Below are 104,650 nucleotides of genomic sequence, written 5' to 3' on the forward strand. Positions count from 1 at the left end.
CGACATAAAAATTTTATAATTAAAAACAAGGAATTTTTTGTTTATTCTGTAGGGGCGAACTGTGTTCGCCCGTTGGATTTACCATAATTTCAGGCGGGCGAACACAGTTCGCCCCTACAAACCAACATCATCAAATTTACGTTAATTAATGCCGGTTCAAAACGAATTTTCTTTTATTCTGTTTTAAAACACAGTGAAATCACTTAAAGGATAATATCTTAAAATAACCTTTCCGACAACCTCATCAACCGGAACAAATCCGACCTGCCAGTGTCTGCTGTCCTTTGAATTCTGTCTGTTGTCGCCCATGACGAAAATACAGTCATCAGGAACGGTAAGCGGATAATCATCATCTTCAAACGCACCTGTATTATTGACAGTTGCATTATTTATGTATGGTTCATCAAGAACCTCACCGTCAACTGAAACAGTACCTGTTTCAAAATCTATATCAATAGTCTGACCTTCCGTGGCGATTACTCTTTTAACAATAGTCTTGTCAAGTGATTTGCTGTTTACAATAACAATATCTCCGTCCTCAGGCTGATAGAAAAGATGGAAATATATAAGCTTCTCAGTATCCTGAAGTGTCGGAACCATTGAATGCCCGTCCACCTGAGCAATACCTATTATAAATATGAATACAAGTCTTAAAATGAATATCCAGTAAAGCAATGTTTCAACTGTTTCAAGGATATCAGCAAGCAGAGTACTTTTTTTGCGTGTATCTTCCATTTTACCGCCTCATCTCTTTTTAATATACAAAGCCGAAATTATCGAAAGGAGAAATTCTGAGTATTACATGACCCATAACATCATCATTGCTTATAAGACCGACTTCCGGGTGACGGCTGTCCTTTGACCATAATCTGTTGTCGCCCATAACGAACATATAACCCTCAGGAATGGTTATCGGATAATCGAAAGCACCTTCATTTCTTGTAGTAAGGTCGGCGATATAGCTTTCATAAATCTGAACTCCGTCAACGTACACTATGCCGAGGTCGAAATCGATATCAACAGTCTGACCCTCCATGGCAATAATTCTTTTGACTATGCGTTTTCCAAGGCCGGGAGCTTCTGTGACTTCTGTCTGTGAATCATCAGTAAAAAGGTGTGAATTAACGCTGTTTATAATAATTATATCACCCTGTTCCGGTTTATACAGCAGATTTGAAACAATGAGCCTGTCATCTTCCTGGAGAGTCGGAACCATTGAAGTTCCTTCAACTGTAGCGATACGGAAAAGGAATGTAAATATAAGCAGCACGAGGAATACGGCATATATGACTGATTCTGCCATATCAGCCAAATCATCGAGGAAATTTTGTTTAGCAGTGCCATGTTTTTCAGAACTCATCAAATCATCTCCGTCATTTATCAGTATAGCAAAAAAGGGACTTTGCGTCCCTTTGTTCGCTGTTATGCGTTTTAAGACAAAAGAACAAGATGTCTTTCATCAGACTAACGAATAGCTTCTTTAACCTTTGCAGCTTTACCAACTCTGTCACGGAGATAATAGAGTTTAGCTCTGCGAACTTTACCTGTTCTGATAGTTTCAACCTTGTCGATAACAGGTGAATGGAGTGGGAAAACTCTTTCGATTCCGCAGCCGTGAGCAACACGTCTTACAGTGAATGTTTCATTGATACCGCCATGTTTCTTTGCGATAACAGTGCCTTCAAAAATCTGAATACGGAACTTGTCGCCTTCCTTGATTTTAACGTGAACCTTTACAGTATCACCGATATTAACTGAAGGAACATCTTTCTTCAAGCTGTCCTGACTGATAAGTTTAAGAGCGTCCATTTTAAAAATCCTCCTTAAAAATTTCCGAACATTCATGTATAAATTGTATACAGCGGACTGTCCGACTTAATGTCATTTACGGCATTAACTCTCACTGAATATAATTCAGCGGATTTCAAATGCTTTTATATAATAACATATTAAATAAAAAAATGCAATAGTTTTCAGGAAAAATCTTTTCCGTCACTGCAAATAATTCTTTCACGTTCAATTCTCACAGCATTTGAAGGAATATCAGCATATTTGCAGAAAACATCTGTTAAAAGAGTCGGATTATAATTTTTCTGAGTACCTGCGGGAAGTCTTAACATAATTTCAAGATATTCATCTTTTGCTGACGAGTCAAGAACATTTATAACAGGTTTTATATCTGTTTCAATCATCTGTTTCTTTTTATTTCGTTTAAGTACAATAATTTTTTCCTGAGATACAAATTCAATAAATTTTTCCCTGAGATTTACAGGATTATCATTAAATATTTTTATTTTAAAATCAGCGAATGCTATTTCAGTATGTTTGAGTTTCGGAGCTGAAACGCTGATTATTCTTATTCCGTCAGGGAGAACGCTGTTGAGGGAATTTTTTATCTGTTCATAAGGGATATCCTCCGTGAGAGTAAAATCCATTATCTCACAGCTGCTTTCAAATCCGAGTGACAGAGCAAGTGCAAACATCACATAGACATGAGGATTGAACCCCTCTGTATACCATACAGGGAGCTTTGAGCGTCTGAAAGCTCTCTGCATACATCTGTTGAGGTCAAGATGTGATATATATACCGCACTGTCTTTTTTTTCAAATACAGCTCTTATATCATTCAAAGCATTCACCTCCGACAGCCTTGTTTACGCCGCAGCCGGCACATTTTATGCGGCAGTTGGGAGTAGTTTTCTGGTCATATACAGCTTTTTTATGTTCTCTTATAAAAAAGTTCTTTGATACAAGATAATCGAGATGTTCCCATGGCAGAATCTCATCATAATCTCTTTTTCTGTTTGCATAGAATGAAATATCAATACCTGTTTCCTCAAAAGCCTCAAGCCATAAATCGAATCTGAAAAACTCCTCCCAGCCATCGAATTTGCAGCCTTTTTTCCATGCTGTATAGATAGCTTTTCCGAGTTTTCTGTCACCTTTTGCGAGAACGGCTTCAAGTATGCTTACATCAGGATTATGCCAGCTTACCTTAATTTTTCTGGTCTTTACGGAATCAATAAGAACTTTCTGTTTATGTTCTATCTGTTCACGGGTAGCCTGCGGTTCAAACTGGAAAGGAGTAAAAGGCTTCGGGACGAATGTTGCAGTACTTATTGAAACCTGAACACCTTTTCCTTTCGGGCGGTTCGGAATGGTATAATAGAGGTCAACTACTTTCTGGGCAAGTTCAGCTATTCCGGCAACGTCCTCATCTGTTTCAGTCGGGAGTCCGAGCATAAAATAAAGCTTTACATTTGTATAGCCGCCCTCAAAAGCGATACGGCAGGTTGACATTACCTCATCTTCTGAAACATTTTTATTGATAACGTCACGCAGACGCTGAGTTCCGGCTTCCGGAGCAAATGTAAGACCGCTTTTTCTGATTTTCGAAAGCTTTTCAAGAATATCAAGTGAAAACGCATTCACTTTTAAGGATGGAAGCTGAAACGAAACATTAAAGCCTTTGTAGCGTTCATTTAAAATATCAAGAAGACTTGAAACTTCAGGAAAATCCGCGCTGCTTAATGAATTAAGGCTGACTTCTCTGTAGCCTGCGTCAAAAACAAGATGGTCAATTTCTTCAATTATTAAGTTTTTGTTTTTTACACGCATAGGCCGATAATAAATTCCAGCATGGCAAAAACGACATCCGTTTGGACATCCGCGCATAATTTCAACAACGCCATGATCCTGCACAGGCTTGCTGGATGGAAGCGGAAACCATCCGGGCACAGATGGAACAAGCCCAAAATCAGACTGCACTACTCTTCTTGCAACTTTTTTTTCAAGATGCTTTTTTTTAGTCCAAATAAAATTTTTTGATTCTATAAATTCAATCAGTTCTTTTCTTGACGCGCCGTTTTTTTTCAGTTTGGACAAATCTTCAACTAAGTTAAAAAGCGCAGGCTCGGCTTCGCCTATAAAAAACGCATCAAAAAAATCGCTGAAAGGAGCTGGATTTGTAACACCACAGCCGCCAGCAATAACGATTGGCTCATCTTCATTTCTTTCGCTTGCAAGAAGATGAACTTTTCCGGAATCAAGCATTGCCAAAACTTCCGTTATTCCAAGCTCGTATCCAATTGAAAAGCCAATCATATCTGTTTTAAACAACGGAATTCCAGTTTCAATTGTGTAAAGCGGTACATTGCTTTCTTTTAAAAGATTTTCAAAATCAACATCAGGAGCAAAAACACGCTCGCATCTTACATCTGGAAGAAGATTCAGTCCATTATAAATAATTTTTACTGCAAGATTTGACATTGCAATTTCGTACAAATCAGGAAATGCAACTGCAAAATTAAAATATTCATCTGACCCGGAATGTGGCTTAACAGTGATTCCAAATTCTCCGCCAACATAACGCGATGGCGACTGAACAGTATTCAGCTTAGAACCAAAAATTTTCAGAGGATCAATTAAATCAGAAGTTTTCATAAAGTCGTTTTAAAATCAAGACGGCGGCTGTTAATGCTCATCAAAAGACCGATAGCAAGCATATTTGTAAGAAGAGCTGAACCGCCATAAGAAAGGAACGGAAGAGGAATTCCCGTGATTGGCATTATTCCCATAACCATTCCAACATTTACAATAAAATGAAAAAAGAACATACCAAGAATTCCTGAAGCAATGTAACAGCTATAGGAATTATTAGTCTGCCTTATTATGTGCGTAATTCGAAGCAAGATTGCAAAAAATGCGCAGAATAAAATAATTCCGCCTGAAAATCCCATTTCCTCTGAAAAAATGCTGAATATAAAGTCAGTACTTTGCTGAGGGAGAAAACGCAAATGGCTTTGAGATCCCTGCATAAATCCGCGGCCAAAAAGAGTTCCGGCGCCTATTGCGGTTTTGGACTGAATTATATTCCAGCCGGCTCCACGAGGGTCGCTGTTTGGATCTATAAAAACTATAAGCCTTGCAATTTGATAAGGTTTCAAAACTTTTCCGCAAGCCCAAGAACCAGCAATTGAACATGAAAAAATTCCAAAGAAATACGTAATCCAGTAATAGTATTTTTTCTTAAAAAACATATTTCCCAAAATTCCAATTATACAGATTCCAAGAGAAGCTGAAAAAACAAGAATTCTAAGTTTTATATTTGAAAGAACATGAATAACAGGAACAGATTTCCGTAAAATTTCAGTTTCCCAAATTGGAAGAACCGCAAAAACAATGGTAAACATTCCTGTCAGAAAAACAATCATAAGATAGCGGACAGGAACATCAGCCATGAAGCACATAAAAAGAAAGATAGGAAGAAAAACACTTGCAGTTCCCAAGTCAGGCTGAAGAAGTATAAGTCCCATTGGAACCATCATAATGCAAATTGCAAGCGCAAAACGCTTCATCGGCTTTTCTGCAGACGACTTGTCAAGGAAACGCGCTAAAAAAAGTATAAATGCAATCTTCATAAGCTCGGAAGGCTGAATTCCCAAATCCCCAATTCCAAGCCAGCTTCTAGCTCCATTTACATATCTTCCAAAAAATCTTGTATATACAAGAATTGCCGCTATAAAAATAAAAAAGTAATGGGAATATCGTTCCAGTCTTCTGTAATCCAGCAAAGCCATTATGGTCATTACAGAAAATCCAATGCAAAACCAGATAATCTGCTTTATATATTCATTGGAAACAAGAACGCCTTCAGAATTTATTCCAGAAGAATATATAAACGCAATGCCGACAGTTATTAAAAACAGAACACACAAAAGAAGAATATAGTCAATTGAACTAAAAAATCTGATTTTCATTCGCGTCTTCCTCCGGCTGCTCTTTGCCTGTTCAGTAAATAGCGGAATTTCAAAGCATCCACAGATTCTTCAAAAGTCTGATTATTGAAAATTCCCTGGATAATTATATTTGTAGCATAAGGCGCCCACCATTCCCAAGTGTTTACAGCTTCAACTAAAACTGCGACAACGACTTGCTCTTCAGGCGGAGCATCAAAAGGCGCATAGGCAACCATCCAAGAATGCCAGTGATTTTTTCCAACACCATTAACTTCCGCAGTTCCAGTTTTTCCCGCAATCTGAACAGAAGTATTGTGCATAGGATAAACCGCTGTTCCATCTGTAATTGTGTACCTCAAATTCCTTTGAATTTCTTTCCAGATTTCAGGAGCTACAGTTGACTCACGCATTACTTCTGGGTTTATTTCTTGAACTGAATCATTTGAAGAATCACGAATTTCTTTGAGCAGATGCGGCCTATAAATTTTTCCACTGTTGCAAACCATCGCCATCATATTCGCAACATGAAGAGGCGTTGCAAGAGTATAGCCCTGCCCGATTGACATATTCATTGTATCGCCACCAAGCCATTTTTCATGGTAACGGCGTTCTTTCCATTGCGGCGTAGGAACAAAACCATTGCTTTGAGCAGGCAAATCAATTCCAAGGCTCTGACCGAATCCAAATTCCTTGGAATAACTTGCAATTCGCTCTACTCCAAGATGATCAGTTCCTATGACCCAGAAATAAACATCACAACTCTGGGCAAGCGCATTTTTTAAATCAAGCCAGCCATGACCAGGAAGCCCGATATGGCAACGGAAAACACGGTCTCCATAAGTAATTCTTCCTGGACATTCTATCTTCTTTTCCGCAGGAAAAACTTTTTCCGAAAGAACCGCAGTGCTCATAATAATTTTAAAAGTTGAAGCCGGAGGATACTCTGCATTTACAACTCTATTCAGCATTGGCTTATTTTTGTCCGCAGCAAGTTTTGCATATTGGACAGAAGCGTCATCTTTTGAAAATATATTGGCATCAAAATACGGATATGAAACCATGGCAAGAATTTCCCCGGAAGCAGGCTTTAAAACAACCGCAGCCCCTACCCGCTCTCCAAGGGCTTTTTCTGCCAAAGTCTGAATTTCACTGTCAATTGTAAGAACAAGATTTTTTCCACTTACAGGCGGAACTACAACAGGATCTTCATTCAAGATTCTCCCGTGAACATCAACTGTGCGGCTTATGCTTCCTTCTTTTCCCTGAAGCAAACTGTCATACTGCCTTTCAATTCCAGTTTTTCCAACGATTGAATTTGAAGTGTAGCCTTTATTGTACATCAGCTTAAGTTCTTCATTTGTAATATCGCCTACGTATCCCAAGACATGGCTCATAGAACCAGTTTCAGCATAATAGCGGACAGGCTTGTTTCTCCAGGAAACTCCAGGCAAATCAGTCAGATTTTCGGCAATATTCGAAATAATTTCAAAGGGAACGTTCGTCTTTATTTCAATAGGCGAAAAGCTTCTTCTAAGCCGCTGCGGAATTTTTGCGTCAATATTCGATTTTGAAATTCCAAGAAATTTAGCAAGTTTCGTTGCAACAGTATCAAAATATCCCTGCGGAATTTCGCCTGGAATCAAATCAACAGCAAAAGAATCTGTATTAATAACCATCGGCAGTTTTGCTTTTCTGTCAAAAATTTCTCCACGCTGAGCCGCAATTGTTGTTATAGTTCTTGAAATTCGAACAGAGCGGGTTTGATACTGCGCACCTTCCAAAATCTGAAGACTAAAAAGTTTCAGCGCATAAACAGCAAAAAAAACAGAAATAATTCCAAGTAAAAATGAAACTTTATAATTTTTTTTAAGCGAGCCGCTTTTGTTTTTTGAATCTTCAAAAGCTGAATCAAAACGATTTTTTCCGCTCATTGAAAAATGTTCTCCGGTTTTAAAATAATGCTGTTTCTGAACAGCCTCAAAAATTTAAAAACAAAAGGACTTAGAAATCCATTCAATAAAATTTCAAATAAAAAACTGAAAGAAAAAATTTTATACGAAGCGACAATAAGAGGAAAAAAAACGGAAATGAGATAAATAAAAAGAACTTTCAATACCGTAGCACAAATTCCAAGAAAAAGCGGAACAAAAAATCCCTCTGTATTCAAGGACTTGTTGAAAATTCCGCCCAAATATCCAAGCACAGATCTAAGAAGGCAGTTCAGTCCAAGCGGACATGCGCTCAAAAAGTCCAAGAACAAGCCGGAAACAAAACCTGTAGTTTCACCGATTAACTTTCCGTTATTTATAGAAAAAAACAAAACGCAAATCAAAGACAAGTCTGGCAAAGCCGGAAGAAAAACAATATTCGAAAGAACTGCGGCTTCAAAAACAGAAACAAAAAGCAGAATGGCAGAACTTGAAAAAAAAGCTCGTAACATTTTTTCTCCAAACAATAAAAGCGCTAATTCTTTGCAAGCGGCGGCTTGTCATTTAAATTTTTTTGGTCAACAACAAGCACGTTTTCCAGACGCAAAAAATCTATAACAGGCTCAAGCTCAATGCTAAGCGATGAATCGTAATCAAGAATTTTGATTTTAGAAATACGGCCAATAGGAATATCTTTGACATAGTTTCCATTTTCTCCGCTAGTAACGACAATATCGCCATGATTCAAGCTGTCAAAAACTCTTTTCCGTATATACTGAAGATTTAACGGACTTCCATATGAACCATTTCCTGAAACAATTCCAATATCTCGAGTATTTTGAACCCGCGCGGAAATATTGCATTTTGTGTCGTAAACAGGCATTACAAGACTTGTATCAATACCAGCTGTAACAACTTTGCCTACAACGCCGACATTTCCATTTTGAATCGCAATAACAGGAAAACCTTTTTTTATTCCGCTTCTAGCACCTTTGTTTATTGTAATTCCAGAATAAAGATTGTCTGGGTCACGTCCGATTATTTGTGCAGGAATATTTTTATATTCAATTTCAGAGGCAAACTGAAGCTGTTCACGCAGGCGTTCATTTTCTTTTCTGATTTCGACATTGTTGCGCTGCATGAATTCATAGTCTTTAAGTTTTTCTGAAAGCTCATTGTATTCTTTTTGAAGAACTGTAATATCTCTTATTGATGTAACAATTCCAGCTACAGCACTTATCGCAGAACTGCTTCCTTTTTGAATTAAAGAAACTACAGAAAAACCAACTTTATTAAAATTGACAACAAATCCGCCACCAGAAAAACCTAAAAGCACTCCGCTGAAAACAACAAGAAATGCCAAAAGAATTTCCGCAGTTTTTATGCGGATAGAAGCTTTAAATTTTCCCGCCATGAGCAAACAACCCGATGTTTTTAGTCATTCAAATTTTCATAAATTGAACGACGAGTAGACATATCCTTGAACAATTCAAATGCTTCGCCTGCGCCTTTTGCAACGCATTCAAGAGGCTTTTCTACGAGGAACACAGGAACACCAGTTTCTTTCTTTATCAAATCTTTCAAGCCTTTTAGCATTGAGCCGCCGCCAGACATAACAATTCCACGCTCAACAATATCAGCTGCAAGTTCAGGAGGAGTGCGTCCCAAAGTTTTCTTTATTTCTTCAATGATTTTTGAAACCGGCTCTTTCAAAGCTTCACGCACTTCTACAGAATCAACTTCAAGGCGGCGTGGAAGACCTGTAATCGCATCTCCTCCGCGGATTTCCATTTTCCGGATTTTATCATCATCGATATTTTTTTCGGCAATTGCATTTCCAATTTCAATCTTAAGACGCTCCGCAGTCTGCTGTCCAATAATCAGGTTATGAACAGAACGAATATGCTTTATAATCGCCTCATCAAAAGCATTTCCTCCGATTCTAATTGAACTTGTAACAACCATTCCGCCCAAAGAAATAACTGAAACTTCTGTAGTTCCACCGCCAATATCGCAAACCATGTGTCCGGCTGGCTCGTAAATCGGAATTTCAGCGCCAATTGCAGCGGCAAGACTTTCCTCAATCAACTTTACTTCTTTTGCACCAGCCTTCAAAGCGGCAGCCATTACCGCATCCTGCTGAACCTGAGTAATGCAAGAAGGAATTCCGATTTTCATTCTTATAGACTTAAAAAGATTGTGCCGCGGAATTACTTTTGAAATAAAATACTTAAGCATTTTTTCAGTCGAATCACTGTCTGAAATAACACCGTCCGCCAAAGGTCTTATAGCGACAATATTTCCAGGTGTCTTCCAAAGCATTCTTTTTGCCTCAACACCAACAGCTTCAATTCTTCCAGTTCCTTTTTCAACTGCCACAACTGAAGGCTCGTCAATAACAATTCCCTGCCCACGGACATAAATCAGTGTATTGCAAGTCCCCAAATCAATTCCTATATCAGTTGTAAAATTATCAAGAAAGCTCATTTTTCCTCCTCCAAGCTTTTCTGTAAAATTCAAATTTCTATAGACCTGACATTTTTTTCAGCGCGCCTTTATGGTTGAACTGAATTTTCAGGCATTTGCGCCATTCAGACCGAGCTTTTATATTATCGCCTTTTTTCTCATATAATACACCAAGTCCGTAATGCGCGTCAGCAGAATTTTGATTTTTTTCAAGAATTGAATTAAATTCTTTTTCCGCATCCGAAAAATTACCTTCACTTGTATATATCTGCCCAAGAAGAATATGGCTGTCGTCCAAAAGCTCTTCATTCTGGCTTGTTTCCATAACGCGGACAAGATACTGCTTTGCAACAGATTCCTGCCCACTATTGCAATACTGTTTCGCAATGTTGAACAAAAGCGTGTCAGTTTCACGCACAAGAAGCGCCTCTGTAAAAGCCGCAATGCTTTCATCAGTTTCACCAAGAGACGCATAGCTTAAACCAAGCAAAAGCGGAATATCAACTGATTTATATCCATTTGAAACCGCAAGCAAAAGATATTTTACAACCAAGTCAGCATAATAATGGTAAGCTGAAACTTTGTTCTTATAAAAATACGCTCGGCCAAGCATATATTGAATCTGCGGAAGCGTGTCTTTTTTACATCCATGCATTGCTTTTCTAAGGCTGAAAATCGATTTATCCAAAAGCTCTTGAGACTTTATATTGTCAGTCTCTGATTCAGCCAGCATAAATGAACTGTAGCCCAAAAAAGTAAGAGCAGCATTATGATAAGGATTTTCATCAAGAATTTTTGAAGCTGAACTATAAACAGATTTATAACCATCTTCCGTGTGAAGCGACCAGTTTTTGTACATCGAATCAACTGAATCAAGCTTAAAAAATTTGTTTCCGATAAATTTTATAAAAATAAAAGAAAGCAACGTTACAAAAACAATTGCAAAAGACGCGATTATAAACTTAATGACAAAGGTTTTCCTTTTATGATAGAATAAGTCTAAACCGTATCTAGCTTTCATTTTCCCCACCCGAAAAATGCAATAAACAAAATCAAATCCGCTTTCAGAAAAACTGAAGCAAACAAAAATAAAAAAAAGGATATGGTAAGCCGGGTTCTGGAACGTTTTATTAAAAAACGTGTTGACCATCTATCTGCAATGCCAGTTGCCCGGCATTTCCAGCAATCTACCCGCAGCATAAGGCCGGAAAACCAAACTGCTATATGATTTTGCTCCTAATGAGGTTTACTTATGCCGTTTCTGTTGCCAAAAACGCGGTAGGCTCTTACCCTGCCTTTTCACCCTTACCCATTACAGGCGGTAATTTTCTGTAGCACTTTCTGTCGGCAAAGAAACTTTACTGAAAACCAGCAGTTTTTCTTTTCCGCCCGGTTATTGCCCGGCATCTTTTCCGGAGGAGCCCGGACTTTACCTCACTAAAAAGAAATCATCATCTCTTTTAGCGCGATCAACATATCCTTATTTTTTTAATTTTCATAATCAAGGGATTTGATAGAAGAATCTGAATCTTCTGAATCATCGCCCTCAATATCAATAAGATCCTCATCATCAAGAAGATCTTCATCCATGTCATCAGCTGAAATGTCATCATGAATTGAAACATAGTTTTCATCCAAATCAGCGGCTTCTTCATAGAAAAGAATTCTGCTGCAATAAGGACAGAAAAGTATTTTTTCTCCATGGTGAACTTCATTTGCAAACTGCGCCGGCAAAATCATGTGGCAGCCATCGCAAACTTTTCCTTTTACAGCGACAATTCCTTTGCGGTTTCTTTTTATTATTCTCTGAAACTTCATAATTGTTTCAGAATCAATGCCTTCTGACCATTTTGCTTCTTCTGATTTTAAAGCCTCAAGTTTTTCATTGCAAGAAGCAATTTCCTTGTCAAGATTTTCCCGGGCCTCATTTACATCTTTTTCTGTTGAAGCAATCAAATCTTCTTCGCTCTTAAGCAAATCGTTAAGCTCAGCCATGCTTTTTTCTTCACGCTGAAGCTCTTTTCTTTTTGAATCTTCCAAAGCCTGCGCTTCTGAAATTTGCTTTTCAAGAATTTCATATTCACGGTGTGTGGAAATCGAATCCATTCCCTTTTCGCCTTCTTCACGCTTTCTTTGGGCTTCATCGAGTTCAACTCTTAAACGAGCGACAATATCTTTTTTTTCTTCGTAAAGCTTATTTTTTTCGATATATTCTCTTTTGAAACGGTCAAGGCTTTCCGTGCTGCCATCAAGAGTTTTCGGCAATTCCTCAACTTTTGCTTCAATTTCATATTTTTCAGCAAGCACGTCCTGCAAGTTTTTTAATCTTTCTAATTCTTCTGTCATTTGCATAGATGGCAACCTCTTGTAAATTCTATATATAGGTGCAGTATTTTACACAATTTCGACTTTTATGTCTACACGATTTCCTTTAAGAATCAATGTAGTCCCTAAGACCGCTTGAACGGCGCGGATGTCTAAGTCTTCTTAAAGCCTTTGCTTCAATCTGGCGGATTCTTTCCCTTGTTACATTGAAATAAAGACCTACTTCTTCAAGCGTAAGAGAATATCCGTCATCAAGTCCGAATCTCATTTTTAAAACTTCCTGCTCACGCTGCGGCAATGTGCTTAAAACAGAACGAAGCTGTTCCTGAAGCAATGTATACGCAGTCTGGTTAGCAGGATTTTCAATTTCCTTGTCCTCAATAAAATCTCCCAAAGAAGAATCTTCTTCCTCTCCAATCGGAGTTTCAAGAGAAATAGGCTCTCTAGCAACATTTTTAACTTGCTTTACACGCGCAAGAGGCCATGAAAGCTGCGCTGCAATTTCTTCATCAGTCGGTTCTCTTCCATATTTTTGCATAAGCTGTCGGCTCTCGCGGACAACTTTGTTTATCTGCTCAATCATGTGAACCGGAACACGGATTGTTCTTGCCTGATCAGAAATAGACCTTGTAATCGCCTGCCGAATCCACCAAGTCGCATAAGTTGAAAATTTATAGCCTTTGCGATATTCAAATTTTTCAACAGCCTTTATAAGACCAATATTTCCTTCCTGAATCAAGTCAAAAAGCTGAAGTCCGCGGTTTGTGTATTTTTTTGCAATTGAAACAACAAGTCGAAGGTTTGCATTTATAAGCCGGTTTTTTGCCTGTTCAAGCTGCAATCTTCCGCGCTCGATTTCCTTCTTCATTTCAAGAATTTCATCAACGGAATTTTCAAAATCGTATTCAAGTTCGCGGAGTTTTCGGTCAATTTTCTGAATTTCAGTATAATCAGAACGAATTTCATCAGCAGTCATAGCAAGCTCTTTTTCAAGCTTTGCGGATTCAGTTCTGATTGCAAGACGACGGCCAATTGAACGAAGACCAACAGCATCCGTAATCCGCAGTTTTTTCATGCGGCGCTCTTGAATCAAGTGGTACTCGTCAATTTTTTTTGAAGCCGTAATAAATTTTGCGCTGAAAGTTTCAATTTCTTCAGTTTGGAGATCTGCATTTAAAAGCGATTCTTTTATAAAATCTCTTACTCGCTTTAAATTTTCATCAGAAAAAATATTTATTGTAGGATCTTCAGAATGAAGCTGTTTTTTCAATGCCATGTATTCAGACATTTGCTCGCGAATCGGCTTAACATATTCAACATAGCAGCTTCTCAAGCGGCGACGTTCAGCCATAAGCTCGTTAATTTCTTTTCTGGCTTTTCCAGGCTCATGAGGATCTATTTTTTTATAAATTGTGTGGCAAATCTGATAAAATTCAGGAATAATCATGCCGGAATTTCTTATGACATTTTTTATTATATTCTGACCGTCTTCCATTTGCTTTGAAAGAATGACTTCCTGCTCTGCCGTAAGAAGATTTTCTTTTCCAATTTCACGCAGATAAAGCCTGATTGGATCATCAATTCCAGATTCCTTGTCATTTGAAACAAGACGGTGCTTTTCGTCAAACTTAGAATCATCTTCGGAATCAGAAAGAGAATCCTCGTCGTCCTCATCTTCCTCCTCTTCATCGTCCAGAAGATTGTCCTCTTCCATAACCTGAATATTGTTTTTTGTAAGAAGCTGAAGAACCTCCTCCATTTTTGGAGAATTCACAAATTCAGGCGTTAAAATTTCAGTGATTTCGTCCCATGAAATAATCTGCTTGCTGCACGCATAGTCCAAAAGTTTTTTTACATTTGGATCAAGAACTTCTTCTGAATCCTGCTCGGAATCCGCAGACTCTTCCTCATCTTCTGAATTTTCTTCTTGATCAGAGTCATTTTCTTCTGATTCATCAAATTCGGTTAAATCCGCAGTTTTTTTGTTTTTTTCTGATTTTGATTCAAGTGATTTTTTTTCTTTTTTAACTGATTCAGATTTTTTTTCAGGTGACTTTCTAGCCATTGATTAATCCTTCAAATTTTCAATTTGGAAATCAAGTTCCATTTTTTGTTTTGCAAGTTCCGCTAAAAGAGCCTTGTCTTCCGGCAAAATACTCCTCGACAAAGAGGAAATTTTTTCCATAAGATACATTTTTTTTCGCTTGTAAGCATTTCTTTTCAAGTAATTTATACAACTTTCGGCAGATTCTTGAATTCGCCCAGTATTTTTGCTTATAGCTTCAATTATAAGCTTTCTGAAATTTTCCTGATCTATCCGGTTAAGTATATTGCTTACTGAAAAAGAACCGTTTTTCTGGCACTCTTGCATAACAGCAAAAAGTTGCTTGGAATAACTGTCCGACAAATCATCAACAGAAACACATTCACGCATTTTTTGGAAAAGACTGACATCTTCAGTTACGGCTGTCATAACAGCTTGCAGTTCAGCGGTTACTTTAATTTTTTCAGAATCCGCCTGGTTTTTCTGCTCCGTAATTACATTTCTAAAACGGTATGAAACCTTGTCCCGGTTGAAATAATCCCTTCGAGCAGCCTCCTTTTCTATACCGTATGTCTGGCACAACTGATCCAGACAGGCATCTTTCTGAACATCCGACTGCAAAGAATCTATGTACTCAAAAAAATCTAACGACGCCTTAGACTTGCCCATAGGGGTATCTTTAGGATAGAGTTCTTGCAGTTTAGACAACAGATAATCAGAATCAAATATAGCATTATTGACTTCATTCGTCAAGTATTCAGCCCCGAAATTCAGCATAATTTCAGCAGGATCTTTTCCGCCGGAAAGCCTTATCACTTTTACAGCCACATCTTGTTTTCTGCACATAAGAATTGCGCGTCTTGTAGCTTTTTGTCCAGCCCCGTCAGAATCAAAAGAAAGATAAATTTCTTCAACAAAATGCTTTACAAGTGAAATTTGCTCATCAGTAAGAGATGTTCCCAAAGGAGCGACCGCCCAAGTAATTCCGCACTGATGATAAGCAATGCAGTCCATGTAGCCTTCGCAAAATATTACTTTGCGCTTTTCTCGTATTGAAGATTTTGCAAAATTAAATGCATAAAGAGTGCTTCCCTTTTTATATTGAATCAAATCGCCGGAATTAAGATATTTAGGAGACTTTTGAGCATCGCCGCGCAAAAAACGTCCGCCCATAGCTACAATATCTCCGTCCTTGTCAAAAATCGGAAACATCAGCCTGTCTGAAAAAAAAGCGCAGTCCGGATAATTTTTACTAAAAAGACCTGAATTATTCAAAAAGTCTTCGGAATAATTTTTTTTCAAAAGGAACTGCTTTAGCCATTTTCGGTCTGAAGGACTGTAACCAATTTTGAATTTTTCAAGTGTTTCCTGAGAAAGTCCTCGCTTTAAAATGTAGTCAAGTGCAAATTTTCCGGCTGGAGTTTCCATAAGCATATAGTGAAACATTCCGGCAACTCTTGTATACAAATTCTTATATTCATCCTTGATTTTTGAAGCTGAAGAATCAAAACTTTTTGCAGAACCACTTGAATATGAAAGCTGAACCCCTGCTTTTTTTGCAAGAAACTCCACTGATTCAACAAAAGAAATCTTTTCCATCTCCTTTACAAAATCAAAGACATTTCCAGAAGCTCCGCAACCAAAGCAATGGTAAAATTTTTTATCTTGTGAAACACTGAACGAAGGAGTTTTTTCATTATGAAAAGGACAGCAGCCCCACCAGTTTGAGCCGCGCTGTTCAAGAGAAACGTACTCGGAAACAAGGCTGACAATATCAGTTTTTTCCGCAACTTCGTCAATTGATTCTTTAGCTATCAGACCGGGCATTTGATTTTAAAAACCTTTTGAATAGTAATTTGTATTTTCCGCCGCCTTATGCTGGTCAAAATTCTTTGAAAATGTATGGCGTCCAGTCGCAGGGTCTGTGAGAACAAAAAAGTAATAGTCGGTTTTAGCAGGATTAAATGCAGCTGTCAACGCGACAAGCCCGGGATTTGAAATAGGCCCTGCAGGAAGTCCTGCCCACTTGTAAGTGTTGTAAGGACTGTCAATCTTTAAATCATCGTAAGTTATGCGCTCTGGATGCGGCTTTCCTTGAATTTCAGTCAAAATATACTCAATTGTGGCGCAGGAATAAAGTCCGATTCCATGCTTAAGTCTGTTTGTAAAAACACTGGAAATAATAGGAGCTTCAGACTTGACTCGGTACTCGCGCTCAACAACCGAAGCCAAAGTAACAAGCTCATGCAGTTCCAAAGGAGAGAGCTCTTTAGCTTCTAAAATTTCTGCGGTTTTAGAAAAAAAGTTGTCAGCCATAATGCAAAGAACATCCTGCGCTTTCATTTGAGCTATAAAAAAATAAGTGTCAGGAAAAAGATAGCCTTCAAAATTCTCGGCTGGAATTTTATATTTTTCCAAAAGTTCTGAATTCTTGCAGTAAAACAAAAAATCTTCAGCGGAACAAATATTTTTATCCTCAAGAATTCTTGCAATTTTTGACATTGTAAGGCCTTCTGGAATAACAACAGAAATATATTCGCTTGCACCAGACTGCAAAATCAAGTAAATTTCTTTTAACCCCATCGAAGTGCTTAAAGTATATGAGCCGCTTTTCAAGCTGAATGGCTTTGTTCTGTCAAAAACACTGAACCTTGCGGCATAATAAAAAGCATCAGCCGATTTCACAAGCCCTTTTTCCTTTAAAAGAAGCGAGATTTTTCTTACAGAAGCTCCAGAAGGCACGCTGATTTTTTCAACACGGCTATTTTCCACGGAATCAACAGGCTTGACAACATAAGCCCACATTCCAAAAGCTGCAACAAAAAGAATTGAAAGCGCCGCCAGAATCCATGTAAAAAAAACAACAATCTTATATAAAATCCGTTTCAAAGCTGAATTTCCTGACCTTCTTTTGAAATATAAAGATTTAAATTTCCATTCGACTTATATTTTTTGTAGTTGTTTCCAGCATCAAGAATTGAATCAAGTTTTTTATCATCGTAATTCGGCTCATGGTGAAAAAAGTAAAGGTTCTTGATATTCCAGTTAGAAGCAAAATCTATTGCGGAACTAAAAGAGTTGTGCCCCCAGTTCACTTTTTTTGCAGCCTCCGGATTTGTATACTGGCTGTCAAAAACCAAAACATCAGCATTTTCAAAAAATTTATTTCTTGTGCAATTCTTGTCAAAATCTGAAGTCTGAAGCTCAACATCCGTGCTGTAAATAAAGCGTTTTCCGTCCTCTTCAAATGAATAAGAATATGAATCTCCCGGATGAAACATTCTGTGGCATTCTATTTTAAGACCGCCGATTTCTATTGGAGTTCCTTCTTGCATAAAATGAAACGAAAGCTGATTTTTCACAGATTCAAAGCAAGCATTTATTGGAAAATACGGAAGGCTGCTCTGACGCTCAAGATATTCCTCGGCATTAGCAAAAGGTGTATAAATGTCGATTTTTGAATTAGGCGAAAAAGACTGTCCGAAAAACGGAAATCCTTGAATATGATCCCAGTGAAAATGCGAAAGAAAAATATTATAATGCCTACTTTCCGGCTGACGGCCAGCAACAGAAAATTCCCTTAGACCAGTTCCGCAGTCAAGCAAAAAAAGCTCGTCTGATTTTGACCTAAGTTCTATGCAAGGAGTGTTTCCGCCTATAGTTCCATAAATCCATTCAGGCAGAGATGAAAGGAATTTCATTTTTGACTCGGCGCTTTCCAAATCCTTTGGGGAAATACGGGAAACAACGGCTGCAATTTTTGCCTGTACCTGAGCATTTTTCAGCGGCGTAGGCAAAGACCCCCGAACTCCCCAGAAATGAATCAGCACTTTCATCCTCCATAAAATTCCGTAGAATTTTTGAGATTATAGTATACAGAAATTGAAACAAACTGTAAACAGATTATTCCTTGCTTTTGTTTTCAAATTTCGTATAGCTTGAAAGGAAAATAACATCAACATCGCCAATCGGACCGTTGCGCTGTTTTGCCACAATCAGCTTTCGCTCTTGAACCGGATTATAGCCTTCATTGGTTTCCTTATTGTCGTTCCGCTTTCCGTGAATAAACATTACCATGTCGGCATCCTGTTCAATCGAGCCAGAGCCTCTAAGCTGTGCAAGATTCGGCTCTTCTCCTTCTGCTGCTCTTGCAACTTGGCACAAAACAACAATCGGAATTTCAAGTTCGCGCGCAAGGCTTTTCAAGGACTTTGAAATTGCAGACTGCTGTTCAAAAAGCTGGGCATCAGGATTTTCGCTAGTAATAAGTCCAATATAGTCGATAAAAATAATCTGAACTTTCTGATTGACTTTCATGCGCCTTGCCATCGCCCGCAGATCAAGAAGCTTCATGTTCGGCGTGTCAACAATATAAAGAGGCGCATTGTAACATTCTCCCGCCGCATCCTGAAGTTTTTTAAAATCTTCTATTTTAAGCATTCCGTTTCTAAGCTTTGTTCCAGGAATTCTCGCAATCTGAGAAAGAAGACGCTGAGCAATCTGATCCGCAGACATTTCCAAGCTGAAAAATCCGCACGGAATTCCACGGTCAATCGCAATGTTTTGCATCATGCTCAATGCAAGGGCAGTTTTTCCCATTGAAGGGCGCGCGCCAATTATAATCATTTCGCTGTTTTGAAAACCGCTTGTCATGCTGTCAAGATCGTTAAGTCCAGATGGAATTCCGGAAAACGCATTTTTATTTTTGTATCTCGTATCGATTATCTGAATAACTTTAGGCACAACATCTTTCATTGCAAGAACTTGCGCAGATTGATTTATATCAGTGAGCTTGAAAATCTTCTGCTCTGCATCTTCAAGAATAGAGCGGCTTTCTTTTGTTTCATCAAAACTGGATGCTTTTATTTCAGAGGAAATTTTTATAAGATTCCGCCTAGTAGACTGGTCAAGAACAATCTTAGCGTAATAGTCAACATTCGCGCTTGTGGGAACAATATCCGTTAAAGAGGAAATATACGCTACTCCGCCGGCAGCCTCAAGTTTTCCATTTTTTGTAAGGTCATCAACAAGAGTCAGTAAGTCGCCTTTTATTCCAGCTGAAAAAAGATGCATCAAGGATTCATAAATAAGCTGATTCTGCTGACTGTAAAAATTTTCGCTTCGCAAATATGTTACAACATCGCTTACAGAGCTCCAGTCCAGCAAAAGAGCTCCAAGAACAGCCTGTTCTGCCTCAACATTATGAGGAGGTATCTTATCTTTTAAATCCATTTTTCCTCTTTGCAATAGCACGGTCAAGGCAAAATAACGACAAAAACCTCGACTCGTCCATTTTTACGGTTTCAGTAAACCCTAAATAAAAAAAACCGCAAGAAAAATCTCACGGTTTTATTTTTCCTAAGCAATTTTAGACATTACTCAGACTTTGCCTCTTCAGCTGGAGCCTCATCCTTTTTTGCAGGAGCTTCTTCCTTCTTAGCAGTTACATCATCCTGTGATTTTACTGTAACTTTTACTTCAGCTACTGTAGTTTCATAAAGATGAACTTTTACAGAATAAGAGCCTGTATTTTTGATTGTGTGTCCAGGAATTTCAACTTTCTTGCGCTCAATCTCAAATCCACTCTTCTTGTAAAAGTCAGAAACTGTCTGATTTGTAACAGCTCCGTACAATTTGCCATTGTTTCCAGCAGGCATAGAAATAACAACTTCAAGAGCCTCAAGTTTTTCCTTCAAGCTCATGCTGTCCTTGCGCTTCTGTTCCTTGCGAGCTTCAATTTCAGCCTTTTTTGTAGCAAAATAAGCTTCTGTTTCTGGCGTGCATGGAACTGCAAGCATACGAGGGAAAAGATAGTTGCGGAAATATCCATTTGCAACATTCTTTACATCACCCATTTCTCCAAGGTGTTTTACATCTTCATTAAGAATTACTTTCATTTTTTCAAGCTCCTATAAAATTTTAGTTTTACGCAGCTCCACCAGGAGTTGGTTTCACTGCTAAAAAATTAGTCTGCAACAAAAGGAAGAAGACAAATTGCACGCGCACGTTTAATTGCAGCTGCAACTTCTTTTTGGTGTCTTGCACAAGTTCCAGTTATGCGGCGCGGAAGAATCTTGCCACGTTCTGTTGTAAAGCGGCGAAGTCCATCTGCATCTTTGTAATCAATTTTTCCCTTGTTTGCGCAAAAGCGGCATACTTTCTTGTGTGAGAAAAATTTTCCTTTTCCACGAGCCCCACGAACTTCATCTTCACGTCCTGAATCCTGAAGCTGCTCCTGTGTTACATTTGTATTTTCGTTTACTTCTTTTTCGTCTGCCATAATATAGCTCCTGTTTTTAAGAGTTTTTTTTAAACTGCGGAAACCGAATTAAAACGGAATATCTTCAGGGAAACCAGCGTTGTCTCCGCCAAAAGCTTCTGAAGAAGGCTCATATCCGCCGCCGGAAGACTGATTTTGAGAATAAGAAGCGCGCTGCTGATAACCCCCGAATGAATCAGAGCCGCCGTTATTCTGACTTCCAGAAGACCTTGAGCCCAAAAGCTCAACTGAGTCAGCAAGAATATTTACCCTGCTGAATTTCTGTCCGTCTTTTTCCCATCTGTCCTGACGCAAAGAACCTTGAACCGCAATTTGTGTTCCTTTAGTAAGATACGGCTTGATACCTTCCGCGCCTTTTCCGAAATATGAAACATCGAAAAAGTTTGCCTCGCTGACCCACTGGTCTCCATCTTTTTTGCTGCGGTTTACAGCAATAGAAATAGAAGCTACAGCAGTTCCGCTGTTAAGATACCTTAATTCTGCGTCTCTTGTAAGTCTTCCTACAATAACAACGCTGTTTATATCAGAAGTCGCCATAATCTACTCCGGAATTTTTTGTCTTATACGTTCTTTGATTCAATTAAAACAAAAAGATATTTCAAAAGATTGTTGTTGAATTTGAATTTACCGTCAAGCTCAATAATTTTAGCAGGATTCAATTTCAGTGTAAAAAGAACAAAGTGTCCGCGTTTCTGTTTTTTTACTTCGTATGTAAGATCACGGTCGCCGAAAACTTCCTCTTTTTCGATTTCTGCGCCGAAACTTGCAAGGTCAGCTCTAAGAGTTTCAAGACCGGCCTTAGATTTTTCTTCCTCTAAAGGAAAGATTGTCATAAGTTCATACTTTCTCATCGTATGTTTCTCCTTATGGTCAGAATGGGAGCCGCATACGCAACTCCAAGGGGTAATTGATATTAGCAGTTTTTATATGGATAGTCAACGAAACTTCAAAAAAGTTCAGTATTTTTTAGAAAAATTTAATTTTGCACTAGAGTTTTTATAAATATTCAAGTATACTCTTGTCTATTGCATTTTGAAAAATACCAAGATCTTATTTTTTTAAGTTCGATGTGATTTCAAAAGTTTTTACATTAGGAGAGTGCAATAAAAACTTCGTCTGAAATAGCGTCAAAGTTTTTATTCACAAGTTTGCGTTGCAAACTTCCTTATCAACTGCATATTCTCATTTCATTGCGAATATGCTCAAAAAAGCCAAATCGGAAATTGAAATTTCCTCATTGACTTTTTATGGGAGAAAAAAAAATGAACAAAGCTGAACTTATTGAAAAAATGGCAAAATCGACAGGGTTGCCAAAAAAAGACACAGAAAGCGCGCTCAAATCATTTCTTGAGATTGTTTCAAAGGAACTTGAAAAAGGACATGACGTACAGCTCATCGGATTCGGAACATTTTCAGTTGGAAAAAGAGCGGCAAGAGAAGGACGCAATCCTGCAACTGGAGAAACTATCAAAATCGCAGCTTCAAAAACACCAAAATTCAAGCCTGGAAAAGCACTCAAAGACCGCTTGAACAAAAAATAAAAAATCAGTTTCAAAAGTTTTTGCAATTCATAGAATAAATTTCAATGTTTTGCAAAAACAATCTTTCCTTTCAAATATCAGCAATAAAAAAACATATTACTTAAACTGACAATTTAATCAGCACTTAATTTTGCAATTGCAGATTTCTTCTTTTCACTTAAACTGCAAGTATAAAATTGCCTCATGGACAAACCTAGGGATTTATGCAAAATTTTGGGCTCAAACATCCGCTGTTACAGAATAAAATTAAAAATGACGCAAGAGGAACTGGCAGAAAAATCAGGAATAACATCGGTAGGAATTTCAAAAATTGAAACAGGAAAAACCTGGCCTAAAAAAGAAACTATAGAAAAGTTTTTGGAAATTTTAGAAGTAAAGCCGTTTCAGTTATTCACGGAAACAAAAGAAGACTTTATAAAATACAAAAACATCGTTACAGAAACAATATCCGAGCTAGTTGACAAAACTTTTTCCGAGCAGAAAAACACATCCAAGCGAAACAGAAAAAATTTCAAGTTAAAGCATTAATTTTTTTTGAGTTTTTCATATTTTTCTATTGACAAAAAAGTGATGACTTGTTAATATAGCGACACTTGAAACGGGCTCTTAGCTCAGCTGGTACGAGCGTCTGGTTTACACCCAGAATGTCGGGGGTTCGATCCCCTCAGAGCCCATTTCGTTTCGGGACGTAGCGCAGCTGGTAGCGCATCTGGTTTGGGACCAGAGGGTCGCAGGTTCAAATCCTGTCATCCCGATTTAAAAGACTTGTCTTATTTGGGCAAGTCTTTTTTTTTATTTTAAATTATTTTTTTTGGGTTGACTGGAATTTTTCATGTCTTAGAAAAGTTTTATTTTATAATCCCAAAATAAAAATAATTTTTGAAATTTTTCAGGTTTTTCTATTGACATAAATAATAAAAAACAATATAGTCGTATACATCAATTGCCGGTGTAGCTCAGCTGGTAGAGCGGAGGACTGAAAATCCTTATGTCGTCAGTTCGATTCTGACCGCTGGCAATTTCAAGCACTCTTTTAAAAGGGTGCTTTTTTTATTTTTACGGAAATTCACAATGGATGATGAAGAATATTATTCAGCAATGAAAAGACAATACTCACCTGTTTTTCATAAGTCAAAAAAGCAAAAATTTTCAGAATGGAATTCATTGCATGGAAGAGAAGATGCAGAAATGCTGAACGAGCGTGAACGGGAAAAAGAAGCACCGCCTGAAAACAATGCAGAAAACTAGAAAATTTCTCAGAAAAAAGAATTTATTTTTTTTTGCGTAAATTATATAATCGCAGAATGAACATAAGAATTCCGCCTTCAATAAAAAAAGGCTGCACAATCGCCGTAACAGCTCCTTCATTTGGATGCACAACAGAACCCTACACTTCCCGCTTTAATTTTGCAAAGAAAAAATTTGAATCTCTTGGCTACAAAATTTTTGCAGGAGAAACTGTATTTAAAAGCGACGGAAAAGGAATTTCAACAGATCCAAAAAAAGCAGCAAAAGAACTCGAAGATTTTTATTGTTCTGATGAAAATTCCGCAGTTATTTCTGCAGGCGGCGGAGAAATGATGTGCGAAACAGCCGGCTTCATTGACTTTGAAAAAATTTCAGTTGCACAACCAAAATGGTTCATGGGATATTCCGACAACACAAATTTTACATTTCCTTTAGTAACAAAATGCAAAGTCGCGGCAATTTACGGACCGACAATCACAGGTTTTGGAAAAAAATGGCAAACACCTGAACTTTATTCTCTTGGACTTTTGGAAGGAAAAATAAAAGAAATTTCTGGATTTGAAAAATTTCAGCTTCCGAAGAACGACAGCGATTCTACAGAAAATCTTGAAAATTTAACTTACAATCTTACAGAAAAAAAAACACTCAAAATCTTTCCAGGAAAAAATGATTCAGTAAAAATGGAAGGAGTCCTTTTAGGAGGCTGCCTTGATGTTCTTGCAAATTTGTGCGGAACAAAACTTGACAGCGTAAAAGAATTTAACCGCGGCGCAGAAAAAATTATCTGGGTTCTTGAAAGCTGCGACGGAAATCCAGCGGAAATTAGGAGGCAAGTATGGCAATTAAAAAATGCCGGCTGGTTTGAAAAAGCTTCAGGATTTATAATCGGACGTCCGCTCGCTTCTCTTGGAAAAGAAATTTTTGGAATAAATCAGCACAATGCAGTTACAGACATACTTTCAGAATTTAATCTTCCGATAATAATGGACGCTGACATTGGGCACGTAGATCCTGCTGTTCCTATTGCAATGGGAATTCCTGCGGAAGTTTTTGCGAACAGAAAAAATTTCACGATAAAATACAAATGGAGCTGAATTATCATGGAAAATTTTTCAATCAGAATCGCAGAAGAAAAAGATGCAAAAGAAATTCACGACATTTATGATTACTACGTAAAAAATACAGTTGTAACTTTTTCAACTGAAAATCCGTCAATCGAAGAATACAAAAAGCAAATTGCTGAAACAAAAAAAAATTATCCGTATTTTGTCGCGCAAGATTCAAACGGAAGAATTTGTGGATTTATCTACGGACATCAGTTAAGACCTCACGAATCATATAAATGGAATGTTGAATCCACTGTTTATCTTTCCCCAGACGCTCCAAAAAGATGCGGAATTGGAACTGCGCTCTATAAAAAATTTATGGAAACTCTTTCACGCCAAGGATTTAAATATGTCTACGGCGTAATAACTTCAGAAAACAAAATAAGCATTTCAATGCACAAAAAACTTGGGTTTAAGGAAATCGGAAACTTTCCAAATGCAGGAAACAAAAATGGAAAATGGTACGGAATTTCATGGATGCAAATGCAGCTAAGCGAAATCTCTGAAAATCCAAAAGAACCTATTCCGTTTTCAGAATTTAAAATTTAACTGGAGAAACTACTATTTATGGAAGAAAACAAAAACCGTTACCAAGGCGAACTTTTTTTCAACAGAATTTCAAAAAATCAGAAGCACCTGAAAAAATGGGCAAGAAAAAATAGAATTTCATGCTATAGAATTTACGACAAGGACATTCCAGAAATTCCGCTATGCCTTGACGTTTACACATTTCTTCCAGAATTCGTTGAAAACAAAATCGACGCGGCAAAATATAATTCCGAGCTGAATTCTGCAATAAGTGAAAACGGGCAAAAAGCGAGGGAACTTTTAGCGCAGGAAAAGCAAAGAACTTACGCAAGACTTTATCTTTATGAACGTCCTTACGAAAAACCTTTTGAAGAGGAAGAACTATGGCTGAAGGAAATGAGCCTTCAAACTTCAAAGGCGCTGGAAATTCCAGAATCCAATGTAATAGTAAAAATGAGGAAAAGACAGCGTGAAGACGACAGCGGAAAACGAAGCCAGTACAAAAAGGCAGAAGAATCAAACAGCATAAAGGGAATTATTTTTGAGCAAGGCCAGCTCTTTTTTGTAAATCTGACAGACTATATAGATACAGGTATTTTTTTCGATCATAGACCGCTCAGGCTAAAAGTACGCGAAAACTGCAAAGGAAAACGTGTATTAAACCTTTTTTGCTACACAGGAAGTTTTTCAGTTTATGCTGCTGAAGGAGGAGCATCTTTTGTTGAAAGCGTTGACATGAGCAACACTTACACTGAATGGACTAAAAACAACCTTAAGATGAATGATTTTTTGGACACACCGAGCTACAAAACTACACGAATGGACGTTATTCATTATCTTGAAGAAAAATCAAAACAAATAAAAGAAAATGAAAAATTCGATATAATAATTCTTGATCCGCCGACTTTCAGCAATTCAAAAAATACAGACACCACGCTTGATTTAAATAGGGACTGGCCAAAGCTAATAGAAAACTGCTCAAAGCTTTTAAGCTCAAAAGGAATTCTTTATTTCAGCACAAACAGCCGCAAGTTAAAAATGGATGAAAAACTTCTTCCGCCTAAAATGTCAGCAGAAGAAATAACAAGCTCAACAATCCCCGAGGATTACAGAAATTCTAAAATCCACAGGGCTTGGAAAATCACATCAATTTGAATCGTGCATAAAAGTTGACTGCGTTCAAAACTGAAAAAACATTTTCAACATTATCGTAGTCAGCATATTTTATATAGAAATCATCAGAGAGTCCCAGTGAAACTTTCTTAGAGACAGGAAACTCTACAGCGGCTTGAGAAAAAGCAAAATATTCCCAGCCAGTGTCATCGCAATCCTGCTTTTGTGCTTTATACTTGTACATTGCATATCCGTGAACAGTCCAGTCAAAAACGAAGCCAGAATGCGCATTATAAGCAATCTTTTCAACAATCTCAGCACCAGTTGTATATCCGTAATCGCAGGAAACATAATCAGGCTTAGGAACAATTCCACGGCGCAAGTAATAATAATCAGCTGTTCCCATTATAATTCCTGCCAAATGGGACTGCCAGACAAAAGCTCCGTTTTCTGTGTTTATCCTCTGCTTTATGGCGAAACCAGGCGCAAGTGAAGAAAATTCCATGAACGAATGCCACATAAAATCATACTCAAGGACAAGCCCGATAGTTGTATCTCGGTTTTCCCCAAAATCAGGATTTCTAGCAAAAAGCATTCCGTTGCTGAAAATATTTATGCTGTACATGATTTTTTCTTCTGTGGAATCCGCGCCTTCACCAGAACCAAGACCTGCAGAACCTTGCATTGAAAGCTCAAACTGGCTGTACGGAGTATTTGAGTCGTGCCCATAAGGGTCGTCATACACAACATCAAGTCCAACAGTTCCATAAGCCGGGAAAAATTCAGAACAATTGTCGTAAGGGTCTTTTAGCCAAGTATTTGCAAAAGCAAGTCCAAATCCAGTTTTTAAAGAAAAACTTTGCAAAAGTCCGCTCGGTCCTTGCGGGGCTCTTTTAAAAACCGGATCAGTATAAAGTCTAAGCGGGTTCGCAACGTAGCCAAGAAATTTGTGTCCTTTGGCATTTGCTTCAAGACCAAGCCTGTAAACCATTTCTCCTGTAGCAAAACCACCAATTGGAGTATATGTAAGATCGTTTGTTGACGGGGAATTTGTTTCAAAAAAGTATTCCCACATAAAAGAGCCTGCCGCTGAAACAAGCAAAGACTCAAACCAATTCAAATTTGAATTTCTCGCAGCCAGATAATAAAGTCCGCCCTGATAAGGATGCAGAACAAAATTTGTCCAGTACCAGTCGCGGTCAAACTTTATTTTCCTATTCCAAGGCTCTTTTATATCGTCCCAGTAAACTTGAGCCCAGCTAGCTCTTGCAGGACCAAAACGGTTCCATCCGGCAATAACAATATTTGAAAGCAACATTCCACCAGCAGCGACAAAATAGTGTTTTTTTGAATCGAACTCGACAGTCTCACTTGAAAAATCCACGGAAACATCTGTCTTTTCTGCACTTTCAGCAGTCTGCGCAAAAACATTAAAGGCAAAAACAAAAGAACACAAAGTTAGAATTATTTTTTTTAACTTCATAATAACATTCTCCAGTAAGCTTTGGATAAACCTAAAAAAAAAGCAGGCTTATTGCAGCCTGCTTCAAAATGTAAAAGAACAAACTTATTTTGTTTCTGTAGCTTTTACACCGTAGCGCTTGTTAAAGCGGTCAATGCGTCCAGCTGTATCAACAAGCTTCTGCTTTCCTGTATAGAAAGGATGGCAGGCAGAGCAAATTTCAACATGAATATCTGATACTGTTGAGCGAGTCTCAATCACATTGCCACATACACAAGTGATTTTTGTAAGTTTGTAGTCTGGGTGAATTCCCTTTTTCATAACAACTCCTGTTCTTGCCCGGCATTAAAGAAAGACCGGTCAGCACTACATACACTTAAAAAAGTAGTGTTGTATCATTCCCTTACCGTTATCTAACAAATTAACGCCACAAGATAATTTTATTGTTCATCTAGTATATAAAAACAACATCTCATGGTCAATATTCAAATTGAAATTTCGCTAGAATTTTCCTATAATCTCCACATGAAAAAAATAGAAGCATTTGTATTTGATATGGACGGAATTCTTCTTGACACGGAAAGCATCTGTGAAAAAACTTGGATAAAGGCAGGAAAAGAATTTGGAATTCAAGACGAAAAAGCCATGGAACTGTTCAAAAAATGCATCGGAACAAACAAAAACGACACATTCAATATTCTAAAAACTTCTCTCGGAGCTGATTTTTCGGTTCAAAACTTTATGGAGCAAACTTCAATTTTTTTCTCAGAAATTGAAAAATCAGAAGGAATCGCGCTTATGCCTTTTGCAAAACAAACGCTTGAATATTTAAAAGGCAAAGGTTACAGACTTGCACTCGCATCTTCAACCAGAGGTCCAGTCGTAACAAGGCAGCTGAAAAACGCAAGCCTGCTTTCATTTTTTGAGTCACTGTCAACAGGAGATAAAGTTTCACATTCAAAGCCAGATCCTGAAATATACAAACTTGCCTGCAAAAGTTTAAATCTTCCGCCTGAAAAATGCGCGGCAGTAGAAGACAGCCCAAACGGAATAAAAAGCGCAAAATCCGCTGGACTTTTTACAATCATGGTTCCAGACAGAATAGAGCCAGATGAAGAGCTTTTAAAGAAAGTTGATTTTGTTTGCTCAAGTTTAAATGAAATTAAACTGAAGTTTTAAAATTGTGAGCTTTGCTAATAGAAAAAGAAAATTTATTGTAAAAACCATTGCCAAAAAGAACTAAAATGCAACCATTGTAAACTATATTTTTTTTAGATATAATCTCAGCATGTTGTCAATGGAAGTAATTGTAGGAAAAATGGTCTTTGGCGGAGACTGCATAGCGGAAAACAGCGGCGAAAAGAAAATATTTATTCCATATACAATTCCCGGCGAAAAAGTCGAAATTGAAATTGAAAAAGATTTTAAAGATTATAGCATTGCAAAAAATCTAAAAATAATAGAAAAATCCAGATACAGAACTGTCCCCTTCTGCCCTTATTATGGAAAATGTGGAGGCTGTAACCTTCAACACATAGAGCCAGAATTTCAAAGACAGCTAAGAGTTCAGACTTTAAAAGATGCATTTTTTCGAGAAGGAATTGAAGTTCCGCAAATCCAGATTGTTTCGGGTGCAGACAAAGGTTACAGAGCAAGGTTTCAGTTGCACAACGGCGGACTTATGGGAAAAAAAAGCAATGAAATTGTTCAAATTGACCAGTGCCCTTGCGCAACAGAAGAAGTAAATAAATATTTAAAGGAAATTCCATTCAGCGAGCGCCCAAAAGGAAGAATTCATATTTTCGGAAGCAAAAACATAGTTTCAATTCCCGCAGGATTCGATAAAATTGTGGTTGCAGAACAATCAGAAAAAAAGCAAATTGCAACAAAGCGATGTAATGGAAGAAAACAGAAAAAAGCAAAAGCGCGCTACGAAGGAACATCTTCAGAATCAAAAACCGCCTGCACAGTAAATCTCCTTGGAAAAAGCATATCTTTTGACGCTCTAGGATTTTTTCAGTCCAACTTAGAAGTGCTAGAAAAGTCAATTCCTCTTATCACTGGCGGAATTTCTGGAAAAAATGTGCTGGATATGTATTCCGGGGCTGGCACATTTTCTGTTTTTCTTGCAGACACTTTTGAAAACGTTATTTTAGTGGAACACAACAAAAGTGCAGTTGTCTACGCAGAGCAAAATCTTGCTGGAAAAAAGCACAAAAGTTTTGGCGTAAGTGGAGATGTCTGGGTAAAATATCATGCGGAAACTTGCACAAAGGAATGTGGGAATTTTGATGCGGTTGTAATTGACCCTCCAAGAAGCGGAATGGAAAAATCTGTGCAGAAATGGCTTCAAAATTCTCAAATTCCGCAGATAAGAAGCCTTTCTTGTGATCCTTCGACACATGCGCGTGATGCAAAGGCTCTCATAAATTCAGGTTACAGATTGGAAAAACTGTTCCTTTTAGACTTTTATCCGCAAACTGGGCATATCGAAAGCCTTGGAAATTTTGAAAAATGAAAAATCTGTCTAAAAAAACATACATCATAATATTTTTTATAGCAAAAATTTTGATCTTATCTGCTCAAAATTCCTTTACGTCTCAAGAAATTGATTTTACAAATGAAAAGCCTTCTTTTGTATCTGTGCTTGGCGGAAATATCCTCTGTCAGCCTGTAAAAACAAGCTATGGTTACATTGCCGCAGGAGATGGGAAACAAATTTTGGGCTTTTCAAAACTCGGTAAACTTTTGTGGCAAAGAGCCGCTCCAGGAAGACTAAAGCCATTTATTACAGAAGGTCCTGCCGATTTAATTTACGGCGCAACAACAGATTCTACACTTTTTATGATGAATTCCTCGGGGCTTGTCTTGTGGACACAGAAATCAGATTTCAACATAGAAGAAGCTCCTTTGTGCGGAAGAGACGGCAGAATTTTTATTCGCGGAACAAATGGAATTTCCTGCTACGGCTTAAAGGGCGTAAAAAGATGGCAGATTGAAACCGAAATGCAAAATATTTCAATTCCGCTTGTAACTTTAAATGACGGCACAATTTTAGTTTTTCTTTCAAGAACTCACGACGGAAAATCAATTGCAAAAAGGATTTCGCCATTTGGAACAGAAAAAGAAGAAATTATTTTTGCAGGACAAGTTTTACAGGCAGTTTCATGCAAAGAAGGTGTCGCGCTTGCATTTTCAGACGGAAGCATAGGACTTTGCTCTGTAAACGAAAACGGCTCTTATTCAAAATGGACTTTTCTAAAAAAAGATTCAGGTTCTGCAAAACTTTTAGAAGTTTCCGGAAAAATAGCGGCAATATACAAAAATTCAGTTTACTATTTAAACGAAAAAACTGGTGGAAAAATTTCAGAATTTCAAAATGGCGTGCAAAATTTTTTCTATTCAGAGAACACGTCCCAAGGCCTTGTAATTTGCAGCGCGCATAACGGAGCTTGCTACAAAGAAGATGGAAAAGTTTCATGGAAGGCAAAATTCAATCCGCAAAAAAAATGGAATTTTATGTTTGCTTCAGATTCAGGCTATCTTGTTTTCTGCATGAGCAACTGGGCTTTAGAGGTTTTTCAAACCAGGCTGAATTTATCAAAATCACAAGATTCATTTATAGAAAAAAAAGTTTCGCCGTACAACTATAAATATTCCGGAATAAAGTCTGACGATTTTTCAGGGCGCGCGATAAATGAAAACCTTGAAGCTCAAATGAAAGAAAAATTTTCACAAGGAAATTTCGGAGCGGAAGAAGAAAATTGGAATTCCTTAATCCAAAGCGAACTGGGATTTCTTTACGAGGACTGGACAAAAACCGAAAACCTTTTTTATAACGAAAAACCCTATTTTAAAAGAAATATTGATTATTGCCAAAGACTTATAGAACTAGAAAGCGAAAGCGGAATTTACTTTGGAAAACTTTCTTCGCTTTTAAAAAAAACAGACGACCCTTCACTATTGCTTTGTCTTGTCAGGGCTGCCGGAAAAAGCTCATTCGATCCGCAAGGTGAACTTCTTTCTTCTATTGAAATCATTTTAAAAACAAAAACAAGCAAAAATGACAAAAAACTTTTGCAGGAAATTGCTGACTCAACATACGAAATATGCCATTTTATGGGCCGCCCTTCATTTTTCAGAAAAGGCCAGGAAATTTTAAAATACATGCTTTACCCTCAGTTCGATAAAGAAACAAAAGACTATGCTCTAAAAACTCTCGATAAAATTATTGAATCTCAGCTTTAACTTTAAACGCATTTTCGTAGAATTTTTTCAGAAACCATGATAAAATATTTCAGTCTGGAGGAAATATGAACAGAAAGTTTTTAGCCTCGCTGATTTTTGCGGCAGGCTCAGTATTTTTCGTTTCGGCGCAAAATGTAAACGAAAGAGAACTTAGAAGCGCAGGAGACGCAAGCACAATCGTCTTTGAAAACTACGAAGGTCCTCATTCTGTAATTGAAACAGCGGCTGCTATAAGTTCAATTGGCGCAGGACTTGGAAATCAGCTAAAAAATGCAGGAACACAGTCAAGCGGAACATTCGGCGCAAATGGAAAGTATACAGTTATTCATGCAGTCGATCCTTCCGAGCAAGGAAAACTTGACGCAGACATTATTCTTATAAATCCGAACGCAACAGTTGACCACATCAGAAACTTGCGAAGAATCATTGCGTCCTACTTGAGCGCGGCTTACGGATATTCCCAGCAGGACGCTTCGACAGTCGCAACGTTCGTTACTGTATACAACGCAGTTTATAGAAATCAGCTCGACACATTCAAATCAAAATACAAAAACATTGTAATCAGCAATCTTACTGAAAAAAAATGCGGGCTTTCAATAAAATGGAGCGACTGGCCAGGAAATTCACAGATTGTGATTCCGCTTGGAGAATATGCAGAAGGCGGTCTTTCTTCTGTAGACACTTCTGTTATCAGCGACAAAAAAGTTGTTGAATCCATGAAGGAAGATGATGACAAAGGCGTTGACGAGCGCAAAAACATGGTTGACATAAAAGAGCGTGAGGCTGAAAACGCAGAAGCAAAAGCTCAGGAAGCAGCAAAAGAAGCAGCTCAGGACAAGCAGGCTTTAGACGAGCAGAAAAAAAATCAGGCACAGGCTGAAAAAAAAGCGCAGACAAAGCAAAACGAAGCGGACAAAGCAAAAAAAGATGCTGAAAGTGCCAAGAAAGAAGCCGCCGCAGATCCACAGAACAAAGCAAAGCAAGCTGAAGCAAAGCAGGCTGAGCAAAAAGCTGAAAACGCTCAAAAAGAAGCTGACCAAGCAAAATCAAATGCCGATCAGGAACAGCAGAAAACTCAGCAGCAGCAGCAGAAAGCTGATGAATCTGCAAAAAAAGCCGAAGAGCAGCAGCAGAAAGCCGACAAAAAACTTGACGAAGCTCAAAATGAAAGAATGGAAATTGCAAAAGATCAGCAGGAAATTCTTGAATCGGAACTTAAGCAACTTGAAGACGGCACTGTAATCGGACTAAAAGTTGTAAAAGAAGCAGATTACTTAAGTACGCTTGTAAAGGTAAACTCAAAAACTGGAAAAGTCGTAAAAGAATCTCCTGTAAAAGTTATCCGCGGAAGAACAATAATCGCAGTTCAAGATGCAGTTGTCGGAGTTGCAACTGGCGCATCATTCCCAAAAACTTCTGGAGACTCAATATTCTACATGGCTATTTGCGGTGAAAATTCAGGAAAAGGCGCTATAAAACTTTGCCTGATTGACGCATTCAAAATGGAGATTCAAAAAGAATCAGAAGAAAATGTTTCAGAGCATTCAGTTCTTGTAAACAATGGAAGCAATTTTTACTGTGTAATTCAAGACAAATCAGGATGGGTTCTTGGCCGCTATGACAAATCCCTTAACTTGATTCAAAAAAGCGCAGTAAACATTTCAGAAAGCACTCCGATTACAGTTACGGGAAAAGGAATTGTTGTTACAAATTCAAATAATATTCCAGTGCTTCTTTCAGTTTCTGATTTGTCAGTTATAGAACAGTAAAATTAACAAGAAAATGGCTGATCAAAAAATTTACGTTTTTTGGTCAGCCGTTTTTCTTTCAAAAATAAATTTCAGCAGGCAAGAAGTTTTTTATAAAGTTCTTCATAAATCAGCGCAACTTTGTTCCAGGAATATTTTTCATGAATATACCTTGAAGCATAAGAAATCATGCCTTTAAAAATATCACGCCCAGCGTAACGCATTATATTCACCAAAGATGTAAGTTCGGTTTGCAAAGATTCTGATGTATTAGGAAAATAAAGCCAGCCAGTTTCATCATCGACAATTTTGCAAAGTCCGCCAGTCGCATGGGCAACAGGCAAAGTTCCAAAAGTCTGCGCAATAAAATCTTCAAGTCCGCATGGCTCAAAATAGCTTGGATGCAATGAAAAATCAACAGCGGCAACTGCAAGCCGGGCAATGGATTTATTGTATCCTTTTATGTAGACACATTTTCCACTCCATTTTTCAGAAAAAGCAATCAAAGAATTTTCAAGCTCAACAGAACCTTGACCTGCAAAAATAAATCTCACAGGCAAATTTGACTCAAACATTTTTTCAGCGGAATCAAGCATAACTTCAATTCCTTTCTGATGAACAACCCGTCCATGATAAGCAATATAAGTAAAACTAGAATTTTTTTCAGCAGAATCAATAAAGCCAAACTGCAAAGTTCCATCCGCAAAGTTTTTGGAAGCAAGGCTTTGTTTTGAAGCAAATTTTTCCAAGAAGAAATCGCGGCATTTGTATTTTCCTTCCAAGTCGTTTTTTAAAGGATCAAAGGCAAAAGGTAAAAGCGACTTATTTTTGTCAGAAGGTTCGTATTTTGAAAAATCGATTCCGTTTGTAATGCCAATCACCTCAATTCTTTTTTTCTTAAAACCTTCCGAAAGACCTGCAGTGTCGGTTTTTCCTGAAATAATTTCATTAGCATATTCAGGGGAAACAGTAGTAACACAGGCATTTTCTGAAGCCAATAGGAAAGGCTCTATGCATAAACCGTTTTTTCCTTTTTCAAGAATTTTCTTTGGAAGACCTGAAAAACGCTCGGCTTCTTCAATATTTTTAAATTCATGATGATACCCAGGGCCAGCGTTGTGAATCGTTACAACAAATTTTGTCTTTGAAAAAAATCCGGCTACAGCAGGCATAAAGCGAGCAAAAACCGGAATCATTGCAGCAGGAGCATCTTGGCAATGCACAATGTCTGGAATTTCATCATTAAGACAATTTTTTGAATAGCACACAACAGCTTTTTGGAAAAGCATATTCAGAAAATCGTTATCAATATGCCCTTCCCCTTGCCGATGTTCAGGATTATATTTTTGCTCATCAAAAGTATAAGTGTAAACAGCTTTTTTTTCAGAGAAAGAATTATGACGAATAAAAATTATTTCAACACCATTGAAAATTCCGCGCGAGAAAAAAACTTCAGTAGGCTTTCCATTTATATCAAAAGCAACAGAATCCCGCCAAGTTTCAGAAAAATTTTCAACATGCGATAAATCAGTGCAGTCATAAAGCGGAATGAAAACACAAAGTTTGTGTCCTAAATGCAAAAGACTTTCAGCCAAAGAACAGGCAACATTTTTTACACCGCCCGCCTCCGCAATCCCGGCATATTCCCTTGAAACAAGCCAAATGTTCAATTTATTTTCCTTATTGAAAAATCAGGCCGAAGTTTTTCTGCCCCGTTAATATAAACATGGATAGGCTTTTTTTCAGTAGGAAGATAAGCTGTAACTAGAACTCTTATAGCACGAGGCAACATTCCGTCTATAGAAGCTTCCTGAGAAACAAAAAGCGCGAGCAAAGACGTATCAATTCCAACATCGCTTTTTCTAAGCGCAGCGGCGGCATTCATACATTTCAAATCCTGCGTCATCGTAAAATGAACAGAAACAATATCATCGGGCTGCAAATTATTTTCTTTAAAAATCAAATGGCACATTTCACCGACATTTTCTTTTATTGACTCTGGAGTATTTTCAGCGCAAACAGCACCACGGATTCCAAAAATTCTTTTTTCCATTTTTTATCCTCAAAATTTTAGCGCATTGATTTTACAGCATTTATAATTTGAGCGGCATCTCCAGTTTTAAACATTTCCTCAAGCTGCGGAAATTTCTGAAGCATTGAACCAAGTTTTTCAAGCTGCGCCAAAGTTCTGTCCTGCTCAACAAAAAATTCCGCCTGAGACTCAGCCTTTTGCGCCATTTTTGAATTCAAAAGTTCAAGATAAGATGCATAGTTTGCCTTTGCAAGGTTGTAAAGTTCAACATCTGGAATTTTTGCATCAAGAAGTTCAACTGACGAAATTAAAATTCCATCAAACTCGAAAGCTTTTTTTTCAACTATTTCTTGAATTTCTTTTTGGCTTAAAGCGGAAGGTTTTACCAAGGCTGAAGATGAAACAAGATATTCTGCTACAAGAGAAGCCGCAAGTTTTGCCTTCGCATCGTAGAATCCCTGCAAATCTTCATTTGAAGTTATTTTATTTTCAGAAACCAGCTTGTAAATTCCTTCAGGAGAAAGGCTCATCGAAACTGAAATCTCAACATTGTATGAAAAATCAACTTTTTTATCAGAAAAGCGGGAACTATAAAAAGATGCGCTCGGAAGTTCTCCAGAAACAGACTGGGTTGCCTTGTAAACTGAAAGGTCGAAAATTTCCAGCGAAACATTTGTTGGAAGAAGCCGCTCCCATCTCCAAGTAAAAACTCCAGGAACGACCGCAGAATGATACAATCCGCCAGTTTTTGATTTCATTATAGCGCAAGTTCCAGGGCGCACATAAAACTGAATCCATCCAATAAAAAAAACTACCGCTGAAAAAATCAGCAAAACTATAAAATTAGCAAAAAACTTCTTTACTTTCATTTTGCCCCACTCGATAAATTATGCTTTTTCCATTATACTGATTTATATAAATATTTTAAAGCAAATTCACAAAAAATGGATTCCTTAAATAGATTAAAAAAAATCAACCGTTCTTTTCTCTTTAAACTTACAGGGCGCACTTCCCTTTTTTTATTTCTGTTTTCTGTATTTCTTATAGTTCTTTATGTGAGCGGCTCTTACCAAGATTTTCTTGACAGCACACTGAACTTTGTTTTAACTTCATGCTCAGCAACAATTCTAGGACTTTTTGTTTTTTCCGCAGCAGGAATTCTCCAAAGCGTTGTTCTTTTTTTTATATCGAAAAGAAAATCATACTGGATTTATTTTTTTGTATATATATTTTCGTGCGTTTTTTCAGCGGGAATTTTTTTTCTTGCAAGAACAATTTCAATTATTGCAAAAGGAATTTAAATTTTTACTTCGCAATGATACGGAGCAAAAATTAAAAAAGAGCCTTTTGAAGCAAAAAGTTTCGCAGGATTTTTATGAGCAAAGTTTTCCTCTGAAATTCTATTTGAAACACTTGCCATTCCTTTTTTTCTAAAGCAGTTCCATTCAAATCCTTCTGCTTCAATAAAAGAATTGTCAAAATTATTTGTCAGACGCGAAACTGAAATTCTGTCTTCAAGCTGCAAATTATAAACTTCCGCCGATTTTTTTTCAGCAAGAAAATAAACAGCCTGATTCACACAAAGCCAAACGTCAGCATGAAAATCTTCAGAAAAAGAATCATAAATTGAAATAAGGTGATCCAAACAGCCGCCGTTTCCGCCCACAAGAACAACCGACGATGTTTTGCAAATTTGCCTTGCTGTAGAAAGAGCAAGTTCTGTGTCAGTAAAATCCTTGTCGCTCGGAAAAACTTCCCGCTTTGCATTTTTATATTTTTCAAGCAAAGACAAATTTTTCAAACTGTCCATGTCGCCAAGAATTAAATCCGGCCCAAAAACCTTACCAAAAAATTCCGCATACAAATCCAAAGTTTCAAGTCCAGAATCAGCGGCAATAACATAGTCCGGCTGGCATTTTTCCAAAAAAGGCTTTGCAGTTTCTGGAGACGGAGCTTCTCCACCGGTAAAAATAAAAATGTTCATAGATAGAAATTCCGTTCAAAATTTGATATTGTATATTATCATGTTTTCATCAAAAAGTGTAAAAATTCCAGAAAAACTAATCAAAGTAAGCAAAATTTTTTCAGACAACGGATTCAAGTCATATCTTGTTGGCGGAGCTGTCCGCGATATGCTGATGGGAAAAACTTGCCACGATTACGACATTGCGACAAATGCAACACCTGAGCAAGTAATGAAAATTTTCAAGAATGTAATCCCAACTGGAATAGCGCACGGAACTGTAACAATTCATATTTTCGGACTTGAGCTTGAAACAACAACATTTAGAACAGAAACAGAATATTCAGACGGAAGGCATCCGGACAAAGTAAAATACGCAGACACAATCGAAGAAGATCTTTCACGGCGCGACTTTACAATGAATGCGATTGCCGCGGAGCTTTCAACAGGAAAAATCACAGATCCATTTGGCGGGCAAAAAGACATTCAAAAAAAAATAATCAGAACAGTCGGAAATCCATTCGAACGTTTTTCAGAAGACGGGCTTCGTCCTGTAAGAGCAATAAGATTTTCAGGGCAGCTCGGATTTAAAATTGAAGAAAAAACATTTGATGCAATCTCGCAAGAAGAAATTCTAAAAAAAGTCGAAGGCATTTCCACAGAAAGATTCCGTGACGAATTCTGCAAAATCCTTCAGACAGAAAAACCTAGCTTTGGATTAAAACTATTGGAGCAGACAGGAATATTAAAAATATTTATTCCGCAGTTTTCTGTTTGCAGAAATTGTCTCCAGCAGGATGAAAGAGGCTTCCATGAATTTGATGTTGCGGATCATATTTTATACGCCTGCGATGGATGTCCAAAAGAAAATCTTACAGTCCGGCTTGCGGCTTTTTATCATGATATAGGAAAGCCAGAATCTAAAACAATTGAAACAGTCAACGGAAAAGAAAGAATTCATTTTCACGGGCATGAACAGATTTCAGCTGAAAAAGCAAAAAAATCAATGACTTCCTTAAAATTTTCAAATGATGAAATAAAAAAAGTAAGCCACCTTGTAAAAGAGCACATGTTCCACTATGAAAGCAGCTGGACAGATTCAGCGGTGCGCAGATTTATAATAAGAGTTGGCGCAGAAAATCTTGACGACCTTTTTCTCTTGCGGCTCGCAGACATTTACGGAATGCACAGAATTCCGCTTCAGCAAAAAACTCCGTCGTGGAACCTTCTTGTTGAATTAAAAAAACGGATTGAAAAACTTATGGCTGAAAATTCCGCGCTAAGCCTGAAAGATTTAAAAGTGAACGGAAAAGATTTAATATCGGAAGGAATTCCAAGCGGAAAAGTAATGGGAAAAATTCTAAATGAGCTTTTCGAAACCGTAACCGACTCTCCAGAAATGAACACAAAAGAAAAACTGATCGAACTTTCAAAAAAACTATTCAGTGAAAAATATTCTGTTTAAATAGCTTATTCAATTCCAAGAGCCTTGCAAGCAACTCCAGCTGCCGCCTGTTCCGCTGACTTTTTATTTTTTCCGCTAGCAGGTCCATAAACAACATCTCCAAGTTTTACAGAGACATAAAAAACTCTGTCATGGTCTGGTCCTGTTGTCTTTACAAGCGAATAAGAAGGACAAGCGTTTGTTTTTTTCTGATAAAATTCCTGAAGCAAAGTTTTATAATCCTTGCTTCCATGATCATTTTGAACTTTTCTTATTTCAGGAATAATCAATTCAAGAACAAGCTTTTCTGCGCTTTCATATCCAGAGTCAATATACAAAGCTCCAATAACTGCCTCAACAGCATCGGCCAAAATCGCCTTTTTTGATCTTCCACCTGAAAGCTCCTCGCCTTTTCCAAGCACAAGATATTTATCAATGTGCATTTTTTCAACAGCAATCGGCGCAAGAGACTGCTCGCTTACAACATTCGCCTTTATTTTTGCAAGATCACCTTCTTTGTTCTGCGACATATCATTATACAAAAATGCAGCAGTCGCAAGTCCAAGCACGCTGTCCCCAAGAAATTCAAGACGCTCATTATTATATCTTTTGTAGGAAGAATTTTCGTTTGAATAAGATCTGTGATGAAACGCCAAATCTAGCAAGGAATAGTTTTTAAAATGAAGCTTTAAATGCCTGCAAAATTCATCAAGCTCCTTTTTTCTTTCTCTTGTTAAACTTTTCTCTGGATAAAAAAGACTTTTAAAACCCATTGTATAATCCGAATAAAATTATAAAAACACAACAAAAAAAACAAGCCAAACAAAATGACTTAAATCTGCTGATTTTTCATTTTGTGTAAAACTAAAATAAACAAAAAAAGCACAGCCAACAGACTGTGCCTTGCTAAAACTGAAAAACAGAAATTACTGCTGCTGAGACTTGATATAGTCGTAAGCATCTTTTACAGTCTCAAATTCATTAGCCTTGTCATCAGGAATAGAAACACCCATTTCCTCTTCAATAGCATAAACAAGCTCATAAGTGTCAAGGCTGTCTGCTCCAAGGTCGCCACGGAAAGATGCATCCATTGTAACTTTTGACTCATCAATTCCGAGTTTTTCAGCGATAAGCTTCTGAATCTTTACAAACAATTCGTCCATTTTAGTCTCCTGATTTAGCCATTAACTTCTGGAGTAAGAACCTGACGGCCCTTGTAGAAACCGCATTTCTTGCATACATGGTGTGGAAGAACTAAGTTTCCGCAGTTTCCACATGCCACAAGATTCGGTGTGTCAAGATGCATATTAACGCCACGTCTTCTCTTGGTTACAGCTTTTGAAGTTTTCGATCTAGGTACTGCCATAATATATCCTCGCTATAATTTTTAGTCGTCTGTATAACGGTTTTTGATATTACTACAGATTCCTATTTCTTGTCAAGAATTATACTTGCATTATGAAACATTTGTCAATGAATTTTGACACCTTTTTATGACATTTTGACGATTTTTGTTATTTTGAAGCCGAATTTTGCTCAAAAAATTTCTTTTTCATCTCAATTTCAACAAGTTTTGGAACCATTGTGCTTATGTCTCCTCCAAACCTTGCAACTTCCTTTATGCTGCTTGATCGCACAAGAAAATATTTCTGCGCAGTCGGAATTAGAAGAGTTTCAACATCGCTGTTCAAATGTTTATTCATAAGGGAAAGATCAAACTCATGCGAAAAGTCCATAGCGTTCCGCACCCCCCTAATCAGCACATTTGCGCCGGATTTTCTGCAGTAGTCGGCAACAAGAGTATTCCATATATGAACGGTAACATTCTTGTAATTCTCAGTAAGCTTTATAAGCAAATCATAGCGTTCCTTGTCAGAAAAAAGGCACTTTTTGTCAGGATTTACAGAAATCAAAACATCAATCTTATCAAAAAGGCGGCTCGCTCTTTCTATTATATTTAAATGTCCGTAAGTCGGAGGGTCAAAAGAGCCCGGAAAAACAGCTGTAGTCATGTCTCTATTTTAGCAGATTTCAAAATTTTTAACAATGAAAACAAAATTAGTTAAATGCTGAAAATTTTTTTTAATCAATATATATTGCAATAAAATTACATTTGTTATATAACATACATTATAAAACACAACTATTAAAGTTAGTTAGGAGATTTTTATGAAAAAATTCACAACACTTTTTGCCGCACTTGTATTAGGATTGTCTGTTTCTGCAAAAACTTGGACAAACTACGCAGGATTTGGATGGAGACTTCCGACATCAACAACTGTAAAAGCAGACGAAGACGGAATGGACGACATCAAATTCAAGAACCAGACAGGACTTTCAATTGACTATGCAGGAACACACGAAAGCGGATTTTCTGTGCGCGGAATTTTTGACATCAATTATTCAAGCTCAAATCTTACAGTCGAAGATGATGATGACGAACTTAATGGACTAAACGGACTTTTTCTTATCGGAGCTGGATATGCGCCAATTTGCACAGACAAGATGTTTCTTGGACTATACGGTGTTCTTGGAGCAGATGTAACCGTGCTTTTCCGCGAGTATACTAAATCTTCATATTATTATGAGTCAGAATCCAAATACAGCATGACACATGCGGCCTCTGTTCTTGGAGCAAACGCAACATTTGTTTACACTCCTGCAAAGCATTTTTCAGTTTTTGCTTCAGTGTGCGCAAATTATATGTTCCCTGCAAAAGTAGAAGCTGAAATAACACAAAAAGTAAATGGAACAAAAATTTTTGATGGCGATGAAAAATTTGACTACAAAGGCGCTTTTAAATTTGTTCCTACAATAGGAATATGCTGGAAATTCTAGTTTCCCGCAAAAGGGTGCCGGCAGCAATGCAAGCGCCCTTAATTTTTGCCGCTTCTTTTAATTGACCAAACAAGATAAAGATATTAAAATTGTTCCCATGGAAAAATTCTTTACAAAACTAAGCTTAATTTCAGTATTTGCATTTTTATCCTGCGCCTCTGCGCCTGTAGAAAAAACTCCACAGATAGAAGAGCAGCTAACAGAACCAATAGTAATAGAAGAACCAGAGCCAGTTCAAGAAATTGAAGAAGAGCCGGTTGTTATTGAAAAAACAGACGATGAATACACAAGATCAACATCGGCAGTTTCTGTTTCAAAGGAAGTTTTCAATGAAGACAAGTCAAGAATCCTCAATATAATCAAAGACCTTGACACTTATATGAAAAACATGGACTACCGCGGATGGATTTCATATCTTGATGCAGACAGCCTGAACTATTGGTCAAAAAGACAGAACCTTCAGAAAGCAGCGAACAGGCTACCAAAAAAAGGACTTCGGCTAAATACAATCGAAGACTATTTCAAATTTGTTTTTATTCCAGCAAGAGCTGGACACACAGTTGACGAAATCCGTTACGAAACAAAGTCGCTTGTAAAAGCTGTCCAAGTTCAGAACAACACAGACGTAGTTTACTACAACTTCCATAAAGTCAATGACCAGTGGAAACTTGTACTTCCAAAGAACCCGGACTAAATTACATTTTTCTTGCTTTTTTGTGAAATATATTCTAAACTTGAAAAGATTCCATAAGGAGGAATAGTTATGAAAGTATCAAAGCTGATTGCAGGTGCCTGTTGTATTTTTATTTGTCAGGCAGTTTTTGCACAGGAACAGCAGAATGGAAAAGACCAGACTTCAAGAAACGAAACGACTGTAGAAGATGAATACTTAAGCAGCGTGCAAGATGTAATAATTGGAGAGCTTGCTGCTTCTGATGAATATGACAATAAGATTGTAGCCTTGCAGTACTTGGAAGAAGCTGTTGGAGCTGGAAGAAGTTCTCCAGACATGACAGCAGCTCTTTCCCGCCTTGCAGGTGAAGGAATAAAAAGCCAATCGCGCACAAACGGCCGCATAATGAACAACTTCCCAGACATCCGCGCAAAAGCCTGCGACCTTCTTGGAGAAATTCCTACAGTTGAATCGAAAAACATGCTTATTTCAATTGCCACAGAAGACAAAGAACCTATGGTTGTTACAGCAGCTATCCGTTCATTGGGAAATATCGGCATGAACGACAATGACGAAGTTGTAAACATGATTGAATTCGTGCACAAAAAGTATGCAGCCCTCAATCCTACAAGCTCGCTTGCACTTGAAGTTCTTAATGCTTACGAAAAGCTTGCTCCTACAGTTCAGAATAAAAACGAAATGATTCAGTCAATTTCTTCAATTGGAACAAACTACAAATATGTAAGACCTGTAAGACAAAAGGCATTGCAGCTTTTAAAGTCCATTCAGGGCAGCAATAATTCAAACAAAGATAAAGAGGGAAAATAAAAGACTGCGGGCATTTTCCGCCTGCAAGTTTTACAAAAGCGGCTGAAATATTCAAACGCAGTCGCTTTACTACAATTACTCTTAATTTTTCTATTCGGATTTTTCTACACAATCAGTTTTGTTTTTGAAAAGAAATTTATTTTTAGAAAATTAACTGAGAGATACGGGATTCGAACCCACAACCTTCGGCTCCGGAGGCCGACGCTCTATCCAGTTGAGCTAATCTCCCGAAAAGCATGAATAGATTATATTTTTGCTTTTAAAATGTCAACTGAAAAAACATTATGGAACCAATAATATTAGCATCCTCTTCTCCTAGGCGGCAAGAGATTTTAAAATTCCTAAACATTCCTTTTATTGTAAATCCTGCGGATATTGACGAAGCAATTCCTGCCGACATAAAGCCAGAGGAAGCCGCAGAATTTTTAGCAGCAAGAAAAATAGACGCTGTCGCAAGAAAGATTCCAGCGGAAAATGAAATCGGATGGATTTTGGCAGCGGACACAGTAATTCTCCACAAAAACAGAATTTTCGGCAAACCAAAAAATCAGGATGAAGCAAGAGACTTTCTAAATTCACTGCAAGGAACAACCCACAAAGTAATCACCGGAATCGCGCTTTTTAACGGAAGTGCTCACTACATGACAACAAGAACAAGCGTAAACAAAGTAACTTTCGCCGCAATGTCAGAAGCCGAAATTGAATCTTATCTTGAAACAAGCGAATGGCACGGAGCGGCAGGAGCATATAGAATTCAGGGAAAAGCATCTTGTTTTATAAAAAAAATCGAAGGAACTGAAAGCTCTGTAATGGGCTTGCCTATCTTCGAGCTATATGATATGCTTAAAGAGCAAAATTATAAGTTTACAGTTTGATAAACGATTTTGCCGGACATTTTTTCATAAGAAAATATGTTACGAAATCATCCGGGCTGATTAGTCAGCTACGAGAAACAAAGCCGGTGGAAAATTTTAAACATTAAGAAGAATTTTCCGGTGAAGGAGTTAATCATGGCAGTTGTAACCATGAAAAGTCTTCTTGAGTCTGGAGTTCATTTCGGACATCAAGTAAAACGCTGGGATCCACGTATGAAGAAGTACATCTTCGCAGAACGCAATGGAATCCACATTATCGACCTGCAGAAAACAATCACTGCAATCAAAGACAGCTATGATGTTGTACGCAAAGTTGCATCATCAGGAAAATCAGTTCTTTTCGTAGGAACAAAAAAACAGGCTCAGCAGGCTATTGCAAAAGAAGCAGAACGCTGCGGAATGTACTATGTAAACAACCGCTGGCTTGGTGGAACACTTACAAACTTTACAACAATCAAAAAATCGCTTCTCCGTCTTAAGAAAATCGAAAAGATGGAAGTTGACGGAACTTTCGACAAGCTCACAAAAAAAGAAGTCGCCGCATACATGAAAGAGAAAGAAACTCTCACAAAGAACTATGGCGGAATGAAAGACATGAAGGAGCTTCCTGGCGCAGTATTTATTATTGACACACACAAAGAGCAGATTGCTGTTGCAGAAGCACGCCGCATGGGAATTCCTATCATTGCTATTGTTGATACAAACTGCAATCCAGAAGGAATCAATTACCCTATTCCTGGCAATGATGACGCAATTCGCGCAATCAGCCTCTTTACTTCTATTATTGCAAACGCTGTAATCGAAGCAGACAATGAGCAGGGACTTAAAATCATCGACACTCTTGGAGACGAGGATGACATCACAACAGATGCAACAACCAAAAAAGAAGATGAAGAAATTGTTGATTATTCAAACTACACTCCTACAGAGCCAAAAGAAGAAGATGCAGAAGCTGACAAAAGAGAAAGCGAGCTTTTGGACGAGGACAATTATACAAAATAAAAATATCTCGGAGTAGAAAATGGCAGATATTACAGCCGCTATGGTAAAAGACTTGCGCGAAACAACAGGCGCAGGAATGATGGACTGCAAAAAAGCTCTTGTTGATACAAACGGAGACTTTGACGCAGCAGTAAAACTCTTGAAAGAAAAAGGACTTGCCGCAGTTGCAAAACGCGCAGAACGCGCAACTTCTGAAGGACGCATTTTTATTCGTCAGAACGGAAACAAAGTTGCTGTTGTTGAACTTGTATGTGAAACTGACTTTGTTGCAAAGAATGCAGAATTCATTGCATGCGGTGAAAAAATCCTTGATGAAATTTTTGCAAAGGGATACACAGAAATCAACAAAGAACTTTCTGATGTTCTTTTGGATTTTGCAACACGCACACGCGAGAATATGTCTTTGTCAAAGATTCAGGTTATTGATGTTCCTGAAAATTCAGTTGCAGGAATTTACATCCACTCTGACTTCAAGACAGCCGCTGTTACAGTTATCAAAGGTTCTACAGACGAAAAAGTAAAGGAATTTGCACGCGACTGCTGTATGCACCTTGCTGCATTTACTCCTGCTTACAACAGACCAGAAGATGTTCCAGCTGAATACATCAATGAGCAGAAAGAAATTTTTGCAAAACAGATGGAAGATGATCCAAAAATGGCATCAAAGCCACAGAATGTAAAAGATGGAATTCTTCAGGGCAAAATCAACAAGCACCTTGCTGAAATCTGTTTTGTTGATCAGATGTTTGTAAAAGACGACAAAAAGTCTGTAAAAGCAAAGCTTGATGAAGTTGGAAAATCAGTGGGCGCAACCCTTGAATTTGCCAGCATAAATCTTTTGCTCTTAGGAAAATAAAATATTGCGGCAGGCATTTTCAAAGCAAAGTGCTTGCCGTAGTTCTTTTTAATGAACTTAAAAAAGTTACAGACTTAATTATTTGGAGAAATTATGGCAGACAATGAAAGCCGAATGGAAAAAACGGTCAATTCACTGAAAGAAGAATACAAATCAATCAGAACAGGAAGAGCTAGCGCAGCAATTTTTGACAAAGTACGTGTTGACTATTATGGAACACCTACTCCTCTGAATCAAGTTGGAAACATTTCAATTCCGGAAGCTCGCACAATTGTAATTTCTCCTTTTGACAAGTCAATTATGGGCGACATTGAAAAAGCTATCCAGAAAGCAGAGCTCGGATTAAACCCAAACAATGATGGAAAGGTAATTCGTATCGCAATTCCGCCGCTTACAGCAGACAGAAGAAAAGAACTTGTAAAGCAGGCAAAAGCCACAGCAGAAAACTACCGCACAACAATCAGAAATATCCGCCGCGACGGAAATGAAGATTTGAAAAAACAGCAGAAAGCAGGAGAACTTACAGAAGATCAGCTCAAGACAGAAACTGAAAAGCTTCAGAAGCTCACTGATAAGTATATCGAAGAAATCAACGGAATTTATGAAGCTAAAGAAAAGGAAATAATGGAATAAATTCAATGTCTGATTTATTCAACAAAGATGCATTGCCGGTTCATGTAGGAATAATTATGGACGGCAATGGTCGCTGGGCAAAAAAGCGGAATCTACTCAGAACTAATGGCCACACGGAAGGCTTAAAAAGAGCAAAGGAAATTGCAAAAGCATCTTCTGACATCGGCTTGAAATTCCTTACATTTTATGTTTTTTCGACAGAAAACTGGAAACGCACAGAGCAGGAAGTTGGATTTTTGATGAATCTTATACATTCCTATCTTTTAAAGGAATTCGATTTCTGCAAATACAACAACGTTAGAGTCCGTATGCTCGGCGACAAGTCAAGACTGCCGGAAAATGTAAGAAAAGACATTGATAAAATTGAAAAAGATACAGAAAATCTTACAGGGCTTACAATTTGTCTTGCAATAAACTATGGTGGACGGGACGAAATTATCCGTGGTGTAAAAAAACTTGTTGCGGAAGGAAAAACGGCCTTGGATATTTCAGAAGAATCTATTTCAAGAAGTTTTGATGTTCCAGAGCTTCCTGATGTGGATTTGCTTATAAGAACTGGCGGAGAAAAAAGACTAAGTAATTTTCTGATGTGGCACTCGGCTTATGCTGAATTGCTTTTTTCAGACACACTTTGGCCTGATTATTATAAGGAAGAATTTTTCAAAGATATAGGAGAGTTTCAAAAAAGAACTAGAAGATTTGGAGCTGTTCCAGTATGAATAAAATTGCTTCCCGTTTATTGATTTTTTTTATCGGAATTCCTATTGTCATAGCCTTTATAGTTGCGCCATTTTATAATCATATTTTGCTTCATATTTTGGTCTGCTTGATTTCTGCGCTTGGTGCATCTGAGCTTTATGATATTTTTTCTGTAAAATACAAGCTTCTGAATAAAAAACTTATTATAGCTGAAAGCATCTTCATTCCACTTGTGGCGGCTCTTTACGCCATTTTGCCATCTTTGGGAATCAACTTTTATTCCGGGCAAGAAATTATAACATTCGCGTATATCGTAACAATTTTGATTTTATTTACAGTCGAAGTTTTTTCCCAAAAAGAATTTGAAGATTCGAATGCGCGGCTCGCTTCCTCTATTTTCATAATAACTTATACAGGATTTTTGCTTACATTTATTTCAAGAATGACAACTTGGACTTTAAACGGAAAAAACATAACTGTTCCAGTCGTTTGCGTATTTATCCTGATGGTATTTTTGTGCGACAGCATAGCATGGTTTTTGGGTGTTTTATTCGGAAAAAGCAACCGGGGAATTGTAAAAGCAAGCCCAAACAAAAGCTGCATTGGATTCATAGGCGGATTCATTGGTTCTGTTGGAGCTGGAATTTTAGGCTATTATTTATGGCCGCAAATTTTTTCAGGCTCGCCTCTTAAGATTGTCTTTACAGGACTTTGCATGGCACTTTCCTCAATTGTCGGCGACTTAACAGAATCTGTATTCAAGCGTTCATCTGGAATAAAAGATTCAGGCAAAATAATTCCTGGACGTGGAGGAATTTTGGACTCCATTGATTCCATAGTTGTTTCCGCTCCTATTTTCTATCTTTTAGTTTCAATTTTATTCGGACCGTTCAACTGATGAAAAAAAGAATTCTTGTTTTAGGCTGTACCGGATCAATCGGAAGCCAGACTCTTGATATTGCACGCAAAATGAGCGGCACTTTTGAAGTATGCGGAATTTCAGCTGGAAAAAATGAAGAAAAAGTAAAAGAATTATGCTGCGAATTCAATTGCAAAGGAACTGTTTTTTCAAAAGATGGAATAGAAGGTCTTAAAAAACTCATAAAAGAAAGCAAAGCCGATATTGCAGTAAATGGAATCGCTGGAGCTGCCGGTCTCAAGCCTTCAGTTCTTGTTTTGGAAAACGGAATTGACTTGGCTCTTGCAAACAAAGAAACAGTTGTAATGGCGTGGAATCTTGTAAAGGAAATTGCAAAAAAAAATGGAGCAAAAATAATTCCCGTAGACAGTGAGCATTCGGCAATATTCAACTTGGTGCAGAAAATCGGCTCGGAAAATATAAGCGAAATAATAATAACTGCAAGCGGCGGTCCGTTCAAGAATCTTTCAGATGAAGAGCTAAAAACAGTTTCAATTGAAGATGCATTAAAACATCCGACTTGGTCAATGGGACCAAAAATCACAATCGATAGCGCAAGTCTTGCAAACAAAGGTCTTGAAGTTATTGAAGCGTGCAGACTTTTTGACTTTCCGCCTGAAAAAGTGAGCGTTGTAGTTCATCCGCAAAGCCTGATTCATTCACTTGTAAGAACAAAGGACGGAATGTTGTACGCGCAGATTTCAAATCCCGATATGCGCCATCCAATATTCGGAGCTTTAGTCTGGCCGAAAATTTCAGAAAATTACCTTGAAAAATTTGACCTTGCATCTTGCAAAGAAATGACATTTTCCGCTCCAAGATTTGGCTCGTTTCCGCTTTTAAAAACAGCATTCAGCTGTGCAAAAAAAGGCGCAGGCTACACAATCGCATTCAATGCCGCAAACGAAATTGCAGTTCAGGCTTTTCTTGAAAAAAAATGTGGCTTTACCGATATTGCAAAAATTGTAATCAATACTCTTGAGCTTGACTGGAGCACGCAGCCAGCTTCAATTGAAGAAATTTTCAGCATTGACCAAAAAGTCCGCCTTGAAGCAGAACGTCAGCTTGCTTTGCTGTCAGGAGGAATCCGTTGACATTTGTCTTGGGAATTCTAGGACTAGGTTTTCTTGTATTTTTTCATGAACTAGGGCATTTTGTAGCCGCAAGAATTTTCGGAGTAAAAGTTGAAGCCTTTTCAATTGGAATGGGACCGGTTTTACTTCATAGCACTTGGAAAGAAACTGACTACAGAATTTCCCTTATTCCTTTGGGCGGATACTGCGCAATGAAAGGCGAAAAGGATTTCCAAGAAGCAATGGAAAAAAATCTCAAGGAAATTCAAGGCGAAAAGGATTCATTATACGGTATTCATCCTTTAAAAAGACTCGCAATAGCATTTGCAGGTCCGTTTGCAAATTTTTTGTTCGGATTTTTTGCATTTTTTACAATTGCCATTATCGGCTATACATACTACAGCGCAGGCACAAAAGTTTCCATGGCAGACGAAATTTATCCGGAACTTTCTTCCCCAGCCCACGATGTCGGAATGAAAAGCGGAGACAAAATTTTAAGTTTAAACGGAACAGCGGTAAATGACTTCAGCGAAATCGCAGCATTTATTTCAACTCATCCAGATGAAAATATAAAAATTGAAGTTGAGCGCGAAGGCAAAATCTTTTTCTTTGATGTGAAAACGGAACTGGACAAAGAAACTGGAGCTGGAAAACTTGGAATTGTTTCAGACCCGGAATCAATTGTTGAACACGAATATCCAAGGCACGGATTTTTCGGCGCATGCAAAGAAGGATTCACACAAAGCGCAAAAATTATCGCATTGACTGGAAAAAGCATAAGAATTCTATTTAAAGGCGTAAATCTTACAAATGCAGTTTCAGGACCGGTAAGAATCACTTCGATTTTGGGTACAACTGTAAAACATGGATTTGCGGCAGGATTTAAAGAAGGTGTAGTTTCCACGCTGGAATTTCTTGCGCTTATAAGCATTTCACTTTTTTTAACGAACCTGCTTCCTATTCCAGTTCTGGACGGCGGACTTATTCTTTTTGCGCTAATCGAATTTTTGGCACGCAAGAAAATGAATCCAAAAGTTTTGTATTACATTCAGTTTGTCGGAATATTTTTTATAGCTCTCCTTTTTATATTTGCCATGACAGGCGACATAATTTATTTTCTAAAAAAATAGAGGTTTTACATGAAAAAATTCATAAATATCGTTCTGCTATTTTTATCTTTCAGCCTTTATTCGCAGACAATAGCTTCAACTCAGTCGCATGAAGGAAAAGTCAACGCCCTGCTCTCTTCGGAAACAGAATCTTCTTCTGACGATTCATTTTATTCAGTGGGAAATGACGGATTTATTATAAAATGGACTTCGGACGGAATGGGAGAACACTACCAAGTTTCCGACTTGCAAGTGCGGCTTGTGGCAAAAAATTCAGTTTATGGGGACATCGCAGTTTACGAAACAGATGGAATTTCAAATCACAGGCTGACTGTAATAGATTCAAAGACTTACACAAAAAAGTTTTCCAAGAAATTCGCAAATTCAATAGTTTCAGTTTCGTTTTCAGCAAAGGGAAAATATCTTTTTGCGGGAACAACGGCAGTAAACGGAACTTTTGTTTTAAATGCAAGAACCGGAACTGTAATAAAAAAAGCGGCTGATGTTTCAGGAATTGTGCCGCTTATTCTCACAGGCGATTCAGAAAAAACTGCCGTTATGTACTCAAAGTCCGGAACTCTCTATTATTATGATTTGATTGGAATGAAAGTCAAGGCGAAATTTTCCGCGCCAAGTTCATTGAATCAGCTTACACTTTTTGGCACAGGAAATTTCAAAAATAGATTTATTGCAGGAGAAAAAAATAATACAATATTTATAATTGATGCAACTTCAGGAAAGACACTTGCTCAGTACCAGGCAAATTCGCCACTCATTTTCGCTTCAAAATCCAGCCATGAAGACAAGCAGGGGCTTTACTTTATAGCTGACGGCGGAAAAAATTTTTCGTTGCAGCTTGTAGACCAAGAATCATTGAAAAAACTTTTTACAGGAAAATCAGCAGCCTCACCTCTTATCATTAAGAATTTTACAGGGCTAAAAAGCCGCGACAAATTTACCTGCGCCGCAAAAAATGCAGAGACAGTAATGCTAGGAACACAAAATGGCGCGCTCTATTCCATGACAGATATTCCAGAATCAGAACTTTACAGCATTTTTTCAATCACAGAAAATATGTACCAGAAAATCTACGATATTGATTCCGATGAAAGCATTTTCTATCTTTTGACGCAAAACGCAATATTTAAAACTTCTTACGACACAAAAGCCATGTATAGACTGGGCTCTAGTTTTTCGCATACAAATATTTTAAAGCACAGTGATTCTCTCATTTTGTGGTCAAAAAACACACAGCGTCCAGTTCAGCAGATATCTTTGGACGGAAGTGAAAATACAAAAACTTTGTTCACGCCATCTGCTCAGCTTAGAAACTTAAGAGTATTCAAAAACAAAATTGTCTATATTCTGGGAACTTCCATAGTCGCAATCTATGACATGGAAACAGGAGCAAATTCAACTGTATACACAGGAACTTCGGTTCAAGATGCGGTTCTTGTAAATGAAAATCTTGTTGTCGTGGCAAAAACTTCCACAGGAAAAGGAGATTCCGCATTCGTTTCTGTAAACACCCAGACAAAAGAAACCGTTCCTCTCAAATTCAATGGAGATGTTGCTTTTTCCTTAAGCTATGATGAAAACAAGGAAAATTCTCCTGTATACGGAATTTCAATTGACTCTATAAACGGCACATCAAAAACACTTGTATTTTCTTTCTATCCAAAGTCTGGAATCCAGAATTCGCTGTTCACATTGCAGGCAGAAGACGCTACTGCATTTACAGAACTTGAATATCCTTTTGTGTTCACAAACATAGGCAAAAATCAAGTGCGCTCATACAACATTTCAGCAGGAAAAACAACTGTTTTCCGCCGCTCCGCTTCTATGCCGCTAAAAGCTGCCGCATCAAAAGACAGAGTCGCTGTTCTTAACTACAACGGAAGCATTTCCTGGTACAATCCAAGCTCGCAGATTCTTCTTGCGGACTGGTACTTAACAACAGACGGCGACTGGATTGAATTTTAGTTAACTGCAAAAAAAATCCGCGCAATGCAAACAAAACAATGCACGGATTCTGGATAAAATGTCAGCTTTATGAAATATTAGATTCTAATTTTTTTATTCAAGCCTGCATAATATTCTTTTCTAAGCTGCTTAACCTGATCGTCCTTGAGATAATCATCAAAATTCATCATGCGGTCAATTATTCCTTTAGGAGTGATTTCGATAATTCTGTTTGCAATTGTCGAAATAAATTCGTGGTCATGGCTTGAGAACATTACAACGCCAGGAAACTTCACAAGGCCTTCGTTTAAGCTTTCAATTGACTCAAGATCAAGATGGTTTGTAGGATCGTCAAGAATCAAAACATTTGCGCCGCTAAGCATCATTTTTGAAAGCATACAGCGCACTTTTTCGCCTCCAGAAAGAACCTTTACTTTTTTAAGCCCATCATCACCGGAAAAAAGCATGCGTCCCAAAAATCCGCGGACATAAGCATCATCCTGATCAGGAGAATACTGCTTGAGCCAGTCAGTTATTGTAAGCTCATTGTTAAAATAAGATGAATTGTCGCGACCCATGTAGCTGTGGCTTGTAGTCTGTCCCCAGCTATATGTTCCGCTGTCAGGCTTTTTTGTTTCTGAAACAATATCAAAAAATGAAGTTATTGAGTTATGTTCCATTCCGACAAAAGCAACTTTTTCGCCAGGATGAATTGTAATGCTAAAGTCATTGAGCAGAACATTTCCATCGTCGTCCTTTGAATTCAATTTTTCAGCGGTAAGAACAAAATTTCCAATCTCGCGTTCAGGCTGAAATCCAACATAAGGGAATTTTCGGCTCGTAACAGGAATATCTTCAAGCTCCATTTTTTCAAGCATTTTCTTGCGGCTCGAAGCCTGTCCTGACTTTGAAACATTGCTTGCAAACCGCTGTATAAACTGCTTAAGGTCTGCCATTTTGTCTTCGCGTTTTTTCTGCTGATCTTTTGCCTGCTTTTGAAGAATCTGGCTCATCTGATACCAGAAGTCATAGTTTCCGGTAAACTGAGTAATTTTTCCGTAGTCAATATCGCAAGTAAATGTGCAGACTGCATTCAAAAAGTGGCGGTCATGCGAAACAACAATAACGCAGTTCTCAAATTCCAAAAGAAATTCCTCAAGCCAAATAATGGACTCAAGGTCAAGACCGTTTGTAGGCTCATCGAGAATAAGATAATCAGGATTTCCAAAAAGAGCCTGGGCAAGAAGCACTCGTACCTTTTGGCTTTCGTCCAGCTCGCTCATCATTCTGTCGTGGAATTCCTCTTCAAGACCAAGACCAGAAAGCATCTGCTCAATCTGATTTTCTGCCTCGTAGCCTCCAAGCTCGCCAAATTCCGCCTGCATATCCGCAGCCTTCATTCCGTCTTCATCAGAAAAATCTTCTTTTGCGTAAATTGCATCGATGTCCTTTTCCAACTGATAAAGCTTCGGATAGCCCATCTTTACAGTTTCTTTTACTGAATATCCGTCATATTTAAAGTGATCCTGGCTTAAAACCGACATACGTTCGCCGGGAGTAATTGTAATTGTTCCCGTGTCATGCTCTATTTCACCGGAAAGAATTTTCAAGAAAGTTGACTTGCCTGCTCCGTTTGCACCAATAATTCCGTAGCAGTTTCCTTTCATAAATTTTATGTTCACATCTTTGAACAAAGGTTTTTCACTGAATTTTAGACTTACATCTGTTACTGTAATCAATTTTTTTTCTCCGATTTATTTTTTTCCAAAGAAGGATTTTATTCTAGCTAATACGCTTTTCTTTTGAGGCGATTTTTTAGATTCCGCAGGCTTTGAAGAATAACTCTTTTTGCCCGAAGCATTTTTTTGCATTGAAGAATTTTTCTTTGCAACGCTTTGTTTTTTTGAAGAATACTTTTGCTTATTTGAAGACGAAGAAGTAAGGGATGCGTATTTTTCCTTATAAACTTTCATGCGCTCTTCTGTTGACATTGTGGCAAGCTTGTCTTCATCAATATAAACACGTCTGTCGCGCTTGTATTCTTTTTTAGCTTCTTCGTTGCGTGAAGAATAACGGCCTCTTCCTTTTTTTGAAGAACGTCTTCTATCTGAACTGCCATTTTTTCTATTGTATTCAGCTGCACGGCGGCGTCCAAATTCGCTTTTGTCATTGTAATCTTCGTGATAACTGTCAAGTTTTATATATACACCGGCGCTTTTGTCTTGAACAAACATGGATTCATCTGCGACACAGCTAGGAATGGGCTTTTCAATATAACGCTCAATCGGCGGTAAGGAATAAACGTCCTGCTCACTGCAAAATGTAAATGCCTTTCCTGATTTTCCGGCACGTGCAGTTCTTCCAATGCGATGCACGTAGTTTTCAGCCTCATTCGGCAAGTCGTAGTTTATAACCATCGCAAGGTCGTTTACATCAATTCCACGGGCGGCAACATCTGTAGCAACGAGACATTTTATAGCTCCGGCTTTAAATTTATCCATTATGGCAAGGCGTTTTTTCTGCGGAAGGTCTCCGATTATAAACTCGCTTTCAAATCCGTTCATTCTAAGACGCTTTGCAACAATCTCGCAGCTTTTTTTTGTATTGCAGAAAACAATCAGGCTTTCAGGCTTTTCACGCGAAATAATTCCAAGCAAAAGTTTCATTTTGTCATCGCTTGAAACATGAAAAAGCTCCTGGGCAATTTCGTCAACAGTTATATTTTCCGCAGCAATTGTAATTTCTGCCGGATTGCGGGTATATTCCCAAGCGAGATTTTTTACATAGGAATTTAAGGTCGCGCTAAAAAGCATTGTCTGCCGCTGCTCGCTTGAAGGCAAAACTTTTATAAGTGTTCTTAAATCCGGATAAAATCCCATGTCAAACATTCTGTCGGCTTCGTCAATCACAAGAAAAGCAACAGAACTCAAATCCATTTGATTTCCATGGTTTAAGTCAATTACACGTCCCGGAGTTCCAATCATAATGTCCACACCTTTTTTTAAGGACGCAACCTGCTTGTCATATCCAACGCCGCCGTAGAAACTAGCGCATTTTAGAGAAGTGAACTTTGCAAGTTTTTGAGCTTCTTCCTGAACTTGAACAGCAAGCTCCCTTGTAGGAACCATAATCAAAGCTTTTTTTCCTGCCGCCTCTCCGCGTGTCAAAAGCTCCTGAATAACGCTTGTTAAATACGCCGCAGTTTTTCCAGTTCCTGTCTGCGACTGAACATACAAATCTCTTCCTTCCAAAGAAGACTTTAAAACCTGCTCCTGAACAGGAGTGCAATCCACGTAGCCTGCATCTTCAATTCCCTGCAAAAGGCTTTCGTGTAAAGAAAATTCTGTAAATTTCATTGCTAAATCCTAAAAATATAATTACATCTTTGCGATAAAAGTCAATTTCTTTCTATAATATAAATAGTTAGCTTAGTATACAAGTTTTTTCAGATAGTATCAATTGAAATAAGATAAATGAATTTTTATTCACACAAAAAAAATCCCGAGGAAAATTCCCCGGGAAAAATCGCTCACTTCTTGAGTTCTTATTTTATTCTATTTGAATATCTGAAACTTCATAGCTTCCTTTATCCAACGGCTCAAAGAAAACTTGCAGATTTTTTATTCCAGAAACAGGAGACAAAATCTCAAATTCTGTTTCGCTTCCTGTGCAGAATTTATCGTAACCTATGCCCAAAGAACTATTTTCCTTCTCAAATTTTATTCCTATGTGAATCATATTTCCAGAATCGCTTTTTATCTTGTATTTCACAGATTTGACAGAATCATATCCATCTAAAGTTTTTGTGAACATTAAAACTGAAAGATTTTTATTGATTGAAAAAAAAAGCGTTTAAAATAAAAATACGGCAGCTTCCTACTTTCCCGCGTTAGCAGTATCATCGGCGTAGAAGAGCTTGACTTCCGTGTTCGGTATGGGAACGGGTATTGCCTCTTCACTTTGGCTACCGTGATTAAGAATATATACTTTCCAAAAAAAAATGTCAATATGAATTTGCAAAAACTATTATTTTTTTTAGAAAAATTTTGAATTTTTCAGTATGAAAACAGTTAGCTTACGGTTTCAAGCACACAAATTTTGTTAAAGCGGCTTAAAATCTGAAGCTGGATGCTTACATACAGGGCAAATAAAATCGTCCGGCAAAGTTTCGCCTTCGTAAATATATCCGCATACAGTGCAAATAAATCCCTTTTTCTTTTCCGTGGAAGCCGGCTTTGGCTTTATATTATTCTGATAAAATGAATACGTTGCTGAAGGAACTTGCGACAAAACTTCACCGTCTGTAACATCAGCAATAAAAAGAGTGTGCGTTCCCAAATCCAAAGTAGAAACAACTTTCGCACTCAAAAATGCGTTTGTTTCCTCCGCAATATAAACAAGACCGTTTGCAGATCTTTTAAAAGAAATTGACTCCAGTTTGTCTGTATTTCTGCCGCTTTGAAAGCCCCAGTGCTTGTAAGTTCCAAATTTTGAATTTTCTGCTAGAACTGAAACATTGAATTCTTTTGTTTTCAGAATCATGTCGTGCGTATAATTCGCTTTGTTTACCGTCAAAGAAATTCTGTTAGGCTGGGAAGTAACCTGCCCTACAGTATTCACAATGCAGCCGTTGTCTTTTTCGCCGTCTTTTGCAGTCAAAATAAAAAGACCGTAAGACAAATTGAACATAGCCTTGTTATCCATAAAGAACCTCCGTTAAGAAAGTGAATTACTTTAAATATAACAAAAGCTATAAAATATGCAAAGTTATTTTAATTTTTTTTCGATTTCCTGAATTTTTTCAAGAATAACCGGCTTGTTTTTTTTGTTATAGAATTCCGCAAGTTTTCCAAGTGCAAAAAGTTCATCTTTTAAGGCAAGAAGTTTTTCCATGGGTAAATTTTCTGGAATATATTCAACAAGCACGCTGCCCGTTTTTTCATTGCGCTCAACTTTTTTTACGGCAGAATGGCTTCCCACCGCTGAATACAATGCGGAAAATATATCATCATCTTTAAAAACTTCATTGCGTAAACGGATTCTTCCTGGAAAAAAACTTGAAACAATCATTTTTTAATCCAATGAGCTCATTGCATTTACGCTGATTGCAACTGTGGAGCTATTATGAAGCAAGGCTGCCATTTGCGGTGTTATGGAACCAGCAAGTCCGCCGGCAATAAGCGCAGAATTTATTCCAATTATAGCACGGTTGTTTCCGTGAATTCTTGAAATTAAGTTTCGGCTTATTTTCCGCAGAACTGGAAGAGAATCCAAGCCGTCATCAGGAAGAAGAATATCCGCAGTTTCGCTTGCAATTGAGCTTGCTTTTCCCATTGCAATTCCAACATTTGCCGCAGAAAGAGCTGGAGAATCATTGATTCCGTCTCCAACCATAACAACTTTGTGTCCTTCTTTCTTAAGCTTTTCAATCCAAGATACTTTTGTGTCTGGAAGAGCTTCAGCAACAAAATCTGTTACGCCAGTTTTTTCCGCAACTTCTTTTGCAGTATGCTTATTATCGCCTGTAATCATAATAACATTCTTAAAACCAGACTCTTTCAATTTTTTTATTACAGCGCAAGATTCTTTTCTGATTGGATCTTCAATTATGATTATAGCGGCAAGTTCTCCGTCAATTGCAAAATAAAGCTGAGAGCAGCCAGTTATTGTATTTATGCAGTCTTCAACTTCTTTTGTAAGCGGAATTTTTTCATCATCAAAAATAAAATGCGCGCTTCCTATGCGGAGTTTTTTTCCATCAAGGCTAGAAGCAATTCCATGCGCAAGAATATATTCTACTTTTGTGTGCTCTTCCTTGTGGTTCAATCCTCTGGACGCAGCTTCATTTACAACCGCCCGCGCCAAAGAATGAGGGAAATGCTCTTCAAGGCAAGCAGCAAGCTTTAAAACTTCATTTTCGTTTCTAGTGCCAAAAACAACAATCTTTTTTACAACAGGGTTTGATTCTGTCAATGTTCCTGTCTTGTCAAAAACAATTGTGTCAGCTTCAGCGAATTCCTCAAGAAATTTTCCGCCTTTCGCAAGAATTCCGTTCCGGGCGCAATCTCTCATTGCAGAAAGAACTGAAATCGGAGCAGAAAGCTTCATAGCGCATGAATAATCCACAAGCAATGTTGAAGCCGCCTTTGTAAAGTTGCGTGTAAAGAAATACGCAAGACCTGCAATTAAAAAGTTGTATTTTACAAGATTGTCAGCAACACGTTCCGCTTTTTCCTGGCTTGCAGCCTTAAGCGAATTTGAGCGGTCAATCATATTTGCAATTTTGCTTACTTTGGTTTCTCCGCCGCAAGCCTTCACTTTTATTTTTATTTCGCCTTCTTCAAGAATTGTGGAAGCAAAAACAGACGAGCCTTTTTCACGCTGCACAGGCAAAGCTTCTCCAGTCATTGAAGATTGGTTCACCATTCCAACTCCGTCCACAACAGTTCCGTCAACAGGAATTACAGAGCCAGCGCGAACAATAACAATGTCGCCAGCCTTTAAAAGCTGTGTAGAAATCTCTTTTTCTTCTCCGTCCTGAACAATTGTAACGGTTTCATCAGTTATAAGAAGCGACTGAGTCAAATTGTCGTGGGACTTTCGCTTTGTGTAATCTTCGAGAGTATCGCCGATATTCAAAAGGAAATTTATAGTTCCAGCTGTATCTATGTCGCCAGTTAAATATGAAAGAGAAATTGCAGCCGCATCAAGAGTTTCCGCACAGAACGGCTTACCTCTCACTACGCTTGCAATACCCTTTTGAACACGAGGAACAATTGAAACAAGAGAAATGATTTTTCTCAATGGAAGAGGAAGAAGTTTTTTTAGAAAATGCTCAACTGTAAGGGACAGCAACGACTCCAAAAGACTTTCCTGCACAGAAGGCATAGAAACGCTTGAAAGCAGATTTTCATCATTGAGATACTTTCCATCAAGAGCCTTTACATAGGAAAGAACTGTTTCCAAGGAAGTATCTTTATATTCAATAAGAATGCTTCCTGAAACTATATTAACAGAAACAGAAATTATTCCTTCTTGAAGACCAACAAGCATCTGAACAAGCATTGCCTGACGCAAAGACAGAATGTGACGCTCATATCTAAGCCTTACTCTGCCTGGAAGACTGTGAGAAATCTGAAAATCCATTGCAATCCCTTTTTAAAAATATATTTTTAAATATTTCAAGAATTGATTTTTAAGCGTTGGCTTTTGCTGCGTTTTTATTGTAAGCGGCCTCTGCCTTTATATCTTCCGCGTCTTCTTTTACAGTTTCAACAAAAGAAGCAGCATCATCTTTAAGCTGCATTCCCGCACTGATAACTTTAGAGCAGACTTTCTTGAATCCAGCTGTTTTTACCAAGGCAAGAGTTACTCCGCCAACCGCAACACCAATAGCAAATGCACCTAATTTTGTCATAAAAACACCTCGCAAGTATTATATTTTCTTTCATTATATAAACTGAATAAATTTTTTCAAGTCTACATTGCACTCAATAAAGATAATCATTTTCAAAATAAAAGCAACTTTTTCACAAAATTTTAATAAAAAAGCAGAAATTAATGCAAATTAAACAAAAAAATTGTATATTTAAATTGAAACTTTTTACCGGAGGATTTTTTATGGAAAACAAGGAATTGAAAATTGCGTTTTATGATGCCTGCAGCTATGACAAGGAATCTTTTTCAGAAGAAAACAAGAACTTTTTATTCAATATTGATTTTTTTGACTTTCATCTGACAGAAAAAACTGCATTGACTGCATCTGGCTATGACATTGTATGCACATTTGTAAACGACACAATAAACAGAACCGTTATTTCCATACTGAAAAAATGCGGTGTAAAAATGATTGCATTGAGATGCGCTGGCTTTAACAACGTGGACCTTGAAGCCGCAAAAGAATTCGGCATAAAAGTTGCAAGAGTTCCAGCGTACTCGCCTCATTCTGTAGCAGAACACGCTCTTTCACTTTTGCTTTCTCTTACACGAAAAATTCCTCAGGCATATTTAAGAACTCGCTCTGGAAATTTCACATTGAACGGACTCACAGGCCGGGATTTGTGCGGACTTACAGCAGGAATCATAGGAACTGGAAAAATCGGAAAAGTAATGGCAGAATGCCTTTCTGGAATTGGAATGAAAATCGTAATGTACGATGCCTATCCAGACAATGACTGGGCTGAAAAAAAAGGATTCACATATATTCCGCTTATTGAATTATTCCAAAAAAGCGATGTAATCAGCCTGCACTGTCCTTTAACAGACGACACAAAGCATCTTGTAAACGAAAAGTCGCTTTCCATGATGAAAAATGATGCGGTCATAATAAATACAGGACGCGGTGCTTTAATCGATACTCATGCGTTAGTAAAAGCCTTAAAGAAAAGAACTATTGGAGGAGCGGCACTTGACGTTTACGAAGAAGAAAGCCGATATTTCTTTGCAGACTGGTCCGCAGACGTTATAAAAGACGATATGCTTGCACGCCTCTTAACTTTCCCAAATGTAATTATAACTGGACATCAGGCATTTCTTACAAAGAATGCGCTTAAAGCAATCGCAGACACAACGCTTCAAAATATTCTGGACTTTACAGAAGGAAAAGAACTTAAAAATGAAGTTAAATAAAAAACAATAGGCTTTCATTATTCCTGACGCCTCCTTTTTTGGAGGCATTTTTTTTTGTTAATTTTTAGGAATTTCAGTCAAAAGGAATACTTCCTAAGCCCCTTAGGAATACTTACTTCAGCTCTTAGGAATACTTCCTAAGCCCCTTAGGAATACTTACTCCAGCTCTTAGGAATATTCGCTCCAGCTCTTAGGAATACTTACTCCAGCTCTTAGGAATATTGGCTCAAGGTCTTAGGAATATTGGTTTTAGTATAAATTAACTATTCTACATATTCTACAAAACACATTGTATAAGTCATTTTAAAGTGATATAATTATTGGAATATATTTTTTATAGAGGTAAAAAAATGCTTACTTATCTTGCCGGGCTGTGTTCCTCCACACTGTCGGTCATTTTCATTATTTTTATTATTGGCGCGCTAGGTTTTATGCTAGGCGGAATCAATGTAAAAGGAATTTCGCTGGGAACAGCAGGTGTTCTTATTGTTGCGCTTGCCTATGGTGTACTAATCCATTATTTTCCAGAATTTTCAATTGAAGCAAAAAAAATCACTTTATGGAACAATTCAATAAAATCAAGTTTCAGCTTAGTTTCAAATATCGGAACAGCTTTATTTGTTACAGCAGTTGGACTCATTGCAGGTCCAAAGTTTTTCCGCACTTTTAATAAGAAGTCAATTGCATACCTTTTGCTTGGCGTAATAATAATTGCAATCGGCGGCGTTACAGCTGCAATTTTTGTTAAACTCGACAACACACTTTCTCCTGAAATGGCAGCAGGACTTTTGACAGGAGGACTTACAAGCACACCGGGATTTTCAGCGGCAAAAGAAGTTCCTAATGTAAACCAAGACGCAATCAGCGCAGGCTACGGAATCGCATATCTTTACGGAGTTCTTGGAGTTGTTCTTTTTGTTCAGCTTGTTCCAAAAATCTTAAAAGTTGACATGGCAAAGGAAAGAGAATCATTTGTTGCGGCAAATTCTGTAGTAATTCCAGAGCCAAAGGCAAAGCTTATTCAATTGGAAGAATTCGGATTTTTCCCATTTTTTCTTGCAGTTGCATTTGGCTGCATAATCGGCGCAATTGAAATTCCAAAAGTCAACTTTTCTCTCGGAAATTCCGGTGGAACTCTCGTTGCAGGACTTATAATCGGCCATTTCGGAAGAATAGGAAAACTTGACTGCAGAATCAGCAAGCAAACATTGAATTTTATGCGTGAACTTGGACTTGTCCTGTTCCTTATAGGAGCTGGAGTCCCAGGCGGTGTAAACTTCGTTTCAAATGTAAAATTCTCATTCTTTATTTACGGCGCAGTTATGACAACCGTTCCAATGGTAGTGGGCTACATAATCGCACGCTATGTATTCAAGCTAAGCCTTTTCAACAACCTTGGTTCTATAACAGGCGGAATGACAAGCACACCGGCGCTGGGCTCATTGATTGCAACAGCAGGAACAGATGAAGTTTCTTCTGCCTATGCTGCGACATACCCGCTCGCGCTTGTTTCTGTTGTTTTGACAGCAAAAATAATCGTAATGATTTTATAAAGAACTAAAGTTTTTAAACAGTATAACTTCTCTGCTTAGCATAATTTTTTTTATACCCCAGCACACAGCTGGGGTATTTTTTTGTCTAAAAAAGTTTCTATTTAGTTTGCTTTAAATAAAAAAAAAGACCTTGAAACTATCAAGGTCTTTAGCATCTCCCACGGGAATTGAACCCATGTTGTCGGGATGAAAACCCGATGTCCTAACCACTAGACGAGGGAGACATACACAAGAGCTATTGCTCATTGCGATAATCAGAATATATCATATATTAGCATTTTATGTCAATAGCAAAATACCAAAAAACTCATTTTTTTTTACATATTCATATCAAATTTCTTTATAAGTTTTAGTTTCAAGGTGTTTAAATCATCATCTTCAAGACCAAGTTTCAATGCATTGTTTACATCTTCCATTGCCTTTGTGTAGTTTCCTAGATTAAAAAGCGCCAATGCTCTTCTGTAATAAACATGGCTCTGAAATGCATCAATTGCAAGCGAACGGTCAAAACATTCAATAGCTTCTTTTTCTTTTCCTTGAACAGAATAGACAATGCCTTCATAATAAATCGATCTAAAGCATTGTGGATCATGTTCAACACTTTTCTTAAAATCATTCAATGCTTCTTCGTAAAGATTTTGCGCAAAATAAGCCATTCCTCTATGCTTGTAAATTACACTCAAAACCATTGCAGGAGGAACCGGCTCAGAATTAATTATCTGTGTATAAATTTCAATTGCCTTCTTGAAATTTCCTGTATTATGCTCGTGCAATGCTGTAAGAACCAGATCATCTATGCTGCCTTTAGAAAACGGACTTTCAATGGAAGAAGATTCTGCCGCCTGATGATGAGACTGCCCAAGCATTTCTTCTGAAAATTCATCAGCTTTCTCATAAAAGGAATTCCGGCGTTCACCAAGCTCGTTCTGAAGTTTTTTCTGATAATCCCTGATTTCTTGGAAAATAATATCAGCCAAAGTAAGACTTGCGTTTATAGAAGCCAGTTTTCGTCGCAAAGGCTTGTCAAAAGGATTGAATTCAGACTTATAAATGAGCTCATGCTCAACTTCCGCCCAAGCATCCTGTAAAATTGTACGAACCTGTATTTCGCATACAAGATTTTTTCTAAGCTCAGGGGAAATTCCTAATTCCGGCAAGCAGTTTTCTGGTATTGAAACAAGAATGTGAACTGACTCATATCCAAATTCTTTAAATGACTGGTCTGCTCCTTTACGCTCAATTTCTTTTACATCAAAAAATTCCACAACCTGTTTTTCAACAAGAGCAAGATCTTCCACAAAGGCGCAAATTACACGGATGCCTATCATATCTGTAAGCGTAACAAGCTCATTGCTTTCCGAAGACTCCTTAGCTTTTTGCCTAAGTATTTTCTTATAATAACTAGGAAAAGATTTTATTCTGGCTTTATAAGTAGGATTTGAAGGCAAATTGATTTTCTGTTTTAAAAGATTTTCAATTTTACCCAAAATTTCATTGAATGCAGGTCTATAGCTTTCATAGCGTTGTTCAATTTCAAGTTTATTAGGAAGTGTAAAATTCTTTTCAGACATAAGCAAAATATAACAAGTTTACCATTTTTATATTCAATTTCATAAAAAAAGACCGTCCCGTAAGGACGGTCTTTGACAAAACACAAGTTTCAGAAATTACTGAACTGTAGCTGATGAATCCTGTGTTGAAGACTGTGCGTTGGAATCAGAATTTTCCTCAAGAGAAGATGTGAATTCTGCTTCTGTAGCCATCTTAGACTTTTCGAGATAGCGGTTAACCTGCTTGTTTCCAAAGCGAGCCATTTCACCATTCTGGCGGTCTCTTTCTTTCTTTGTAATGATGCCCCAAAGATCTTCGTCATCAATGTCGCGATCAGAAGTAAGGATTGCGAGGTCATAAATAACCTTTACATCTTTGAAGTAACCAATGAAGTTGTCTCCAATGTGAGAAGCATCACGAGCAACCTGGAATCCAGAGAATTTTACAAATGGAATTCCGCGTGGATAGATTGGGTAAACTCTGATTTCACGAGTGCGAACTTCTGAAATGTAATCTGGGTTGTTCCAAATAAGAGTTTTCCAGCCGTCAAAATAGAGATTTCCCATAAGATAGCGGCGTTCTACTCCATCATTGTCCTTAAGAAGAACATAAAGAGCATGTGGATAGTTCATACCCATTGTTGTAACAGCAATTGATTTCAATGTACCAACGTTTCTTACAACACCGTATCCATCTTCAAAAAGGTATTTTCCTTTCTGCTCATCTGTTGGCTGCTGGCGTTCACCGTTCTCATCAGCGTCAGAAAGAGGTTCGTAAGCTGGAATGTCAAATGCAGGAACAATTTTTGCATTTGCATTGTTTGCCCAAGTTGGGAAAATAACGCGAACGCCCATTACATTTTTTCCAGCGAAAGGAACATCTGCTGATTCTTTTACAGGAGCAGCAACTACCTGAGAAAGAGCAACAGAAACCGGGTTCTTGGCAGAAGAATTAAGTACAACTTCCCATTCAGGAAGAGCCAGTGAAGTCTTCATAAGTGTTTTCTGGTCACTTGTGAAAGTCGCACCGGCAGCAACAGAATAATCCATTACAGTTCTGCTGTTCTGTGTTGGATTTCCGTTCTCGTCTGCTACAGTGTCTGCATCGAGCTGTGAAAAATCAATAAGAACTGATTCTCTTGCAACAGCAACTGAACCTGCCAAAATCATTGCAGCAACGGTTAAAAATAAAGTCCTCTTCATTAGAAGCTCCTTTTAATACATATATGATGTAGCCTTGTTATAATAGTATCTATTAAGAAAACATTTTTGTCAACTTCTTTTATTTTTTTTTGGATAAAACACCGCAAAATAAAACAGGTAAACAAAAGCTAATTTTCCGCAAAAACAGGCTTTCCATCGATATATATATAAATTTTATTGATATTTGTGAAATTCTTCACAATATTTTTTCTTAGCAATGAAACATTTTTTCTCATATTAAATGTTTCTGAATTGACAAAGAGAGCCTGCTTTGAAAGTCCAATGTAAAGCTCTTTTCCATTTGAAAAACAAAATTCAGTTCTCGTTCCCGGAGAAAAAAGAAATTTAAAGCGGTTTGTCATTGGTCCAAGCAAAAGATCATCAACAAAAGCTCTTATTTCCTCATCTCCTCCCTTTTTTTCTGAATAACGCGTTTCTGTGCAGATCCGGCTTGAATCATAAGACTCAAAGTAAAAAATCTGCCTGCAATGGTACTTGTAAAAATAAAAAGCCGCGCCCGAAACAATCAGCGAGCCAAAGAAAACACCTGCAAAAACAAGCGCGAAAATATTTATTTTTGATTTTCTGTTCAATTTTAGTTTCCTGTAAATCCGCGGGTCCGCTCAAAATTTGTCACAAATTCTTGAAGCCCATTATATATTCCAAGCGACAATTTCTGCAAGTACTTGTCATCGTTCAAAAGCAAGCCTTCTTTTTTGTTTGTAAGGAAACCAAGCTCTATAAGGACACTCGGCATTTTTGAATTCCTAACTACAAACCATTCCTCTTCCTTTATTCCGCGGGAGTTGCTCAAATTTCCGACCTGAGCTGAAATTCCGTTCATTATAAACTTCGCCATTAAAATTGATTCAGTTGTGTATTCCTCTTCAGTCATGCTGTTCAAAATCGGAAGAATCGAAGCGTCCTCATTCACCGACTTTGAATTTAGAACTTGGCGGCGGTATCCTGGAGAAAGATACCAGACTTCATATCCGGTAACTTTTTCGCTAAGGCTGGAATTTACATGAACTGAAACATACAGGATTGCTTCGTTTTCTTTTAGCTTTACAGAATTTGCAATTTCTGTGCGCTGAGAAAGTGTAAGGAAAACATCCGTGCTGCGAGTCATAAGAATATTTTTTTCAGGATAAGCTTTTTTAAGATAATCACGGAGCTTAAGTCCAACTTTTAAATTTATGTCTTTTTCAACAACCTTGATTTTTTTTCCGTTTGAAACATGGCTTGAACTTGCTCCCGGATCTTTTCCGCCGTGCCCCGGATCAATGAGAATCGCGCCGATTTTATAAGGAGCTTCTGAATTCTGCAATTTAAAGAAATTTTCAGCTAGGTTAAAAAATGACTGGGAAGAAACAAGCTTTCCGTTTTCAAATGAAGGCGCATCTTCCTGCACAAGAGTTTTGTAATCCTGAAGAAAAAAAGAGTCGCCTGCCCTAAATGAAATTCTATGCCCGTTTTTTTCAAGAAGTCCGCAAGAAGTCAAAGGATCCCAATAAAAAGAAATTCCTGATTTTTGCACATTCTGAAGAAAATCAACTTTTGCGCCTTGAGAAAAAATTGAAAACGAAAAAAATACAAGCAGAAAAAAAACAAAACTTTTTACCTTCATTTTTCCTCCAGCTGAACAGAATCTGAATAATACAAAATTCCTTGAATGCCGGCGCGCAAAAGACAATTCCAGAATTTTTTGGAATCAAGCCGCGGATGTTCAGGTGAAATTTTATCAAAAAGAAAAAGAGTTTCCTTTACAGTTCTGAAATTCCAATCGCGCATTTCCATGATTTTTTTTATGCTTTCAGGAACACAATTTTGCACAGGTTGATTTTTTTCAATGAACGGAACCTGCTCAAGCTCGGCTAGAAATTTTTCATCTTTTGCATTGAAGTCAAATGCGCTGAACGGAAATCCTTTTTCCTGCGGAAGTTCAACACTGGAAAGAAAATTTTTAGTCTGCGGATTTTTCGGCTCCAAGCGAAGAACAATCTGAGCAATGGCGGATTCAGCGCTTTTTTTTGACAGTTCGCGTTCTTTTGAAGACGATATTACGTTTCCGCATTTTTCAACATTATTCCGCGGAAAATCAACAAAGCAGCCCTCTTTTACTCTGAAAAAAATATTTTTTACAAAAGGAGAAGCCCAGGCTTTTTCCTCGCCATAGATTTTTTTTATTTTCCCGGGAATTGAAATGAACGCTCTTTCATGGCTGAAATTTTTAGAAGGGATTTCTTTAGTGCTTGAAAAATCAGACGGAATTCCCAACGCAATTTTCATTGCTTCTTTTGTAAGCTCAAATCCTGATGAATAAGGAAAAGTCCAGCCCGACATATATCCGCCAGAAAGTCTTGCAGCAATTTCACCAATCATCGGACCTTGCTTTGTATATTTTACATCTCCCTTTGCAACTCCGTTTGTAAGCCCTAGCGCATTAACCGCATCTGTAAAAACTTTTACAATTTCCTGCTTTTGATTTTCTGAAATTTCAGAAGGCATTGAATGACCAAGTTCAACAAAATACGGCTCAAAAAAAATATGGCGGTCAGCAAATCCTGCGATAACAACTTTTCCATTTACAACAAGCGCATCAATTGAAAACTCAGGTCCTTCCATAAAATCTTCAACAATAGCTTTTTTTGTGCGAGAAAAACAAACCGCATCTTTTAAGGCTGGAAGAAATTCATCTCTGTTCCTAACAAGACGGCAGCCTCGTGCTCCCATATTGTCTACAGGCTTTACAACTTTTGGAAAATGAATTTCTGAAGTTTTGTTTTTCTGAAATAGCTCTATATAACTTTCATCGGCTTCAAAAAAATCAGGAGAAGGAATTTTATTTTTCTTAAAGCATTCACGCATAAGAATTTTATTGCTGGCATTCATTGCCGCTTCAAAACTGTGAGAAGTAAATCCACACTTTTGGCAAGCAAGAGAAACTGGAACTGAAAAATCTGTTCCTGCTGTAAAAACCGCGCAAAGTTTTTTTCCTAAAGACAAAGCAAAATCTACAATTGCATCTGTGTCTTTTAAATCTATTTTTTCAAAGCGATCTGCAAACGGAACACAAACTGCGTCAGGATTCGCATCTATAACAAGAGCCTTATAACCAAGTTCTTTTGCTGCTTCTATTGAAGGACGCTGCATTAATCCTGCGCCTAAAATCAAAATATAACGGTCATTCATTTACTTATTATTTTCGACATAAAAGCAAACCGATTTTAGGATTTAATTTTCTTACAATAAACTTCAAATGTATCGCCTAGTTTTAAAACTTTGCACAAGTCAGCTAAGACTTTCATTGGCAAAGACTTTGAACTCCATTTCATTTTTTTTGCAAGCGGGAAACGCTCCGGATGAATTCCTGTTGAAACAACTTTCACAACTTTGAACCCATACTTTCTCAAAATTTTTTTTGCGCATTTTGTTTCCCAAATCGTATAATGGTCGGCCGGACTTTTTTCATAGAAATCGTCACTAGAATATTTTCCGCTGACTCCAGAAGCAGACGGAGTGCTAAACGCAAAAATTCCGCCGTCTTTTACAATTTCAGAAACTTTTTTCAGCACGGAATCAAGATTTTTAAAATGTTCTATAACGTACCACATTGTAACAGCGTCAAATTTTTCAATTCCGAATTCTGAAACAAAATCTGCATCTGGAAAACTTACGCAGCTAGCCGGGAAATTTAAAGTCTGCTGAACATACTCAACTGCGCTTTGAGAAATATCTGCGCCAAAAACCTGCCATCCAGAATCGTTTGCAGCAGAAAGAAAAGGTCCCATCGCGCACCCAATGTCCAAGACAGAAGGAATATTTTTTGAGATTCTATTTGTAAGCCTGTAGAAAAAATCTATAATTGAAATCCGCCTCAAGCAAACAGATTTTATTGAATTGAAATCATCAAGATAAGTTTTTCCGTATTGCTTTTTATAATCTTCAAAAAAATACGCATGATTATATTCAGTTTGAAATTCCGACAAAGTCCAAGACATATAAATCATTCCGCAGTTTGAGCATTTTCTGTAAGTTCTATTTTTGTTTCTCGCAATAACTTTGTTTCTAAAGCCTTCGCCAGTTTTGCAAACAGGACACTCAAAATGGCTTCCAAGCGAAAGTTTTTTTGTAAAGGAAGCAAGATTTTCCGAAGACTCAACTTTATTTTTTATTAAAAGATTTTCAGGTTGAATCAAAAGACTTTTGAAATTTTTCTGATTTATTTTTTTAGGAGCAAGACATTTAAATCCATTTGCAACTGAAAGACGAATATGCAAAGGTGTCGTTCCCAAAAGAATTACAGCGCATCCTGCCCCAGCGGCTTCAAAAGCAGTAAACCCAAAATGAGTAACAACAAGATCATATTTAAATAGTTCTTCTTTTAAATTTTCAATTGGAGAAGAAATGCTTATGTATTTTTTTAAATCGTCTGGAATATTTTTTTCTGCCTCAAAAACTTTTTCTTTTGAAGATGCAACAGCCAAAACATGAACATTATTTTTTGCAAGCGCAACAGCGGATTTTAAAAGAAGATTTGCCGGATCTTCTCCGCCAATGCAAATCAGTGCATTATTTATTTTTATAGGAAAAGAACTGCGTTTTTTTTCGGGCAAAGGAATAAAAGCTGGATTGTAGTAATTTACATTTCGATTTGACTTTAAAGAAGGAATTATATCAAAAAGATACTCAGCATAGTCATTGTCGCAGTTTCCTTCATCAAGACTTGCAACTGGAATTTTTGCTGCTATAGAACGAATAAAATTATTATCAGCTAAAAATAAATCCGTAATCGCAAGACAATATTCAGACAAATCTAGAATCTCATTCACAATCTGAAAAGCATCAAGTCCATTTTTTTGCGCATCTCCAATTAAATCCAATCGTTGGGTTAAATCAGCGTCATTTGGAATATAAACATCCCAACTATTTGCAATTGCAAGATCAAGGCATCTTCTTAAATGTCCGGTTCCATGGCCTTTCTTTACAGAGGGAATTAAAAGAACAGGATTTTTTACAGCAGGAAACGAAAGCGCACTTAAAATTTCATTTGTAGAATAAGGCTCTGATGGAATTTTATTATTGGAAACTTTTTTTACAATTCTTAAAGCCCGTTTATAATCAGACAAAGTATCAACTGTAGTTCTATAATCTGGATAGTAAAATTCCTGCGGAGCTTTTACAAAAGCGCAAATATATTTTTCAGAATGATTATAAAGCGCAGGACCTACATGCTCATGGTCATAAGGCAAATCTGTTTCTAGTGCGGCTTCAAGCAAAGAATCTGCATTAAATACTTCAACTCCAGAGCCATGCGGAAGTCCAGAAAATGTAATGTAGTCAACTGGAGAATTTTTTTCTTTTAAAAAATATTCATCAACAAGTTTTTGTGCAGCCTCATAAAATAAAAATGGATTGTCGGCTGTTGCTCTTAAAACAACATCGGCTTTGGAAATTTTTATAACGTTGCAAAATCTGTCAAGAACATCAGATTGAGAGCCAGCGTAAAAATCCCAGCCGCATTTCTTTGCAATAGGTTCTAGTTCTTCCCTGCTTTCCTCATCAACAGCAAGAAAGTATTTTGAAGCTTCAACCTTTTTCATTGAAGCCAAAGTCCATTCAAGAATTGTTTTTCCGCCAAGAGGCAAAAGAGCTTTTCTAGGAAGTCTTGTTGAAGACAGGCGGCACTGGACAATTACAACAACACGTTTTCTTCCGATAACAATTTTTTTTATTCCTTCTTTTATTTTTTTTAAATTCATCTTTTACCTCGGAATTATTTTCCCCAGTTTTCAATAAGAGCAACAGCGTCTGTTTTAAATCTATACTGATTTTCCTTTGTCCAGCGCATGGCATCTTTAAATTGCCGCATAGACTCAACAAATCCGCAAGAACTTTTTAATTTAAAAGCAAAATATGAAATCCATGGAATTTTTGCATGATCTGATAAAAAAACAGGCAAAAGATTCTTCAAGTAAAATCTAAGATACGAAATATCTACCGTTAGGTTTTCTTCAGGAATTGCGCCTGTATATTTAAACTCAAATCCTGTTGACAAATTTATTTTCTCTCCCCAAAGCCAAGCTCTAAAAAAGAAATCGATTTTTTGCCAGTATTCAGAAAAAATCGTATAGTCAATTCCGCCAAGCAGAATAAATTTCTCACGATTATAAAAACCCGCATAATCAGCAGGATACAAAGTTGGCTGTCCGTCTAAAAATACAGAATCTGCCTCAACTTCAAAAACAGATTTTCTTGCTGAAGGAAAAAGCGCAACTGGAAGTTTTGTAGAGCTGTCAGAAAAAAGCCTTGGAGCAATGCAGAACTGATTTTTCTTAATAAATTTAGAAACCATAGAAGCGTCAAAAGAAAATTTTTCAAGGCACATTTCCTCTTGAACAACCAAAACATACTGAGTTTCAGCTTCAGAAAAAGCAATATTCAAAAGTTCTCCCTGTGATACATTTTCCAATGCAACTAAAAATTTTACAGTAGGAAAATGCCTCGCAAAAGAATCTATGGATTTCCGTTCATTTTCAGAATTCACGCTTATAATTTTTTCAAATCCTTTCTGCAATAAGTTTTCAAGAACCCTTGTTCTATAATGTCTTCCCGACCTGCTAAGAACTATGCACGTAACAGGCATAAGAATTTGCTTGGGATTTTCAGTTCCGCCGATAACAGTGTAAGAAATTTTATGCTGATTAAAAATTGAAGGTATAGTATTCATCGCAATCCTTGCATTTTTCTCCATATTTTTTTTCAAGCTGATTTTGAACTTCACCAAAATATTTTTTCCATATATTCTCTACACCTTCATCAAAAACATTTCCTATTGAAGAAAACACAAACTGTCTGCAAAGAGGAACTTCACCAGTGCAAAGAATTGTCATGTCGCGTTTTAAATGCCAACAGACATTTCTTTCAAGCGGAGACAAATCGGCAGGTTTTCTCGAAGGCAAGAGTTTGCAAAAATCATTGTACTTTTGAATTATAACTTTTCCGCCGGAAGGAGAATCTTTTGAGTGCCAAAAACGATAAAATTTTTCAAGTTCATCTTCGTTTTCATTCATTCTTGTAAACTGCGGATAAACAGAAGATGGGAAAAATTTATTTAAAGCAAGAATTGAATTCACAGCAGAATTAAAGTTTCCATTTGAAAAAATTTTGTTGTACATATCTTCGCTAAAAGAATCAATTGAAACTATCCAAGTTACAGATTCAGCTCCATTTTTTCTTTTTCCAGCTCGTTCTGAAATTTCAAAAACTTTTGAAACAAGCTGCTCAGTAACTAAAACTCCGTCAGTTTCTACAAGAACAGAAAGATTTTTATGGCGCAAAACAATTTCAATAAATTCCGCAAATTTTTTGTTAAGCAACGGTTCTCCCCAGGCACTCAAATCAATTACGGCATCTTCTGAAAAACTGGAAATCTGTTCAATAAGAAAATTGAATTTTTCCAAAGTCATGTCTTTGGGATTTTGATTTTCTTTTTCAAATGGGAAAAAACCGAATTTATTTTTAAAAGCTTCTGGATAAGGATTGTAAAACGGCATTGCAAGACAGTTTTCTGAAATCTGAATATTATAGAATGCTGGCAAAGTTTGCTGGACATCAGCGCAAGTTTCAGCAAGTTCAGAAAGATTTTCAGCGGTAAACGGAATTTCTTTTTTCAGAGCATTCGAATAAAGTCTTTGGCAGGCAACGAAATTTCTTTTTTGCGAACACGAAAAATCAAGACGCAGCATTCTAAAATCTTTAGGAGCAATCACGGATTCAATTTCAAAAGAATTTATGTCAGCTTTCATAACATTGAAAATGCATTCATTTGAAACCTGAAACTCCCCAAGCCCTTTGTGAGTTTTAGATGCAAAAGTGGAAAGAATTTTTAAAGTTCCAGAATTTATAATTTCCGGCGAAAAACCGTAAGGATAGCCGTCTGCAAATGTATATTCAGAAATATATTTTCTGTGGTTTTCAAGAAGTTCACTCGTAAGCTTTTTGTCAAGAAAGGGTCTGTCTGCTGAAGAATAAACAACGTCATCTGCTGAAAAAATAGAAACTTGAGCAGACATTTCTTCTATTAATATTGCCGTATTCCAAAAATTCCTTGAAACAATTTTTGCTTTTACTTTATCAAATGAAGATACAAAAGATTCCACAATATTTTTATTTTCTTCAAAGCAGGCAACAACAATTCCGCACAAACTTGAAACATCAGCCGCCCATTCAAGGCACTTTTCAAAAGCTGATTTTCCAGAAAAAACTTTTTCAAAACTATGAGCCGAATTTTCATCTATGTATAAAAAAACTAAATTCTTCATCATTTCATTATCGGAAAATATCTTGTCTAAATTAAACGGAATGTTTACAATCGGAACAAAATGGAAATGCAAAACGAATCAAAAAAAGACAATGCCCTAACAGTCTCACAGCTGACAGAACTTATAAAAACAATGCTTGAAGGTTCTTTTCAAAATATAATTTTAAAAGGAGAAATTTCAAACTACAAGCCAAGTTCATCCGGGCATCTTTACTTTTCACTTAAAGATTCAGACAGCCAGATTTCAGCGGTAATGTTCAGAGGAGCAGCTTCTGCTCTGAATTTCATTCCAAAGGACGGAATGCTTGTTCAAGTAAGAGGAAAAATAACAGTTTACTGTCCGCGCGGAAATTACCAGATTCAAGTTTCATCAATGATTGAAGCTGGAGCCGGAAACATAATGGAAATGATTGAAATGCGGAAAAGAAAACTTGCCGCGGAAGGACTTTTTGATTCAGCAAGAAAACGCACAATTCCATTTTTTCCAAAAACAGTCGGAGTTGTTACAAGCCCAAACGGAGCGGCACTGCGTGATATTTTAAATATAAGACGCCGCAGAAATGACAAAGTAAGCATCGTTGTTTTTCCTGCAATCGTGCAAGGTGAAAATGCCGCGGATACAATCGAGTACATGATAAAAATTGCAAACGAATACAACATGTGCGATGTTTTGATTGTCGGAAGAGGCGGAGGATCTTTGGAAGATTTGCTTCCGTTCAGCGAAGAAAAAGTTGTCCGTACAATTGCCAACTCAAAGATTCCTGTAATCTCTGCAGTTGGACATGAAATTGACTGGGCACTAAGCGACTTTGCGGCGGACGTAAGAGCTCCAACACCAAGCGCGGCGGCGGAAATTGCAATTCCAAGAAAGTCCGACATAGAAAATAATATTAAAAATTTCAAATCCGTTTTATTTTCTGAAATTCAAAACAAAACAAATTCCCTGCGACTTATGCTAAGAAATTTCAATCCTGAAAATATGCGGACCAGATTGCAAAACATTGAGCAAAAATATTCAGAAAGATTTGACAAAGCATTTGACTCAATGAAAGACGCAATGGAAAACATAATAAAAGATAAAAGAATAAAAATAAAACTGTGCCTGCAAAATTTAGAAAACTGCAATCCACAGAACATTTTTGACAGAGGATATTCTATGGTTTGCGATGAAAATGGAAAAATAATAAGAAAATCATCTGAACTTTCCAATGGCGCAAAAATAAAAATTAGGCCGGCGGAAGGATTGATTTTCGCAACTGTTGATAAAATAAATTAACGGAGAACAAAATGACAAACTTTGAAGAAAAACTAAAAAGACTTGAAGAGCTTTCTGCTTCCATAAAAAAAAGTGACATCAGCCTGGAAGACGCGCTAAAAGATTTTGAGGAAGGAATAAAACTTGCAAAATCCATGGAAAAGTCCCTTGATGAAATGGAAAGCAAAATTCAAATATTAATGAACAATCCTGATATTTCAGAAGAAGATGAAAAATCCGCACAAGTTAAAAAACAAAAGGCAAAAACTGAAAATGCTCCTGTGCTCGGTCTTTTTGATGAATCTTCTGAAATCACTGGAACAAGAGCATGACAGAACAAAGACGCGTAAAAATTCTAAATGCGGAAGTTGCAAGAAAAATTGCCGCCGGTGAAGTCATAGACAAGCCTTGCGCTATTGTCCGCGAGTTTATGGATAATGCAGTTGACAGTGGCGCAACAAGAATCAGAGTTGAAATTGCTAGTGGCGGAATTGAAAAAATCAGAGTCATAGACAATGGCTGCGGAATGTCAAAAGAAGATTTGATTCAATGCGCGCATCCACATGCGACAAGCAAAATTTCAACAGAAACAGACTTGCTTAGCCTTTCAACATTGGGATTCAGAGGCGAAGCACTTTCTTCAATTGCAGCAGTAAGCCGTCTGGAAATAAAAAGCGGCGGATGGAAAATGAACGCTTCTGTAACAGAAGATCACGTCATCGAGCCTTGTGCTTCAACAGAAGGAACCATAGCACAGTCATCAGGACTTTTTGAAAATTTTCCTGCCAGAAGACAGTTTCTAAAAAGACCGGCTTCAGAAGGAATTCAGTGCAGGACAATTTTTGAAGAAAAAATTCTTCCGCGCCCTGACATTGCTTTTACTTTTGTAAATGACGGCGAAGAAAAACTTTCACTTCCCGCAGGACAATCTTTAAAAGAAAGATTTGTTCAGACAAATGATTTTTTTGAAAGCAGCGATTTATTTTATGAACTGAAGTATGAGGATTCCGAAAAAAATTTTTCATTTACTCTGATTATTGGAGAACCTTCTGTTGCAAGAAATTCCAGAAAAGATATTTTCATTTACGTGAACGGAAGAAAAATACAGGAGTACTCTCTCGTGCAAGCCATTGCTTACGGAACACAGGGATATTTTCCAAATGGAACATTTCCAGTCGCCTGTCTTTTTGTAGAAATGAATCCAGCGCTTGTAGACTTCAACATTCATCCTGCAAAACGAGAAGCTAGATTCAAAGACATAAATGCGCTTCATCATGCAGTAAGCTCAACAACAAGAAATTTTTTCAAGCAGTATACTGTAAAATCAATGCTCACCCAAAATGCAGAAGATAAAACAGAAGCTGAACTTTCAAATGAATTTTCTTTTAATTCCACCGGTATTGAAAAAAATAATTTTGTTGAAGAAAATTTCACTCACCAAAACAAAAGTCCAAAAATAAATTCAATTTATTCAGATGTGAAGCGTGGAAATCCTAGAACAAGTTTTTCATCAGGCGGAACAAGACAATCTTTCTTTAAAACGAAAACTTCACAAGATTTTTTTCATCCAATGAAACCGAATTATGTTCCAGAAATAAATAGTGAAAAGCTTTCAGAATATGAAAAAGGATTTCATTTTGCAGGCTGTGTTCTTGGAACTTTTATTATCGCAGAAAAAAATGAAACGCTTTACATAATAGATCAACACGCCGCCCATGAAAGAATGATTTATAATCAAATAATGGCAGAGGCAGGACAAAAACAATCTCTTCTTGTTCCATATATTGTGCAGACAGATTCCGTCGCTGATGACAATTTTATCCGAGCAATAAAAGACAAACTTGAAGAAGCTGGATTTTCATGTAAAGACTGCGGAAATGGAAAATGGGAATTTTCAACAGTTCCAATAAGATGGAAAGGCACAGAAGCAGATTTAAAAAAAGATGTGCTTGACCGGCGAGTAAATCCAGCAGATATGATAAATGCAGCAGCCGCATCCACAGCATGCAGAAGCGCAGTTATGGACGGAACAGTTTTAGACGAAGAGACTGCAAAAAAAATTGCAAAAGGTGCTCTTGAATTGCCAGATCCGCATTGCCCGCATGGACGCCCGGTATACACAACAATAACAAGACAGCAACTTTTTGCACTTGTAAAGCGGACATAAAATCCGCTCTGAAAAATAAGTTACTGCAGTTCAGCAAGCAATCCATTTACTTCTGAAGATTTAAAATCTGGAGCTTTGGATTGCAAGTAAAGCAAATATTTTTCCGCGCTGTTTCCATCACCTTGAGCAAGACAGACTTTTGCAAGTTCAAAAAACAAAGGCCATTCAGTCTGCTGTTTTTTTACAAGCTCTTCATAAACAGCCCTTGCATTTTTATAATCTTTTGCAGATGTATATGACTTTGCAAGATTTTCTTTTACTGTCAAATTTTCAGGTTCTATGCCCAAAGCATTTTTATAAAATTTTACAGAGTTTGCAAAGTCATCAATATCTCTATATGCGCTTCCAAGATTGTTGTTTACTTCAAAATTCTTAGAATCATTTTTGTAAGCTTTTAATAAAAGAGCAATCGCAGCATCAGGTTCATTTTTTGAAAGAAGAATCATTCCTAAATTTGTATTTGCTTTTACATGATTTGAATCAAGCTTTAAAGTTTCTTGATAAAATTTTATAGCTTCAGTTTCGTTTCCTAATTCTTGATTTAAAAGTCCTAGGTTATATGAGATATTTGTCTTTACATCCGACGTAGTTTTGTCTTTATTATCATAAGCTTTTTTTGCAAAATCAAATGCATCGTTCTTTTTATCCTGCGCAAACATCACAGTAGAAAGATTGTAATAAGTGAGCGCATTTTTTTCTGCAGTAGAATCTGGACAAGAAAGAGCCTTTAAAAAATTTTGTTCAGCCAGAATATAGTTTTTTAATTCTGAATAACAAGAGCCAAGTTCCTGATAAGTTTGCGCTCTTGATGGATTTATTCTTACCGCCTCTGAATATGATTTTACTGCCTCTGAATAATTCTTTTCTTCAGCTAAAACATGGCCTGCTCCCATAAATGCATTTTCATAGTCAGGTTTTATTTTTGTTGCATTTCTGTATGAAGCAAGAGCCTCTTTATTTTTTCCAAGTTTTTCACAAACAAAGCCAGAATTATAATGGGCAGGAGCAAAATTTCCATTTATTTTTATTGAAGTTTGGAAAGCAGCAAGCGATTCATTGTACTTTTTCTGCATCGCAAGAACTCTTCCAAGCTGATAAAAATAAGTGCTATTGGCAGGATCTTTTTTTGTGGCATTACGTAAAAAATTTTCAGCAGAAGCATAATTATGTTTTTCAAGAGCATCCATTCCAAGGATAAACATAACGTTAGGTTCTTCTTTAGAATTTTCAAAGGATTTCTCTGCAAATTTTACAGCTTCATCACGAAGAAATTTCTTTTCAGTTCCTGATTTTTTTTCAGAGCTATCAAACAAAGCTGTCGCAGCCTCTCCAAGTTTTTTTGCGGCAAAAGCATTTTCTTCTTCAGGAAGATTTTTTTCAGCATTATAAAATTCAACAACAGCTTCTTTATTTTTATTTTCAGACAAAAGCTGCTTTCCATTTGAAATATAATTTTCAACAAGCTGCTTTTGACGTGCAATAGCAGCCTCTTTAGCTTTTTGCTCTGCAAGAGCTTTTTCTCTTGCCTTTCTTTCCGCTTCAGCTTTTTTAGCGGCGGCTTCCCTTGCCAATTTTTCTTCTTGTGCTTTCTTTGCAGCGGCAGCTTTTCTTTGCCTTTCTGCTTCCAAGGCTTTTTGTTCTTTCGCTTTCTTTTCTTCAAGAGCTTTTCGTTCAGCTTCTTTTTTTGCATCTTGAATTTTCTGTTCTTCTATTTCGCGCTTATTCTTTGCTTCGTTTCTATGACGAAGAATTTCCTCTTCAGAAAGAATTGGGTTTCCACTCTCATCAAAACCAAACTCGCCTAAATCAATTCCAGACTGCATTGCTTTTTCTACAGCTTCTTTTTTTAGAGCATTTATTTTTTCTTGATTTTTTTCATTTGGATTTAAACTGTTCAAAAGAATAAGGGCTTCTTCAAATTTTCCTTCGTCAATAAGTTTTTGTGCAAGCGCAAGTTTTTCTTCATCAGAAAGATTTTCAGCGGACCGTAAAACCAAGGCCTGTTTTTTCATGCGCTCAATTTTATTTTTCAGCATATCAGAAATTTCATCATCGCCATCAATAGAAATTGCATTCAAAAGTTCAAGCGCATCTGAAAAATTTCCATCATCTATCATCTGTTGAATCAAAGATAAAAGTTCGGAAGTTTTTCCATCTGCAATAGCTTTATCAACAGCAGCCTTTTTCAAACTGTCCAGTTTTTCTTTTAAAGAACTTCCCTGCTCTGCTTTTATTGCATTTAAAATTTTCAACGCAGATTCAATTTCGTCATTATCAATAAGCGACTGTATAAAATCTAAAATTTCCTGTTCACGTCCATTTTCTAAAGCCTTTGAAAAAGCTTCATTTATTAAAGCGGAAATTTTATTTCTAAGTTCTTTTGCAGCCTCGGTATTTCCTGAAGCATCAATTCCCAAAAGAATTTTTAAAGCCTCTTCATAATTTCCCTGCTCAATTAATTTTTGAGCCAATGCAAGTTTTTCTTCAAGGTTCAATTCTGAAACAACATTGTCTTTGGCACCAAAAAAATTGTTATTATTTAAAACAAAAAATCCACCTCCAGCTAAAACAGCAAGCAAGAAAAACAACATAGCCACTATTTTCTTATTTGATTTTTTATCTTTCTTTTTTTCAAGCTCAATATTTTTTTGCGCAGACTTTTTTTCTACATCAAAACTTGAAGCCAAAACCGGCTCAGTCTTTTTTATTACAACTCCAGTTTCTTCTTTTTTTTCAACTAGAGATTTTTTAGAAGGCAAACTAGAAGCAGCAACAGTTTTTTGTAAAGGAACTTTTTGTGCTGACAATTTTTTTTCTTCTGTAAAAATTTTTGGTTCAACTGTTTTCTTTACAGCGACAGTTTTGACAGCCGAAGCCATTTTTGTTTTTTCCGAAGCAACAGAAGCCTTGCTAGCTACAGGCTTTTTTTCCGCAGAAGAAACAGCAGTTTTTCTTGAAACTGATTTTGTTTCCGCAGAGGAAGCAGCAGTTTTTTTGGCTTCAGGCAAAGAGGATTTTTTTTCAACAGAAGTTTTTTTCACAGCGGTAGTTTTAGGTTCAACTGATTTTTCAGAAACAGAAGAAGCTCTTACAGCTTTTGACTTTTCTAAAAGTCCTGAAGTTTTTTTTGGAGCTGTAGTTTTAGATTCTGTTGTTTTTTTTGAAGCAGAACTTTTTGAAACTGCAGCCACTTTTGTTTTTTCCGAAGAAACTGAAGCCTTTTTTGCTGTCGGCTTTTTTTCCGCAGAAGAAGCCACTGTTTTTTTTGAAGCTGTATTTTTTTTTACCGCAGTAGTTTTTTTCTTATCTAAATCTTTATTCGAGTTCTGATTCGTAGCCATAATCAACCGTTCCTTCTGCACCAGCAGTCATATTTGATGTTTCTGAATTCTGCAGCGAAGCCGCCACATCTTCAAGCAATTTTCTTCTTCTTGCAGCATCTTCTTCTGCTTTTTTCGCAGCCTCTTCTCTTTGGGCTTTTAGAGCCGCTTCCTGATAAGCCTTTTGATCTTGAAGCATTCGTTCAATTTCCGCGCGCTGCTGTTCAAGCCTAGATTCCTGTTCCGCCATCTTCGCTTCAAGTTCCGCAGCTTTTTCTTCATCTCTAGCTTTCTTTTCTGCGGCTGCCTGTTCCTCAACAAGCTGTTTTTCCTTTGAAATCCGTTCAATTTCCGCACGTTGCTGCTCAAGAAGTGCCTGCTGTTCCGCCATTTTAGCTTCTAACTCCGCAGCCTTATCTTTTTCATCCTGAATTTGCTTTTGTGCCGCAGCTTGTTGTTCTGCAAAAATCTGTTTTTCCTGCGCCGCCTGAATCAAAGCAGCCTCTTCTTTTAAACGTTTTTCTTCAGCAAGCCGCTCTTCTTCTGCCTTCTTGAAACCTTCAAGCAAAGCAATCAGCTGCTCAATTTCCGCTTTCTGCCTGTCATTCGGCGACAAATCAAGATAAAGCTTGTAATCCTCAAGGCTTGCAATATATTTTTCCTGCTTAAGCTCGGCATTTGCACGGTTTAAAACGGGAGGCGCATAAAGTCTGTTCGCGGCAATCGCAAGTGAATACCATTTTTCAGCTGAATAAAAATCTTCCATTGCAAAGCAGACGTTTCCTGCGTTAAAAGCAAGAACCTTTTTATCAGTTCCAGAAACTTTCATTCCTTCTGTGCAGACTTCAAGACTTTCCTTCAAAAGCCCCATTTTTTCGTAGCAAAGCGCAAGATAATTGTAAGCCTTAGGAAATTTTCCAGTGCTGATGGCTAACTTTAAAAACGGAACAGCTTCCTCAACGCGGTTTTCCTTGAACAGATTTTCACCTTGCAAAAAATCGTCATTCTGCGCAAAAGAACTGAACACAAAAAGCAAAAAAGAGAAACAAAAAAATTTCTTAAATTTTCTATAAATCGACATCATTTTATTATCTGTAGATTTCAGCAAATTTCTTAGGAAAACAGCAAAATTTTTAAGTCTTCCATATAAATTGACATATTCAGTGAAAAAAGGTAACCTTTTTAACAAAAAACTAAACAAACAGGCGGAATTTCAATGGGTTCACTGACATCTGTAATTATAATAGGTGTTTTAATCGCATTTGTCGCTACAGCGTTGATTTTTATAGTAAAAAATATCATAGCTCCTTCAAAAATTGACGGAATTCCAAAGCTTATAAAAGACGGAAGATTTCAAGCTGCCCAAAGATGCGCAAAATCTGTTATCTCAAAAAATCCGCGAAACTATTTAGCCCATTATTTTTTGGGAAAAGCCTATCTAAAAGATGGAAAGCCTGAACTTGCTTTCATTGAATACAAAGCCGTAAACCAAAACGCGCTTTTTAACGGAGAAATTCCAGAAGCTGAATTCAGAAAAGAAATGGCGGAACTTTACAAACGGTTCAATCAGCCTGATGAAGCTTTAAAAGAATATCTTTTGCTGACAAAACTCGAGCCAAACAATCCAGAAAACACATTTAAAGCCGCGGAAATTCTTGAAACCCAGGGAAACGCAAAACTTGCTATGGGATTTTACCAAAAAACTATTCTTCTAAACAAACGGAATCCCAAAGCCTACACTTCAATCGGCCGTCTTCTTCTTAGGGCAAAAAATTACACACAGGCAAAACAAGCCTTGGAAACTTCAATAAAACTGAATCCAGAATCCTACGAAAATTATTATTACCTTGGAAAAGTCTGCAAAGAAAACAAAGATTTGTCCACAGCAGTAAAACTTCTGGAAAAAGCTGAACGCTCGCAAGAATACAGGCAAAAAGCTCTTGTTGAAAAAGGAACTTGCCTTATGATGGCGGATCAACTTGAAAAAGCAACGGACGCATTTGAACGCGCGGTTTCAAACGCTAAAATTCCAAATTCGCAGGAAACTTTATACGCAAGATACTTTCTCGGAATCTGCTACGAAAAAAGCAGAAAAATTGAAAAAGCAATAGAACAATGGGAAACCGTCTACAAATGCAACAGCAAATTCAAGGATGTGACATCAAAATTAAATCAATATAAAGAGCTTGAGACAAATGACGGAATAAAAGAATATTTAACAGCAAACAACCAGCAATTCATGGAGCTTTGCAAAAAAATTTTATTGGCAGGATACAATCTTCAAAGTCAAAAAACTGATTTTACTCCTTACGGCTGCCAGATTCTTGCCACAGAAAAAAAACAGGAAGCATTCTTAAATGCAAAGCAACAGTTTTTCCTAGCGCAGTTCTACCGTTCCACAGATACAATAGAAGAAACTCCAGTTAGGAAACTCGCTGACACAATAAAAACAAAAGGCTATGTAAAAGGACTTCTTTTTGCAAGCTCTGATTTTTCACACACAGCACAAGTTTTTGCAGACAGCCGTCCGCTTGCCCTAATATCCAAAGACACTCTTGAATCGCTTTTCAGAAAGGCTGGCATTCAATGAAATTTCTTTGCGTTTCCGACCAAATCGACCCTTTAGTCTACTCTTCCACAGTAAAAGAAAGATATGGAGATGTTGACGCTGTTTTTTGCGCCGGAGACCTTTCCATGGAATACGTTGATTTTATAGTAGACGCCTTAGGAAAACCGACTTTTTTTGTTTTCGGAAACCACGATTTAAAGGAATACAAATATTATAAAAATAAAATGTTTTCTGATTCATTATTTTCAGGCTCGCCGTTTAAATTTGAAGGAACTGGAGTTGAACATGCGCACGGAGCAGATTACGCAAGCAACAAAAATATAAGGTGCAAGAATCTTACATTTAAAACTTCAGACGGAAAAACAACGCCCCTGCTCATTTCTGGAGTTACAGGAAGCATAAGATACAACAACGGACAAGCTCAGTTCACGGACAAGCAGATGAAAAGGCAGCTTGTAGCGATGATTCCGGGCTTGCTTTGGAACAAAATCAAATACGGAAGATACTGCGATATTTTTTTGACGCACGCATCTCCAAGGCACATACATGACAAAGAAGATCAGTGCCACAAAGGATTTGACTGTTTTAACTGGTTTATTAAAAAATTTTCACCAGGGCTTATGATTCACGGTCATATACATTTGTACGACCTTCAGGCTACAAGATGCACTGTATCACAAAACACAACAGTCATAAATGCTTACAGTCACATAGTAGTAGAATTCGAGCCGAACCTAAAAAAAGGAGCAAATTTTGGAGCAGACGTTTCTATCCTCGCAGACAGATGAAGATTTTTCAAAAGCGCGCAACAAAGCCTTCTTCAACGAAATACAGCATCTTTTAAATCCAGAGGAAGCAAAGCTTATTTCATTTACCGACATAAAAAAAATGCTCAAGCCAAGCAACGAAGTTTACAAAGGAATGCAAGTTGTTCCAATCAAACTGATTGTAGGCAGCGAAGGACGTTATAAAGATTTTGATAATCATTTCTTGCCAAAAAACAATTTTTTAAAATCACGCTGGGAACACGTTGATATGGCGCATTACCAGGACATCACGCTTCCGCCGGTAAGCCTTTATGAACTTGGAGGACTTTATTTTGTAAGAGACGGAAATCACCGCGTTTCTGTTGCAAAAATGAAAGGCATAGAAAACATCGATGCTGAAGTCGTAAGCCTTCAAAGTGAAATCAAGCTTAAGCCCGGAAGCACAAAAGAACAAATGGAAAAGCAAGTAATAGAATACGAAAAACGAGTATTTTATGCGGAAACCTGTTTTGGCGACATAACTGACTATTGGTGTCTGAATTTCAGCACGCCCGGCCAGTACGACCTTATTTACAACCACATTCTCTGCCACAAATACTACATAAATTCCGGAAAAAAAGAAGAAGTTTCTATGGAGGAAGCGATTCTTTCTTGGTTCAACAACGTCTATCTTCCTGTAATCAGGGCAATCGAAAGCCGCAAAATTTTAAAAAGTTTCAAAGGCAGAACTTTGTCCGACCTTTACGTTTTTCTTATAAAATACTGGGACGAATTGAAGCAGCGGTTTGGAAACGACTTTCCACTTGAAGACGCCGCAGAAGACTTTTCAAAAAAATACAAAAAACTCTCTATTTACCGGCGTATTAAAAATTTTCTCGCAAGGTCAAAGATGAAAAAAGATTTAAAAAACAACTGATAATAAAAATTTTTTACTGATTTTTGACTGTTAATTTTACAGTTTTGTGCCGATAATATTTAATGAAAAACTTGACGGTACAATATTTCAATGCTAGAATAATAAAAATATTTTGCGGTTTATTTTTATAATCGGCAAAAAATTTAAAATTATTTAGTTAAAATTGAAAATTGTACAAGGAGCAGACACCTTGATTTTAGATGACAAATTTGCATACATTCCTCTTTTCGCGGTTTCTGTGATTTGCGCATTTTTATTCGTGCTATTTCTTTTAATCCGCAAGAAAAAAACTGCCAGAGTAAGTTTTATAGCTCTTCTTTCAGACTTGATTCTTGGAGCAGGAAGCCTTATCGCGGCAATAAAAGAAATAACTGGCGAAGGAGATCCTTTTGCATATTTTGCAGTCGCAGCTTCAATCGCAGCATTAATTCTGATTCCATACTGCATAATTTTGTATACTTTTGAGCCAAAGAAAATTGAAAAACTCGTTCCGCATTATGTGAACGTGGCAGAAGAAAAATCTTATGCGGAGGCGCTTCAGCAGACTTCATCTCAGCAGCAAAAGTCAATTCAGCCTGGTGAAAATGAATCGAGAGCACTTGAAATCAGTTATTCATTTGCCGCAAAAGCATCAGAAGCATTTTCAGAGAAAAACGGAATGAACGCGCTTCTTGACTATGTAAATAAAACTATAAGAGAAGAAATAAACGCAGATGGCGGCGCGATCCTCATGGTTGACGACTTTGAAGATGTGATTACAGTCCGTTCTTTTGACGGGGATTTTCCTCCTCCATACAAGCTTCCAAGCGATATGCCACACAAGCCTATCCGCATTGCCACAAATTTCAAATTCGCATCATTTCCGCTTAGAGAAAACATATTTGGCGAAATTGCAACAGCAGGCAAACCAGAACTTATTACAAAGCCTGAAAACGACGCAAGAATTTATCAGAACGGACCTGAAGAATTCCTTGAATGCGGAAGTTATATAATGGTTCCTATAAAAATTCAGGATTCAGTAATTGGCGTTGCGGCATTTGCAAGAACAAAGAAAAATTCTGTCTTTACTGAAGAAAATTTAAAGACTGCATCAATGATTACAGATTTTGCGGCAACTTCTATAAAAAGCGTTGTTTCAGTAAAGGATATTATAGAGCATAACGACCTTATGAAAGAAGCCGAGATAGCTTCAAAAATTCAAGAAATGCTTCATCCTGCAAAACTCCCTGCTCTCCCTGGAATTCAGCTTGGAACAATATGGAATCCAGAAGAAGGAGTTTGCGGAGACTATTATGATGTAATTGTTTCCAGAAGAGACCGTGTTTCATTTGTAATGAGCGATGTTGCAGGAAAAGGAATCAACAGCGTAATTGTAATGTCAATGCTTCGGGCGATGATTCGACTTGTTGTAAATACAAAGAAAACAGCAGGAACTATTCTTGAATGGGTAAACCATGGAATCGCAGCGGAAAGTTTCAGTACAGATCACTTTGCATCTTGCGCACTTATAAACTATGATCCAGTTAAAAAGGTCGCTGAAATTGCAACAGGCGGAACAACTCCTGTTTTCTACTATAATAAGGAAAAAAATGAGATAAAACAGATTTCAACACCAAGCGAGCCAATTGGAGTTGACAAAGAATCTCAGTATAAAGATATCTTGCAAGATATTAAAACTGGTGATATTCTTATTACATATACAGACGGACTTGTTGAAGCTTTAAATGAGCAAGGAATTCAATATCCTAAGGAATCTTTGCTAAAAATAGTTTCTTCAAATGCAAATTCAACTGGAAAAGACATTGCAAATCTTGTAAAGTCTGATATTAAGAAGTTTATAGGCAACAGTAGTCTTCATGATGACCAGTCGTTGCTAGTAATAAAATTTTAAGTAAATTTGAGCAGTAAGGAGACATCTTATGGAACTTAAAATAAGGAAGAATGGAGAAGTCTACATCATTGATGTAAATGGTGAAATGGACTTGTACAATTCTTACAAACTCAAGGAACTTGTAATGAAGATGCTTGAGAAAAATGTAAAATCGTTTGTAATCAATCTTGAGCAGGTTGATTATATCGACTCGTCTGGAATTGGAGCTCTCATTTACATCTGTTCTACAATCAAAAAGATGAACTTGAAGCTCTATATTTCAAATGTTCACGGCTCTGTAAAAAAAGTTATTGAACTCACCAAGTTGATGGGCTACTTCCCTATTGCAAATAGTGTTGAAGAAGCGTTGCTTATGATTAACGAATAAGAGGTACTTTAATGGAAGAATTCAAAGAGCTTCGTTCAGATGGCAATGACCCATTATTTGACAAAACAAATATGCTTTACAAAGCATTTCCCTCAAATTTTAGACAGATACGCTACTTTACACTTTTGATTGTACAGTCAGCTCCTCTTGAAATCAAAGAAATAAACCTTCTTGAGCAGCAGATAAGTGAAGTTATAAAAAATGCAGTAAAACATGGAAATAACTGCGATTTAAATAAGCAGGTACACGTTTGGTATTCTTTTAGCCCATCGCATGCTCACATAATCGTTGAAGATGAAGGCGAAGGATTTAAGGACTTGGAAAAATGGAATGAATTCAACAAAAAACGTTTGGATTGTCTTCATAATTCAAATTTTGAAGAGCTTTCAAACTATGTTTCATTCCGTACAAAAAAATCTGATGAACAGGACGGCGGAAATGCTCTTTTCGCAGCCTTGGAATACTGGAACGGCGGATTCGTATACAATGACAAACGTAATGGCGTTGCAATGCTTAAGAGATTTCAGCAGAAACGTCATGGTGTTGCTGTAGACGGAGAATAATTTTTTGATTATATTTAAAGAGGTTGAAATTTTCAGCCTCTTTATAAAACCGGGGATGTACCGGTTTCGACAAGCAAGAGAAATCTTGTGTTGCAGGTAGGTGTGAAGGTGCCTCAAACTGACAAAAAAATAACTGCAAAACGTAGAGAAGACGAACAGTCTGAAAACGAACAGTTTGCACTTGCTGCTTAAGCAGTGCCGGAACTTTTAGTATGCTGTTCCTAATGCTGAAATGTTCTGTTGCTGACAGGGACTTGTTGAGCTAATTTCTTGAGGTTAGTTCAAGACTTTTATCAAGATACGGAAGAGACGCCTTTGAAGCCGCTACCTTTTCCCGACAACCACCTCGCTTCAATAAACCTGTAGAGATGCTTGGTTTGCTTGCATGGACGCGGGTTCAACTCCCGCCATCTCCAAAGCACTTGGAAACTTTTTAGTTTCGGGTGCTTTTTTTATTTTCTTACTCTTTTTGCAGATGTAGAAAAACCTTCTTCCGGCGCATCAAAAGCAATCTCAACTCTTTCAATAATATCAAGCTTTAAAAAGTCAAGGTCTTTTGAAAAATCTATAAAAAGCTGGTAAGGATGAATTTTTAGAACATCAACAAGATTTGCTAAATTTTGACGTGAGGGCCACATTTCTCCAGTTTCATAATTTGAAATTGTCGCAGGGGAAACATCTATAAGCTCAGCAAGTTTTTCCTGTGAATAATTGCATTTTTGCCTGAAAAACTTTAAATTTTTTGCAAACGTAGCAGCTATATTTCTTTCAGTTTTTTTCATAAGCTCTTTTTGCAGCAGCCTCTGCTTTTAATTTAGTATCATAAACAGCCACAAGTGAACCGTCTATCCAGCCCTGCTCTACTTTGTACCAGACTAAATAATCTTTGCTGGATTTTTTTTCTTCCGCATTAATAACTTGAACTTTTTGTTTTCCGCAGATTAGAAAAATATCTCCGCTCCTTGCATGAAAGCAAATTTCACTTGAAAAATCAGCGGAAACTCTAAAAGCCGCATAAGGAACAGTTACAACAAGCCATTCATGATCAGGGGCAATAAAAGATTCATCTTGAAAATTGAGGTCGATTTTTTTTTGAATGCAGCTAGAAAAAATTACAGTAAAAAAAACAACAAGAACTGCAAAAAACTTTTTCACTTTTTCAGTTCCTCAAGAATGTAAGATTTTACTTTTGGGTAAAGAAGCATGTCGCTATCTACAAAATTCAAATTTGCAACATCTTCAACCTGAATCCAGTTGTATTCTGTATGTTCCGTTAAACTGTATTTTTTTTCAATTCCATCATGAGGAACAAAAATTCTATATGCATGCAAAAGAACATTTTCTGCATTATGAATAAAAGAGGCTTCTGCAATTTTTTCTCCAACAGCTACAGCAATTCCAAACTCTTCTTTTATTTCCCGAACAACGGCTTCTTGGTCAGTTTCACCCACCTCAACTTTTCCGCCTGGAAATTCCCAGCGTCCGCCCATTTGACCTGTAGGATTTCTATGGGCCACAAGAATTTTCCCGTTTAATAAAGCTATACATGCTATGGAAACTTTTGACATAAAAACCTCTACAAAAGCATGACTTGAGGAAAGACGAAATGCAAAATGCCAGCCGTTATGCAGACAATTCCAATATATTTTCTTGACTCAATAAAAACTTTATAAACCGCAGGAGGAACGGAATCACTTTCTGAACTGCTGAAAATATAATATTCCAAAAGAATTGAAGCTCCAGAAAGAAAACCTGCGACAACAGGAAACAAATCTCCAATCACAGGAATATCATTTCGAAAAACAGAAAGAATTTTCATAACTGCTACAAAAACGCACAAGACACCAACAACAAGCCTGAATCCAGAACTGTCAAAATTCAGTCCGCCGAAAGAAATTTTTTGACTAGATTCAGAATCATCATCAGAAGACTTTAAGTCAACAAGATTTTTTCCATAAATCAAAATTAGTCCGGCAAGGATATTTAGCAAAACGGAAAGAAAATAAAACTGAGCCATAATTATTCCTCTATAAAAGAATAAATGAAAATTTGAAAATTGTAAATGGTAAATTTATCTATTTGAAATCCTGCATTCCAAAACAGTAGACTCATTTTCATAGATTAAATGGCATTTTACAGAAACCAAATCATAATCACTGAAAACTGCGTAAATCGGCTTTGGGGATTTTGGAACAAAATTGAAAACTGTTTCAAATTTATCAGCAACAGAGTCTTCCTCATTAAAGCATTCAAATAGAACATTTAATGAAATGGAATCAGTATTTTCTAGTTTTTCAAAGTTGGAAAATTCAACAGAAGCATAAACTTTTTCATCAAATGAAAATGCAGAAAGTTTCGCTGTCATTCCTGCAATTGAATTTTTGTCTGTTCCGCCATTTATAATTCCAAGAACAAAGAATAAAACAATGCACATCACCATTGTAAAAAATGCGATTTTATTTCCCTTTGTTGAAAAAAGAACTTTTATAAGCCCTTTTTTTGGAGCGTTTTTTCCAGTTGCAAGATCGCGATAAATTGCTTGCTCATGCTGGCGAAACGAGCCTCTTTTGTAATGAAAAACTAAATCGTTCTCATCGTAGCGAATTTCAGGCTGGCTTTCATCATCAAAAATTTCCATTTATAGTTCCAAAATTAATTTTTTATAACAGCCTGAATCAAAGAATCGATTCGCCACCAGCACACAGAAGCTTTTTCATTTTTTACAATCAACGCTGAAATTATTCCTTCGCGGCTCAAATTGAAAGAATAATAAAGGCAGGATTCCCTATCAAGTGAAATTTTTCGCTTTAGAATTCTCTGTCCGTTTGACTGAACCATTTGCAAGCTAAAACCGTTGTCTGTGCTTACAATAAAATAAAACCAGCCGCTATCAGTAATTCCCAAGAAATCATAAGGAATTTCAAAAGTTTCCTTAGAGAATCCTTCAGAAATAGGCTCATCATAAGGCGGAACAGTTATAGGAAAATCATAAGAATTATTTTCAACATCAAAAGGATGAATCAGCGTAGTTATATATTCCACTCCAGACTGAACGCGGCTTGACTCATCGATATAGCTTGAAAAATAATCAACTTTTAAATACAACTTGCGTTCTTTGTAATCTGGAACAATATTTTCAAGAGAAAAAAAAGTTTCAGTTTTTTCCTCTGCAAAAGGATTCGGAACATTTTCTTTTTCAATTGGAATTGTGTACATTAAAAATCCATCCATAGAAAACCAATAAACAACTGCGCCGGATGAAGTTGTGCATAAAACAACAAGCTCATTTTTGTCTGTCGTAAAAATATTTTTTATATACGGAAAAGGAGTTCCTCCAGGACCTTGCTGACCTATATAGTTCATGTATTTTTTTGAATCGTCAAACCTTACAATAATTTGGCTCAAAACTTGATTTGTCTTTGAATCTGTTTCCTGACGATTTAATGGAAGCTTGTCAACCACATAAAGATATTTTCTTGAATCAACAGCAATTTTTGAAACTTCATTAAATGAATACGGAACAGCAGCGCGCGTAGAATTAATATCACTTGTATTTTCAGAAAATGAAGGACGTGGATTTTCCTGCGGATTGTAATACAAGGCAAGCAAATCTCCGTAACTGTTCATTTCCATTATTTTTTTTGACTCGCCGTTCAAAATATAAAAAAATCCATCCTGCATAGAAATTGAAGTGTTGATATTTCCAGCCGATGACATATTAAAAACATTAAGCTCATCTTCAAAAGTTCCATAGTTCAATTCAAAAAGATTTTCTTTTTCAACAGAAGAAACTATCTTTCCCTTTCTGCATCCACAAAAAACAGAAATAAAAACAAATGCAACCAGAAGGTTCTTAAAAATTTTCATAGTACAAAAAGAATAAAAGATTTAGCAAATTTCATCAAGAAGCAACGCAATTAAACATGGCGGCGGATTCCATCAAATTTTACTTCCCACAAAAAAAGTCCTGTTGGCGGCGCTGTAATTCCAGCTTTAGTTCTGTCGCAGCATTCAAGAATTTTTTTAAATTCATCGGGGCTGCATTTTTTCTGCGCAAGCTGGATAAGAGTGCCTGTAATGGATCTGACCATTTTCCAAAGAAAAGCATTTGCTTCAATTTGAAAAACAAGCAAATCAGGATTTTCCTTGTTCCAGAAAAAAAACGCATTGTCAATATATCTTTTTGTAGAAAGGCTTGAATCTCCAGAAGCGGCAAAAGAAGCGCAGTCAATTTCACCGCGAAGACAAGAACACATTTCATTCAATAAATCAATTTCCGGACGAAACGAAATAAACCATCTGTAACGGCTTTCACTTGCAAAGGGCGGATTTTTTGTCTGGATAAAATATCTGTATAATCTTGAAGTCGCGCAAAATCTTGAGCTGAAACCTTTTTCAACTTTCCGTGCTTTTAAGATTCTTATGTCCTGCGGAAGAATTCCATTTAAAGCCCTAACATAGTTTTCGCAAGGAATTGTATCGATTGGAGATTCAAAATTTGCAGCCTGCCCCGCCGCATGAACTCCGCTGTCAGTTCTTCCGCTGCCAGAAAGTTTTACAGGAACTTTCAGCATTTTAAAAAGCGCGTTTTCAATTTCGCCCTGAACTGTACGGACCGGACTTCCGTTGTCAGATTTGTCCTGTCTTTGCCAGCCGCAAAAATCAGTTCCGTCATAAGAAACTGTAAGAAGAATATTAGTCATCTTCGCTGAAAATATTGTTAGAGGAAAGCTCGGAAGTCATTTTATCGTAAAGCGATTTTGCAACTTCAAGAAGAGGACCTGGCTTTGCCTTGCTGGATTTTCCTAAGCCGAAAATTCTTGCAATTGCCTTTTTGCTTTCATCAAGTTTTTTCAGTCTAAGCTCTTGATTTTCTCGCTGACCGTACTTGTATTCCAAAAGTCCGCTTAAATAAATCACGCCATCGTAGCCATAGTTTTTATCAGTGTCAGGACCAAAGTTTGCAACAGATTCTATTGATTCAATTCGTCCAGTTTCATTAATCAAAGTCTGCTGATAAAAAAACAAAGCTTTTCTATAAAAAACCTGAGCGACATAGTCATAATTATGATCCGGGCAAACATGTTCAATTTCATTGCAAAGCCAGGCAAGACGCAAAGAAATTTCAGCGCGTTTAAAAGTTGGGGCATAAGCAATATCCGCCTTTTCATAGCAAAGGAGCGCAAGATAATACATTGCAGTTCCATCGTACAAAGTCCGCTCGTCATTTAAGTCGTAATGCGGAAAAATCGCTTCAACTTCTTTTATTCTATGCTGCTCATCCTGCATAATTCTATCAAAAGTTTCTGGATCTTTTATATCCTTGAAATCTTTCCAAAACAAAGCTGTGTGGCAATGAGGACAACAGCCAATTTCGTAAATAAGAGGATAAACTCTTCCGTATTTTTTGGAAGGCTCATAATTTCTATGAAGCTCGTCAGTAAGATTTCCTGCGATAGTACGGCCACCACCTTGATGCATAAGCTCTTGCCTGAATTTTTTGCGGCAGACTGGACACAAAGCATCTTCTTTTGCCCAATAAGAAACTGCGGGCTTTTTTTCTGCTTCTGTTAAAAAAGTTTTTCTATTAAATTGAGTTGCCATTTTTTCCTCCGCAAAATTTATTTTTCCATTATGAAAGTATTTCGATTGCAACGAACGCTAAAGCATATTCTTTTTCGTGGCTAAGCGAAACATGGATTTTATATTTTTCACCGCATTTTTCTTCAAGCAATTTTTTTGCATTTCCTAAAACTTTTATTTCAGGCTTTTTATTATCGTCTTTTGAAATAAAAACTTCATTTAAATTGAATCCGCGAATTCCAGTTCCAAGAGCTTTTGAAAATGCTTCTTTCGCTGCAAAACGGCTCGCATAAAATTCGCATTTACGCTGAAGACTTGCGCTTTCAGAAATACATTCACTTTCATTATAAAATCGTTTTATCATATCTTTGGACAAAACCCATTTTTCAAATCGAGAAACTTTTGTTATATCGCAGCCAACACCAAAAATCATGCAAACCTTTATGACAAAACCGGAACTTTAAAAACTGAGCTCGTTGACTTTTTTTCAGTCTCAGTCTCTTCTATAGGGATTTCTCCTTCTTGCTCTGATTTTACAACATTCAGCACAAAGACAGTGAAGCTTTGCGAAGAAATATTCAGGTTTCCCGGAGCGTCAATTTGAACTGGAACTTCATAAATTCCTGGCTCTGTAATAAAAGCGCAGTCGGCAAAAACATTAAAGTCTGCCGGGGAAACTTTTTCAATATCTAGCAAATTTCCTTCCACAGAAAAATCAATTTTAACATCTTCTCCAGAAACTGCAAGACTGGACGAAAGATTTACGAGCACAACAGGAACACTCTTGAATTCTTTTACAGTTCCCTCAATCACAATCGGAACAGAAACTCTAATAGAATTTTTTTCTCCAAGAATCGAAATATACGAATTTGTATTCACGGGACTTACAATTTTTGAGATGCTTCCGTCCGCGCCTTCAATCGAAACAGCTCCAACCGGCAGTTTATTTATTGAATCCACCATTGACGCAGGTCCGCACAAGGTTACAAACGAAGGCTCCAACTCAGCAGAAAGCGCCTTGTATCCATGCGCAGGCTTTCCCACAACAGAAGCATAAAGAGGAACAGCTTTTGTTGTTTTCTTTTGAATCTGAATTTTCACATTGTCAGGCTGATTGTAAATTTCAAGCGGCTCTAAATCCAGCTGCACAATTTTTTCATCAAGGTCAACATAAACAGGAAAATCGTAAATTCCTTCTTTTGTTTGGGAAGAAACATCTATAAACGCTGTCAAATCTTTTTCAACTATAGAAGCAATCTGATCTCGTTTTGTCCTGACTTTTACCCTTATATATTTCACCTGTTCAAGCCCGGAAACAGGAATCATATTTCCTTCAGCACGGACTTCAAGAGGCACAGAAAAAGTCTTTACATCAAGAAGTGAAATTTGATGAAAAAAATAAATCATTGCAGCCAGAACAAAGCAGATTGCTTTTACAGGCCAGTTTTTAGTTATCTTTGCCAGTAATTGGTTTATGCTCATCGATTGTATCCTCTATAATCTGCTGATCTGGAGTAATATCCAGCTGACGTTCAAGAATTCTTGTAACTTGATCCATTGTAAGGTCATAATGAAGCTTTGAGTCATAGGCAAGACTGTATGCGCCAGTTTCTTCACTAACAACAAGCACAACGCAGTCGCTTACCTCGCAAAGACCAAGAGCCGCCCTATGACGTGTTCCAAAAGTCTTTTTTATGTCGTATTGCTCGCTTACTGGAAGAAAACAGCCCGCCGCAAGAATTTTTCCGCCCTGAATAAAACAAGCGCCATCATGCAAAGGCGTATTATGTCCGAAAATTGTTACAAGCAAGCTTGAAGAAAGATCTGCATTAAGTCTTGTTCCCGTGGAAAGAATATTGTCAAGCTTTGTGCGCCGCATAAAAACAGCAAGCATTCCGCGCTTCTGCTTTGAAAGCATTTCAGCTGCAATAAGAACAGAATCCACATAAGAATGCTTCGCCCTGCTTCCAAAAGTGAACCATTCAGCCTGTCCAAGTTTAAGAAAAACTTTTCTTAATTCCGGCTGAAAAACAATCGCAAAAGCCATCATAAGTCCCGGCGCAATAACCGAAAAAATCCAAAGCAAAGTTCTAAGCTGAAGGATAACTGCAACCGCATAAGAAAGAACCACAACCACCGCAGCTCTTATAAGCTGAATCGCATTGGTTTTTGTTATAAGCTGATAAGCCTTGTACAGAAGAAATGTAATAATTCCTATATCAAGGACAGGCCTGATAAAATCATATATTTTTATTAAAGTCTCAAACTGATTCATACTTTAAAAGCGATTTTAACACAGCAAGGGTATCTTTACAAGGAGCAACGTCATGCACGCGAACCATAAAAGCTCCTTTTAAAACTGAAATCAAATCAGCGGCAAGAGTTCCATAAAGCCTTTCTTGAACTTCTCGCCCCGTAACTTGTCCTATGCAAGATTTTCTTGAAAGCGCCATAAGCACAGGAAATTTTCCGCCGCAAAGAGAGCCGCAGTTTGAAATAAGATTCAAATTTCCTTCAAGATTTTTCCCAAATCCAATTCCAGGATCTACGATTATTTTTTCTTTTTCAATTCCGCTTTTTATGGCAAATTCCGCTCTTTGCTCAAGATACGAGCTCACTTCATTAAAAATATTTTTATATTCTGTGTCTGCCTGCATTGTAGAAGGAATTCCGCGCTTGTGCATCAAAACCACAGGAATTTTCTTTTCCGCTGCAAAAAAAGCCAGTTCAGGGTCATCTTCCAATGCTGAAATGTCATTTAAAATGTCCGCTCCAGAATCAAACGCAGCCTGCATAACAATTTTTTTTCTTGTGTCAACTGAAATCGGAATATCGCTTTTTCTGCGGATTTCTTCTATGACAGGAACAATGCGCTTTATTTCTTCTTCCGCGCTCACATAATCTGAACCTGGACGAGTAGATTCTCCGCCCAAATCAAGAATGTCTGCGCCTTCATCAATCAACTCAAAAGCACGTTCTGCGCCGCCTCTGCTTGCGCTGAAAAAACTATCTGGAGTGCAGTTTACAATTCCCATCACAAACGCCGGAAAATCTGTTGAAACTTTTCTTGAAGCCAAATTTAAATTTTTCATATCCGCATTAGTTCCTTAGCCGCAGTTGCAATTTTTTCAGAAGAAAGTCCAGCTTCATCCAGAATCTGTTCGCGGTTTCCATTTGCAACAAATTTGTCAGGAAAAGCAAGAACCGCAGTTTTTAAAAATGAAGTTTCAGGAGAGCCTCGCACAAAACTTTCAAGCCACTCTGAAATTCCGCCCATTTTTACTCCGTCTTCTATAAAAACAATTCCGTAATAAAGCTTTGCGATTCCAGCAAAATATTTTTCATCAAAAGGCTTTATAAATCTAAGAGAATAAATATCAGCATCGATTCCGTCCAAAACAAGCGCGCGGGCGGCTCTCAATGTTTCTGAAAAAACGCTTCCAGTGCAAACCAAAAGCACTTTTTTTCTCCAAGAATCTTCGCCCTGCCCAAAAGAAGAAATGGAAGGCGCAAAATCCGTAGTCTGCAAAAGCACACCTTTCCCAGGTTCTACAGGAGCTGAAAAAGGCTCAAGCTCAGAAGGACAAGCCATTTTTGGCCAGCGCATTACAACAGGACCTTGAGCTTTGTTTACTGCCCAATCAAGGCAAAGCTCCATGTCTTTTTTTCCTGCTACGGAAATCATAGAAAGATTCGGCACAGGTCTAAAAAGCGCAATATCAAAAATTCCCTGATGAGTTTCTCCATCAGAAGGGACTGCTCCAGCGCGGTCAAGGGCAATTATAACGTGCCTGTTTTGCAGAGCAATATCTTCTATAATCTGGTCAACGCTTCTTTGAATAAAAGTTGAATAAATTGCAACAACAGGAATCAAACCTCCAGCGGCAATTCCTCCTGCGAAAGTTACAGCGTGCTCCTCTGCAATCCCAACATCAAAAAATCTATCTTTAAATTTTCTTGAAAAAGCATCAAGTCCAGTTCCCTTTGACATTGCCGCAGTAATTGCAACAATCCTATTGTCCGCCTGAGCCATTTCCACAATTTTATTGCTGAAATTTTCTGTAAAACTCAAATTGTCAAATTTTTCAACAATTCCGTCAGTTATATTAAAAGGCCCGACTCCATGAAAGACAGAAGGATTGTTCTCAGCAGGACTATAGCCTTTTCCTTTTTTTGTAACAACGTGAATTACAACAGGCCGCGGAATTTTTTTCGCACGGTTAAAGACACGCTCCATCTCGTCAATGCTGTGTCCGTTCAAAGGTCCTGTGTATTCAAATCCAAGATCAACAAACAGATTATTTGTAAAAAAAAGCCCTTTAAGTCCGCGTTTCAGCCTGAAAACAACTTTTCCAAGCCAGCGGTTAAAATAAGGAATTTTATCGATAAGACGGTCAACTTTATAGCGGAATCCGTGATAGCTGTCAGAAAAAGCAAGACTGGAAAGATAACGCGAAATTGAGCCGACATTCTTGTCAATCGACATCTGGTTGTCATTTACAACAACAATCAAATTTTTAGCAAGCTGACCTGCGTGACTCAATCCTTCAAAAGCCATTCCGCCGGTAAGAGCTCCATCGCCAATTACAACAACAACTTTGTCTTTTCTTCCTTCAAGTTCCCAGGCAGACAAAAGTCCCAACGCAGATGAAATGGAAGAAGAAGCGTGTCCTGCATCAAAATAATCGTGAGGACTTTCCTTGATTTTTGTAAAGCCAGAAATTCCGTTCTTCATTCTTATTGACGAAAACAGCTCGTAGCGACCAGTAAGAATTTTATGCGGATAGCACTGATGGCTTACATCCCAGATAATGGCATCTTGCGGACTAGAAAAACTTCTGTGCAGGGCAATTGAAAGCTCCACAACGCCAAGGTTGCTTGCAAGATGTCCGCCATTATGCCCTACAACTTCTATAATCTTACTGCGGATTTCTTTTGCCAGTGAAGGAAGAAGCTTTTTTGGAATAAGCTTTAAATCTTCAGGCGAATGAATATCATTTAAAATCAAGTTAAAGCTCCAAAAACACAAAAAAGACCGCAGTCAAATAAAAATAACCGCGGTCTCCATGAAAAAAGGCCTTTTGAAATAATCCAATAACCTTGCAAAAAATTACAAAGCTATTTTACTTACTCTTATGGCGATTTCTTCTAAGCTTCTTCTTACGCTTATGTGTCGCTATTTTTGCGCGCTTTCTTTTCTTTCCACAAGGCACAGTAGAACTCCTTACTATAATAAGTTCTTTTATTATGCGGAATTTCATATTTTAAGTCAAGAGAAAATATCAATTATTGCTAAAGCTCAAGCAGAATTTTGTTCAAAAACAAGATTGAATCTTCTGTAAGTGAAAAATTCTTAGAGCTGTCTGAATTTTCCGTAGTTTTAATACCGAATTTCTTTACAGGCTCAAGACGTTTTTCCAAGTCGCCATTCCACGGCTCAACGGAACAAAAGTTTTTTCTATATTGGGCTGAATTCAAGCCTTCAAAAGTCCTAAGTCCCATCATCAAGAACTCAAACTCCCGAGTTTCAAGGCTGAATTCTTCTATGCTTCTTGGAATTTCTGATTCAAGAGGAAACTGCTTGCTCCAGAAATTTTCGTACTCCAAAATATTTTCCGTATCTATCCAGCGAAAACTCTTGTTCCCATAAAAAGTTCCGCAGGCAGAGCATCCAATGCCAACATAATCTTTTTGCGCCCAGTAAGAACTATTATGAACACTTTTTTTTCCATTTTGGCAAAAGTTTGAAACTTCATACTGAAAAAAACCGTTTTTTAAAAGCAAATCGCGTCCGGAAAGCCACTGGGAATCAGCCTCGTCAAAGTCAAAACTTATTTTTCCAGATGAAATATTCCTTGCTAGCGGAGTTTTTTCTTCAACAGTAAGCGTATAAAGAGAAATATGCCCCGGATTGTACGAAATTATTTTTTCAAGCGACAAAAGAAAGTCCTCTTCGGACTGGCAAGGAAGACCTGCAATCGCATCCAAGTTAAGTTCACCCTTCCAGCAGGATTTTACAGTTTCCAAAGCCGCAAAAGCCTTTTCCGCACTGCAATGACGCTCGACAGACTTCAGCGCGTTTTTATTTAGCGACTGAATTCCAAGGGAAAGGCGCGTAATGCCATTTTTCCATGCTGAATCAAGCTTTTCTTTTGAAACTGACTCAGGATTCATTTCTATTGTAAATTCCAAAGGCGGAATATTCTTGCAAAGGCAGGTATTTTTCAAGTAAACTGCAAGTTTTTCAATTTGGCTAGCAGACAAAAGGCTTGGAGTGCCGCCCCCGATATAAATGGTGCTCCAAAAATCAATTTTGTACTTTTCTGCATAAAAAGCGGCTTCATTTTTCAAGCATTCAAGATACAAGTCGTCTATGCGCCCGAAATTTTCCACACTGAAAAAGTCGCAGTAGCTGCATTTCTTTAGGCAGAACGGAATATGGACATATAAAGCCGCACTTTTCATCAAAAATCAGTAGAGCCTCATTTCTCCAAACGGAAAGCACTGCCAGATTACGCGCCCTTTTATTCTTGACGAAGGAATTTTTCCGTAGACGCGGGAATCCAAGCCTTCTATGCGGTTGTCTGCAAGCACAAAATACTCGTTTTTTCCCAAGGTTGCTTCTTCCAGTTGGCCGGAGCATCCCATTCCGTCCCATTCGACAGGAACTGAATAAATGCTTATATTATAAGGCTTTGAAGCAAGTTCAAATTCAGTAAGATAATGCGATTGTCCTGCAGGCTTAACATAAAGCACATAGTCTTTCATGTAGTACGAATCTCCAGGAAGAGCCACAACGCGTCTTACAGTGTTTTTTCCAGTCATGCGCGAATTTCTTCCAAACGGTGAATACTTTTGCAATGTAAAAAATTTCACTGCGGCATTAAGAAATTTCTGTCCGGCCGAAAGTTTTTCTCCGTCCATGCGCGAAAGATACACAACCTGCCCGCGCGAAGGGCTTCGCAAAAACGGACACACAAAAACAATTCCGCCCTTAGAAACATCAGTTTCCATTGACGATGAATTTATAAAAGTTGAAAATAAAATGCAGTTCAAAAAAACTGAAATAAAAACAAAGACTGAAACCACAAAGACAACAGCGTGCATGAACTTGACCTGCTGCTTTTTCTTATATTCAAATGAATAATCTCCGACATTCTGTTTCATGCACAAACAATAGCAAAAAAGAACTTTATTATCAAGCAACATATTTTTAAGCAGTTTGCCGAAGAGCAGTTTCAAAAAAAACTCTTGTTGAAACTATTTGAAAAAAAATATACTATTTATAGATATGGAAGAAGCACGGAAAACTGTCGCGCAGAACAGAAAGGCACATTTCAACTATATTGTAACAGACTCTATTGAATGTGGAATCGCGCTTGAAGGCTCGGAAGTAAAATCCATAAAAGCCGGAAACATTTCATTTGGCGACAGTTTTGCCTTTATAGAAAACGGAGAAGTCTGGCTTCAGAATTTTCATATTTCGGAGTATACATTTTCTTCTGTGTTCAACCACGAGCCGGACAGAAAGAAAAAATTGCTTCTTCACAAAGACGAAATAAAAAGGCTTCAGAGAAAAACAGAGGAAAAAGGATTCACTCTTGTTCCGCTCGAAGTCTATCTGAAAAAAGGGCTTGTAAAAATAAATCTCGGACTTTGCAAAGGAAAGAAAGAATTCGACAAGCGTGCCGCAATAAAAGACAGAGATGTAAAGCGCGACATTGCAAGGGAATTCAGAAACAGGCTGGACGGATAAAGGGAGAAATAGTTGCAGAGCAAAAAAAATCCTGCATTAAAAATAATTATCCTCTTTTTGGCAACTTTTGCATTTTCTGCAGAAACGGTGGATTTTTTTGCGACCGTATCATCTTCAAAAGATTCCAACATGATAAAAATGACCACGGATCTTTTTTTTGCGCAGTTTCAGACGGTTGACGGATATTCCGTTAACGACAGAAGAAACGAAAACTACTACCCAGGCGCAGAAACTAGAAACATTTCATTTTATGCGGAAATCCAGGAAGACACGGACGGTGGCTGGCTATGCACATTAAACGCAATAAAAGCTGACGGCAAGCAGAATGTAAGCTCCACAAAGAAATACGACACATACTATAAAATTCTTCTTGATGCAAAGCCTTCGCTGGAAAATCTTCTGCAAAATCTTTCGGGAAACATTCAGCTTCCTTCACAGCCAGAACCACAGAATCAGGAAAGTCAAGAACCTCAAATCTCTTCTGCAAATGAAAATTCAATCGAAGCAATCGCAGGGACTTGGACAGGAGAGCCGCTAATAGAAAAAATTTTAATTTTAAGAGGCGGACGCGGCTTTGTTATCTTTAAAAACGGAGCAAGCATGAATATTTCGATAACGGTTCAAGGAAATTCTATAAAGATAAAGCAGAACGGAAAGCCAAACGCTTCATTTTTCCCGGAAATTCCGCGCCAAGAAGCATTGAAAAACGCAGCAAATGCAGCTCCGGTTGAATGGAACATGAAACTTTCAGGCAACACTCTTTCTGGCAAAAAGACAACTCTTGTAGAAAACAAAAATTCCCCGGGAGGAATTTCACAGGGAGAAGTTGAAGTCAGCTGGACTAAACGATAACGCTTCCCTGCCTTAAAACTTTCCAGCCGTCATTTTCTAAAAGCACAATCGTTGAAGGCAAAGAGCCTTTTTTGTCGCCGTCGTCAATAATCAAATCAACTTCATTTGTGAATTCTTTTTCAATTCCGCAAACTGAATCCAAAACAGGACTGCCGCTTCGGTTCACGCTTGTGCTGTAAATAGGAAATCCGCATTCAGCAATTACATTTCTAAGCCACAAATCTCCCGGACAGCGGAAAGCAACAGTTGCATTTTTTTCAGAAAAAGGAAATTTTAGCGGAACTATAACAGTCAAAGCTCCTGGCCATTTTTGCGTAAGCGGCTTTGGAATTTTAAAGTCAGAATATTTTGATATTTCATCTGGAGAAGAAACGAGCTGGATAAAAGGCTTTTTTTCTTCCCTGCCCTTTATTTTTCTTATTTTTGCGTCTGTATCAAATTTTGACTGCAATGAATTTTCGGCAATTCCGCTGAATCCGTAAACTGTGTCTGTTGGAAGAACGCAAATTTTTCCGCGCTTCAAAAAATCCGCCGCAATATGAGCTGAATTTTCATTTTTATTGCATATCATAAACCGCAATCCCGCCGCTTGTGATTTTTTTTCTTGAAGGAAAATGAATGCAGCCTTTCTGCAAGTCAGCTAAAAACAAAACAAAATAAGCCAGAACCATTATAGTCAATGCAGAAGACTTGCAAAGCCATTCTGGAATATACTTTACTTCATGGTGGCGGATTAAAGTTCCGGGATCAAAAATGTGAGTTTCCCGTGAAGCAAGCCCTGAAATTTTTACAAGTTTTTCACTTTCAGAGACATAGCCCAGTTTTTTCGCGTAAGAGGCAATAACATCAAGGTCTTTTTGAAGCGCAATCTGCTCAAGAGAAAGCTCGTCATAAGTTTTTTCAATTGCAGCCGTATGCGCACTCAAAAGTTGTTTCTGCTCCTGAAGCTGTTTCATAGCCCAAATTCCATCGCTTCCACCGATAAAAGCCATGACGGTATAAAAAAAAGTGCCTATGAAAAATGCCGAAAGCAGTCTGAATCTTTCCATTATGAATTGAATTTCGGCAGTTTCAAGGCAAAACTGAACAGCGCATATAATTTTTTTCTATGGAATTTTTTTTCAATATATAGTAAAATATCTATGCTGATTTATAATAATAAAGCCGATAATTTAATAAGATTTTTTTAATGCAAATTTCTTAAAAGGGGATTCTACATGAGCGAAACACCAGAAAACAAAAGTGAACTCGATGAATACGGTGTATGGATAAAAAGCCCTGCGCCAGCTGAAAAAAATGACAAAACACAAGCGCAGAATCCAGTAGAACTGCCAGATGATTTTTCACTAGACAACATAGAAATTTCAGAAATTCCCCTTGAACAGAGCATTGGAGAAGACTTAGAAAAATCCGTGGACATAGAGCCAGAAGAAACTCCAGCTGTAGAAGATACGGAACTTCCAACAAACGAAGAAACTGCCATTGCAGATGAAATTTCCAAGTTAAACAGCTTTGACAATTTTGACATAGACCTTCCAGAAGAACAAAAGACATCTGAAACAGAAGAAATTCCAACAGAGCCAAAAGCAGAAGAAGCTGAAAAAGCTCCCGAGCCATCCGCAGAAATCCCAGACGGTGAAATAGACTTAGATTCATTTTTAGACAGCAGTTCAGACGCTCCAGCACAGGATGACGAAGTTGATTTAAGCGCGTTCATGGGAGGAGATTCAGGAAGCTCACCAGACTTTGGAGATGGAGACATTGACCTTGACGCTTTTATGGACGGAGCATCTTTTGAAGGCGAAAAAGAGGAACAGGCAGAAATTGAAGAAGCTGATCCGCTTGACATTGACTTAGACTTTGAAGAGCCAGTTCTTGAAGGAAGCGACGCAGAAGCCCAGGAAAACGAAGCTGAAGATAATACAGAAGATTTCGATTCCCTTTTTGAGAATTTATCTGATGAAACTCCTGAGTTGCAAGAACTTCCAGAAATCGAGCAAGAAACAGCCCCTTCCCCTGCAACAGCTTCAACTGTGGATTCAGAAGAAATCGACCTTTCGGACTTTGGATTTGAAGACAATTCTGAAAACTTGAATCCTATTTTAGGCGATGAAAAAGAGAAAAAAGAGCCAACTGGTCCAGTTGACTATGAAATGAACGTTGATATTGAAGATGACAATGAAACTCAGCCTGAAAAAGCAGAAACATCCGAATCGGAATCTTCTGACGATGATGACATTCAGGTTGACATTTCACAAGATTCAGAAAAAGCAGTTCAAAAGGAACAAGAAACTGACCTTTCTTCTCCAGACGACAGTTTTGATATTGATTCAATTTTTAACAATATTGAAGATGAAAACGGACAGACTGTAGACTTTTCAGCAAGCGAAACTCCTAAAGAAGAACAAAACGAGCCAGTTGCACTCGAAGAAATTCCAGCAGAACCAAACGCAGATGATTTTCCAGCAGTAGAAACTTTTCAAGAACCTAAGCAAGAAATTGCGCAGCCAGAATTAGAAGAACCGCAAGTAGAAAACGTTTCCACAGATTCATCTGACACTGAAATTTCTTTGGACGATTTTATGGGCGAAGAAGGCTTTACTGACGGAGGTCCTGGCGTTACAGGACCTTACAACGAAGACGGAACTTTGATTCAGCGTGAAGAAAAAAAAGAGCCGGCCGCGGAAGAACCTGAAACTGTAGAAG

General features: G+C 37.5%; 103 protein-coding genes, 5 tRNA genes, 1 rRNA gene and 2 other RNA genes. 42 read left to right on the plus strand and 69 right to left on the minus strand.

The window, feature by feature from the left end; all coding sequences use genetic code 11:
• Positions 1-183 precede the first annotated feature (183 nt).
• From lepB (B3209_RS03140) to rpsF, 22 genes are all read right to left on the minus strand, one after another.
• The gene (gene lepB, locus B3209_RS03140; protein WP_296689804.1) at positions 184-735 is read right to left on the minus strand and encodes a signal peptidase I; all 552 of its coding nucleotides are present in this window, start codon (positions 733-735) and stop codon (positions 184-186) included.
• A gap of 19 nt (positions 736-754) precedes the next feature.
• A complete protein-coding gene (lepB, locus tag B3209_RS03145; protein ID WP_296689806.1) occupies positions 755-1,360 on the minus strand; it encodes a signal peptidase I in 606 nt (201 codons plus the stop codon).
• A gap of 104 nt (positions 1,361-1,464) precedes the next feature.
• Entirely contained in the window at positions 1,465-1,809 is a 345-nt protein-coding gene (rplS, locus tag B3209_RS03150) for a 50S ribosomal protein L19 (RefSeq protein WP_296689807.1), read from the minus strand.
• A gap of 164 nt (positions 1,810-1,973) precedes the next feature.
• Complete coding sequence (locus tag B3209_RS03155) at positions 1,974-2,630, minus strand: TIGR03936 family radical SAM-associated protein (RefSeq protein WP_296689810.1); 657 nt, start codon at positions 2,628-2,630, stop codon at positions 1,974-1,976.
• Positions 2,623-4,443 carry a TIGR03960 family B12-binding radical SAM protein gene (locus tag B3209_RS03160; RefSeq protein ID WP_296689812.1) on the minus strand — a complete coding sequence of 607 codons (1,821 nt, stop codon included), beginning with the start codon at positions 4,441-4,443 and terminating at the stop codon, positions 2,623-2,625. Before B3209_RS03160 ends, B3209_RS03155 begins: the two co-directional genes overlap by 8 nt.
• Complete coding sequence (gene rodA / locus B3209_RS03165; protein WP_296664076.1) at positions 4,440-5,759, minus strand: rod shape-determining protein RodA; 1,320 nt, start codon at positions 5,757-5,759, stop codon at positions 4,440-4,442. Before rodA ends, B3209_RS03160 begins: the two co-directional genes overlap by 4 nt.
• Positions 5,756-7,669: a penicillin-binding protein 2 gene (gene mrdA, locus B3209_RS03170; protein ID WP_296664077.1), complete on the minus strand. Its 1,914-nt coding sequence runs from the start codon at positions 7,667-7,669 to the stop codon at positions 5,756-5,758. The genes rodA and mrdA overlap by 4 nt, the downstream gene beginning before the upstream one ends.
• Positions 7,666-8,178 (minus strand): rod shape-determining protein MreD, encoded by a 513-nt coding sequence (gene mreD, locus B3209_RS03175; protein ID WP_296664078.1) that lies wholly within the window; start codon positions 8,176-8,178, stop codon positions 7,666-7,668. Before mreD ends, mrdA begins: the two co-directional genes overlap by 4 nt.
• A gap of 23 nt (positions 8,179-8,201) precedes the next feature.
• Positions 8,202-9,080 (minus strand): rod shape-determining protein MreC, encoded by an 879-nt coding sequence (gene mreC / locus B3209_RS03180; protein WP_296664079.1) that lies wholly within the window; start codon positions 9,078-9,080, stop codon positions 8,202-8,204.
• Positions 9,081-9,100: 20 nt separating this feature from the next.
• Positions 9,101-10,153: a rod shape-determining protein gene (locus B3209_RS03185; protein ID WP_294016051.1), complete on the minus strand. Its 1,053-nt coding sequence runs from the start codon at positions 10,151-10,153 to the stop codon at positions 9,101-9,103.
• 37 nt (positions 10,154-10,190) lie between these two features.
• The gene (locus tag B3209_RS03190; protein WP_296664080.1) at positions 10,191-11,153 is read right to left on the minus strand and encodes a tetratricopeptide repeat protein; all 963 of its coding nucleotides are present in this window, start codon (positions 11,151-11,153) and stop codon (positions 10,191-10,193) included.
• Positions 11,154-11,222: 69 nt separating this feature from the next.
• Positions 11,223-11,616, minus strand: an RNA gene (gene rnpB / locus B3209_RS03195) — RNase P RNA component class A.
• A gap of 4 nt (positions 11,617-11,620) precedes the next feature.
• On the minus strand, positions 11,621-12,484 hold the full coding sequence (locus B3209_RS03200) for a zinc ribbon domain-containing protein (RefSeq protein ID WP_296664081.1): 864 nt from the start codon (positions 12,482-12,484) through the stop codon (positions 11,621-11,623).
• Positions 12,485-12,563: 79 nt separating this feature from the next.
• Positions 12,564-14,522 carry an RNA polymerase sigma factor RpoD gene (gene rpoD, locus B3209_RS03205; protein WP_296664082.1) on the minus strand — a complete coding sequence of 653 codons (1,959 nt, stop codon included), beginning with the start codon at positions 14,520-14,522 and terminating at the stop codon, positions 12,564-12,566.
• Between the two features lie 3 nt (positions 14,523-14,525).
• The gene (gene dnaG / locus B3209_RS03210; protein ID WP_296664083.1) at positions 14,526-16,328 is read right to left on the minus strand and encodes a DNA primase; all 1,803 of its coding nucleotides are present in this window, start codon (positions 16,326-16,328) and stop codon (positions 14,526-14,528) included.
• Between the two features lie 6 nt (positions 16,329-16,334).
• Positions 16,335-17,390 carry an endolytic transglycosylase MltG gene (gene mltG, locus B3209_RS03215; RefSeq protein ID WP_296664084.1) on the minus strand — a complete coding sequence of 352 codons (1,056 nt, stop codon included), beginning with the start codon at positions 17,388-17,390 and terminating at the stop codon, positions 16,335-16,337.
• The gene (locus B3209_RS03220; RefSeq protein ID WP_296664085.1) at positions 17,387-18,331 is read right to left on the minus strand and encodes an MBL fold metallo-hydrolase; all 945 of its coding nucleotides are present in this window, start codon (positions 18,329-18,331) and stop codon (positions 17,387-17,389) included. Before B3209_RS03220 ends, mltG begins: the two co-directional genes overlap by 4 nt.
• A 73-nt stretch (positions 18,332-18,404) precedes the next feature.
• A complete protein-coding gene (dnaB, locus tag B3209_RS03225) occupies positions 18,405-19,733 on the minus strand; it encodes a replicative DNA helicase (protein ID WP_295800330.1) in 1,329 nt (442 codons plus the stop codon).
• A 143-nt stretch (positions 19,734-19,876) separates the two neighbouring features.
• Positions 19,877-20,398 carry a 50S ribosomal protein L9 gene (rplI, locus tag B3209_RS03230; RefSeq protein WP_295800335.1) on the minus strand — a complete coding sequence of 174 codons (522 nt, stop codon included), beginning with the start codon at positions 20,396-20,398 and terminating at the stop codon, positions 19,877-19,879.
• A 68-nt stretch (positions 20,399-20,466) separates the two neighbouring features.
• Positions 20,467-20,781 carry a 30S ribosomal protein S18 gene (gene rpsR / locus B3209_RS03235; RefSeq protein WP_295800339.1) on the minus strand — a complete coding sequence of 105 codons (315 nt, stop codon included), beginning with the start codon at positions 20,779-20,781 and terminating at the stop codon, positions 20,467-20,469.
• A gap of 48 nt (positions 20,782-20,829) precedes the next feature.
• On the minus strand, positions 20,830-21,318 hold the full coding sequence (locus tag B3209_RS03240; protein WP_296664086.1) for a single-stranded DNA-binding protein: 489 nt from the start codon (positions 21,316-21,318) through the stop codon (positions 20,830-20,832).
• Positions 21,319-21,341: 23 nt separating this feature from the next.
• On the minus strand, positions 21,342-21,632 hold the full coding sequence (gene rpsF, locus B3209_RS03245; RefSeq protein WP_295800344.1) for a 30S ribosomal protein S6: 291 nt from the start codon (positions 21,630-21,632) through the stop codon (positions 21,342-21,344).
• 411 nt (positions 21,633-22,043) lie between these two features.
• Between rpsF and B3209_RS03250 the strand changes: the two genes are divergently transcribed.
• The 9 genes from B3209_RS03250 to B3209_RS03290 all read left to right on the plus strand — a co-directional run bounded on the left by B3209_RS03250 (position 22,044) and on the right by B3209_RS03290 (position 26,359).
• Positions 22,044-22,322: an HU family DNA-binding protein gene (locus tag B3209_RS03250; RefSeq protein ID WP_295800347.1), complete on the plus strand. Its 279-nt coding sequence runs from the start codon at positions 22,044-22,046 to the stop codon at positions 22,320-22,322.
• Positions 22,323-22,505: 183 nt separating this feature from the next.
• Positions 22,506-22,850 (plus strand): helix-turn-helix domain-containing protein, encoded by a 345-nt coding sequence (locus B3209_RS03255; RefSeq protein WP_295800350.1) that lies wholly within the window; start codon positions 22,506-22,508, stop codon positions 22,848-22,850.
• Positions 22,851-22,922: 72 nt separating this feature from the next.
• Positions 22,923-22,996 (plus strand) — tRNA-Val (locus tag B3209_RS03260).
• A gap of 8 nt (positions 22,997-23,004) precedes the next feature.
• Positions 23,005-23,077 (plus strand) — tRNA-Pro (locus B3209_RS03265).
• Between the two features lie 190 nt (positions 23,078-23,267).
• Positions 23,268-23,340: transfer RNA gene (locus B3209_RS03270), tRNA-Phe, on the plus strand.
• A 53-nt stretch (positions 23,341-23,393) separates the two neighbouring features.
• Positions 23,394-23,570: a hypothetical protein gene (locus B3209_RS03275; RefSeq protein WP_296091599.1), complete on the plus strand. Its 177-nt coding sequence runs from the start codon at positions 23,394-23,396 to the stop codon at positions 23,568-23,570.
• 56 nt (positions 23,571-23,626) lie between these two features.
• Positions 23,627-24,664 (plus strand): S66 family peptidase, encoded by a 1,038-nt coding sequence (locus B3209_RS03280; RefSeq protein ID WP_296664088.1) that lies wholly within the window; start codon positions 23,627-23,629, stop codon positions 24,662-24,664.
• Between the two features lie 6 nt (positions 24,665-24,670).
• On the plus strand, positions 24,671-25,225 hold the full coding sequence (locus tag B3209_RS03285; protein WP_296664089.1) for a GNAT family N-acetyltransferase: 555 nt from the start codon (positions 24,671-24,673) through the stop codon (positions 25,223-25,225).
• An 18-nt stretch (positions 25,226-25,243) separates the two neighbouring features.
• Positions 25,244-26,359: a class I SAM-dependent methyltransferase gene (locus B3209_RS03290; protein WP_296664090.1), complete on the plus strand. Its 1,116-nt coding sequence runs from the start codon at positions 25,244-25,246 to the stop codon at positions 26,357-26,359.
• Here the strand turns inward: B3209_RS03290 and B3209_RS03295 are convergent.
• Together B3209_RS03295 and rpmE are read right to left on the minus strand one after the other, a co-directional pair.
• Positions 26,346-27,800: a DUF3943 domain-containing protein gene (locus B3209_RS03295; RefSeq protein WP_296664091.1), complete on the minus strand. Its 1,455-nt coding sequence runs from the start codon at positions 27,798-27,800 to the stop codon at positions 26,346-26,348. The two genes, B3209_RS03290 and B3209_RS03295, sit on opposite strands and share 14 nt — an antisense overlap.
• Before the next feature lie 84 nt (positions 27,801-27,884).
• Positions 27,885-28,100: a 50S ribosomal protein L31 gene (gene rpmE, locus B3209_RS03300; RefSeq protein ID WP_013701421.1), complete on the minus strand. Its 216-nt coding sequence runs from the start codon at positions 28,098-28,100 to the stop codon at positions 27,885-27,887.
• A 204-nt stretch (positions 28,101-28,304) separates the two neighbouring features.
• Between rpmE and B3209_RS03305 the strand changes: the two genes are divergently transcribed.
• The 4 genes from B3209_RS03305 (at position 28,305) to B3209_RS03320 (ending at position 33,796) form a co-directional block, all read left to right on the plus strand.
• Positions 28,305-28,958 (plus strand): HAD family hydrolase, encoded by a 654-nt coding sequence (locus tag B3209_RS03305; protein WP_296664092.1) that lies wholly within the window; start codon positions 28,305-28,307, stop codon positions 28,956-28,958.
• Positions 28,959-29,067: 109 nt separating this feature from the next.
• Positions 29,068-30,297 carry a class I SAM-dependent RNA methyltransferase gene (locus tag B3209_RS03310; protein WP_296664093.1) on the plus strand — a complete coding sequence of 410 codons (1,230 nt, stop codon included), beginning with the start codon at positions 29,068-29,070 and terminating at the stop codon, positions 30,295-30,297.
• 50 nt (positions 30,298-30,347) lie between these two features.
• Positions 30,348-32,027, plus strand: coding sequence for a hypothetical protein (locus B3209_RS03315; RefSeq protein WP_296689814.1), 1,680 nt, complete (start codon positions 30,348-30,350; stop codon positions 32,025-32,027).
• A 65-nt stretch (positions 32,028-32,092) separates the two neighbouring features.
• The gene (locus B3209_RS03320; RefSeq protein ID WP_296664095.1) at positions 32,093-33,796 is read left to right on the plus strand and encodes a P83/100 family protein; all 1,704 of its coding nucleotides are present in this window, start codon (positions 32,093-32,095) and stop codon (positions 33,794-33,796) included.
• 71 nt (positions 33,797-33,867) lie between these two features.
• Here the strand turns inward: B3209_RS03320 and B3209_RS03325 are convergent, their stop codons facing one another.
• Genes B3209_RS03325 through B3209_RS03335 form a run of 3 tightly spaced genes read right to left on the minus strand, consistent with a single transcriptional unit; the run spans position 33,868 to position 36,676 of the window.
• Positions 33,868-35,445, minus strand: coding sequence for a glycogen synthase (locus B3209_RS03325; protein WP_296664096.1), 1,578 nt, complete (start codon positions 35,443-35,445; stop codon positions 33,868-33,870).
• Positions 35,442-35,828, minus strand: coding sequence for a chorismate mutase (aroH, locus tag B3209_RS03330; protein ID WP_296664097.1), 387 nt, complete (start codon positions 35,826-35,828; stop codon positions 35,442-35,444). Before aroH ends, B3209_RS03325 begins: the two co-directional genes overlap by 4 nt.
• 17 nt (positions 35,829-35,845) lie before the next feature.
• The gene (locus tag B3209_RS03335) at positions 35,846-36,676 is read right to left on the minus strand and encodes a hypothetical protein (RefSeq protein ID WP_296664098.1); all 831 of its coding nucleotides are present in this window, start codon (positions 36,674-36,676) and stop codon (positions 35,846-35,848) included.
• Positions 36,677-36,751: 75 nt separating this feature from the next.
• On the opposite strand from B3209_RS03335, the gene B3209_RS03340 reads away from it, so the two are divergent.
• Positions 36,752-37,108: a hypothetical protein gene (locus B3209_RS03340; RefSeq protein WP_295797100.1), complete on the plus strand. Its 357-nt coding sequence runs from the start codon at positions 36,752-36,754 to the stop codon at positions 37,106-37,108.
• Here the strand turns inward: B3209_RS03340 and B3209_RS03345 are convergent.
• Positions 37,105-37,791: a thiamine diphosphokinase gene (locus B3209_RS03345; protein ID WP_296664099.1), complete on the minus strand. Its 687-nt coding sequence runs from the start codon at positions 37,789-37,791 to the stop codon at positions 37,105-37,107. The two genes, B3209_RS03340 and B3209_RS03345, sit on opposite strands and share 4 nt — an antisense overlap.
• A 40-nt stretch (positions 37,792-37,831) precedes the next feature.
• Between B3209_RS03345 and B3209_RS03350 the strand changes: the two genes are divergently transcribed.
• Positions 37,832-39,235: a CCA tRNA nucleotidyltransferase gene (locus B3209_RS03350; protein ID WP_296664100.1), complete on the plus strand. Its 1,404-nt coding sequence runs from the start codon at positions 37,832-37,834 to the stop codon at positions 39,233-39,235.
• Positions 39,236-39,240: 5 nt separating this feature from the next.
• Here B3209_RS03350 and rnc read toward each other — a convergent pair whose 3' ends face one another.
• The 4 genes from rnc to coaD all read right to left on the minus strand — a co-directional run bounded on the left by rnc (position 39,241) and on the right by coaD (position 41,226).
• Positions 39,241-39,987, minus strand: coding sequence for a ribonuclease III (gene rnc, locus B3209_RS03355; protein ID WP_296664101.1), 747 nt, complete (start codon positions 39,985-39,987; stop codon positions 39,241-39,243).
• A 153-nt stretch (positions 39,988-40,140) separates the two neighbouring features.
• Entirely contained in the window at positions 40,141-40,377 is a 237-nt protein-coding gene (gene acpP / locus B3209_RS03360) for an acyl carrier protein (RefSeq protein WP_013701409.1), read from the minus strand.
• Positions 40,378-40,391: 14 nt separating this feature from the next.
• On the minus strand, positions 40,392-40,580 hold the full coding sequence (rpmF, locus tag B3209_RS03365; protein ID WP_013701408.1) for a 50S ribosomal protein L32: 189 nt from the start codon (positions 40,578-40,580) through the stop codon (positions 40,392-40,394).
• 148 nt (positions 40,581-40,728) lie between these two features.
• Complete coding sequence (gene coaD / locus B3209_RS03370; protein WP_295797086.1) at positions 40,729-41,226, minus strand: pantetheine-phosphate adenylyltransferase; 498 nt, start codon at positions 41,224-41,226, stop codon at positions 40,729-40,731.
• Between the two features lie 157 nt (positions 41,227-41,383).
• On the opposite strand from coaD, the gene B3209_RS03375 reads away from it, so the two are divergent.
• From B3209_RS03375 to B3209_RS03385, 3 genes are all read left to right on the plus strand, one after another.
• Positions 41,384-42,052: a hypothetical protein gene (locus B3209_RS03375; RefSeq protein ID WP_296664102.1), complete on the plus strand. Its 669-nt coding sequence runs from the start codon at positions 41,384-41,386 to the stop codon at positions 42,050-42,052.
• A 97-nt stretch (positions 42,053-42,149) separates the two neighbouring features.
• Positions 42,150-42,746 carry a hypothetical protein gene (locus B3209_RS03380; RefSeq protein WP_296664103.1) on the plus strand — a complete coding sequence of 199 codons (597 nt, stop codon included), beginning with the start codon at positions 42,150-42,152 and terminating at the stop codon, positions 42,744-42,746.
• 69 nt (positions 42,747-42,815) lie between these two features.
• Positions 42,816-43,553, plus strand: coding sequence for a HEAT repeat domain-containing protein (locus B3209_RS03385; protein WP_296664104.1), 738 nt, complete (start codon positions 42,816-42,818; stop codon positions 43,551-43,553).
• 155 nt (positions 43,554-43,708) lie between these two features.
• Here the strand turns inward: B3209_RS03385 and B3209_RS03390 are convergent.
• Positions 43,709-43,782: transfer RNA gene (locus B3209_RS03390), tRNA-Arg, on the minus strand.
• Between the two features lie 55 nt (positions 43,783-43,837).
• Between B3209_RS03390 and B3209_RS03395 the strand changes: the two genes are divergently transcribed.
• The 9 genes from B3209_RS03395 to B3209_RS03435 all read left to right on the plus strand — a co-directional run bounded on the left by B3209_RS03395 (position 43,838) and on the right by B3209_RS03435 (position 52,702).
• Positions 43,838-44,428 (plus strand): Maf family protein, encoded by a 591-nt coding sequence (locus tag B3209_RS03395; protein ID WP_296664105.1) that lies wholly within the window; start codon positions 43,838-43,840, stop codon positions 44,426-44,428.
• Between the two features lie 135 nt (positions 44,429-44,563).
• On the plus strand, positions 44,564-45,430 hold the full coding sequence (gene rpsB, locus B3209_RS03400) for a 30S ribosomal protein S2 (RefSeq protein ID WP_296091572.1): 867 nt from the start codon (positions 44,564-44,566) through the stop codon (positions 45,428-45,430).
• 19 nt (positions 45,431-45,449) lie between these two features.
• Complete coding sequence (gene tsf / locus B3209_RS03405; protein WP_296664106.1) at positions 45,450-46,286, plus strand: translation elongation factor Ts; 837 nt, start codon at positions 45,450-45,452, stop codon at positions 46,284-46,286.
• A 93-nt stretch (positions 46,287-46,379) separates the two neighbouring features.
• A complete protein-coding gene (gene frr / locus B3209_RS03410) occupies positions 46,380-46,919 on the plus strand; it encodes a ribosome recycling factor (protein WP_013701401.1) in 540 nt (179 codons plus the stop codon).
• Positions 46,920-46,924: 5 nt separating this feature from the next.
• Positions 46,925-47,638 (plus strand): polyprenyl diphosphate synthase, encoded by a 714-nt coding sequence (uppS, locus tag B3209_RS03415; protein WP_296664107.1) that lies wholly within the window; start codon positions 46,925-46,927, stop codon positions 47,636-47,638.
• Positions 47,635-48,516 carry a phosphatidate cytidylyltransferase gene (locus B3209_RS03420; RefSeq protein ID WP_296664108.1) on the plus strand — a complete coding sequence of 294 codons (882 nt, stop codon included), beginning with the start codon at positions 47,635-47,637 and terminating at the stop codon, positions 48,514-48,516. Before uppS ends, B3209_RS03420 begins: the two co-directional genes overlap by 4 nt.
• Entirely contained in the window at positions 48,516-49,631 is a 1,116-nt protein-coding gene (gene dxr / locus B3209_RS03425) for a 1-deoxy-D-xylulose-5-phosphate reductoisomerase (protein WP_296664109.1), read from the plus strand. Before B3209_RS03420 ends, dxr begins: the two co-directional genes overlap by 1 nt.
• Positions 49,628-50,740, plus strand: coding sequence for a M50 family metallopeptidase (locus B3209_RS03430; protein WP_296664110.1), 1,113 nt, complete (start codon positions 49,628-49,630; stop codon positions 50,738-50,740). The genes dxr and B3209_RS03430 overlap by 4 nt, the downstream gene beginning before the upstream one ends.
• A gap of 9 nt (positions 50,741-50,749) precedes the next feature.
• The gene (locus tag B3209_RS03435) at positions 50,750-52,702 is read left to right on the plus strand and encodes a YncE family protein (RefSeq protein ID WP_296664111.1); all 1,953 of its coding nucleotides are present in this window, start codon (positions 50,750-50,752) and stop codon (positions 52,700-52,702) included.
• A 77-nt stretch (positions 52,703-52,779) separates the two neighbouring features.
• Here the strand turns inward: B3209_RS03435 and B3209_RS03440 are convergent, their stop codons facing one another.
• The 8 genes from B3209_RS03440 to B3209_RS03475 form a co-directional block, all read right to left on the minus strand.
• Positions 52,780-54,420 (minus strand): ABC-F family ATP-binding cassette domain-containing protein, encoded by a 1,641-nt coding sequence (locus tag B3209_RS03440; protein ID WP_296091560.1) that lies wholly within the window; start codon positions 54,418-54,420, stop codon positions 52,780-52,782.
• A gap of 15 nt (positions 54,421-54,435) precedes the next feature.
• Entirely contained in the window at positions 54,436-56,037 is a 1,602-nt protein-coding gene (locus tag B3209_RS03445; protein WP_296689819.1) for a DEAD/DEAH box helicase, read from the minus strand.
• A gap of 193 nt (positions 56,038-56,230) precedes the next feature.
• A complete protein-coding gene (locus tag B3209_RS03450; protein ID WP_296689821.1) occupies positions 56,231-56,452 on the minus strand; it encodes a hypothetical protein in 222 nt (73 codons plus the stop codon).
• A 92-nt stretch (positions 56,453-56,544) separates the two neighbouring features.
• A 5S ribosomal RNA gene (gene rrf, locus B3209_RS03455) occupies positions 56,545-56,653 on the minus strand.
• Positions 56,654-56,782: 129 nt separating this feature from the next.
• On the minus strand, positions 56,783-57,385 hold the full coding sequence (locus tag B3209_RS03460) for a flavin reductase (protein ID WP_296663980.1): 603 nt from the start codon (positions 57,383-57,385) through the stop codon (positions 56,783-56,785).
• A gap of 63 nt (positions 57,386-57,448) precedes the next feature.
• Entirely contained in the window at positions 57,449-57,751 is a 303-nt protein-coding gene (locus B3209_RS03465; RefSeq protein WP_296663982.1) for an HMA2 domain-containing protein, read from the minus strand.
• 3 nt (positions 57,752-57,754) lie between these two features.
• Positions 57,755-59,827, minus strand: coding sequence for a heavy metal translocating P-type ATPase (locus B3209_RS03470; protein WP_296663984.1), 2,073 nt, complete (start codon positions 59,825-59,827; stop codon positions 57,755-57,757).
• Between the two features lie 49 nt (positions 59,828-59,876).
• Entirely contained in the window at positions 59,877-60,098 is a 222-nt protein-coding gene (locus B3209_RS03475) for a DUF6110 family protein (protein WP_276752284.1), read from the minus strand.
• Between the two features lie 203 nt (positions 60,099-60,301).
• Here B3209_RS03475 and B3209_RS03480 point away from each other — a divergent pair, with 203 nt between their 5' ends.
• Complete coding sequence (locus tag B3209_RS03480) at positions 60,302-61,309, plus strand: 2-hydroxyacid dehydrogenase (RefSeq protein ID WP_013701384.1); 1,008 nt, start codon at positions 60,302-60,304, stop codon at positions 61,307-61,309.
• Between the two features lie 350 nt (positions 61,310-61,659).
• A complete protein-coding gene (locus B3209_RS03485; RefSeq protein WP_296663988.1) occupies positions 61,660-62,862 on the plus strand; it encodes a YidE/YbjL duplication in 1,203 nt (400 codons plus the stop codon).
• A 152-nt stretch (positions 62,863-63,014) separates the two neighbouring features.
• On the opposite strand, the gene B3209_RS03490 is transcribed toward B3209_RS03485, so the two are convergent.
• The 9 genes from B3209_RS03490 to B3209_RS03530 all read right to left on the minus strand — a co-directional run bounded on the left by B3209_RS03490 (position 63,015) and on the right by B3209_RS03530 (position 73,939).
• A tRNA-Glu gene (locus B3209_RS03490) sits at positions 63,015-63,086 on the minus strand.
• A gap of 93 nt (positions 63,087-63,179) precedes the next feature.
• Complete coding sequence (locus B3209_RS03495; RefSeq protein WP_296663990.1) at positions 63,180-64,433, minus strand: tetratricopeptide repeat protein; 1,254 nt, start codon at positions 64,431-64,433, stop codon at positions 63,180-63,182.
• Positions 64,434-64,529: 96 nt separating this feature from the next.
• Complete coding sequence (locus tag B3209_RS03500; RefSeq protein WP_295799293.1) at positions 64,530-65,615, minus strand: flagellar filament outer layer protein FlaA; 1,086 nt, start codon at positions 65,613-65,615, stop codon at positions 64,530-64,532.
• A gap of 128 nt (positions 65,616-65,743) precedes the next feature.
• Positions 65,744-66,208 carry a GerMN domain-containing protein gene (locus tag B3209_RS03505; protein WP_296663991.1) on the minus strand — a complete coding sequence of 155 codons (465 nt, stop codon included), beginning with the start codon at positions 66,206-66,208 and terminating at the stop codon, positions 65,744-65,746.
• 2 nt (positions 66,209-66,210) lie between these two features.
• Positions 66,211-67,242, minus strand: a complete 1,032-nt coding sequence (locus B3209_RS03510; RefSeq protein WP_295799296.1) for an N-acetylmuramoyl-L-alanine amidase family protein — start codon at positions 67,240-67,242, stop codon at positions 66,211-66,213.
• Entirely contained in the window at positions 67,239-68,807 is a 1,569-nt protein-coding gene (locus tag B3209_RS03515) for an ATP-grasp domain-containing protein (protein WP_296663994.1), read from the minus strand. The genes B3209_RS03510 and B3209_RS03515 overlap by 4 nt, the downstream gene beginning before the upstream one ends.
• Before the next feature lie 35 nt (positions 68,808-68,842).
• Complete coding sequence (locus tag B3209_RS03520) at positions 68,843-71,377, minus strand: cytidylyltransferase domain-containing protein (protein ID WP_296689824.1); 2,535 nt, start codon at positions 71,375-71,377, stop codon at positions 68,843-68,845.
• A 14-nt stretch (positions 71,378-71,391) separates the two neighbouring features.
• Complete coding sequence (locus B3209_RS03525) at positions 71,392-72,345, minus strand: hypothetical protein (protein WP_296664597.1); 954 nt, start codon at positions 72,343-72,345, stop codon at positions 71,392-71,394.
• Positions 72,320-73,939, minus strand: a complete 1,620-nt coding sequence (locus B3209_RS03530) for a spiro-SPASM protein (RefSeq protein ID WP_296689826.1) — start codon at positions 73,937-73,939, stop codon at positions 72,320-72,322. The genes B3209_RS03525 and B3209_RS03530 overlap by 26 nt, the downstream gene beginning before the upstream one ends.
• Positions 73,940-74,005: 66 nt before the next feature.
• On the opposite strand from B3209_RS03530, the gene xseA reads away from it, so the two are divergent.
• The 3 genes from xseA to mutL are packed head-to-tail and all read left to right on the plus strand — an operon-like array spanning position 74,006 to position 77,360.
• On the plus strand, positions 74,006-75,214 hold the full coding sequence (gene xseA, locus B3209_RS03535) for an exodeoxyribonuclease VII large subunit (protein WP_296664608.1): 1,209 nt from the start codon (positions 74,006-74,008) through the stop codon (positions 75,212-75,214).
• Between the two features lie 11 nt (positions 75,215-75,225).
• Complete coding sequence (gene xseB, locus B3209_RS03540) at positions 75,226-75,525, plus strand: exodeoxyribonuclease VII small subunit (protein WP_296664601.1); 300 nt, start codon at positions 75,226-75,228, stop codon at positions 75,523-75,525.
• Positions 75,522-77,360 carry a DNA mismatch repair endonuclease MutL gene (gene mutL / locus B3209_RS03545; RefSeq protein ID WP_296664603.1) on the plus strand — a complete coding sequence of 613 codons (1,839 nt, stop codon included), beginning with the start codon at positions 75,522-75,524 and terminating at the stop codon, positions 77,358-77,360. Before xseB ends, mutL begins: the two co-directional genes overlap by 4 nt.
• A 20-nt stretch (positions 77,361-77,380) precedes the next feature.
• Here mutL and B3209_RS03550 read toward each other — a convergent pair whose 3' ends face one another.
• Positions 77,381-80,701: a tetratricopeptide repeat protein gene (locus B3209_RS03550; RefSeq protein WP_296689828.1), complete on the minus strand. Its 3,321-nt coding sequence runs from the start codon at positions 80,699-80,701 to the stop codon at positions 77,381-77,383.
• A complete protein-coding gene (locus B3209_RS03555) occupies positions 80,676-81,761 on the minus strand; it encodes a tetratricopeptide repeat protein (protein WP_296662450.1) in 1,086 nt (361 codons plus the stop codon). The genes B3209_RS03550 and B3209_RS03555 overlap by 26 nt, the downstream gene beginning before the upstream one ends.
• A 135-nt stretch (positions 81,762-81,896) precedes the next feature.
• Here B3209_RS03555 and B3209_RS03560 point away from each other — a divergent pair, with 135 nt between their 5' ends.
• From B3209_RS03560 to ssrA, 7 genes are all read left to right on the plus strand, one after another.
• The gene (locus B3209_RS03560; RefSeq protein ID WP_296689830.1) at positions 81,897-83,270 is read left to right on the plus strand and encodes a tetratricopeptide repeat protein; all 1,374 of its coding nucleotides are present in this window, start codon (positions 81,897-81,899) and stop codon (positions 83,268-83,270) included.
• A complete protein-coding gene (locus B3209_RS03565) occupies positions 83,267-84,037 on the plus strand; it encodes a metallophosphoesterase (protein WP_295797796.1) in 771 nt (256 codons plus the stop codon). The genes B3209_RS03560 and B3209_RS03565 overlap by 4 nt, the downstream gene beginning before the upstream one ends.
• Positions 84,003-84,932: a transcriptional regulator gene (locus B3209_RS03570; protein WP_295797799.1), complete on the plus strand. Its 930-nt coding sequence runs from the start codon at positions 84,003-84,005 to the stop codon at positions 84,930-84,932. The genes B3209_RS03565 and B3209_RS03570 overlap by 35 nt, the downstream gene beginning before the upstream one ends.
• 190 nt (positions 84,933-85,122) lie before the next feature.
• On the plus strand, positions 85,123-86,823 hold the full coding sequence (locus B3209_RS03575; RefSeq protein WP_296662455.1) for a GAF domain-containing SpoIIE family protein phosphatase: 1,701 nt from the start codon (positions 85,123-85,125) through the stop codon (positions 86,821-86,823).
• 28 nt (positions 86,824-86,851) lie between these two features.
• Entirely contained in the window at positions 86,852-87,190 is a 339-nt protein-coding gene (locus B3209_RS03580) for an anti-sigma factor antagonist (protein ID WP_013701365.1), read from the plus strand.
• 11 nt (positions 87,191-87,201) lie between these two features.
• Positions 87,202-87,753 carry an ATP-binding protein gene (locus B3209_RS03585; protein WP_294015245.1) on the plus strand — a complete coding sequence of 184 codons (552 nt, stop codon included), beginning with the start codon at positions 87,202-87,204 and terminating at the stop codon, positions 87,751-87,753.
• A gap of 51 nt (positions 87,754-87,804) precedes the next feature.
• Positions 87,805-88,170, plus strand: a transfer-messenger RNA (tmRNA) gene (gene ssrA / locus B3209_RS03590).
• Positions 88,171-88,205: 35 nt separating this feature from the next.
• On the opposite strand, the gene B3209_RS03595 is transcribed toward ssrA, so the two are convergent.
• The 15 genes from B3209_RS03595 to lepB (B3209_RS03665) all read right to left on the minus strand — a co-directional run bounded on the left by B3209_RS03595 (position 88,206) and on the right by lepB (B3209_RS03665) (position 100,503).
• Entirely contained in the window at positions 88,206-88,535 is a 330-nt protein-coding gene (locus B3209_RS03595) for a helix-turn-helix domain-containing protein (protein ID WP_295797810.1), read from the minus strand.
• Positions 88,522-88,908 carry a hypothetical protein gene (locus B3209_RS03600; RefSeq protein WP_296662457.1) on the minus strand — a complete coding sequence of 129 codons (387 nt, stop codon included), beginning with the start codon at positions 88,906-88,908 and terminating at the stop codon, positions 88,522-88,524. Before B3209_RS03600 ends, B3209_RS03595 begins: the two co-directional genes overlap by 14 nt.
• Positions 88,905-89,321, minus strand: coding sequence for a (deoxy)nucleoside triphosphate pyrophosphohydrolase (locus tag B3209_RS03605; protein WP_296662458.1), 417 nt, complete (start codon positions 89,319-89,321; stop codon positions 88,905-88,907). Before B3209_RS03605 ends, B3209_RS03600 begins: the two co-directional genes overlap by 4 nt.
• An 8-nt stretch (positions 89,322-89,329) precedes the next feature.
• Positions 89,330-89,770 (minus strand): hypothetical protein, encoded by a 441-nt coding sequence (locus B3209_RS03610; protein WP_296662460.1) that lies wholly within the window; start codon positions 89,768-89,770, stop codon positions 89,330-89,332.
• Positions 89,771-89,824: 54 nt separating this feature from the next.
• Complete coding sequence (locus B3209_RS03615; RefSeq protein ID WP_296662461.1) at positions 89,825-90,391, minus strand: hypothetical protein; 567 nt, start codon at positions 90,389-90,391, stop codon at positions 89,825-89,827.
• Between the two features lie 14 nt (positions 90,392-90,405).
• A complete protein-coding gene (locus B3209_RS03620) occupies positions 90,406-91,620 on the minus strand; it encodes an LIC_12708 family protein (RefSeq protein WP_296689832.1) in 1,215 nt (404 codons plus the stop codon).
• A gap of 50 nt (positions 91,621-91,670) precedes the next feature.
• Positions 91,671-92,456, minus strand: coding sequence for a tRNA pseudouridine(38-40) synthase TruA (truA, locus tag B3209_RS03625; RefSeq protein WP_296689834.1), 786 nt, complete (start codon positions 92,454-92,456; stop codon positions 91,671-91,673).
• Positions 92,449-93,357 (minus strand): DUF2225 domain-containing protein, encoded by a 909-nt coding sequence (locus B3209_RS03630; RefSeq protein WP_296689836.1) that lies wholly within the window; start codon positions 93,355-93,357, stop codon positions 92,449-92,451. Before B3209_RS03630 ends, truA begins: the two co-directional genes overlap by 8 nt.
• Before the next feature lie 28 nt (positions 93,358-93,385).
• The gene (gene acpS / locus B3209_RS03635; RefSeq protein ID WP_296689838.1) at positions 93,386-93,769 is read right to left on the minus strand and encodes a holo-ACP synthase; all 384 of its coding nucleotides are present in this window, start codon (positions 93,767-93,769) and stop codon (positions 93,386-93,388) included.
• Positions 93,770-93,777: 8 nt separating this feature from the next.
• A complete protein-coding gene (locus tag B3209_RS03640; protein ID WP_296665115.1) occupies positions 93,778-94,818 on the minus strand; it encodes a CdaR family protein in 1,041 nt (346 codons plus the stop codon).
• Entirely contained in the window at positions 94,784-95,611 is an 828-nt protein-coding gene (gene cdaA / locus B3209_RS03645; protein ID WP_013701353.1) for a diadenylate cyclase CdaA, read from the minus strand. Before cdaA ends, B3209_RS03640 begins: the two co-directional genes overlap by 35 nt.
• Positions 95,598-96,428 carry a dihydropteroate synthase gene (gene folP / locus B3209_RS03650; protein WP_296689839.1) on the minus strand — a complete coding sequence of 277 codons (831 nt, stop codon included), beginning with the start codon at positions 96,426-96,428 and terminating at the stop codon, positions 95,598-95,600. The genes cdaA and folP overlap by 14 nt, the downstream gene beginning before the upstream one ends.
• Positions 96,425-98,344 carry a 1-deoxy-D-xylulose-5-phosphate synthase gene (gene dxs, locus B3209_RS03655; RefSeq protein ID WP_296665121.1) on the minus strand — a complete coding sequence of 640 codons (1,920 nt, stop codon included), beginning with the start codon at positions 98,342-98,344 and terminating at the stop codon, positions 96,425-96,427. The genes folP and dxs overlap by 4 nt, the downstream gene beginning before the upstream one ends.
• A gap of 284 nt (positions 98,345-98,628) precedes the next feature.
• Positions 98,629-99,801 carry a radical SAM family heme chaperone HemW gene (gene hemW, locus B3209_RS03660; RefSeq protein ID WP_296665135.1) on the minus strand — a complete coding sequence of 391 codons (1,173 nt, stop codon included), beginning with the start codon at positions 99,799-99,801 and terminating at the stop codon, positions 98,629-98,631.
• 6 nt (positions 99,802-99,807) lie between these two features.
• Complete coding sequence (gene lepB, locus B3209_RS03665; protein ID WP_296665123.1) at positions 99,808-100,503, minus strand: signal peptidase I; 696 nt, start codon at positions 100,501-100,503, stop codon at positions 99,808-99,810.
• Positions 100,504-100,627: 124 nt separating this feature from the next.
• Between lepB (B3209_RS03665) and smpB the strand changes: the two genes are divergently transcribed.
• Both smpB and B3209_RS03675 read left to right on the plus strand, forming a co-directional pair.
• Positions 100,628-101,092 (plus strand): SsrA-binding protein SmpB, encoded by a 465-nt coding sequence (gene smpB, locus B3209_RS03670; protein ID WP_296665125.1) that lies wholly within the window; start codon positions 100,628-100,630, stop codon positions 101,090-101,092.
• A gap of 12 nt (positions 101,093-101,104) precedes the next feature.
• Positions 101,105-101,944, plus strand: coding sequence for a TP0183 family DNA metabolism protein (locus B3209_RS03675; protein ID WP_296665127.1), 840 nt, complete (start codon positions 101,105-101,107; stop codon positions 101,942-101,944).
• On the opposite strand, the gene B3209_RS03680 is transcribed toward B3209_RS03675, so the two are convergent.
• Both B3209_RS03680 and B3209_RS03685 read right to left on the minus strand, forming a co-directional pair.
• A complete protein-coding gene (locus B3209_RS03680) occupies positions 101,934-102,515 on the minus strand; it encodes an L-threonylcarbamoyladenylate synthase (RefSeq protein ID WP_296665129.1) in 582 nt (193 codons plus the stop codon). The two genes, B3209_RS03675 and B3209_RS03680, sit on opposite strands and share 11 nt — an antisense overlap.
• On the minus strand, positions 102,502-102,936 hold the full coding sequence (locus tag B3209_RS03685) for a septum formation initiator family protein (RefSeq protein ID WP_296665131.1): 435 nt from the start codon (positions 102,934-102,936) through the stop codon (positions 102,502-102,504). The genes B3209_RS03680 and B3209_RS03685 overlap by 14 nt, the downstream gene beginning before the upstream one ends.
• Before the next feature lie 225 nt (positions 102,937-103,161).
• On the opposite strand from B3209_RS03685, the gene B3209_RS03690 reads away from it, so the two are divergent.
• Positions 103,162-104,650, plus strand: a 1,489-nt coding sequence (locus B3209_RS03690; RefSeq protein WP_296689842.1) for a hypothetical protein, incomplete at its 3' end; no start/stop codon positions are given.

This window comes from Treponema sp. UBA6852 (assembly GCA_002449305.1).
Classification (GTDB): domain Bacteria; phylum Spirochaetota; class Spirochaetia; order Treponematales; family Treponemataceae; genus Treponema_D.

Coding starts and splice junctions, on each gene's coding strand:
- B3209_RS03295 (WP_296664091.1), bottom strand. CDS start 27,800: ATGAAGTTAAAAAAAATAATTCTAACTTTGTGTTCTTTTGTTTTTGCC.
- mreC (WP_296664079.1), bottom strand. CDS start 9,080: ATGGCGGGAAAATTTAAAGCTTCTATCCGCATAAAAACTGCGGAAATT.
- B3209_RS03510 (WP_295799296.1), bottom strand. CDS start 67,242: ATGAAGGTAAAAAGTTTTGTTTTTTTTCTGCTTGTATTTTTTTCGTTT.
- dxr (WP_296664109.1), top strand. CDS start 48,516: ATGAAAAAAAGAATTCTTGTTTTAGGCTGTACCGGATCAATCGGAAGC.
- frr (WP_013701401.1), top strand. CDS start 46,380: ATGGCAGACAATGAAAGCCGAATGGAAAAAACGGTCAATTCACTGAAA.
- rpoD (WP_296664082.1), bottom strand. CDS start 14,522: ATGGCTAGAAAGTCACCTGAAAAAAAATCTGAATCAGTTAAAAAAGAA.
- rplI (WP_295800335.1), bottom strand. CDS start 20,398: ATGAAAGTAATTCTTAATGAAGATGTAAAACACCTTGGAGAAATGGGT.
- B3209_RS03680 (WP_296665129.1), bottom strand. CDS start 102,515: ATGATATGCAATAAAAATGAAAATTCAGCTCATATTGCGGCGGATTTT.
- B3209_RS03460 (WP_296663980.1), bottom strand. CDS start 57,385: ATGGATAACAAGGCTATGTTCAATTTGTCTTACGGTCTTTTTATTTTG.
- B3209_RS03250 (WP_295800347.1), top strand. CDS start 22,044: ATGAACAAAGCTGAACTTATTGAAAAAATGGCAAAATCGACAGGGTTG.
- B3209_RS03395 (WP_296664105.1), top strand. CDS start 43,838: ATGGAACCAATAATATTAGCATCCTCTTCTCCTAGGCGGCAAGAGATT.
- B3209_RS03255 (WP_295800350.1), top strand. CDS start 22,506: ATGGACAAACCTAGGGATTTATGCAAAATTTTGGGCTCAAACATCCGC.
- B3209_RS03620 (WP_296689832.1), bottom strand. CDS start 91,620: ATGAAAATTTTTAAGAACCTTCTGGTTGCATTTGTTTTTATTTCTGTT.
- rpmF (WP_013701408.1), bottom strand. CDS start 40,580: ATGGCAGTACCTAGATCGAAAACTTCAAAAGCTGTAACCAAGAGAAGA.
- B3209_RS03345 (WP_296664099.1), bottom strand. CDS start 37,791: ATGAACATTTTTATTTTTACCGGTGGAGAAGCTCCGTCTCCAGAAACT.
- B3209_RS03445 (WP_296689819.1), bottom strand. CDS start 56,037: ATGAAATTTACAGAATTTTCTTTACACGAAAGCCTTTTGCAGGGAATT.
- lepB (WP_296689806.1), bottom strand. CDS start 1,360: ATGAGTTCTGAAAAACATGGCACTGCTAAACAAAATTTCCTCGATGAT.
- B3209_RS03610 (WP_296662460.1), bottom strand. CDS start 89,770: ATGGCTCAGTTTTATTTTCTTTCCGTTTTGCTAAATATCCTTGCCGGA.
- B3209_RS03280 (WP_296664088.1), top strand. CDS start 23,627: ATGAACATAAGAATTCCGCCTTCAATAAAAAAAGGCTGCACAATCGCC.
- B3209_RS03305 (WP_296664092.1), top strand. CDS start 28,305: ATGAAAAAAATAGAAGCATTTGTATTTGATATGGACGGAATTCTTCTT.
- rodA (WP_296664076.1), bottom strand. CDS start 5,759: ATGAAAATCAGATTTTTTAGTTCAATTGACTATATTCTTCTTTTGTGT.
- B3209_RS03160 (WP_296689812.1), bottom strand. CDS start 4,443: ATGAAAACTTCTGATTTAATTGATCCTCTGAAAATTTTTGGTTCTAAG.
- B3209_RS03515 (WP_296663994.1), bottom strand. CDS start 68,807: ATGAATGACCGTTATATTTTGATTTTAGGCGCAGGATTAATGCAGCGT.
- B3209_RS03595 (WP_295797810.1), bottom strand. CDS start 88,535: ATGAAAAAAACTGAAAGAAATATAGCTGCTACGTTTGCAAAAAATTTA.
- B3209_RS03495 (WP_296663990.1), bottom strand. CDS start 64,433: ATGTCTGAAAAGAATTTTACACTTCCTAATAAACTTGAAATTGAACAA.
- xseB (WP_296664601.1), top strand. CDS start 75,226: ATGACAAACTTTGAAGAAAAACTAAAAAGACTTGAAGAGCTTTCTGCT.
- mrdA (WP_296664077.1), bottom strand. CDS start 7,669: ATGAGCGGAAAAAATCGTTTTGATTCAGCTTTTGAAGATTCAAAAAAC.
- B3209_RS03190 (WP_296664080.1), bottom strand. CDS start 11,153: ATGAAAGCTAGATACGGTTTAGACTTATTCTATCATAAAAGGAAAACC.
- mreD (WP_296664078.1), bottom strand. CDS start 8,178: ATGTTACGAGCTTTTTTTTCAAGTTCTGCCATTCTGCTTTTTGTTTCT.
- mutL (WP_296664603.1), top strand. CDS start 75,522: ATGACAGAACAAAGACGCGTAAAAATTCTAAATGCGGAAGTTGCAAGA.
- B3209_RS03350 (WP_296664100.1), top strand. CDS start 37,832: ATGTTTTCATCAAAAAGTGTAAAAATTCCAGAAAAACTAATCAAAGTA.
- B3209_RS03340 (WP_295797100.1), top strand. CDS start 36,752: ATGGATTCCTTAAATAGATTAAAAAAAATCAACCGTTCTTTTCTCTTT.
- B3209_RS03275 (WP_296091599.1), top strand. CDS start 23,394: ATGGATGATGAAGAATATTATTCAGCAATGAAAAGACAATACTCACCT.
- aroH (WP_296664097.1), bottom strand. CDS start 35,828: ATGGAAAAAAGAATTTTTGGAATCCGTGGTGCTGTTTGCGCTGAAAAT.
- B3209_RS03470 (WP_296663984.1), bottom strand. CDS start 59,827: ATGGATTTTCAGATTTCTCACAGTCTTCCAGGCAGAGTAAGGCTTAGA.
- dnaG (WP_296664083.1), bottom strand. CDS start 16,328: ATGCCCGGTCTGATAGCTAAAGAATCAATTGACGAAGTTGCGGAAAAA.
- B3209_RS03605 (WP_296662458.1), bottom strand. CDS start 89,321: ATGTCAAAAGTTTCCATAGCATGTATAGCTTTATTAAACGGGAAAATT.
- B3209_RS03285 (WP_296664089.1), top strand. CDS start 24,671: ATGGAAAATTTTTCAATCAGAATCGCAGAAGAAAAAGATGCAAAAGAA.
- lepB (WP_296689804.1), bottom strand. CDS start 735: ATGGAAGATACACGCAAAAAAAGTACTCTGCTTGCTGATATCCTTGAA.
- rnc (WP_296664101.1), bottom strand. CDS start 39,987: ATGGGTTTTAAAAGTCTTTTTTATCCAGAGAAAAGTTTAACAAGAGAA.
- B3209_RS03420 (WP_296664108.1), top strand. CDS start 47,635: ATGAATAAAATTGCTTCCCGTTTATTGATTTTTTTTATCGGAATTCCT.
- B3209_RS03640 (WP_296665115.1), bottom strand. CDS start 94,818: ATGAGCATAAACCAATTACTGGCAAAGATAACTAAAAACTGGCCTGTA.
- B3209_RS03560 (WP_296689830.1), top strand. CDS start 81,897: ATGGGTTCACTGACATCTGTAATTATAATAGGTGTTTTAATCGCATTT.
- B3209_RS03580 (WP_013701365.1), top strand. CDS start 86,852: ATGGAACTTAAAATAAGGAAGAATGGAGAAGTCTACATCATTGATGTA.
- B3209_RS03555 (WP_296662450.1), bottom strand. CDS start 81,761: ATGTCGATTTATAGAAAATTTAAGAAATTTTTTTGTTTCTCTTTTTTG.
- rpsB (WP_296091572.1), top strand. CDS start 44,564: ATGGCAGTTGTAACCATGAAAAGTCTTCTTGAGTCTGGAGTTCATTTC.
- rplS (WP_296689807.1), bottom strand. CDS start 1,809: ATGGACGCTCTTAAACTTATCAGTCAGGACAGCTTGAAGAAAGATGTT.
- B3209_RS03465 (WP_296663982.1), bottom strand. CDS start 57,751: ATGATTGTTTCAAGTTTTTTTCCAGGAAGAATCCGTTTACGCAATGAA.
- rpsF (WP_295800344.1), bottom strand. CDS start 21,632: ATGAGAAAGTATGAACTTATGACAATCTTTCCTTTAGAGGAAGAAAAA.
- coaD (WP_295797086.1), bottom strand. CDS start 41,226: ATGACTACAGCTGTTTTTCCGGGCTCTTTTGACCCTCCGACTTACGGA.
- xseA (WP_296664608.1), top strand. CDS start 74,006: ATGCAAAACGAATCAAAAAAAGACAATGCCCTAACAGTCTCACAGCTG.
- B3209_RS03685 (WP_296665131.1), bottom strand. CDS start 102,936: ATGGCTTTTATCGGTGGAAGCGATGGAATTTGGGCTATGAAACAGCTT.
- truA (WP_296689834.1), bottom strand. CDS start 92,456: ATGACTAATATTCTTCTTACAGTTTCTTATGACGGAACTGATTTTTGC.
- cdaA (WP_013701353.1), bottom strand. CDS start 95,611: ATGAATCAGTTTGAGACTTTAATAAAAATATATGATTTTATCAGGCCT.
- rpsR (WP_295800339.1), bottom strand. CDS start 20,781: ATGGCAGACGAAAAAGAAGTAAACGAAAATACAAATGTAACACAGGAG.
- lepB (WP_296665123.1), bottom strand. CDS start 100,503: ATGAAACAGAATGTCGGAGATTATTCATTTGAATATAAGAAAAAGCAG.
- B3209_RS03200 (WP_296664081.1), bottom strand. CDS start 12,484: ATGCAAATGACAGAAGAATTAGAAAGATTAAAAAACTTGCAGGACGTG.
- folP (WP_296689839.1), bottom strand. CDS start 96,428: ATGAAAAATTTAAATTTGGCTTCAAGAAAAGTTTCAACAGATTTTCCG.
- smpB (WP_296665125.1), top strand. CDS start 100,628: ATGGAAGAAGCACGGAAAACTGTCGCGCAGAACAGAAAGGCACATTTC.
- B3209_RS03475 (WP_276752284.1), bottom strand. CDS start 60,098: ATGACAAAATTAGGTGCATTTGCTATTGGTGTTGCGGTTGGCGGAGTA.
- B3209_RS03320 (WP_296664095.1), top strand. CDS start 32,093: ATGAACAGAAAGTTTTTAGCCTCGCTGATTTTTGCGGCAGGCTCAGTA.
- B3209_RS03290 (WP_296664090.1), top strand. CDS start 25,244: ATGGAAGAAAACAAAAACCGTTACCAAGGCGAACTTTTTTTCAACAGA.
- B3209_RS03335 (WP_296664098.1), bottom strand. CDS start 36,676: ATGAAAGTAAAGAAGTTTTTTGCTAATTTTATAGTTTTGCTGATTTTT.
- B3209_RS03435 (WP_296664111.1), top strand. CDS start 50,750: ATGAAAAAATTCATAAATATCGTTCTGCTATTTTTATCTTTCAGCCTT.
- acpS (WP_296689838.1), bottom strand. CDS start 93,769: ATGATTTTTGGTGTTGGCTGCGATATAACAAAAGTTTCTCGATTTGAA.
- rpmE (WP_013701421.1), bottom strand. CDS start 28,100: ATGAAAAAGGGAATTCACCCAGACTACAAACTTACAAAAATCACTTGT.
- uppS (WP_296664107.1), top strand. CDS start 46,925: ATGTCTGATTTATTCAACAAAGATGCATTGCCGGTTCATGTAGGAATA.
- acpP (WP_013701409.1), bottom strand. CDS start 40,377: ATGGACGAATTGTTTGTAAAGATTCAGAAGCTTATCGCTGAAAAACTC.
- B3209_RS03375 (WP_296664102.1), top strand. CDS start 41,384: ATGAAAAAATTCACAACACTTTTTGCCGCACTTGTATTAGGATTGTCT.
- B3209_RS03630 (WP_296689836.1), bottom strand. CDS start 93,357: ATGGCAACTCAATTTAATAGAAAAACTTTTTTAACAGAAGCAGAAAAA.
- B3209_RS03485 (WP_296663988.1), top strand. CDS start 61,660: ATGCTTACTTATCTTGCCGGGCTGTGTTCCTCCACACTGTCGGTCATT.
- B3209_RS03520 (WP_296689824.1), bottom strand. CDS start 71,377: ATGAATTTAAAAAAAATAAAAGAAGGAATAAAAAAAATTGTTATCGGA.
- B3209_RS03500 (WP_295799293.1), bottom strand. CDS start 65,615: ATGAAGAGGACTTTATTTTTAACCGTTGCTGCAATGATTTTGGCAGGT.
- tsf (WP_296664106.1), top strand. CDS start 45,450: ATGGCAGATATTACAGCCGCTATGGTAAAAGACTTGCGCGAAACAACA.
- hemW (WP_296665135.1), bottom strand. CDS start 99,801: ATGAAAAGTGCGGCTTTATATGTCCATATTCCGTTCTGCCTAAAGAAA.
- B3209_RS03565 (WP_295797796.1), top strand. CDS start 83,267: ATGAAATTTCTTTGCGTTTCCGACCAAATCGACCCTTTAGTCTACTCT.
- B3209_RS03185 (WP_294016051.1), bottom strand. CDS start 10,153: ATGAGCTTTCTTGATAATTTTACAACTGATATAGGAATTGATTTGGGG.
- B3209_RS03530 (WP_296689826.1), bottom strand. CDS start 73,939: ATGAAGAATTTAGTTTTTTTATACATAGATGAAAATTCGGCTCATAGT.
- B3209_RS03480 (WP_013701384.1), top strand. CDS start 60,302: ATGGAAAACAAGGAATTGAAAATTGCGTTTTATGATGCCTGCAGCTAT.
- B3209_RS03240 (WP_296664086.1), bottom strand. CDS start 21,318: ATGGCGACTTCTGATATAAACAGCGTTGTTATTGTAGGAAGACTTACA.
- dnaB (WP_295800330.1), bottom strand. CDS start 19,733: ATGGATTTAAAAGATAAGATACCTCCTCATAATGTTGAGGCAGAACAG.
- B3209_RS03550 (WP_296689828.1), bottom strand. CDS start 80,701: ATGGCTACGAATCAGAACTCGAATAAAGATTTAGATAAGAAAAAAACT.
- B3209_RS03385 (WP_296664104.1), top strand. CDS start 42,816: ATGAAAGTATCAAAGCTGATTGCAGGTGCCTGTTGTATTTTTATTTGT.
- B3209_RS03615 (WP_296662461.1), bottom strand. CDS start 90,391: ATGGAAATTTTTGATGATGAAAGCCAGCCTGAAATTCGCTACGATGAG.
- B3209_RS03380 (WP_296664103.1), top strand. CDS start 42,150: ATGGAAAAATTCTTTACAAAACTAAGCTTAATTTCAGTATTTGCATTT.
- B3209_RS03525 (WP_296664597.1), bottom strand. CDS start 72,345: ATGAATACTATACCTTCAATTTTTAATCAGCATAAAATTTCTTACACT.
- B3209_RS03310 (WP_296664093.1), top strand. CDS start 29,068: ATGTTGTCAATGGAAGTAATTGTAGGAAAAATGGTCTTTGGCGGAGAC.
- B3209_RS03585 (WP_294015245.1), top strand. CDS start 87,202: ATGGAAGAATTCAAAGAGCTTCGTTCAGATGGCAATGACCCATTATTT.